This is a genomic window from Haloferax sp. Atlit-109R (assembly GCF_003665865.1).
Lineage (GTDB): Archaea > Halobacteriota > Halobacteria > Halobacteriales > Haloferacaceae > Haloferax > Haloferax volcanii.
In genome coordinates this window covers 170956-283630 of sequence record NZ_QPLO01000003.1, presented here as the reverse complement: position 1 = coordinate 283630, position 112675 = coordinate 170956, and the positions used below count along the sequence as shown (strand labels likewise).

General features: G+C 65.8%; 109 protein-coding genes (1 of these 109 cut by a window edge). 54 read left to right on the top strand and 55 right to left on the bottom strand.

Annotated features, from left to right (window positions below; genetic code table 11):
* Both DVK03_RS17640 and DVK03_RS17635 read left to right on the top strand, forming a co-directional pair.
* Positions 1-368, top strand: the 3' portion of a protein-coding gene (locus tag DVK03_RS17640) for a cupin domain-containing protein (RefSeq protein ID WP_004064390.1). The gene continues 4 nt to the left of window position 1, outside the view; 368 of the gene's 372 nt are visible here — the last part of the coding sequence; its start codon lies beyond the left edge, outside the window; its stop codon occupies positions 366-368.
* Between the two features lie 78 nt (positions 369-446).
* Entirely contained in the window at positions 447-656 is a 210-nt protein-coding gene (locus DVK03_RS17635; protein WP_115803755.1) for a hypothetical protein, read from the top strand.
* A gap of 52 nt (positions 657-708) precedes the next feature.
* Here the strand turns inward: DVK03_RS17635 and DVK03_RS17630 are convergent, their stop codons facing one another.
* The 3 genes from DVK03_RS17630 to DVK03_RS17620 form a co-directional block, all read right to left on the bottom strand.
* Positions 709-1653 carry an NAD(P)-dependent oxidoreductase gene (locus tag DVK03_RS17630; protein WP_199506020.1) on the bottom strand — a complete coding sequence of 315 codons (945 nt, stop codon included), beginning with the start codon at positions 1651-1653 and terminating at the stop codon, positions 709-711.
* 106 nt (positions 1654-1759) lie between these two features.
* Complete coding sequence (locus tag DVK03_RS17625; RefSeq protein WP_115803753.1) at positions 1760-3454, bottom strand: thiamine pyrophosphate-binding protein; 1695 nt, start codon at positions 3452-3454, stop codon at positions 1760-1762.
* A 4-nt stretch (positions 3455-3458) separates the two neighbouring features.
* Complete coding sequence (locus DVK03_RS17620) at positions 3459-3761, bottom strand: EthD family reductase (RefSeq protein ID WP_223174088.1); 303 nt, start codon at positions 3759-3761, stop codon at positions 3459-3461.
* A 161-nt stretch (positions 3762-3922) separates the two neighbouring features.
* Between DVK03_RS17620 and DVK03_RS17615 the strand changes: the two genes are divergently transcribed.
* Positions 3923-4690: an IclR family transcriptional regulator gene (locus DVK03_RS17615; protein ID WP_004064399.1), complete on the top strand. Its 768-nt coding sequence runs from the start codon at positions 3923-3925 to the stop codon at positions 4688-4690.
* A gap of 614 nt (positions 4691-5304) precedes the next feature.
* On the opposite strand, the gene DVK03_RS17610 is transcribed toward DVK03_RS17615, so the two are convergent.
* From DVK03_RS17610 to DVK03_RS17595, 4 genes are all read right to left on the bottom strand, one after another.
* Complete coding sequence (locus tag DVK03_RS17610) at positions 5305-6186, bottom strand: enoyl-CoA hydratase/isomerase family protein (RefSeq protein WP_115803751.1); 882 nt, start codon at positions 6184-6186, stop codon at positions 5305-5307.
* Entirely contained in the window at positions 6183-7067 is an 885-nt protein-coding gene (locus tag DVK03_RS17605) for a 3-hydroxyacyl-CoA dehydrogenase family protein (protein ID WP_115803750.1), read from the bottom strand. The genes DVK03_RS17610 and DVK03_RS17605 overlap by 4 nt, the downstream gene beginning before the upstream one ends.
* 86 nt (positions 7068-7153) lie before the next feature.
* A complete protein-coding gene (locus DVK03_RS17600; protein WP_115803749.1) occupies positions 7154-8722 on the bottom strand; it encodes a zinc ribbon domain-containing protein in 1569 nt (522 codons plus the stop codon).
* Entirely contained in the window at positions 8719-9882 is a 1164-nt protein-coding gene (locus DVK03_RS17595; RefSeq protein ID WP_008606546.1) for a thiolase domain-containing protein, read from the bottom strand. The genes DVK03_RS17600 and DVK03_RS17595 overlap by 4 nt, the downstream gene beginning before the upstream one ends.
* Before the next feature lie 100 nt (positions 9883-9982).
* Between DVK03_RS17595 and paaK the strand changes: the two genes are divergently transcribed.
* On the top strand, positions 9983-11272 hold the full coding sequence (gene paaK / locus DVK03_RS17590) for a phenylacetate--CoA ligase PaaK (RefSeq protein ID WP_049916571.1): 1290 nt from the start codon (positions 9983-9985) through the stop codon (positions 11270-11272).
* A 9-nt stretch (positions 11273-11281) separates the two neighbouring features.
* Here the strand turns inward: paaK and DVK03_RS17585 are convergent, their stop codons facing one another.
* On the bottom strand, positions 11282-11692 hold the full coding sequence (locus tag DVK03_RS17585; protein WP_115803748.1) for a PaaI family thioesterase: 411 nt from the start codon (positions 11690-11692) through the stop codon (positions 11282-11284).
* Positions 11693-11788: 96 nt separating this feature from the next.
* Here DVK03_RS17585 and DVK03_RS17580 point away from each other — a divergent pair, with 96 nt between their 5' ends.
* Complete coding sequence (locus DVK03_RS17580; RefSeq protein WP_115803747.1) at positions 11789-12259, top strand: MaoC/PaaZ C-terminal domain-containing protein; 471 nt, start codon at positions 11789-11791, stop codon at positions 12257-12259.
* Between the two features lie 22 nt (positions 12260-12281).
* On the opposite strand, the gene DVK03_RS17575 is transcribed toward DVK03_RS17580, so the two are convergent.
* On the bottom strand, positions 12282-12806 hold the full coding sequence (locus tag DVK03_RS17575; protein WP_115803746.1) for a VOC family protein: 525 nt from the start codon (positions 12804-12806) through the stop codon (positions 12282-12284).
* 55 nt (positions 12807-12861) lie between these two features.
* On the opposite strand from DVK03_RS17575, the gene DVK03_RS17570 reads away from it, so the two are divergent.
* The 7 genes from DVK03_RS17570 (at position 12862) to DVK03_RS17540 (ending at position 20694) form a co-directional block, all read left to right on the top strand.
* Entirely contained in the window at positions 12862-13866 is a 1005-nt protein-coding gene (locus DVK03_RS17570; protein WP_115803745.1) for an LLM class flavin-dependent oxidoreductase, read from the top strand.
* A gap of 179 nt (positions 13867-14045) precedes the next feature.
* Entirely contained in the window at positions 14046-15230 is a 1185-nt protein-coding gene (locus tag DVK03_RS17565; RefSeq protein WP_004064418.1) for an ABC transporter substrate-binding protein, read from the top strand.
* A 1-nt stretch (position 15231) separates the two neighbouring features.
* Positions 15232-17232 (top strand): ABC transporter permease, encoded by a 2001-nt coding sequence (locus tag DVK03_RS17560; protein WP_115803744.1) that lies wholly within the window; start codon positions 15232-15234, stop codon positions 17230-17232.
* Complete coding sequence (locus tag DVK03_RS17555) at positions 17225-17989, top strand: ABC transporter ATP-binding protein (RefSeq protein WP_004040866.1); 765 nt, start codon at positions 17225-17227, stop codon at positions 17987-17989. Before DVK03_RS17560 ends, DVK03_RS17555 begins: the two co-directional genes overlap by 8 nt.
* Positions 17986-18714 carry an ABC transporter ATP-binding protein gene (locus tag DVK03_RS17550; protein ID WP_006600957.1) on the top strand — a complete coding sequence of 243 codons (729 nt, stop codon included), beginning with the start codon at positions 17986-17988 and terminating at the stop codon, positions 18712-18714. Before DVK03_RS17555 ends, DVK03_RS17550 begins: the two co-directional genes overlap by 4 nt.
* A 79-nt stretch (positions 18715-18793) precedes the next feature.
* Entirely contained in the window at positions 18794-19177 is a 384-nt protein-coding gene (locus tag DVK03_RS17545) for a PaaI family thioesterase (protein ID WP_004040864.1), read from the top strand.
* A gap of 68 nt (positions 19178-19245) precedes the next feature.
* Positions 19246-20694, top strand: a complete 1449-nt coding sequence (locus tag DVK03_RS17540; protein ID WP_115803743.1) for an aldehyde dehydrogenase — start codon at positions 19246-19248, stop codon at positions 20692-20694.
* Between the two features lie 164 nt (positions 20695-20858).
* Here the strand turns inward: DVK03_RS17540 and paaE are convergent, their stop codons facing one another.
* The 5 genes from paaE to paaA are packed head-to-tail and all read right to left on the bottom strand — an operon-like array spanning position 20859 to position 23557.
* Positions 20859-21026: a 1,2-phenylacetyl-CoA epoxidase subunit PaaE gene (gene paaE / locus DVK03_RS20150; RefSeq protein ID WP_004040862.1), complete on the bottom strand. Its 168-nt coding sequence runs from the start codon at positions 21024-21026 to the stop codon at positions 20859-20861.
* A gap of 3 nt (positions 21027-21029) precedes the next feature.
* Positions 21030-21473 (bottom strand): 1,2-phenylacetyl-CoA epoxidase subunit PaaD, encoded by a 444-nt coding sequence (paaD, locus tag DVK03_RS17535; protein ID WP_115803742.1) that lies wholly within the window; start codon positions 21471-21473, stop codon positions 21030-21032.
* Entirely contained in the window at positions 21466-22284 is an 819-nt protein-coding gene (gene paaC, locus DVK03_RS17530; RefSeq protein ID WP_115803741.1) for a 1,2-phenylacetyl-CoA epoxidase subunit PaaC, read from the bottom strand. Before paaC ends, paaD begins: the two co-directional genes overlap by 8 nt.
* Before the next feature lie 2 nt (positions 22285-22286).
* Positions 22287-22607, bottom strand: coding sequence for a 1,2-phenylacetyl-CoA epoxidase subunit PaaB (gene paaB / locus DVK03_RS17525; RefSeq protein WP_115803740.1), 321 nt, complete (start codon positions 22605-22607; stop codon positions 22287-22289).
* Positions 22608-22612: 5 nt separating this feature from the next.
* Entirely contained in the window at positions 22613-23557 is a 945-nt protein-coding gene (paaA, locus tag DVK03_RS17520; protein WP_004040858.1) for a 1,2-phenylacetyl-CoA epoxidase subunit PaaA, read from the bottom strand.
* 91 nt (positions 23558-23648) lie between these two features.
* Between paaA and DVK03_RS17515 the strand changes: the two genes are divergently transcribed.
* Both DVK03_RS17515 and DVK03_RS17510 read left to right on the top strand, forming a co-directional pair.
* Positions 23649-24287 (top strand): helix-turn-helix domain-containing protein, encoded by a 639-nt coding sequence (locus tag DVK03_RS17515; RefSeq protein ID WP_115803739.1) that lies wholly within the window; start codon positions 23649-23651, stop codon positions 24285-24287.
* A gap of 80 nt (positions 24288-24367) precedes the next feature.
* Positions 24368-25132 (top strand): enoyl-CoA hydratase/isomerase family protein, encoded by a 765-nt coding sequence (locus DVK03_RS17510; RefSeq protein WP_115803738.1) that lies wholly within the window; start codon positions 24368-24370, stop codon positions 25130-25132.
* A gap of 77 nt (positions 25133-25209) precedes the next feature.
* Here the strand turns inward: DVK03_RS17510 and DVK03_RS17505 are convergent, their stop codons facing one another.
* Both DVK03_RS17505 and DVK03_RS17500 read right to left on the bottom strand, forming a co-directional pair.
* The gene (locus tag DVK03_RS17505) at positions 25210-26085 is read right to left on the bottom strand and encodes an amidohydrolase family protein (RefSeq protein WP_115803737.1); all 876 of its coding nucleotides are present in this window, start codon (positions 26083-26085) and stop codon (positions 25210-25212) included.
* Between the two features lie 511 nt (positions 26086-26596).
* Positions 26597-27202 carry a bifunctional 2-polyprenyl-6-hydroxyphenol methylase/3-demethylubiquinol 3-O-methyltransferase UbiG gene (locus DVK03_RS17500; RefSeq protein ID WP_006600952.1) on the bottom strand — a complete coding sequence of 202 codons (606 nt, stop codon included), beginning with the start codon at positions 27200-27202 and terminating at the stop codon, positions 26597-26599.
* Positions 27203-27304: 102 nt separating this feature from the next.
* On the opposite strand from DVK03_RS17500, the gene DVK03_RS17495 reads away from it, so the two are divergent.
* Both DVK03_RS17495 and DVK03_RS17490 read left to right on the top strand, forming a co-directional pair.
* Positions 27305-27706, top strand: coding sequence for a rhodanese-like domain-containing protein (locus DVK03_RS17495; protein ID WP_115803736.1), 402 nt, complete (start codon positions 27305-27307; stop codon positions 27704-27706).
* A gap of 109 nt (positions 27707-27815) precedes the next feature.
* On the top strand, positions 27816-28283 hold the full coding sequence (locus DVK03_RS17490; protein WP_004064439.1) for a peptidylprolyl isomerase: 468 nt from the start codon (positions 27816-27818) through the stop codon (positions 28281-28283).
* A gap of 51 nt (positions 28284-28334) precedes the next feature.
* On the opposite strand, the gene DVK03_RS17485 is transcribed toward DVK03_RS17490, so the two are convergent.
* The 3 genes from DVK03_RS17485 to DVK03_RS17475 all read right to left on the bottom strand — a co-directional run bounded on the left by DVK03_RS17485 (position 28335) and on the right by DVK03_RS17475 (position 31141).
* Positions 28335-29111 carry a hypothetical protein gene (locus DVK03_RS17485; RefSeq protein ID WP_115803735.1) on the bottom strand — a complete coding sequence of 259 codons (777 nt, stop codon included), beginning with the start codon at positions 29109-29111 and terminating at the stop codon, positions 28335-28337.
* Positions 29112-29193: 82 nt separating this feature from the next.
* Positions 29194-30333, bottom strand: a complete 1140-nt coding sequence (locus tag DVK03_RS17480; protein ID WP_115803734.1) for a hypothetical protein — start codon at positions 30331-30333, stop codon at positions 29194-29196.
* Between the two features lie 124 nt (positions 30334-30457).
* Positions 30458-31141, bottom strand: coding sequence for a hypothetical protein (locus DVK03_RS17475; protein ID WP_115803733.1), 684 nt, complete (start codon positions 31139-31141; stop codon positions 30458-30460).
* Positions 31142-31267: 126 nt separating this feature from the next.
* Between DVK03_RS17475 and DVK03_RS17470 the strand changes: the two genes are divergently transcribed.
* From DVK03_RS17470 to DVK03_RS17435, 8 genes are all read left to right on the top strand, one after another.
* Positions 31268-32140 (top strand): universal stress protein, encoded by an 873-nt coding sequence (locus tag DVK03_RS17470; RefSeq protein ID WP_115803732.1) that lies wholly within the window; start codon positions 31268-31270, stop codon positions 32138-32140.
* 148 nt (positions 32141-32288) lie between these two features.
* On the top strand, positions 32289-32927 hold the full coding sequence (locus tag DVK03_RS17465) for a helix-turn-helix domain-containing protein (protein WP_004064449.1): 639 nt from the start codon (positions 32289-32291) through the stop codon (positions 32925-32927).
* Positions 32928-33189: 262 nt separating this feature from the next.
* Entirely contained in the window at positions 33190-34428 is a 1239-nt protein-coding gene (locus DVK03_RS17460; protein WP_115803731.1) for an ABC transporter substrate-binding protein, read from the top strand.
* A complete protein-coding gene (locus tag DVK03_RS17455) occupies positions 34425-35354 on the top strand; it encodes a carbohydrate ABC transporter permease (protein WP_004040846.1) in 930 nt (309 codons plus the stop codon). Before DVK03_RS17460 ends, DVK03_RS17455 begins: the two co-directional genes overlap by 4 nt.
* A gap of 1 nt (position 35355) precedes the next feature.
* Positions 35356-36222 carry a carbohydrate ABC transporter permease gene (locus DVK03_RS17450; protein WP_115803730.1) on the top strand — a complete coding sequence of 289 codons (867 nt, stop codon included), beginning with the start codon at positions 35356-35358 and terminating at the stop codon, positions 36220-36222.
* The gene (locus DVK03_RS17445) at positions 36222-37373 is read left to right on the top strand and encodes an ABC transporter ATP-binding protein (protein ID WP_115803729.1); all 1152 of its coding nucleotides are present in this window, start codon (positions 36222-36224) and stop codon (positions 37371-37373) included. Before DVK03_RS17450 ends, DVK03_RS17445 begins: the two co-directional genes overlap by 1 nt.
* Complete coding sequence (locus tag DVK03_RS17440) at positions 37370-38638, top strand: CaiB/BaiF CoA-transferase family protein (protein WP_115803728.1); 1269 nt, start codon at positions 37370-37372, stop codon at positions 38636-38638. The genes DVK03_RS17445 and DVK03_RS17440 overlap by 4 nt, the downstream gene beginning before the upstream one ends.
* Complete coding sequence (locus tag DVK03_RS17435) at positions 38639-39730, top strand: LeuA family protein (protein ID WP_115803727.1); 1092 nt, start codon at positions 38639-38641, stop codon at positions 39728-39730. It begins immediately after the preceding gene.
* 33 nt (positions 39731-39763) lie between these two features.
* Here the strand turns inward: DVK03_RS17435 and DVK03_RS17430 are convergent, their stop codons facing one another.
* From DVK03_RS17430 to DVK03_RS17420, 3 genes are all read right to left on the bottom strand, one after another.
* Positions 39764-40483 carry a cob(I)yrinic acid a,c-diamide adenosyltransferase gene (locus DVK03_RS17430; protein WP_004064463.1) on the bottom strand — a complete coding sequence of 240 codons (720 nt, stop codon included), beginning with the start codon at positions 40481-40483 and terminating at the stop codon, positions 39764-39766.
* 126 nt (positions 40484-40609) lie between these two features.
* Positions 40610-41938 carry a cobyrinic acid a,c-diamide synthase gene (locus DVK03_RS17425; RefSeq protein ID WP_115803726.1) on the bottom strand — a complete coding sequence of 443 codons (1329 nt, stop codon included), beginning with the start codon at positions 41936-41938 and terminating at the stop codon, positions 40610-40612.
* A gap of 169 nt (positions 41939-42107) precedes the next feature.
* Positions 42108-43118, bottom strand: coding sequence for an AIR synthase family protein (locus tag DVK03_RS17420; RefSeq protein ID WP_115803725.1), 1011 nt, complete (start codon positions 43116-43118; stop codon positions 42108-42110).
* Between the two features lie 158 nt (positions 43119-43276).
* On the opposite strand from DVK03_RS17420, the gene DVK03_RS17415 reads away from it, so the two are divergent.
* Together DVK03_RS17415 and DVK03_RS17410 are read left to right on the top strand one after the other, a co-directional pair.
* Positions 43277-44323 carry an alanine--glyoxylate aminotransferase family protein gene (locus DVK03_RS17415; RefSeq protein ID WP_115803724.1) on the top strand — a complete coding sequence of 349 codons (1047 nt, stop codon included), beginning with the start codon at positions 43277-43279 and terminating at the stop codon, positions 44321-44323.
* A gap of 90 nt (positions 44324-44413) precedes the next feature.
* On the top strand, positions 44414-45001 hold the full coding sequence (locus DVK03_RS17410) for a hypothetical protein (RefSeq protein WP_115803723.1): 588 nt from the start codon (positions 44414-44416) through the stop codon (positions 44999-45001).
* 55 nt (positions 45002-45056) lie between these two features.
* Here DVK03_RS17410 and DVK03_RS17405 read toward each other — a convergent pair whose 3' ends face one another.
* The 5 genes from DVK03_RS17405 to DVK03_RS17385 form a co-directional block, all read right to left on the bottom strand.
* Positions 45057-46163 (bottom strand): PhoU domain-containing protein, encoded by a 1107-nt coding sequence (locus DVK03_RS17405; RefSeq protein ID WP_115803722.1) that lies wholly within the window; start codon positions 46161-46163, stop codon positions 45057-45059.
* A 167-nt stretch (positions 46164-46330) separates the two neighbouring features.
* Complete coding sequence (gene pstB, locus DVK03_RS17400; RefSeq protein WP_115803721.1) at positions 46331-47302, bottom strand: phosphate ABC transporter ATP-binding protein PstB; 972 nt, start codon at positions 47300-47302, stop codon at positions 46331-46333.
* Between the two features lie 2 nt (positions 47303-47304).
* A complete protein-coding gene (gene pstA, locus DVK03_RS17395; RefSeq protein ID WP_115803720.1) occupies positions 47305-48927 on the bottom strand; it encodes a phosphate ABC transporter permease PstA in 1623 nt (540 codons plus the stop codon).
* On the bottom strand, positions 48927-50060 hold the full coding sequence (gene pstC, locus DVK03_RS17390) for a phosphate ABC transporter permease subunit PstC (protein WP_115803719.1): 1134 nt from the start codon (positions 50058-50060) through the stop codon (positions 48927-48929). Before pstC ends, pstA begins: the two co-directional genes overlap by 1 nt.
* A gap of 62 nt (positions 50061-50122) precedes the next feature.
* Complete coding sequence (locus DVK03_RS17385) at positions 50123-51325, bottom strand: substrate-binding domain-containing protein (RefSeq protein ID WP_004064480.1); 1203 nt, start codon at positions 51323-51325, stop codon at positions 50123-50125.
* Between the two features lie 185 nt (positions 51326-51510).
* Here DVK03_RS17385 and DVK03_RS17380 point away from each other — a divergent pair, with 185 nt between their 5' ends.
* The 3 genes from DVK03_RS17380 (at position 51511) to DVK03_RS17370 (ending at position 53623) form a co-directional block, all read left to right on the top strand.
* The gene (locus tag DVK03_RS17380) at positions 51511-52506 is read left to right on the top strand and encodes a halo transducer protein (RefSeq protein ID WP_115803718.1); all 996 of its coding nucleotides are present in this window, start codon (positions 51511-51513) and stop codon (positions 52504-52506) included.
* A gap of 107 nt (positions 52507-52613) precedes the next feature.
* The gene (gene sod, locus DVK03_RS17375; protein ID WP_121540824.1) at positions 52614-53216 is read left to right on the top strand and encodes a superoxide dismutase; all 603 of its coding nucleotides are present in this window, start codon (positions 52614-52616) and stop codon (positions 53214-53216) included.
* 224 nt (positions 53217-53440) lie between these two features.
* Positions 53441-53623, top strand: a complete 183-nt coding sequence (locus DVK03_RS17370) for a hypothetical protein (protein ID WP_006600938.1) — start codon at positions 53441-53443, stop codon at positions 53621-53623.
* Positions 53624-53680: 57 nt separating this feature from the next.
* Here the strand turns inward: DVK03_RS17370 and DVK03_RS17365 are convergent, their stop codons facing one another.
* Positions 53681-54568 carry a DMT family transporter gene (locus tag DVK03_RS17365; protein WP_115803881.1) on the bottom strand — a complete coding sequence of 296 codons (888 nt, stop codon included), beginning with the start codon at positions 54566-54568 and terminating at the stop codon, positions 53681-53683.
* A gap of 171 nt (positions 54569-54739) precedes the next feature.
* On the opposite strand from DVK03_RS17365, the gene DVK03_RS17360 reads away from it, so the two are divergent.
* Entirely contained in the window at positions 54740-55324 is a 585-nt protein-coding gene (locus tag DVK03_RS17360) for an NAD(P)/FAD-dependent oxidoreductase (protein ID WP_004040826.1), read from the top strand.
* Positions 55325-55453: 129 nt separating this feature from the next.
* On the opposite strand, the gene DVK03_RS17355 is transcribed toward DVK03_RS17360, so the two are convergent.
* The 3 genes from DVK03_RS17355 to DVK03_RS17345 all read right to left on the bottom strand — a co-directional run bounded on the left by DVK03_RS17355 (position 55454) and on the right by DVK03_RS17345 (position 57951).
* Positions 55454-56158: an alpha/beta hydrolase gene (locus DVK03_RS17355; protein ID WP_115803880.1), complete on the bottom strand. Its 705-nt coding sequence runs from the start codon at positions 56156-56158 to the stop codon at positions 55454-55456.
* The gene (locus tag DVK03_RS17350; protein WP_115803879.1) at positions 56158-57120 is read right to left on the bottom strand and encodes a ring-cleaving dioxygenase; all 963 of its coding nucleotides are present in this window, start codon (positions 57118-57120) and stop codon (positions 56158-56160) included. The genes DVK03_RS17355 and DVK03_RS17350 overlap by 1 nt, the downstream gene beginning before the upstream one ends.
* Positions 57121-57198: 78 nt before the next feature.
* Positions 57199-57951 (bottom strand): pirin family protein, encoded by a 753-nt coding sequence (locus DVK03_RS17345; protein ID WP_115803878.1) that lies wholly within the window; start codon positions 57949-57951, stop codon positions 57199-57201.
* Positions 57952-58161: 210 nt separating this feature from the next.
* Between DVK03_RS17345 and DVK03_RS17340 the strand changes: the two genes are divergently transcribed.
* The gene (locus tag DVK03_RS17340) at positions 58162-58383 is read left to right on the top strand and encodes a hypothetical protein (RefSeq protein ID WP_004040822.1); all 222 of its coding nucleotides are present in this window, start codon (positions 58162-58164) and stop codon (positions 58381-58383) included.
* A gap of 154 nt (positions 58384-58537) precedes the next feature.
* On the opposite strand, the gene DVK03_RS17335 is transcribed toward DVK03_RS17340, so the two are convergent.
* Together DVK03_RS17335 and DVK03_RS17330 are read right to left on the bottom strand one after the other, a co-directional pair.
* Positions 58538-61021: an RND family transporter gene (locus DVK03_RS17335; protein WP_004064510.1), complete on the bottom strand. Its 2484-nt coding sequence runs from the start codon at positions 61019-61021 to the stop codon at positions 58538-58540.
* Entirely contained in the window at positions 61021-62409 is a 1389-nt protein-coding gene (locus DVK03_RS17330; RefSeq protein ID WP_115803877.1) for a COG1361 S-layer family protein, read from the bottom strand. Before DVK03_RS17330 ends, DVK03_RS17335 begins: the two co-directional genes overlap by 1 nt.
* Positions 62410-62890: 481 nt before the next feature.
* Between DVK03_RS17330 and DVK03_RS17325 the strand changes: the two genes are divergently transcribed.
* Entirely contained in the window at positions 62891-63523 is a 633-nt protein-coding gene (locus DVK03_RS17325) for a TetR/AcrR family transcriptional regulator (protein WP_115803876.1), read from the top strand.
* A gap of 87 nt (positions 63524-63610) precedes the next feature.
* Here DVK03_RS17325 and DVK03_RS17320 read toward each other — a convergent pair whose 3' ends face one another.
* Entirely contained in the window at positions 63611-64333 is a 723-nt protein-coding gene (locus DVK03_RS17320; protein ID WP_115803875.1) for a hypothetical protein, read from the bottom strand.
* 410 nt (positions 64334-64743) lie between these two features.
* On the opposite strand from DVK03_RS17320, the gene DVK03_RS17315 reads away from it, so the two are divergent.
* Positions 64744-65394 (top strand): ribonuclease HI family protein, encoded by a 651-nt coding sequence (locus tag DVK03_RS17315; protein ID WP_004064514.1) that lies wholly within the window; start codon positions 64744-64746, stop codon positions 65392-65394.
* 124 nt (positions 65395-65518) lie between these two features.
* On the opposite strand, the gene DVK03_RS17310 is transcribed toward DVK03_RS17315, so the two are convergent.
* Entirely contained in the window at positions 65519-66337 is an 819-nt protein-coding gene (locus DVK03_RS17310; protein ID WP_115803874.1) for a hypothetical protein, read from the bottom strand.
* A gap of 417 nt (positions 66338-66754) precedes the next feature.
* Between DVK03_RS17310 and phnD the strand changes: the two genes are divergently transcribed.
* Genes phnD through phnE (DVK03_RS17290) form a run of 4 tightly spaced genes read left to right on the top strand, consistent with a single transcriptional unit; the run spans position 66755 to position 70213 of the window.
* The gene (phnD, locus tag DVK03_RS17305) at positions 66755-67777 is read left to right on the top strand and encodes a phosphate/phosphite/phosphonate ABC transporter substrate-binding protein (protein ID WP_004064519.1); all 1023 of its coding nucleotides are present in this window, start codon (positions 66755-66757) and stop codon (positions 67775-67777) included.
* Positions 67778-68617 (top strand): phosphonate ABC transporter ATP-binding protein, encoded by an 840-nt coding sequence (phnC, locus tag DVK03_RS17300; RefSeq protein WP_115803873.1) that lies wholly within the window; start codon positions 67778-67780, stop codon positions 68615-68617.
* A gap of 1 nt (position 68618) precedes the next feature.
* Entirely contained in the window at positions 68619-69419 is an 801-nt protein-coding gene (phnE, locus tag DVK03_RS17295) for a phosphonate ABC transporter, permease protein PhnE (protein WP_004040815.1), read from the top strand.
* Positions 69419-70213, top strand: coding sequence for a phosphonate ABC transporter, permease protein PhnE (phnE, locus tag DVK03_RS17290; protein WP_004040814.1), 795 nt, complete (start codon positions 69419-69421; stop codon positions 70211-70213). Before phnE (DVK03_RS17295) ends, phnE (DVK03_RS17290) begins: the two co-directional genes overlap by 1 nt.
* Before the next feature lie 1013 nt (positions 70214-71226).
* Here the strand turns inward: phnE (DVK03_RS17290) and DVK03_RS17280 are convergent.
* The gene (locus tag DVK03_RS17280; RefSeq protein WP_004064528.1) at positions 71227-71919 is read right to left on the bottom strand and encodes a hypothetical protein; all 693 of its coding nucleotides are present in this window, start codon (positions 71917-71919) and stop codon (positions 71227-71229) included.
* A 109-nt stretch (positions 71920-72028) separates the two neighbouring features.
* Positions 72029-72949: a halocin C8-like domain-containing protein gene (locus tag DVK03_RS17275; RefSeq protein ID WP_006600928.1), complete on the bottom strand. Its 921-nt coding sequence runs from the start codon at positions 72947-72949 to the stop codon at positions 72029-72031.
* A 219-nt stretch (positions 72950-73168) separates the two neighbouring features.
* Here DVK03_RS17275 and DVK03_RS17270 point away from each other — a divergent pair, with 219 nt between their 5' ends.
* The gene (locus DVK03_RS17270) at positions 73169-73963 is read left to right on the top strand and encodes a winged helix-turn-helix domain-containing protein (protein WP_008605799.1); all 795 of its coding nucleotides are present in this window, start codon (positions 73169-73171) and stop codon (positions 73961-73963) included.
* 8 nt (positions 73964-73971) lie between these two features.
* Here DVK03_RS17270 and DVK03_RS17265 read toward each other — a convergent pair whose 3' ends face one another.
* The 4 genes from DVK03_RS17265 to DVK03_RS17250 all read right to left on the bottom strand — a co-directional run bounded on the left by DVK03_RS17265 (position 73972) and on the right by DVK03_RS17250 (position 76200).
* Positions 73972-74172, bottom strand: a complete 201-nt coding sequence (locus DVK03_RS17265) for a helix-turn-helix transcriptional regulator (protein WP_004043228.1) — start codon at positions 74170-74172, stop codon at positions 73972-73974.
* A 5-nt stretch (positions 74173-74177) separates the two neighbouring features.
* Positions 74178-74573: a hypothetical protein gene (locus DVK03_RS17260; RefSeq protein ID WP_206042983.1), complete on the bottom strand. Its 396-nt coding sequence runs from the start codon at positions 74571-74573 to the stop codon at positions 74178-74180.
* 1 nt (position 74574) lies between these two features.
* Positions 74575-74805 (bottom strand): hypothetical protein, encoded by a 231-nt coding sequence (locus DVK03_RS17255; protein ID WP_049896198.1) that lies wholly within the window; start codon positions 74803-74805, stop codon positions 74575-74577.
* 447 nt (positions 74806-75252) lie between these two features.
* The gene (locus tag DVK03_RS17250; protein WP_115803872.1) at positions 75253-76200 is read right to left on the bottom strand and encodes a hypothetical protein; all 948 of its coding nucleotides are present in this window, start codon (positions 76198-76200) and stop codon (positions 75253-75255) included.
* Between the two features lie 223 nt (positions 76201-76423).
* Here DVK03_RS17250 and DVK03_RS17245 point away from each other — a divergent pair, with 223 nt between their 5' ends.
* Together DVK03_RS17245 and DVK03_RS17240 are read left to right on the top strand one after the other, a co-directional pair.
* On the top strand, positions 76424-76780 hold the full coding sequence (locus DVK03_RS17245) for a helix-turn-helix domain-containing protein (protein ID WP_004064541.1): 357 nt from the start codon (positions 76424-76426) through the stop codon (positions 76778-76780).
* 1 nt (position 76781) lies between these two features.
* On the top strand, positions 76782-77105 hold the full coding sequence (locus DVK03_RS17240; RefSeq protein ID WP_004064542.1) for a hypothetical protein: 324 nt from the start codon (positions 76782-76784) through the stop codon (positions 77103-77105).
* A gap of 580 nt (positions 77106-77685) precedes the next feature.
* Here the strand turns inward: DVK03_RS17240 and DVK03_RS17230 are convergent.
* Positions 77686-78393, bottom strand: a complete 708-nt coding sequence (locus tag DVK03_RS17230; protein WP_006600926.1) for a hypothetical protein — start codon at positions 78391-78393, stop codon at positions 77686-77688.
* 321 nt (positions 78394-78714) lie between these two features.
* The gene (locus DVK03_RS17225) at positions 78715-79422 is read right to left on the bottom strand and encodes a hypothetical protein (RefSeq protein WP_233506110.1); all 708 of its coding nucleotides are present in this window, start codon (positions 79420-79422) and stop codon (positions 78715-78717) included.
* A 107-nt stretch (positions 79423-79529) separates the two neighbouring features.
* Here DVK03_RS17225 and DVK03_RS17220 point away from each other — a divergent pair, with 107 nt between their 5' ends.
* From DVK03_RS17220 to DVK03_RS17210, 3 genes are read left to right on the top strand one after another with little or no spacing between them, the layout of a single operon-like run.
* A complete protein-coding gene (locus DVK03_RS17220) occupies positions 79530-80411 on the top strand; it encodes an ABC transporter permease (RefSeq protein ID WP_049896187.1) in 882 nt (293 codons plus the stop codon).
* Complete coding sequence (locus DVK03_RS17215; RefSeq protein ID WP_008605803.1) at positions 80408-81163, top strand: ABC transporter ATP-binding protein; 756 nt, start codon at positions 80408-80410, stop codon at positions 81161-81163. Before DVK03_RS17220 ends, DVK03_RS17215 begins: the two co-directional genes overlap by 4 nt.
* Positions 81160-81741, top strand: coding sequence for a hypothetical protein (locus tag DVK03_RS17210; protein WP_115803869.1), 582 nt, complete (start codon positions 81160-81162; stop codon positions 81739-81741). The genes DVK03_RS17215 and DVK03_RS17210 overlap by 4 nt, the downstream gene beginning before the upstream one ends.
* Positions 81742-82596: 855 nt before the next feature.
* Here the strand turns inward: DVK03_RS17210 and DVK03_RS17205 are convergent.
* Together DVK03_RS17205 and DVK03_RS17200 are read right to left on the bottom strand one after the other, a co-directional pair.
* The gene (locus DVK03_RS17205) at positions 82597-82908 is read right to left on the bottom strand and encodes a fibronectin type III domain-containing protein (RefSeq protein WP_233509324.1); all 312 of its coding nucleotides are present in this window, start codon (positions 82906-82908) and stop codon (positions 82597-82599) included.
* A 636-nt stretch (positions 82909-83544) separates the two neighbouring features.
* Positions 83545-85536 (bottom strand): beta-galactosidase, encoded by a 1992-nt coding sequence (locus DVK03_RS17200; RefSeq protein ID WP_115803868.1) that lies wholly within the window; start codon positions 85534-85536, stop codon positions 83545-83547.
* A 232-nt stretch (positions 85537-85768) separates the two neighbouring features.
* Between DVK03_RS17200 and kdgK2 the strand changes: the two genes are divergently transcribed.
* Positions 85769-86725, top strand: a complete 957-nt coding sequence (gene kdgK2, locus DVK03_RS17195; protein ID WP_115803867.1) for a 2-dehydro-3-deoxygalactonokinase KdgK2 — start codon at positions 85769-85771, stop codon at positions 86723-86725.
* A gap of 83 nt (positions 86726-86808) precedes the next feature.
* Here kdgK2 and DVK03_RS17190 read toward each other — a convergent pair whose 3' ends face one another.
* Complete coding sequence (locus DVK03_RS17190) at positions 86809-87456, bottom strand: bifunctional 4-hydroxy-2-oxoglutarate aldolase/2-dehydro-3-deoxy-phosphogluconate aldolase (protein ID WP_004064554.1); 648 nt, start codon at positions 87454-87456, stop codon at positions 86809-86811.
* 81 nt (positions 87457-87537) lie between these two features.
* Positions 87538-88611, bottom strand: a complete 1074-nt coding sequence (gene gfo6, locus DVK03_RS17185; protein WP_115803866.1) for a D-xylose 1-dehydrogenase Gfo6 — start codon at positions 88609-88611, stop codon at positions 87538-87540.
* A gap of 120 nt (positions 88612-88731) precedes the next feature.
* On the opposite strand from gfo6, the gene dgoD reads away from it, so the two are divergent.
* From dgoD to DVK03_RS17170, 3 genes are all read left to right on the top strand, one after another.
* Positions 88732-89886, top strand: coding sequence for a galactonate dehydratase (gene dgoD / locus DVK03_RS17180; protein WP_115803865.1), 1155 nt, complete (start codon positions 88732-88734; stop codon positions 89884-89886).
* 66 nt (positions 89887-89952) lie between these two features.
* The gene (locus DVK03_RS17175) at positions 89953-90723 is read left to right on the top strand and encodes an IclR family transcriptional regulator (RefSeq protein ID WP_004064559.1); all 771 of its coding nucleotides are present in this window, start codon (positions 89953-89955) and stop codon (positions 90721-90723) included.
* Positions 90724-91870: 1147 nt separating this feature from the next.
* A complete protein-coding gene (locus tag DVK03_RS17170; RefSeq protein ID WP_115803864.1) occupies positions 91871-92467 on the top strand; it encodes a SprT-like domain-containing protein in 597 nt (198 codons plus the stop codon).
* Positions 92468-92496: 29 nt separating this feature from the next.
* Here DVK03_RS17170 and DVK03_RS17165 read toward each other — a convergent pair whose 3' ends face one another.
* On the bottom strand, positions 92497-92691 hold the full coding sequence (locus DVK03_RS17165) for a hypothetical protein (RefSeq protein WP_004043247.1): 195 nt from the start codon (positions 92689-92691) through the stop codon (positions 92497-92499).
* A gap of 368 nt (positions 92692-93059) precedes the next feature.
* Between DVK03_RS17165 and DVK03_RS17160 the strand changes: the two genes are divergently transcribed.
* Positions 93060-93749, top strand: a complete 690-nt coding sequence (locus DVK03_RS17160) for a DUF1028 domain-containing protein (RefSeq protein ID WP_004064563.1) — start codon at positions 93060-93062, stop codon at positions 93747-93749.
* 40 nt (positions 93750-93789) lie between these two features.
* On the opposite strand, the gene DVK03_RS17155 is transcribed toward DVK03_RS17160, so the two are convergent.
* The 4 genes from DVK03_RS17155 to DVK03_RS17140 are packed head-to-tail and all read right to left on the bottom strand — an operon-like array spanning position 93790 to position 99487.
* Positions 93790-95943: an ABC transporter ATP-binding protein gene (locus DVK03_RS17155; RefSeq protein WP_115803863.1), complete on the bottom strand. Its 2154-nt coding sequence runs from the start codon at positions 95941-95943 to the stop codon at positions 93790-93792.
* Entirely contained in the window at positions 95940-96839 is a 900-nt protein-coding gene (locus DVK03_RS17150) for an ABC transporter permease (protein WP_004064566.1), read from the bottom strand. The genes DVK03_RS17155 and DVK03_RS17150 overlap by 4 nt, the downstream gene beginning before the upstream one ends.
* Entirely contained in the window at positions 96839-97798 is a 960-nt protein-coding gene (locus DVK03_RS17145; RefSeq protein ID WP_004064568.1) for an ABC transporter permease, read from the bottom strand. The genes DVK03_RS17150 and DVK03_RS17145 overlap by 1 nt, the downstream gene beginning before the upstream one ends.
* Positions 97799-97813: 15 nt before the next feature.
* On the bottom strand, positions 97814-99487 hold the full coding sequence (locus DVK03_RS17140) for an ABC transporter substrate-binding protein (RefSeq protein ID WP_115803862.1): 1674 nt from the start codon (positions 99485-99487) through the stop codon (positions 97814-97816).
* 412 nt (positions 99488-99899) lie between these two features.
* Here DVK03_RS17140 and DVK03_RS17130 point away from each other — a divergent pair, with 412 nt between their 5' ends.
* Positions 99900-101147 carry a Zn-dependent hydrolase gene (locus DVK03_RS17130; protein ID WP_004064586.1) on the top strand — a complete coding sequence of 416 codons (1248 nt, stop codon included), beginning with the start codon at positions 99900-99902 and terminating at the stop codon, positions 101145-101147.
* Positions 101148-101549: 402 nt separating this feature from the next.
* Positions 101550-102365 (top strand): IclR family transcriptional regulator, encoded by an 816-nt coding sequence (locus DVK03_RS17125; protein WP_004043255.1) that lies wholly within the window; start codon positions 101550-101552, stop codon positions 102363-102365.
* Between the two features lie 913 nt (positions 102366-103278).
* Here DVK03_RS17125 and DVK03_RS17120 read toward each other — a convergent pair.
* Entirely contained in the window at positions 103279-104076 is a 798-nt protein-coding gene (locus DVK03_RS17120; protein WP_115803861.1) for a universal stress protein, read from the bottom strand.
* Positions 104069-105538, bottom strand: coding sequence for an APC family permease (locus tag DVK03_RS17115; RefSeq protein WP_115803860.1), 1470 nt, complete (start codon positions 105536-105538; stop codon positions 104069-104071). The genes DVK03_RS17120 and DVK03_RS17115 overlap by 8 nt, the downstream gene beginning before the upstream one ends.
* Before the next feature lie 206 nt (positions 105539-105744).
* Here DVK03_RS17115 and DVK03_RS17110 point away from each other — a divergent pair, with 206 nt between their 5' ends.
* Entirely contained in the window at positions 105745-106992 is a 1248-nt protein-coding gene (locus DVK03_RS17110) for a tyrosine-type recombinase/integrase (RefSeq protein WP_006600917.1), read from the top strand.
* A 428-nt stretch (positions 106993-107420) separates the two neighbouring features.
* On the opposite strand, the gene DVK03_RS17100 is transcribed toward DVK03_RS17110, so the two are convergent.
* Complete coding sequence (locus DVK03_RS17100; protein ID WP_115803858.1) at positions 107421-107885, bottom strand: DUF1269 domain-containing protein; 465 nt, start codon at positions 107883-107885, stop codon at positions 107421-107423.
* A gap of 485 nt (positions 107886-108370) precedes the next feature.
* On the opposite strand from DVK03_RS17100, the gene DVK03_RS20295 reads away from it, so the two are divergent.
* The 3 genes from DVK03_RS20295 to DVK03_RS17085 are packed head-to-tail and all read left to right on the top strand — an operon-like array spanning position 108371 to position 112028.
* Positions 108371-108622, top strand: a complete 252-nt coding sequence (locus tag DVK03_RS20295) for a hypothetical protein (RefSeq protein ID WP_233521844.1) — start codon at positions 108371-108373, stop codon at positions 108620-108622.
* A gap of 54 nt (positions 108623-108676) precedes the next feature.
* Positions 108677-110371, top strand: coding sequence for a TIGR00341 family protein (locus DVK03_RS17090; RefSeq protein ID WP_115803857.1), 1695 nt, complete (start codon positions 108677-108679; stop codon positions 110369-110371).
* Positions 110361-112028 carry an MFS transporter gene (locus tag DVK03_RS17085; RefSeq protein ID WP_115803856.1) on the top strand — a complete coding sequence of 556 codons (1668 nt, stop codon included), beginning with the start codon at positions 110361-110363 and terminating at the stop codon, positions 112026-112028. The genes DVK03_RS17090 and DVK03_RS17085 overlap by 11 nt, the downstream gene beginning before the upstream one ends.
* Positions 112029-112675: the final 647 nt, after the last annotated feature.

Below are 112675 nucleotides of genomic sequence, written 5' to 3'. Positions count from 1 at the left end.
ACGAACACGTCAACCTCGCTGACCTCGACCCGCACGACGTGGAGAGCGCCGACGCCCGAGTCAAGGCCGTCGGCTACGAGCTTCGCCCGCGGAAGATGCGCCCGTCGGTCTGGTCGTTCGACGCGGGCGGGTCGGGACCGATGCACTACCAGCGCGAACAGGAAGAGCTGTATCACGTCCTCTCCGGCGCGTTCGAACTCGCCTTCGCCGGCGACGACGGCGAGGAGACCGACGCCCTCGACCTCGAACCGGGCGACTTCGTGGTCGTCTCGCCCGACGAGGTTCGGCAACTGCGCTGCGTCGAGGCGGGCGAGGTGTTCGTCGTCGGCGCGCCGAACGCGAAGGACGACGGCGTCGTCGTGGAGTGAGCGAGCGGCTCGCCCTCCGCACTCGTCGGAAACGCGACGCGTGCCGTGTTATAAGGGAGTTCGCGACAGTTCGGTGGTATGGTCATCCCCGGTTACGACCCGGACGACCTCGACGACAGACTCGAGGAACTGCTCACAGAACGCGACCTCGCGGAGTATCTCACGCCCGACGAGCGCGAGCGCTACGACTCGGGCGAGAGCCTCGTCGACCTGCTGTCGCCCGACGATATCCGCGACCTGCTGGACGGTCCCGTGACCGAGGGTGCCGACGACGCTCGGCGGCCGTGACCGGCTCCGCGGCGGCGTTTCGGCGGTCGGATTTGGCCCGTCGGGTCTCGGCTCAGACCGGCTCCAACCCGTTTTCCTTCCGAAGCACGTTGACGTAGTCGCGGAACCCGGCTTCGAGGTCGTACTCCGGGTCGTAGCCGAGGTCGGCTTGCGCCTTCGTCATGTCGAGTTCTTGGGTCCACGGGAGTTCGCCCTCGTCGGAGACCGTGAGGTCGGCGTCGGGGAGGAGTCGCCGGACCGTCTCCGCGGCCTCGCGAATCGTCGCCAACTCCCCGCGGACGTTGTAGACGCGTTGGGTGAGGTCGTCTTCGGGCGCGAACGTCGCCTTGCGGAACGCCTGCGCGATGTCGCGGACGTGTTGCCAGTCGATGACCTGGTCGCCGTAGTCGACGCTGAACGGCTCGCCGAGCGCCGGTTTCTCGACGATGTTCGCGAGGAACGCGGACCCGCCGGTCTCGCGGTACGGGCCGTAGGCGACCGTCGGTCGGAGCGCGACGTGCGAGACGCCGAAGTCCTCGTAGTAGACTCGGGCCTGATGTTCGTTGTACTCCTTTGTCGCCCCGTAGAGCGTATCGGGGTAGACGAGGTCGGACTCGGTCACGAAGTCGCCGCCGTAGTTCGCGGGCGGGGCGTACACCGCCGCCGACGACGCCCACGCGACGCGCTCGACCTGCTCGGGGAGGGCGCGCGCGGCCTCGAAGACGTTGTTCGTCCCTTGGACGTTCACGTCGAGCGCGGTCCGCGGGTTCTCCCGCGCCGTCGTCGTCAGGAGCGCCGCGAGGTGGACGATGTGCGTCGCGCCGGTCTCTCGCACCGCCCGGAACACGTCGGTCGGGTCGGTCACGTCGCCGCGGCGTATCGTCACGTCGTCGGCGACGCCGAGTCTGTCGAGGATGCGCGGGTCGGTCGAGCGGTCGTAGGCGACCACGTCGTGGCCGGCCGCGACGAGGTCCGACGCGACGTACGAGCCGATGAAACCGGTCCCGCCCGTAACCATCACGGTCGATGATGACATGCTATCGTAGTTCTCCCTGCGCGCGAGAAAAGTGTTTCCCGAGCGCGGCCACCGAGCGCGGCCGAGACGGCCGACTCGTCACCGCGCGCTATTCGTGGAGCCCCCCGACCGACGCGTAGAACGACGACTGGAGCGTCGCGGCCATGTCCTGACCGCGGTCGATGCGGGCGTCGATGACCGTCGGGAGGCTGTGCGCCTTCGCGTCGGCCAGTGCGTCACCGAGGTCGTCCGTCGTCTCGACGCGGACGCCCGTCGCGCCGAACGCCTCCGCGACCCGCGCGAAGTCCGTGTCGTGGAACTCGACGCCCGCGATGTCGTCGGGCGCGTGCTGCATCTGTCTGACCATCCCGAGGCTGGTGTCGTTGAGGACGACGAACGTCGGCGCGACGCCGTGTTCGACCGCCGTCTCGACGCTCGTCATCGTCATGGCGAAGCCGCCGTCGCCCGCGACGCCGACGACGTGTTTGTCGGTCGCCAGCGCGGCCGACACCGCGGCGGGCGTCGCCCACCCCATGCCGCCGACGCCGCCCGAACCGTAGTACGTCTGCACGGCGGGCACCTGGAGGTAGTTGAGCAGCCAAAAGCGGTTGTTCCCCGAGTCGGCGGTGACGACGGTGTCCTCGTCGACGACGCGCTCGATTTCCTTGACGGCCCGCTGGGGGAGGATTGGCGCGGCGTCCGACCCGCACTCGGGCGCGTGGAACGACTCGCGGGCCTCCCGCGCTCGGTCTTCTGCCCAGTCGTTGTCGGTGCCGCCGGCGGCCGCGAGTTCGCGCAGCGATTCGGACGCGTCACCGATGAGCCCCACGTCGGCGGGGTAGACCCATCCGGCGTTCCGCGGGTCGATGTCGGCGTGGATAATCGTCTGCTCGCCGGGGCGGATGAAGTCGGGGGCCTGCCAGTTGGTGTCCATCGGGTTCATGCGACAGCCGACGACGAGGAGCGCGTCGGCCTCGCTGACGAGTCGGTTCGCGCCCTCGTGACCGAACGAGCCGATGACGCCGCCGGCGAGGCGGTGCGTCTCGGGGAACGTCGATTTCCCGAGATAGGAGGTGACGACCGCGGCTTCGTAGGTCTCGGCGACCGCCGCGAGTTCGTCGTACGCGCCCGACGCGTGGACGCCGTTGCCCGAGACGATGACGGGTCGCTCGGCCGCGTCGAGCGCCTCGGCGGCGGCGACGATGTCGCGCGCCGTCGGCGCGGCGGTCCACGTTCTGGTCTGCGTTTCGTCGTCCCAGACCGCCGGTACGGACTCGTCCGGGAACGGTTCGGTGACGGCGTCGCCGTCGAGGATGACCGCCGTCGGGCCGGGGCGACCCGCGACGGCGTGTTTGAACGCGAGTTGGAGGCTCCGAACCGTCTCGGTCGGGGTCCGCGGGAACCAGTGTTCCTTCGTCACGGCGTCGAGAATCTTCGGGAGTTCGAGGCCGCCGTAGTCGCCGCGGGACTGCTGGTAGGGCGCGAGCGTCGAGTAGTTCCCGCGCTCGGAGGCCTCGGTGATGGTGACCATCGGCGACGAGGCGAGGCGCGCTTCCATCTGTCCGATGAGACCGAGGCTCCCTATCCACGGCCCCTGCCCGGCGAGGACGCCCGGTTCGCCCGTCAGCCGACCGTGCATCTCGGCCATGACGCTCGCCTCGCGCTCGTCGCGGGGGCGCACGAGGTCGATGTCCGACTCGGGCAGCAGGTCGAACAGTTCGATGACGCGGCCGCCGGGGTAGCCGAAGATTCGCTCGACGCCGAGCCGTTCGAGGCTCTCGACGAGTCGTTCGCTCGTGTTCATGGATTCAGGACCTGTCGAGGTGAACCGTCTCCTCGACGTAGAGCGTCGGTCCCCGTTCCATGTCGGTGAACGCCGCCGCGTCGGCGTTCACGCGCTGACCGACCTCGGAGTCGAACGCCGCCTTCAGAGCGGCCATGTCCTCGAAGTAGAGTTCGACGATACCGTCGTACTCGGACCGTTCGGGGTCGGTCGGGACGCTCGTCGCGTACTTCACGAGCCCCGGAAGCTCCCTCGCGAGGTCCGCGTGGCTCCCCCGCCACCGCTCGACGAACTCCTCGTGCGTGTAGTCGTCGTCCCGGACGAGCATATTCACCAATTTAATCATGCACGTCTGCTATCCAATCGGACGTTACTTTGCTCTATCGCTGACTCGCGGTTCGAGCGGCCGTCAGAGTCGTTCGAGGGAGTGGAACTGCTGTTCGAACTGTTCGAACAAGATTTATCACGAACGAACACCGAAGATAGGTGATGACAGACGACGAACAGCGCCGACCGGTGACGACGGCCGCCACGTCGCTCGGTATCCTCGAACAGCTCAAATCGGGGGGACCGATGGGGCCGACGGGGCTCGCCTCGGAGCTCGGATTGGCCAAGAGCACGGTCCACCGGCATCTGAAGACGCTCGAACGCGAGGGGTTCGTCGTCCCCGACGACGACGGCTACCGGGTCGGCCTTCGGCTCCTCGACTTCGGCATCTACGCGCGCGACCAGCACCAACTGTACGAGGTGGCCAAGCCGAAACTGGACGAACTCGCCGAGCAGACCGGCGAGAAAGTGTGGTGCGTCACGGAAGAGCAGGGTCGCGGGTTCCACCTCTACGGCGCGGCCGGCGCGCACTCGGTGCGGACGCCAGCGCGGGAGGGGACGCGCTCGTACCTCCACCAACTCGCCGCCGGCAAGGCCATCCTGTCGGCGTTCCCGGACGAGCGCGTCCGCGACATCGTCGACCGACACGGCCTCCCGGCGAAGACGCCGCAGACGATAACCGACCCCGACGCGCTCTTCGAGGAGCTGGCGACGATTCGCGAGCGCGGGTTCGCGCTCAACCGCGAGGAAATCGTCCCGAAACTCCACGCCGTCGGCGTCGCCGTCACCGACAACGAGGGCCGTCCCGTCGGAGCGATAAGCATCTCGGGGCCCTCGAACCGGCTTCGGGGCGACCGACTGACCGGCGACCTCGCGGACCTCCTCCTCGGCGCGGCCAACGAGGTCGAAATCAACCTCAACTTCTCCTGACCCGGTGTCTCGTCCCGCCGGCGAACCGAAGATGCGGAACGGTTGTTCGAACTGTTCGAACTCATTCAGGGAGTACTCTCCCGTCCGAAGCCGGAGATTCACGCTTTCGAGGAGCTGAGACGGCGATTCGGTTGCGACGATTACTGTTCGAACTGTTCGAACATAATGTGGTTATATTCTTATTATACTGTTGTAGATTAACGCGGCGGGGCGCGAGCAATTACAGAATTACACCTGTCACGGATTGTGGCGTGGGAGACGAACCGTCCGTCTGCTGCCCTGTGGACCGGACACGTCGTCGCTGGGCTTCGTTCGCCCCGAAACCGTCGTTTATCCGTAATTCGAGATTCGGTGTTCGGTTCGGGCGCGAGCCGGTCTCGATAGCGACTGCCGACGCGGCGGCGTCGCTCGATTATGGCCTCGCGTTCGAAAGGGCGGAACGGCCGCTCCTCCGCTGCTGCGCCCCCGATTTCGGACTCGCTCGCGGGCGGGCCGCTCCCGGTGTCGTGTTCACGGCGTGAAACTAGCGCTCGCGCCTGCGCTGCGAGTTCTCGCCGGACGGTCGTGGCGGTTTCGAAGCCGTTCGAGTAGTTCGAACGGCGTGGTTGAGAAGTCTATCGCTCGCGCTCGTGCCATTCGGGTTCGCGGTCCTCGAAGAACGCGTCGATACCCTCGTCCTTGTCTGGCGACCCGAACAGTTGGGCGAACAGCTCCGCCTCGTACTCGATGCCCTGTTCGAGGTCTGTCCGCGAGGCGGCCTTGACCGCTTTCTTGGCGAACTCCAGGGCCACGGGGCTCTTCGTCGCCATCAGCTCTGCGAGTTCGTACACCCGCTCGTCGAAGGTCTCGTCGCCGTGGACCTCCTCCACGAGGCCGATGTCCGCGGCCTCCTCGGCGGAGATGAGCTCGCCCGTCAGGACGAGTCGCATGGCGTGTCCCTCGCCGACGAGACGCGCGAGTCGCTGGGTGCCGCCCCCGCCGGGCATGATGCCGAGATTGATTTCGGGTTGGCCGAGTTTCGACCGCTCGTGGGCGATGCGAACGTCGCAGGCCTGCATCAGTTCGCAGCCGCCGCCGAGGGCGTGGCCGTTCACGCGGGCGATGACCGGCTGTCGGAGGTCGTCGACGCGTTCGTACACTCGCGGTCGCTTGCTCGCCTCGCGCTGTTCGAGCATATCGCGCTCGCGGAGCTCCGTTACGTCCGCGCCGGCGACGAACGCCTTCGCCTCGTCGGAGCCGGTGAGGACGACGACGCGGGCGCTGCTCGCTTCGATGGCGTCGAGGACGCGCTTGAGTTCAGCCCGGAGCGTCGCGTTGAGCGCGTTCCGCGCGTCGGGGCGGTTCAGCGTCACGGTGACGACGCCTTCGACGCGGTCGTCGACGACGGCGTCGACCGTCTCGCACTCGGCGGCGACCGACTCGACGGTCGATTCCCCTCCGTCGGTGCGGAGGTCGTCTGTCTGCGAGTCATCGGCGCTCGGCTCGTCACTGCTCATCGGTCCATCACGTCCTCGGACGCGCCGACGATTTCGCCGTCCTCCCAGACGTAGAAGCCCTCACCGGTCTTCTTGCCGAGCTTGCCGGCGCGGACCTTTCGCTTGAGAATCTGCGGCGGGCGGAAGCGCTCGCCCAGTTCCTCGCGTAGGTATTCGAGGATGTCGAGGCGAACGTCGAGGCCGACCGCGTCTCCGAGTTCGAGCGGCCCCATCGGGTGGTTGTACCCGAGCTCCATCGCGGTGTCGACGTCCGCGGGCGACGCGACGCCCTCCTGCACCATGCGCATGGCTTCGACGCCGAGGGCGACGCCGAGCCGCGAGGAGGCGAAGCCGGGCGAGTCACCGACCTCGACGGCGGTCTTGTCGATGCCTTCGACGAACTCGGTGGCGAACGCCAGCGTCGATTCGCTCGTCTGTTCCGCGACGACGACCTCGACGAGCCCCATGATGTGGACCGGGTTGAAGAAGTGGAGTCCGAGGCCGCGCTCCGGACGTTCGAGGGCGCTCAGTATCTCGGTCACGGAGAGCGACGACGTGTTCGACGCGATGACGGCGTCGTCGTCGACGAGGGATTCGACCTCCGCGACCGTCTCGCGCTTGAGTTCCATGTCCTCGGGAACCGCCTCGACGACGAGGTCGGCGTCGGTGACGGCCGCCTCCAGCGAGGTCGTCCCCGAGAGCCGGTCGAGCGTCGCCGCCATCTCGTCGGGCGTCACCTTGTCGCGGTCGACGCCGCCCCGGAGGTTCGACTCGATGGCGTCCAGTCCGTCGTCGACGTACGCCGCTTCGATGTCACGCATCGTCACCTCGTGACCGGCCATCGCGGCCACCTGCGCGATGCCGTGACCCATGGTTCCCGCGCCGAGTACACTCACTTGCATCACCGAAAGGGGTTCGGGAACCATCATAATCGTTTGCCCTCGTTTCGGTGTCGATGACCCGGTTCTGCTCCCGCGCCCCCGACCGATTACTCCCGCCGCGCCTCGGCCGGGACGACCTTGAAGCCGTACCTGACGACGCCCTCCTGCTCGTAGATGCGGCGCGGGACGGCCTCGACGCGGTCGCCGATTGCGGGCGTTCCGGCGGGCGAGTGGACGACCTGTGCGGGCGCGCTCACGGTTCGCTCGTCGGTCTCGCCGCCCTCGCCGCCCGGCCCGTCGAAGGCGACGACGGCGACCGGGAACGACCCGGCCCGCTGCTGTTGCTCGACGAACTCCGGCGGCGCGCCCCCCTGTCCGATGGCGGTCGCGGCCTCGACGGTTCCCGTTCCGGGCAGCGTCACGTCGTCGTAGCCCGCGAGCGACCCGCAGTCGGGACACGCGCCCTCCGGTGGGAACGAGAGCGCGCCGCACTCGGCGCACTCGCCGGCGACGAGGCGGTGTCGCTGCGGAATCGTCCGCTTCCACGTCGGCACGCTGACGTACGCACCGCCGCCAGCCGGCTCCCCGCCGGTGATGGTCCCGCGCCGCCGGAGCGCCTCCGCGTACGAGAGTTCCACGTCGCCGTCGAGGACCGCCTCGACCGGGACGACGGAACTGGCGGCGGCGTTGGTGTCTGTCGCCTCTGTGCTGAGCGCGAGCGCGGTCGCCCCCGCGCCGCCGCCGTAGCCGACGAGGAGTACCGAGGTCGCGGGGGACCGGCCGCCCGACTCGTCGGCTCCCGCGTCGCCCGCGGAGTCGAGCGCCGACGCGAGTCCGAGAATCGGCCCGGCGGCCCCGGCGTCACCGGTTCGCGAGACGACGGTCCCGGCCGCGATTCGCGCCGGTTCGACGTCGAGCGCGTTGGCCGCGCGGTACGGGAGTTTCCCGTCCGGCGCGGTGAGGGCCACGGCGTCTGGGTTCAGTTCCGTGGTGTCGATGCCGAGGGCCTCGACCGCTCCGGCGACCGCTCGCGTGTAGGCGTCGCGCTCGTACTGCGTGACGCCGATGGACTCCGTCTCGGCGCTCCCGAACCCTCGGAACCGCGTACCGGGTGCGGGGTCACCGAACTCGCCCACGGCGTCGACGACGAGCGGTCCGTCTTCGGCGAGGACGAGCGCGGTCGCCCCCGCCCCGGCACCGGCCGCCTCGTCGCTTTCGGGCGCTCCTCGCGGGCTGTCGGTGACGACGACGAGCCTCGGACTGCTCGCGCCGTCACCCACGTTCTGTGTCGCCTCGACCGTCGCCGCCAGCGCCACCGCGCCGGCGCGGGTACTCCCGCCGAACTGCCGGGTCGGAACCGACGGGTCGACGCCGAGGAGCGAGGCCAGCCGGACCGCGATTTCCTCCTCGTCGTTCGGCGGCGTCGTGGTCGCAAGGGCGAGGTGGTCGATGTCGCCGGCGTCAACCCCGGCCGCGCGGAGTGCGCGCCGGCCCGCCTCGGTCGCCATCGTCAGTGTGTCTTCGTCGGCGTCGGCGACGGCGACCCGGTCGACGCCCGGTGCGCCGCCGTTGTCCCACGCCTCGCGGTAGGCCGACGCGGGGAGGTACAGTCGGGGGACGTACGCGCCGACCCCGGCGATTCCGAGGGTCGTCCGAGTCGGGTCGTCGGCGCTCATAGCGCGCCTCCTTCGAGGACGTGGACGACGGCGGCACCGCCCGACCCGCCGACGTTGTGGGTGAGGCCGACGCTCGCGCCCGCGACTTGCCGGTCACCGGCCCGCCCGGTGAGTTGTTTGAACGCCTCGACGACCTGCCCCGCGCCCGTCGCGCCGATGGGGTGGCCCTTCGATTTCAGGCCGCCGGAGGGGTTGACGGGCAGGTCGCCGCCGAGTTCGGTCGCCCCCGAGTCGACCAGTTCGGGCGCGTGTCCGCGCTCGCAGAAGCCGAGGTCCTCGTACGCCAGCAGTTCGGCGATGGCGAAGCAGTCGTGGACCTCCGCGAAGTCCACGTCGTCGGGGCCGAGACCGGCCATCTCGTAGGCGGCCGCGGCGGCCCGCTCGGACGATTCGACGGCGGTGTAGCTGTCGCGCTGGAAGAGGCCGACGCGCTCGGAGGCGGCACCCACGCCCGCGACGCGGACCGCGTCGTCGCACGCGTTGGCAACGCCCTCGCTGGCGACGAGAACCGCGGCCGCGCCGTCGGAGGTCGGACAGCAGTGATAGAGATTCAGCGGGTCGGCCACGACGGGCGCGCTCCGCGCGTCGTCCAGCGAGCACTCGAAGCCGAGGTGCGCCTTCGGGTTCTTCGCGCCGTTCGCGTGGTTCTTCACCGCGACCTTCGAGAAGTGGTCCGGCGAGGCGTCGTAGGCGTCGAGGTACGCCGAGGCCATCTGGGCGTAGACGCCCGCGAACGTCGTCCCGGTGAGCCGCTCCCACTCCGTCTCGCCGCTGACGCCGAGCCAGTACTTCGCCACGTCGCCGCTCGTGTCGGTCATGACCTCGTAGCCCCCCGCGAGGGCCACGTCCGCCATCCCGCTTTTGACCGCCTGCACCGCCTGTCTGACCGCGTAGCCGCTCGCGGCGCAGGCGTTTTCGATTCGGGAACAGGGGACGCCGTGGAGGCCGACGTGCTCCGTCACGGCCGGTCCCGATAAGCCGAGTTGCCGACCGCCGACGCCCAGCGACCCGACGACGGCCTCGTCGATATCGGCCGCATCGACGCCGCCGGCGCTCCCCAGCGCCTCCTCGAACGCGGTCGCGAACAGCGACCGATAGCTCTCGTCCGGAAACGCGCCGTACTTCGATTGGCCCGCTCCGACGATGTATGCGTCTCGCATGATAGTCGATTACGTATCCCTCGCGAAATAGGTTCGCCCCGCAGTGCGGTCGGGCGACCGCATCATTTTTATCATATTCTATCATCGGGTTCAAACATATATGGTATTCGATAGCACGGAGACCGCCTCGCGGGAGGAACTCCGCGAGGTGCAGGACGGTCGCCTGCGGGAGACGGTTCGGAACGCGTACGAGAACGTCGAGTTCTACCGCGAGACGTTCGACGCGGCCGGACTCTCGCCCGCTGACATCGAGAGCGTCGAAGACCTGTCGAAACTACCGTTCACGACGAAGGAGGACTTCCGCGACCACTACCCCACGGGGATGTTCGCGGCCGACATGGACGACGTGATTCGCGTCCACGCGTCGTCGGGCACGACCGGCAAGCCCAAAATCGTCGGCTACACCCGCGAGGACCTCGACGTGTGGAGCAAGGCCGTCGCGCGGTGTCTCGTCGCGGCCGGCGTCGGTTCGGACGACGTGGTCCAGAACGCCTACGGCTACGGCCTGTTCACCGGCGGTCTCGGCCTCCACCAGGGCGTCGAGGAACTCGGCGCGACGGTCATCCCCATCGGCGGCGGCAACACCCAAAGACAGGTGGAACTGCTCTCCGACCTCGGAAGCGACGTCATCGCGTGTACCCCGTCGTACGCGCTCTATCTCGCCGAGGTCGCAGACGACATGGGAATCGACATCCGCGACCTGCCGCTTCGGACGGTCATCTTCGGCGCGGAGCCCTGCACCGAACCGATGCGAAACGAAATCGAAGAGCGACTCGGCGTGACCGGCATCGACATCTACGGCCTCTCGGAAATCGTCGGCCCCGGCGTCTCCGTCGAGTGCGAAGCGCAGGACGGCCTGCACATCTGGGAGGACTACTTCTACCCCGAGGTGGTCGACCCGAACACGGGCGACCCCGTCGAGGAGGGCGAGGAGGGAGAACTCGTGTTGACGACCCTCGCGAAGGACGCGCTGCCTGTCCTCCGGTATCGGACGGGCGACCTGACCACGCTGGACTACGACACCTGCGAGTGCGGCCGAACCTGCGTCCGCATGGACAACATCACGGGCCGGTCGGACGACCTGATAATCGTTCGCGGCGTGAACTTCTACCCGAGCGAGGTCGAGTCGGTCGTCCTCGAGTTCGACGAAATCGCGCCGCACTACCGCATCGACCTCCGCCGCGAGGGGAGCCTCGACCGGGTCGAAATCACGGTCGAACTGGTCGAGGAGTTCGACGGGTCGCTGTCGGACCTCGAAGGGCGGATTCAAAAGCGGCTCTCGAACGTGCTCTCGTTTACGCCCGACGAACTGCACCTCGTCGAGTACGGCGACATCGCGCGCACCGAGGTCGGAAAGGTCCAGCGCGTCTACGACCACCGCGGCCAGTAACGCGCGTCGTCAGCGACCGCCGGGCTTGTAGACGCGCCCCCGAAAGGTCGCGATTCGCTCGCCGTCCCCGCCGGAGACGATGACCTCGTACTCCGCGGTCCGTCCCCCGAGGTGCGTCTCCCGGGCGACCGCGCGGAGCGTCTCGCCCACCTCGGCGGCCGCGAGGTACGAGATGTTCGTCTCCAGCGCGAACGCGGCGTCGCCGTGGCTGTTCGAGGCGGCCGCGAAGGCCGCGTCCGCGAGGCTGTACACCGCGCCCCCGTGGGGCGTCCCGTGGAAGTTCAGGTGGTCTTCGGCCACGGTCAGCGTCGTCTCCGCGTACCCGTCATCGACCTCGGCGAGGTCGATGCCGACGCGCCCGCAGTAGGGGTCGTTCGAGGCGCGCTCCCGTATCTCCGCGTAGTCGTCTTGCTCCGACATGCGACCACACGTCGTCCTGCGCTCCCCAAGTAGCCACCGACTGTCAGGAAAGATAGGTATGTAAACTACTTTATCTGATGGCGGTGACGGTGAGGTATGGCATACAGCTACGAACCGCACTACTTCGAGGACTTCGAGGAGGGCAAGGAGTTCCAGAGCGTCGGTCGCACCGTCACCGAGGCGGACTTCATGATGTACTCCGCGCTGTCGGGCGACTGGACCGAACTCCACACGAACAGCGAGTACGCGGAAGACACCCAGTTCGGCCAGCGAATCGCCCACGGGCCGATGACGTTCGTCCAGTCGACCGGCTTCGTGTACCGGTCGGGCATCGTCGAGCGCACCGCCATCGCCTTCCTCGGGATGAACTACATGGACCTGCCGAACCCGGTGTTCATCGGTGACACGCTCTCGCAGACGATGGTCGTCTCGGAGCGGAAGGACCTCGGGAGCCGCGACGACGCCGGCTTGGTCGTCCTCGAAATCGAGATGACGAAGCAGGACGGCACGGTCGTCCTCGAAGGCGACATGAAGTTTCTCATCAAGACGAAGTCGGCCGCGGAGTAAGGCGGCTCCCCGACCCGGAGACTCACGAATCTAACCGCTCGCCGCGGACGAACAACGCGTCGTCGGCCCCCTTCTCGCCGTAGTCGTCGTGGTACTCCATCAACTGAAAGAGCGCGCCGGTCGGGTTTCGCGGCGAGACGAACGCCTCGGTCCAGCCGTCTTCCACCGCGTACCCCACGACACGCTCGCCCGCGGCGTCGAGGGCGGCGACCATCGCGTCGACGTCCGACACCTCCAGCGTGACGTGGTGGAGGCCGGGGCCGTGCTCGTCGAGGAAGGTCGTCAGAAACGACTCCCCGTCGACGGGCGCGACGAGTTCGATTCTGGAGGCGTCGCCGAGGACGTAGGTCGCCCACTCGAACGAGCCGTCCGCGACCGTCTCGCGGTGGACGCGCTCGCAGCCGAGCGCGCACAGCGTCGGCTCGGCGGCCTCGACGTCCTCGACGGCGATTCCCACGTGGTCGACGCGCGCGGCCGGCGGCGCTGGCTCCGTCGCGGTCGCGGTCGCAGTCGTCGAATCCGAGGGTGCCGAGTCGTCGGGACTCATCTCCGACGAACTCGGTGTTCCTAACTATTAATAGCTAAGGTACGAACTCAGAGTCATGAAACTCGGGACGGGACTGTTCACCTGCCAGCGGCGGCCGGACGACGACCGGGCGATGGCCGACCTGTACGACGAGATGCTGACGCTCGGGCGGGAGATAGACGACGCGGGCCTCGACAGCGCGTGGGTGTCCGAACACCACTTCATGCCGGACGGCTACCTCTCGGGGACGATGCCCGCGCTCGGGGCGCTCGGGGCGGCGACCGAGTCGGTCGAACTCGGGACGTGTATCGCGCTCGCGCCGCTGTACGACCCGATTCGGCTCGCGGAGGACGCGGCGACGGTCGACCTCATCTCGGGCGGGCGAACGACGCTCGGCCTCGCAATCGGCTCGAACCCCCGCGAGTTCGACGCCTTCGGCGTTCCGCGAGACGAGCGCGTCGACCGCCTCGCCGACGCCGTCTCCCTCCTCCGCGACGCGTGGTCAGACGGCCCGATAGCGCACGAGTCGCCGTTTCACGAGGGTGCGACCGGTGTCGACGTGACGCCCAAACCGGCACACGACGTGCCCCTCATGCTCGGCGGCGCGGCCAAGCCCGCGGTTCGCCGGGCGGCCCGGACGGCGGACGCGTGGTGCGCGCCGTCGTCGCTCTCCCTCGACGGCGTGCGCAAGCGCGTCGAGGACATCCGGAGCGTCCGGGAGGCCGAGGGACTCGACGGTGAGTTCACGATATACGTCCTCCAACACGGTTTCGTCGGCGACTCGAAGGCCGAGGCGTGGGACGCGATGAGAGACGGCTACCTCTACCTCCAGCGCCGGTACGCCGAGATATTCTCCGGCGACGAGGTTCCCGAACTGTCCGACGAGCGCCGGGCGGAGCTCAAAGCACAGGCCATCTTCGGCACGCCCGACGACGTGGTCGCGGAGCTCGACCGCTACCGCGGCGCGCTCGGCGACGACATCCACTTCATCTTCCGCACCTACCACCCCGGCATCGGCACCGACCGGATGGTCGAGTCCGTCCGCCGACTCGGCGACGAGGTCCGACCGCGACTCGCCTGAGGGACCGAACCGGGGGCTCAGGGCCGAACGCGACGTTCTCGTCGTCGGCATAACGCAAACATTTAAACGTGAAGTTTTTCATGTTACATGTGAACATACACACCATGAGAGACGATTGTTCAGCGGACAGCGGCGCACGGCCGCGTCCGTCGCGGCGACGGTTCGTACAGGCGGCTGGGTTGGCGGGCGTGACCGGGCTGACGGGCGTCGCCGGCTGTCTCGGCGGCGGCGGGGGCGGCGGGTCGAACGCCATCACCTACGGGGTGATTAGCCCGATGACCGGCCCGTACGGCGGTCTCGCGGTCGGCCAGCGGAACGGGGCCGAGTTGGCGATACGGCACGTCAACGAGAACGCGGACATCGACGTGGAGATAACGGGCGTCTACGAGGACACCGAGGCGGACCCCTCGACCGGCCGGCGGAAGGCGCAGTCCGTCGTCGAACAGGACGGGGCGTCGTATCTCATGGGCGCGATATCGTCCAGCGTCGCGCTCGCGCTCAACGAGTTCGCGGCCGAAGAGGAGATTATCTACAACCCCGGCGGGGCCGCGGTTCCCATCACGGGGTCGAACTGCAACGAGTGGGTGTTCCGCGCCGAGACGAACACGGCGCAGATGGCCGAAGCCGTCTCCGACTACACCGCCGAGAACCTCGGCACCAAGGTGTGGTTCCACATCGCAGACTACGCCTACGGCGAGTCGGTGATGCAGCGCGTCGAGCGTCGCATGCGCGACGGCCACGACATCGAAGTCGTCGGCCGGAGCCGCTCGCAGCTCGGCTCGACCAACTACAACTCCTACGTCAGCCAAATCGCCAACTCCGACGCCGAGGTGGCCGTTCTCGGCATGACCGGCGGCGACCTCATCAACTTCGTCAAGCAGGCGGCGAGTCAGGGGCTCAAAGAGAGCGTGAACCTCATGTCGCCGACGATGACGTTCTCGGTCGTCCGCGGCGCGCTCGGCGAGGCCGCCTACGGCACCTACGGCGGGGTCCGCTACCTGCCGACGCTCGAAACGGGCGACAACCAGTCGTTCGTCGAGGCCTACCGGAGCGAGTACGACTCCCTGCCGGACAACTTCGCGCGGGCCGCGTACATGTCCGTTCGGATGACCGCGCGGGGCATCGCGGAGGCCGGGTCGACCGCCCCCGCGGAGGTCAAAGAGGTGCTCCCGGGCCTCGAAATGGACACGATTCTCGGGGCGAACCAGTTCCGCGACTGCGACCACCAGGCGACGAACCCGGTGTGGCCGGGCGAACTCGTCGCGCCGGACGGCGGGAGCGGTCCCGCGACCGTCGAACTCGGCGGGATGATAGCCGGGGCGGACGCGCTCCCCGACTGCGGCGAACTCGGCTGCTCGCTCTAGCATGTCGGTCGCTAGTGCCGTCGCCGAGCAGGTCCTCAACGGGCTCGTCGTCGGGATGGTGTACGTCCTGCTCGCTGCCGGGCTCTCCATCATCTTCGGCGTCATGGACGTCATCAACTTCGCCCACGGCGAGCTGTTCGCCCTCGGCGCGTACTTCGCGTTCGCCATCGCCGGCCCCCTCGGCGGCGCGGGCTTCTGGGTCGCGCTCGTCGTCGCGCCCCTCCTCGTCGGCGTCGTCGGGATGGGTATCGAGCGGCTCACCGTCAAGCGGCTGTACGGCCGCGACCCGCTGTACCACATCCTCCTGACGTTCGGACTCGTCCTCATCGTCAACGACCTCATCACGTCGGTGTGGGGCAAGTCCGCCCAGCCGTTTCCGATCCCCTCGATTCTCGACCAGCCGGTCGCGCTGTTCGGGTTCAACTACTCGCTGTACAACTACGGCATCATCGTCTTCGGGTCGGCGCTGGCGCTCGGCACGTGGCTCCTGTTGAACCGCACCCGCTTCGGGATGATAATCCGCGCCGGCTCCGAGGACCGCGAGATGGTCCGCACCCTCGGCATCGACATCGACCGCTACTACACCCTGACGTTCGGGTTCGGCGCGGCGCTCGCCGGCGTCGCCGGCATCGTCCTCGGCGCGTACCAGAACGTCAGCCCGACGATGGGAAGTTCGGTCATCATCCCGGCGTTCGTCATCGTCGTTCTCGGCGGCCTCGGGTCGTTCCGCGGGGCCGTGGTCGGCGGTCTGTTCGTCGGTCTCGTCCAGACGTTCGCCCGGACGTACGCGCCGTTCCTGGAGGGACTCATCGTCTTCCTGCTCATGATTGCCGTGCTCGTCGTCAAGCCGACGGGGCTGTTCGGCACGAGCGTCGGCGCGGGCGACCACCACGACGGCGCGCTCCTCCACGGCTCCGGCGGCGGCGTGCTGTCCGCGGCGACCCGCGCGAAACTCGGCTACGCCGGCGTCGGCGCGCTCCTCGTCGTCCCGCTTCTCGCGGAGGTGACCGGCGTCACCTACTCCGTGACGCTCCTCGAAGACATCCTCATCTGGGCGCTGTTCGCGCTCAGCCTCGACCTCGTGCTCGGCTACGCGGGCCTCGTCTCGCTCGGTCACACGCTGTTTTACGGGGTCGGCGCGTACGCCTCGGTTCTCACGCTCATGCACCTCTCGCCGTCGGTGTTCGTCGCGCTCGCCGTCGCCGTCGCCGTCTGCGCGGCCATCGCGTGGGGCGTCGGCTACCTCTCGATACGCGTGTCCGGGGTGTTCTTCGCCATGATAACTCTCGGGTTCGCGGAGCTGTTCTACAACGCCGTGTTCAAGTTCGACTTCACCGGCGGCTCCGACGGCCTGTTCGGCGTCGACGCGTTCTACGGTCTCGCCGGCCTCGGCGTCGACCCCGGCGAGTTCGCGGTCCCCCTGGGTCCGTTCGTCCTCGACGGCGGCGTCGTCCAGTACTACTTCCTCCTCGCCGTCGTGGTCGGGTCGTACCTGCTGGCCCGCCGCCTCATCCGCGCGCCGTTCGGCTCGGTGTTGCAGTCCATCCGCGAGAGCGAAGAGCGCGCCTCGTTCATCGGCTACGACGTAACCGCCTACAAGCGCCGCGCCTTCGTCGTCTCCGGCGGCCTCGCGGGGCTCGCCGGCGGGCTGTTCGCCGCCAACAACGGCTACGTCGCGCCGTCGTTCCTCCACTGGATAAACTCGGGCGAGGTCATCGTGATGACCGTCCTCGGCGGCATGGGAACGCTCTACGGGCCGATGCTCGGCGCGGGCGTCTTCGTCGCCGCGGAGGACGTGCTCTCGTCGTACATCGACCAGTGGCAGCTCGTCATCGGCGTGCTGTTCGTCCTGTTCGTCATCTTCGTGCCGCGGGGGCTCGTGTCGCTCCCGCGGACGGTGGCGGACCACCCGCTTTTCGAATCGGCCGTCGGCGGCCGGTTCCGCGACCGCGTCGGCGAACAGGCCGGCGTCACCGACCCGGAGGTAGACCGCCGTGAGTGACCCGATACTGCGGACCGAGAACCTGACGAAGGAGTTCGGAAAGCTCGTCGCCGTCGACGACGTGACCCTCGACGTGGAACGCGGCGAGTTCCGGAGCCTCATCGGCCCGAACGGGGCCGGCAAGACGACCACGTTCAACCTCCTGACCGGCGCGCTCCGGCCGACCCGCGGCACCGTGACGTTCAACGGCGAGAACGTGACCGCGCTCCCGCCGCACGAGCGCGTGCGCCGCGGCCTCGGCCGGTCGTTCCAAATCACGAACGTCTTCTCGGGGCTCACGGTCCGCGAGAACGTCCGCCTCGCCGCGCAGGCGGCCCGCGAAGGCGGCTTCACGCCGGTCGAAGCGTACCTCCGGCGAAGCGACGCCTTCGACGACGTGAACGAGCACACCGACCGCGTGCTCGACCGCTCCGGTCTCTTGGGCCGCGGCGACGAACCCGCGGACGTGCTCGCTTACGGCGACAAGCGCCGGCTCGAAATCGCCATCGTGCTCGCCACCGACCCCGACATGGTGCTTCTGGACGAGCCGACCGCCGGCATGAGCGCCGAGGAGACGCGGGCCACGATGGACCTCATCGACGAGGTGCTGTCGGACCGGACGCTCCTGCTCATCGAACACGACATCGACCTCGTGATGCGGGTGTCCGACCGCATCACGGTCCTCCACCGCGGCGAGGTACTGGCCGAGGGGACGCCCGCGGCCGTCTCGGAGGACCCGGAGGTCCGCGAGGCCTACTTCGGGGGTGTCGAGACGTGAGCGACGACCCGCTCTTGTCCGTCCGCGGACTCGTCTCGGGCTACGGGTCGACCCGCGTCCTGCAAGGCATCGACCTCGACGTGCCTCGCGGGTCGGTCGTCACGCTCATCGGGCGCAACGGCGTCGGCAAGACGACGACGCTCCGGAGCATCCTCGGGAACGTCCCGCCGTCTGAGGGGACTATCACCTTCGACGGGGCGGACATCACGACGCTGTCGCCGGAGAAGACCGCCCGCGAGGGCATCGCACTCGTCCCCGAGGAGCGCCGCGTCTTCCCCGGCCTGACCGTCTCCGAGAACGTCGAAATCGGCCGCATCGGCGGTCGTCGAGACGCCGAAAAACCGACCGTCGACGCCATCGTCGACGAGTTCGAGAACCTCGCGCGCCACCGGAACAGCCGGGGTGCGAACCTCTCGGGCGGCGAACAGCAGATGCTCGCCATCGCCCGAGCGCTCGTCTCCGCGCCGGACCTCCTGTTGCTCGACGAACCGACCGAAGGGCTCGCGCCCGCCGTCGTCAAGCAGGTCCAGCGAAAAATCGAGGAACTGAACGACGACGGCGCGACCATCCTCCTGGTCGAACAGAACGTACAGGTCGCCCTCGACGCCGCGGACTACGTCTACATCCTCGACAAGGGCCGGGTCGTCCACGAGGGCCCCGCCGACGAGGTCGCGGCCGCCGACGAGGTGCTCGACCGGTACCTCGGCGTCTCGATGGCCGACTGACGGCCCTCGGCGTCTCGTCGGCCGCCCGGCCGGGGCCGACCGACGAAACGAACTTAACGGACCTGTGCGAACTAGCGGCATGGACATCGAGGAGTTCTTCGAGAGCATGCCGTTCGCGCGGCTGTTGGGCGTCGAAGTCACCGAGGTCGCAGACGGGCACGCGGAGGGTCGCGTCGAGATGCGCGAGGAACTGTCGTGGAACGCCGACCGGGTGATGGCCCACGGCGGCGTGACGTTCACCCTCGCGGACACGGTCGGCGGCGCGGCGCTCGTCAGCGAGGTCGACCAGCCCGTCCCGACTATCGATATGCGAATCGACTATCTCAACGCGGGGACCGGTGACCTCCGCGCCGAGGCCGACGTGGTTCGACTCGGCGGCGACGTGGGAACCGTGGACGTGGACGTGTACGCGACGGACGGGAATCACGTGGCGACCGCGAGGGGAGTCTACAAAACCGGTTGAGTTCTCCGCCCGCCGCAGAGTTAGTAATCAACAATAGTTAATATTATGCGCGAAAAGGGTATTTCGTAATGGAATACAGTGGCCCGACCGGTCTCTACATCGACGGGAACTGGGTAGCCGCGGCATCGGACGAGACCATCGAGACGCGCGACCCGGCGACCGAAGCGCCGTACGCCGAGGTCGCCCGCGCGGGCGAGGCGGACGTCGACGCCGCGGTGCGGGCGGCGAACTCGGCGGGCGCTCGCGGCGGCGAGTGGGAGACCACGAGCGCGGCCGAGCGCGGCGAGAAACTGCGCGCGATGGCCGACTTCATCGAGGCGCGGAAAGACGAGATAGCGCTCGTCGAGTCCCACGATAACGGCAAGACGCCGTTCGAGGCCGGTATGGAGGTCCAGATGGTCGTCGACACCTTCCGCTACTACGCCGGGTGGACCGACAAGGTGACCGGCGAGTACAACCCCGTCCCCGGCCGGCGCGTCAACTACACGACCCGCGAACCGCTCGGCGTCACCGGACACATCGTCCCGTGGAACTACCCGTTCCAACTCGCGGGGCGCAGTCTCGCGCCGGCGCTCGCCTGCGGCAACACGGCGGTGGTAAAGCCCTCCAGTCAGACGCCGCTTTCGGCGCTCTACTACGGCCTCGCGGCCGAGGAAGCAGGCCTCCCCGACGGCGTGGTGAACGTGGTTCCCGGTCGCGGGTCCGAGGCGGGGTCGGCGCTCGCGTCGCACCCCGACGTGGCGCACGTCACCTTCACCGGCAGCACCGACGTCGGCACGGGCGTCATGGCCGACGCCGCGGCCAACGTGACCGGGGTCACGCTCGAACTCGGCGGGAAGGGCCCCAACGTCGTCTTCCCCGACGCCGACCTCGACGCCGCCGCCAAGGGTGTCCACTACGGCATCTTCATGAACGCCGGCCAGATGTGCTGGGCCGGGTCGCGCCTGCTCGTCCACGAGGAGGTGGCCGACAACCTCGTCGAGCGCGTCGTCGCGCGCGCCGAGTCGACCCCGCTCGGCTCCGGCATCGACGACGGCCGGATGGGGCCGGTCGTCAGCGAGTCCCACCGCGAGGACGTGTTGGAGTACATCTCCCTCGGCGTCGAGGAGGGCGCGACCGTCGCCTGCGGCGGGGGCGTTCCCGAGGACAAGGACACCGGCTACTTCGTGGAGCCGACGGTTCTCACCGACGTGACGAACGACATGACCGTGGCCCGCGAGGAGATATTCGGCCCGGTCCTCGTCGTCACCGAGTTCTCGGACCGAACGGAGGCGATCGAACTCGCCAACGACTCGCCGTACGGGCTTCTCGCCGGCGTCTGGACCGAGGGGCTCTCTCGCGCCCACGGCGTCGCCGACGCGCTCGACTACGGGATGGTCAGCGTCAACGAGTACCCGGTCACGTTCCCGCAGACGCCCTTCGGCGGCACGAAACAGAGCGGTCACGGCCGCGAGCAGGGAGCCGAGGCCGTCCGCGAGTTCACACAGGCGAAGAACGTGAACCTCAACCTCGGCTGATTCGCCCGCGAATTCGGCTCGCAATTCGCTGAACGGCTCGGCCCTCTCCCCGCACTCCGCTGCACGCTCCTGCCCTCGACCCGCCGTCCCCGGAGTGACCGCCTCGGCGCTCCGCGGACGCCGTTCGAAAAAAAAACCGCTCTTCTCCGGTCGCTCCGCCGACGTTATTCGAACCGCTGGAACGGCTCTTGACAGTCGTTACAGAAGTGCATCGACCGGCACAGTCCCGGCCCTTTCGGGTGCTCGCGGACGGTGTTCGTGCCGCCGCAGTACGGGCACTCCGCGCCCGACGTTTCGCCCGTCGTCTCGGTGCTTGGGTCGAAGCGGCGCATCGCTCACACCCCCAGCCCGAACTCGCGGAGGGCTTCGCGGCCCGCCTCGGTCACCATGTCGACGGTCCACTCCGGCGTGAACCGGAGCCGTACGGACGCCTCGTCGACGCCGGCCGCCAGAATCGCGCACTGCACGTCGTTTTCGAGGTAGTCGCGCGCCGGACAGCCGGTGTACGTCAGCGTCATCTCGACGATACCGAGCGTCTTCGTCTCGCCGTCTTCGCCCTCTCGCTCGACGACCCGAACGTCGTAGATGAGGCCGAGGTCGACGATGCTCACCGGCATCTCGGGGTCCTCGATTTCGTAGAGGGCGTCCCAGATGTCGGCTTCGACGCCCGTGGCTCCGACGCCCGTCTTCGGGAAGCCCTCGGGGACCTCGCCGTCGACGTACTCCGTGTAGCCGCAGGCGGTCGCGTCGGCCCCGTCGTCGGCGCTCACGTCAGACACGCTCCCTGCCGATTCGCGCTGGTTCGGGCGCTTCGAGCTCCTCGTACGTCCGTCGGAACTCCGCGGCCAGTTCGTCCCAGTGGTCGGTGTGGGTGCCGTCGCGACCGCGGGCGCTCGGGCGCTCGACCTCGTCGGGTTCGGGCACGTCGAGCCCGAGCGATTCGAGGTACGGAATGACCGTCTCCAGCCACTCGATGCGGAGGTCGGCGGTGGACATCGTCCGGAAGCCGTTGTCGACGATTGCGTCCTCGTATTCGGGCTCGACGAAAAGCGAGAGTGCGTGGGGGAACAGCCGGTCGAGCGCGTCCTGCACGCGGTCGCGGCTGTCGCCCTCGGCGAGGCGGTCGAGCCAGCTCTGGGCGTTTTCGAGGTGGTAGCGCTCCTCGCTCAGCACCTTCCCGACGCGGTCGGAGAGCGGCGCGTAGCTGGTGTCGACGAGCGCGTCGAGGCGCAGGCGCTCGGCGGCGTCGTAGAGGTAGCTCCGAAGGACCACGTCGGCCCAGTCGCCCTCCGCGAACGGGAGTTCGACCAGCGTGGCGTGTCTGAACTCGTCGGCGGGGCGCTCCCAGATGAGTTCCGCCTCGGTGTGGCCGAGTTCTTCGAGCAGGTCGTACCACAGGCGGGCGTGGCCGAATTCGTCCTGTGCGACGTTCGCCAACGCGAGGTCGGACTCCAGCGTCGGCGCGTAAATCTGCCACTCGATGAGGCGCTCGCCGTGGACGTACTCGTCGTCCGCGAGGCGGAACAGCAGCTCTTCGAGCGCGGCGCGCTGTTCGGCGTCGAGGTCTTCGGGATTGAGGGCGTCGGGCATGGTTAGCTGTCCGCCTCGAGCGATTTCTCCACGTCGGCCTGCTCGGCCTCGCTTTCGGCGACTTCCGGCGCGGCGGGTTTGATGTCCGTGTACGAGGTGGCCCAGCGGTAGGTCTTGTCGGTCGTCCCGCCGAAGCTCGTCTCGTCGGCGTCGATTTCACCGATTTCGTCGTGCGGAACGACCCACAGGCTGTGGGTCTTCATCCGTCGGCCGTGCTGGACGGCCGCGAACTGGAGCGCCAACTCGCGGTCCGGCGCGTGGACGTTGCCGCAGTGTTTGTGGTACGCTCCCGGTTTGTCCTGTCTGAACACTTCCCAAATCATGGTTCTCAGTCCGCCGCCTGCGGGGTTTCGGCCCCCGACGCGCCCTCCCAACTGTGCATCGATTCGCGCACCCACTCGACCGCCGCCTGCGCCTTTGCGCGGGAGTTAATCTGCTCGTGGCTCCCGTCCGAGGCGTTCTTGGCGATGGTCCAGAACTCGTCCCAGTTCAGGTCGTCCTCGTTGACGTGGTAGGTGTCGAGTTCCTCGTCGTACTCGATGCGCGGGTACTCGGGGACGACGAGGCCGTACTTCTCCGCTTTCGGGACGTAGGTGTCGAGGAAGGTGTCGCGAAGTTCGTCGTTGGACTTCGTCTTCAGGCCGACCTCCTGCGCGAAGTCGTTGTGGACGGACTTGTCGTTGGTCGGGCCGAAGAACTGGATGATGCGCGGCCACCACGTCTCGAAGGCAGCCTGCGTCTTCTCTTGGGTCGCCTTCGACCCGTTCATCAACTCGGAGAGGATGGATTCGCCGTGTTTGACGTGGAAGCCCTCCTCGAAGCACACTTTGTCCATCGCGTGGGCGTACGGCGTCCACGACGTGTTCTTGAGCGTCGCCTGCCGGTGCATGGCCGCGCCGTCGACGAAGAACGCTATCATCGGCACCTCGTGCCACGACTCCATCGGGTAGTGGAAGCAGTTGAGGAACTTGCCGTCGCCGCGGGCGAGTTCGTCCAGCATCTCGTCGCGCGTCTTGATGCCGAGGGACTCGGCCGCGCGGTAGAGCAGTTGCGCGTGGCCGATTTCGTCCTGCACCTTCGCCGAGAACGCCAGCTTTCGGTCGATGCTCGGCGCTTGCCGGATGAACGGCTTTTCGAGGTACCCGCCCATCACCTCGCTGTTCGCGTGGAACTGAATCATCCGCGTCGCGGCCTTGCGGTACTCCTCCGGCATGTCGTCTTTCGGAGCGAACTGCCGCGGGCCCGCCCGTTCTTTGACGGTTTCGAGGTCCATTGGTCTATCAGGAACTATAATCTATAACTACTTACGAATTGACCCGTCCATGGCCTGCCTTTTTATATCACTGTCGCGTACCCACACGCAGATGATAGCGGAGTGCTTGGTGGCCGAGTTTCGCATCGACGGCGACGACTGCCCGCTGGCACGGGCGACCGACGCGGTCCCCGTCGCGGTCGATGCGAACGCGCCGCAACTCCGCGCCGACGGCAACGTCCTGCTTCATTTTTCGGCTCCCGCGGACGACCGGCTCCCCGAGGCCCTCGACGACGACGACGCCATCCGCTACCTCCACGTCACCCGCGGCGACGACACGTACACCTTCCGTTGTCTCTCGAAACACCCCTGCGTCGTCCACGAGCTCGTCGACGCCGGCTTCCTCGTCGAGTCGATGCGGTACGACGACGGCGGCGCGACGATGCGCGGGGCGGTCGTCGGCTACGACGTACTCCGCGGCGTGATGGAGACGGCCGGCGGCACCGTCGGTATCCAACTCCAGCGCATCTACCCGCTTCGGGCGGACGAGGAATCGCCCATCGGTCGAGCGTGGGACCTCACGCCCGCGCAGGAAGCCGCCCTCCGGGCGGCCGTCGAGATGGGGTACTTCGACCTCCCCCGGAGTATCACGGCTCGGGACGTGGCGGACGAACTCGGAATCAGCAAGTCGGCGTTCCTCGAACGGCTCCGCCGGGCGCAACAGTCGGTGTTCGGGGCGCTGCTCGCGTGAACCGGAACCGCGGCGACTCGCTCGACTCGCCCGCCGGTTCGCCGGCGAGGCTATTTACCCCGCGTCCCCGTAGCGCGGGTATGCGAGTCGACGACGCCGACGGCGTCCGGACCGTGACGTTCGATAGACCCGAGGCGAAAAACGCGTTCACCGCCGACGTGGCCCGAGAGCTCTCGGCGGCGCTCGAAGCGCTCTCTCCCGAGGCGTTCGACGCCGCGGTGATAACGGGCGACAGCGACGCCTTCAGCGCCGGCGGCGACATCCGGGCGATGGCCGAGCGCGACGAGACCGCCCGGGAGGCCTACGAGCGCGTCCGCGGCACCCTCGGCCGCGTCGCCGAGGCGATTCTCACCGCCCCGGTGCCGGTCGTCGCCCGCGTCAACGGCGACGCCGTGGGCGCGGGGACCTCCGTCGTCGCCGCCTGCGACTTCGCCTACGCCGCCCGCGACGCCCGCTTCGGCGCGTCGTTCGTCAACGTCGGACTCGTCCCCGACGCGGGCGCGACGGTGACGCTCCCTCGGTTGGTCGGCCTCCGCGCCGCGAAGGAACTCGCCTTCACCGGGAAACTCGTCTCGGCCGAGCGCGCCGCGGAACTCGACCTCGTGAACGAGGCGGTCGAGCCCGCCGACCTCGATGCCGTCGTGGGCGAGACGGTGGAGACGCTCGCCGCCCAGCCGACGGAGACGCTCGCGCTGGCGAAAGAAGCGATACACGCGAACCTCGGCCGGTCGTGGACGGACGGCCTCGAACGCGAGGCCCACGCCCAGACGCTCGCCTACGACACCGACGCCCACGAAGAGGGCGTTTCCGCGTTCTTAGAGAAACGGCGGCCGGAGTTTGAGTGAGGACGCCGGTCCCGTCTTGTTTCGCCTCGTTTCGTCTCGTTCACCCGCCAGTTCTGCCTCGCCTCGTCGTCCTCCTCTCAGTCGAGGCCGAGGAACCGTTCCGCGTTCTCCCAGAGGAGTTTTCGCTTCACCTCCTCGGAGGCGTCGAAGTGCTCCTCGAAGGACTCGAACCACCGCCCCGGCCGAATCATCGGGTAATCGGTGCCGAACATCACCTTGTCCTGCAAGACGGTCTTGGCGTAGTGGAGCACCTGCTCGTCGATGTACTTCGGGAGCCACCCCGAGAGGTCCATGTAGACGTTGCCCTTCTGCTGGCAGATGGCGAGTTGCTCTTTTTCCCACGGGTACGCCGGGTGGGCGATGAGAATCTGGAGGTCCGGGTGCTCGGCGGCCACGTCGTCGATGAGCATCGGGTCGCCGTACTTGATTTTCAGGCCGCGGCCGCCGGGCGAGCACGCCCCGAGCGTGGAGTTCCCGCCGTGGAAGACGACCGGCACGCCGAGGTCCTCGATGGCGTCGAACAGCGCCCTGTGTTCGTCGTCGCTCGGGTCGAACCCCTGTGCGATTTGCTGGAACTTGAACCCCGAGAGACCGAGGTCCTCGACGCATCGGACCGCCTCCTCGACGCAGTCGTCTTTCAGCGGGTCCACGCTCCCGAAGCCGACGAAGAACTCCGGGTGCGCGTCTCTGACCTCGGCCACGTAGTCGTTCGGAACCGGCGGGTTTCCGGTGTTCGTCTCGGCGTCCCACCCGAGGAGCACCGCCCGCCCGATGTTGTGCTCGCGGTACTCGGCTATCATCTCCTCGTAGCTCCACGTCTCCATCTCCGCGCCGAACCTGTTCGCCGCGTCCTGCATCATCTCCCCGCCGGCGTCTTCGAGGAACTCCGCGGTCGGCTGATGGGCGTGCGTGTCGATGATGCGCGGCTCGTCGAGCCAATCCAACACGGTCATTCGTGTATGACCGTCTCCGAGCGATAAAAATTGAACGGACGGAGCCGACCGAATGATGGCGCGGCGGCGTTGGCGTACCGCCACGGGAGGCGATTCGACGCGCAACCCAATCAGTCACCGGCCAATCCGGTTAGGGTCGCTGCTCAGTCCCGCCCCGACTCGAAGAAGCTTTCGTCGTAGGAACCCGGCTGTGATACTGGTTCACTGCGGTGCCGATACGGCTGGCGAGGGGAGAGTAATTTAACATACGATTTCTATCATATTGCGGACAAAGAGTTGGAGTCGAAGCCCGGATTCGTTTTGACAACTCATATCAATAAATTTTCAAACTTCCAAACGTTGTAACTCTACTCTGGGTTGTCTTTTAAGACACATTAGATACGTCTCTCACCCGGATTTATGTGGGGGATCTCTGTCTGATGGATTTAGAAACAACATATAGTTTTTCTTGTCATCTCGGTACAACAGCGGATTCTCCCCAGATCACGCTGCACATATTTTATCAGAATTATTATATATAAACTCTGCTCCGCGGGTACGACTGCGCCCCTCCCCGCGTGTTCCGCGCGATAATCGTCGCCGTCGCGGACTGCCGGTCGTCGCGCGGTTCGGTCGATTCGTCGTAGTACAGCACCGTGAGGTCGAGGCAGGCGCGGAGCAGTTCGTTCGAGTCGAAGCGGTATCTGTCGGTGCTCGGCCCCACCGTCGCGGGCGGGTCGGCCCGCAGGTGGTGCTGGTAGAACAGGACGCCGCCGGGCTTCAGCGCCGCCTTGATGTCGGCGAGGCGGTCCAGCGTCCGGAAGTAGCTGATGGTGACGAGGTCGTACGTCGACTCGGGGAACTCGTAGGTTGTCGCGTCGGCCCGAATCGTCTCCACGCGGTCGGTGAATCCGCGGGCCCGGGCGCGCTCGTCGATGATGCTCAACCCCTCGCTCGACTGGTCGAGCGCGTCGACTCGGTAGCCGTTTGCGGCGAGAAACAGCGCGTTACGGCCGCTGCCGGCCGCCACGTCGAGCGCGCGGCCGTCTGGCAGTTCGTCGAGGTACGCCCGCAGCACCGGCGACGGCTCCGGGTCGGTCGGATACGTTCCGGTCCGGTAGCGTTCGTCCCACTCCATACGGGCGCTACGCGGACCGCCGTGTTCAAGCTACGGCGTCGGTCTCGGCGGGTGGGACGCGGAAGCGCCAGCGCTTTCCGCGCCAGCGACGTGGAGAGACCTGTGCCCACGATTCGTCCCGACGAGCTTGACGCCCGCCTCGACGACGGGGACGACCTGTTCATCCTCGATATCCGACCGGCGTCGAACTACCGGCGCGGCGCAATCGACGGGAGTCACGTGAGCGACGCGAACGGACCCGCCGGGAGCCGAAACGTCCCCGTCTACGACGACCTCCGGTCGGGCGACGACGCCTCGCTTCGAGGTCGGCTAGACGAGATTCCGCGGGACTGCGACGTGGTCGTCGTCTGCAAGATGGGCATCGTCGCCAAGCGGGCGACGAGTCTCCTCCGCGAGGAGGGGTACGACGCGGTGACGCTCGCGGGCGGGATGAGCGGGTGGAACGGCTACCAGCGCGGGTCGCTGGGCTACAAACTCCGGTCGCTCGTCTGGCGACTGTTCTGAGGCGCTCCGGTGGCGCGCCGAGAGTACGAGCGCGCCTCGTTCTGACAACCAGATTACATACTCGTCGGCAGTGCGGTCACTTATCCGTCTCCGGCAGCGAGTACGGGGTATGACGATTGAAACCGGCGACTCCGTTTCGCTCGAATACGTCGGAACGCTCCCTGACGGCACGGTTTTCGACACGTCGCGTCAGGACGTGGCCGAGGCAGAGGGTCTCGCGGAGGCCCAGCCCGACCGCGACTACGAGCCGCTCGCGGTCGAGGTCGGCGCGGGAACCGTCATCGAGGGACTCGACGAGGCGCTCGTCGGCATGTCCGTCGGCGACGAGGAGAGCATCGAAATCCCGCCGGAGAAGGCCTACGGCGAGTACGACGAGGACCTCGTCCGCGAGCACGAGACCGAACAGCTCCGCGAAGTGCTCGGTGACGAGCCCGAGGAGGGCCTGTACGTCCAGACCCAGCAGGGCGGCCTCGGCGAAATCGTCCACGCCGACGACGACGTGGTCCGCATCGACTTCAACCACGAACTCGCGGGCGAGACGCTCGTCTTCGACGTCGAAATCCTCGACGCGAACTGAACTGACCTGAACCGCGCCGCAGTCTCGCGGTTCGACCCCGCTTTTCTCTCGCTACTCGCGCCACCACGCGATAGCGTACACCGCGCCCCCGACGAGAATCAGGACCGCGCCGACGCCCGCGACGCCGAGGCCGACGACGAACGCGGCCCCGAAGCCGAAGTCGTCGACGTGCGTGTAGGCGGTGATGCTGTAACGCGTGCCCTCTTTTTCGACGAGCGCCGGGAGGCGGTCCACGAAGGCGTCGTTCATCCGCGGCCGGTAGCCGAGGTCCCCGTCCGAGGAGTTCCGGAGGATGCTGTCGACCGTCCCCCTGGCCGCCGGCGAGAGGTTCGCGTAGCTGTACGCGCTCCGCTCGACGGTGGTGTTCGCAACACGCTGGAGCGTGGCGTTTCGCGCCGTGACGACCGAGCCGTTCTCTCGCACGCGAAGCCGGTAGTACTGCTCGCGCTCGCCGTAGGCGTCGTGGACGTACGTGTTGTTCCGCGCGATGGCGCGGAGGTCGACTTGCGCGCCGGCCGCCGTCGTCCGGGCGGTCCCGTTCCGCATCGCCGCCTCCAGCGTCCCGCGGGTCTCGTTCGGCGCGCGGTACTCGCCGGCCGAGTACCGCTGGCTCACCTGATGTACCGAAATCGAGACCGAACGGCCGTGCCGGTTGACGATGGTCTCGATGTCCGACTGGTTCGCAAGCGAGACCGTCTCGGCCCGGTACGAGTTCGAGACTTTCGGCGGCGGCGATGTCGCGTCCGCGAGCGCGGGTAGGTACACCGGCGCGGGGAGGCAGACGAGACCGACGACCGCGAGAAGGAGAGCGAGTTTCCGGAGACGCATTACCGGGAGTTCCGCCGAGTCGGGTAAGTGCTTTTTGTCGCCGTCGGGCGTCCGGTCTCGCCGCCGCGGCCCCGGGCGACGCTCAGTCGTCCAGCGGCGGATTCGCGTCGAGGCAGTCAGCGACCCGCTCGCGCTCCTCGCGGGCGTCGGCTAACTCCTCTTCGACGACGCCCCGCTGGAGTCGCTCACGCTGGTCTTCGGTGAGTTCCGCGCGGGCGACCGCGGCGTCGCGGAGGCGGTCGTACGACTCCTCGTACGTCAGTTCGTGGACCTCCCGGGCGCGGGCGACCGTCTCGTCGGCGGCGAACCGACTCACGACGGCGACGAGTTCTTTCGTCCGCCAGCGGAGTTCAGCGGCGGGGTCCGGCGGCCACGAGACGGTCAGCGGGTCGGCGTCGAGCGTCTCCAGAAACCGTTTGTTCGTCCCGACGGCCGCGGCGAATCGCTTCGGGTCGTCCACGTAGTGGTCGAGTTTCGACCGCGAGTAGCCGGCGTACTCGACGAGCGTGGGTATCGTCTCGTCCCCGATGGCGGCTGTTTCGAGGTACTCGCGCAGTCGCTCGGGGGGACTGGGCGTCCCGACCAGCGGGTACGACTCGGCGGCCGCCAGCCACGCGAGCACCTCGCGGGCCGATGACTTGGCGCGGAACCGGTCGAACGCCTCGGTCACGGCGTCGTCGTACCGCTCGATGGGGTCGCGGAGTTCGTCCACCGGCGCGTCGATGTCGGCCTCACCGAGTTCCCGCACGCGTTCGAGGCGGTCGATTCGCGCGTCGAGTTCGTCCGCGCGCTCCCGCAGTCGCCGGCGGGCGCTCCGATAGTCGTCTCTCGCCTCGTCCAGTTCGTCGAGGAGCGCCGCCTCCTCGCGGGCTGGGTCCAGTTCGCGTCTGGCCTGCTCGAAGTCGGACGCCGACAGCGACGAGGTGATGCCGGTCGTGAGCGACTCGTTGGCGTCGATGAAGGCGTCGCTGTGGCGCACGTCGGCGGGGACCTCCTCCAGCCGGTCCGACAGCGCCTCGCGGAACTCGACGTAGCCTTCGAGGTCGTCGGTCGCCCGCTCCTCGTAGCGGTCGAGAATCCCCGTCACGTCGCGGACGGCGGACGCGAGCGTCCGAAGCTCCTCGCGGCCGATGTCGTCGACCGCCTCGCGTCGGCCGCGGAGGGTGTCGGCCGCCGTTCGGAGCGCCGCCACGTCGTCGGCGGCGAGCGCGGCGTCAGTCACGCTGCGCCACCTCGGGCGGGCATCCCGGTCGCGGAATCAGTGTCATGCCCGACGAGTCGGTGCGCGAGGTTGAAAAGTTGATGACCGAGGACGGCGGTGCGACGGCCGCGGAGCCGACAGACCGTCAACGACGCTTCCGGTCGGTCGCCACGTCGAACGCGGCGGCGACCGCGACTGCGAGCACGCAGAGCGCGACCGACGGCGACAGGGAGAACAGGCCGGCCACGCCGGGGAACGTCGCGACCGCGAGGAGCGAGACGGCGTAGTAGACGCCGGCGGCCGCGGCCGACGTGCGGGCCGGCGCGGCGCGCAGTCGGGGGAGCGCGAGCATCGCACAGAGCGCGACGCCGCCGGCGACGACGACAGAGCCGAGGAAGCCCGCTCCGGCGAGGTCGGCGCGCGCGCCGAGGAACGTCCCGAGGCCGAGCGTCGCGTTCAGATAGGCCGCCCGGCGGACGAGAAAACCGTAGCCCGCGTCGGGGCCGAGACCGATTTCGTTGTCTTCGATTCGGTGCCACGGCGCGCCGACCGAGACGGCGTCCAACCGGAGCGCGCCGATGGCGAGACAGGCGACCGCCAGCGAGACGACGGCCGCGGTCGTGACCGCCACCGGGGTCGAGACGGTCATGAAGGCGACCCAGAGCATCGGCAGCGCCAGAAGCAGGTGCTGTCCGAGCCCGAAGTAGACCGTCGCGTCGAGCCACGCGTCGACCCCGGTCTCGTCGTCGTCGCGCTGCTGGCGTCGGTGCCGCCGGTTGCGTCGCGGCCGCGTTTCGCCGCCCCGAGGTGACTCATCCGTCGGTGCCATCACCGTTCGGTTGTCACTGCCGTCTGATAACTGTGTGGCGCGCCGATGGTCGTGACGCCGGCGGCGGGCGGTCCGCGAACGCCGCCCGGCGAAAGGACTTACCCGCGACCGGGTGTATGACAAGCCATGTACGAGCGCATCCTCCTGCCCGTCGACGAGAGCACGTCGTCGAGCGCGGTTCTCCACCACGCCAGCGAACTCGCCCACTGGGACGACGCGGAGATACGGCTACTCTTCGTCGCCGACACGACCCGCGACAGCGTCACCGTCGTCGAGAACGACGTGGTCGACGCGCTCGAACGCGAGGGCGAGAGCGTCGTCGAGGAGGCGGCGGAGACGCTCCAGAACCTCGGCGTCGATTACTCGACCGACGTGGTACAAGGCAACCCCGCACCGACCATCGTCGAGTACGCCGAGGAGTACGACTACGACCTCGTCGTGATGCCGACCCACGGTCGGGAGGGTATCTCGCGACAGCTTCGCGGGAGCGTCACGGAGAAGGTCGTCCGCCTGTCGGACCGGCCGGTGCTCACCGCCCGCATGAAGCCCGACGAGGAGCTGACGTTCCCCTACGACCGCATCCTCATCCCGACCGACGGGAGTCGCTCGACGAAGCGGGCGACGAGCCACGGGCTCGCGCTCGCCGCCGAACTCGACGCGACGGTCCACGTCCTCTCGGTCGTCGACGACTCCGCGCTCGGGTTCGACGTGCGGTCGATGCTCTCCGGCGAGGAGAGCGAGCGCGGCGCGAACGAGGCGATTTCGAAGGTCGTCGAGGAGGCGAACGAACACGGCGTCACGAAGCTCGCGGAAACCATCGAACACGGCTCGCCGAGCGAGGCGATTCGGGAGTACGTCGAAGGTAACGACATCCACGCCGTCGTCATGGGGACGACCGGGCGGAGCGGCGTCGACAGAATTCTCCTCGGGAGCGTCGCCGAGCGGACGGTTCGGAGCGCCCCGGTTCCCGTCATCACGGTGTCGCCCGACGAGGAGTGACCCGCGCGGGTCGCGGACGCCGGGGCGTCCGCCTCGGGATTCGGGATACAGCTATTATCCGCGGGCGACGTATCGGCGTGGTAGCCGTGGTCGAACAGGACCGTCTCGGACGCCCGTCCAGCCCCGACAGCCGGAGGTCTCGATAGCGATGCTTCGCGCGACCATCCTCCTCGAACTGAACGAGGATTACGTGCTGTCGCACGTGAGCGACCTCGTCGACGGGCCGGTCGTCGTGACGAACTGCGAGGTGCTCGGCGAGACGGACATCCGCTTCGTCGTCGACGCCGGGGAGCACCGCGACGAGATGGCCGACCGGCTCGCCGCCAGCGAGGTCGTCAGCGACCTCGAACTCGTCGGCGACGACCAACTGCTCATCACCAAGCGGTCGTCCGGCGCGCTCCCCGTCATCCGAGAGAACCACGGGATGCTCCAGCGGATGAGCCAGTTCTACGGTCGCTCGCGCGTCTTCGACGTGGTCGTGTTCCGGCGGGCGGACCTCAAGGCTATCATCTCGGGCCTCCGGTCGCTCGGGACCGTCGAACTCCGGCGGCTGAAACCCTTCGTCGGCCCCTCGACGCGGCTCTCGAAGCGGCAGGCCGAGGTCGTCGGCTACGCGCTCGAACGCGGCTACTACGACTGGCCGCGGGGCGTCACGGTCGAGGAAATCGCGGCGGCGTTCGAGGTGAGCAGACCGACCGTGTTGGAACACCTCCGACGGGCCGAAAAGAAACTCCTCAGCGACGCGCTCGCCGACGCGACGACGCCCGCGAACCCCGACAGCACCTGACCGCGACCGGACCGGCTCGGCCCCCGGCGCACGCTGCGCTCCGAATTTTAAGCGCCTAGTACACCTGAAACACGTCACCAGATATCCGGAAACCGATATAAAGAGCCAACAGGGGTAGGCACTACTCCCGTGGCCTCTACCGGTGTACGTATTGTTTGCAATTACCATGATAGATGGGAATTACTCTCGTGGTGGAGACGGGCGGAAAACGCGCGGGTCGTCGCGCCGGACGTTCCTCGCGGCGGTCGGGAGCGCGGCGGCGGTGACGACGGCTGGCTGTCTCGGCGGCAGCGGTGGCGGCGGCTCCAACGAGCCGATTCGATACCTCTCGGACCGTGGCGACTCGAAGGACGTGATGGACGAAATCATCGCCGAGTTCGAGGAGGAGACCGACCACACGGTCGAGATGATTTACACGGCGAAGGGAACCTCCTCGGACGCCGAGATGCAGAAGATGGTCGCCGCGGGCAACCCGCCGGACCTGCTTTTCGACACCTCGACGGACGCGTATCGACTTCAGCGCGACGGCGTCCTCGCGCCGGTCACGGGGGCCGTCCAAGATAACGACCTCCCTGACCCGGTCACCGTCGGCGGCGAGTCGTACTTCGCGGCCGCGATGGTCGAACCGCTCATGGGCTGGTACCGAAACGACGTGTACTCGGAGCTGCCCGCGTCGTGGAGCGAGTGGGTCGAGGCCGCCGGCGAGGTGTCGGCCAACGAGTCGATGGAGGGTTACGTCGTCCAGTCGGGGCAGACGAACAACGCCGACACCCAGATGACGCAGTACCTCTGGCAGAACGACGTTGAGATTTACGGCGGCCCCTCCGACGGCATCGAGGTCAGACTCGACGACGACGACAACCGACAGGCGGCCGTCGAGACGTTCGAGTGGGTCCAGTCGATGGCCGAGCACTCGCCGAACGGCTCGGGGTGGGCGTGGGGCGACGCCATCGGCGCGCTCCAACAGGAGAACGCCGCGGCCATCGCCAGCGTCGGCGGCCTCCCCATCCTCACGATTCAGGCCAACCGGCCCGACCTCGTCGAGAACCTCAGTCCGATGCCGTTCCCCGTGCCGAGCGGGGCGGCGCAGGACAAGTGGTGGGCGTACATGGAGGGCCACCTCGTCCGCAACGACGGCCAGAACACCGAGGGCGCGCAGGCGTTCGTTGACTTCTTCACGAGTTCGTCGCGCTTCTTCGACTTCGTGCTCTCCGCGCCGCTGTTCCAGTTCCCGCCGACGCGGGAGCAACTCGACGCGCCCGAGGTGACCGAAAACGAGGTCATCCAACAGCACCCCGACGTGATGAATCTCGTCCGCGACAACTGGGACGCCTTCACGAGCGTCCTCGCAACGGGCGACGACGGCGCGCCGAACATCGTCGCGGCCGACGCGTACAGCGAACAGCTCTTCGGACAGGCTGCGGACCAGTTTCTCGTCGGCGGGCTCACACCCGACGAGACGGTCGACTGGCTGGCCGAGCAACTCCGCGGGTTGCAATGAGTACGGCCCTCAAATCGCGGTTGGAAGCCGCCGGGTCGGCCCTCCGAGAGCGCGACGTGGACGGCACGACGCTCCTGTTGGCGGCGTGTTTCGTCCCGATGCTCGCGTTCTTCGTCGTGGTATGGGTCATCCCCATCGTCTACGCGCTCGGGATGAGCCTGTTCGCGTCGCCGGTGCGGAGCCCCGAGTTCGTCGGCCTCGGCAACTACGCCGAACTCCTCGGTAACGGCGCGTTCTGGGGCTTCCTCTGGAACAGCGTCGTCTACGCGGTGGCGACGACGGGGCTGAGCCTCGTCATCGGGCTGGGGCTCGCGCTCGTCATCAATCAGCGCATCCGCGGCGGCGACGCCCTGCGGACGCTGATGATTTTCCCGTACCTCCTGCCGACGCTCGTTGTCATCTTCATGTGGAAGTTCATCCTCGACCCCAACATCGGGATTCTGAACCAGTTCCTCGTCGACGCCGGGCTCATCGACAAACCCATCGCGTTCTTCTCGACCCTGGAGTTCGCCATGCCGGCGGTCGTCGTCACGAGCGTCTGGAAGTTCGCCAGCTTCGCCTTCTTCATCCTGCTCGCGCGCTTGCAGGCCATCGACCCCGACCTCTACGAGCGGGCGCGGGTCGAGGGCGCGACGACGTGGCAGGCGTTCCGCGACATCACCTTCCCGCACCTCCGCGGCGCGATTCTCATCATCCTCCTCGTCAGGGGCATCTGGATGTTCAACAAGTTCGACATCATCTACCTCTCGACCCGCGGCGGCCCGCTCCAGCAGACGACGACGCTCCCGATTCGCGTCTACCAACTCGCGTTCAGCGAGGTGAACTTCGGCATGGCGACGGCGCTCGCCGGCGTCATGTTCTTCCTCCTCGCCGGCGTCGCAGTGGTCTACTTCCGGGCGTTCGCCCCCGAAAAGGAGGTGGCGTGAGATGGCGACGTCCTCCGGTCGCGGCCTCGTCTCCCACGACACCCAGAAACGCCTCCAGCGAATCACCGTCTACCTGACGGCGCTTCTCATCTCGGTGTTCACCATCATCCCGGTGTACGTGATGGTGGTCATCGCCATCCAGTCGCCGGCGACGACGTTCGCCGGCGGGCGGGTGAACCTGCTGCCCACCGAGCCGTCGCTCCGGAACTTCCTCGTGCTTCTCGGGTCGACCGACACGGTTCGGTACTTCGTCAACAGCCTCGTCGTCACCCTCGGGTCGACCGTCCTCTCGACGACCATCGCGGTCGCTGCGGGCTACGGCCTGACGCGCTTCGACTTCACCGGGAAGTCGCTGGCGGCGCGGGCGGTGCTGTTCTCGTACATGTTCAGCCCCATCGTCCTCGCCATCCCGCTGTACGTCGTCTTCTCGACGCTCGGCCTGCTCAACAGCCACTTCGCGCTCACCCTCGCGCTGACGGCCATCTCCGCGCCGTTCTGCATCTGGCTGATGTGGCAGTACTTCCAGACCGTCCCCATCGCGCTCGAAGAGTCCGCGTGGGTCCGCGGCGCGAGTCGCTGGCGCACCGTCAGAGACGTGGTCCTGCCGGTCGCCCGGCCCGGCTACATCTCCGCGGCCATCTTCGCGTTCGCCGTCGCGTGGAACGACTTCACCATGGCGCGCGTCGTGATGAGCCGCGACGAAATGTACACCATCACCGTCGGCGCGTCGCTGTTCTTGGACCGCGTCAGCATTGGCTGGGGCGAGACGATGGCCGTCTCGCTTCTCATCTCGATTCCGCCGTTCCTCATCGCACTGTTCCTGCAACGATACCTCCTCCAGGGCTTCAGCGTTGGAGGCCTCGAATAATGGCAACCAGCATCCACCTCGACACCGTCAGAAAGGAGTTTCGCACCCTCGGAAACACGCACGTCGCCGTCGACGACCTCAGCCTCGACATCCCCGAAGGCTCGTTTACGACCTTCGTCGGCCCCTCGGGCTGCGGGAAGACGACGACCCTGCGCATGTTGGCCGGGTTGGAGACGCCCACCTCGGGCACCGTCTCGTTCGGCGACGAGGACGTGACCGACCTCCCGCCACAGGAGCGCAACGTCTCGATGGTGTTCCAGTCCATCGCGCTCTACCCGCACATGTCCGTCCGCGAGAACATCGGCTACGGCCTGAAGATTCACGGCGTTCCGAAGGCCGAACGCGACGAGCGCATCGACGAGGCCGCCGAAGTCCTCCAAATCGAGGCGCAGTTGGAGAAGATGCCCGCCGAACTCTCCGGCGGCCAACAACAGCGCGTCGCCCTCGGCGGCGCGTTCGTGCAGGACCCCGACGTGCTGCTTCTGGACGAGCCGATGTCCGACCTCGACGCGAAGCTCAAATCCGACCTCCGCGTCGAGATTCAGCGACTCCACCAGGAACTCGACACGACCGTCGTCTACGTCACTCACGACCAGACCGAGGCGATGACGATGAGCGACCAGGTGGTCCTCCTGCGCGACGGCGAACTCGCGCAGGTCGACCCGCCGAAACAGCTGTTCGACTACCCGAACTCGGAGTACGTCGCGCAGTTCATCGGCATGCCCTCGACCAACGTCGTCGACTGCGCGGTCGAGTCGGGAGACGGCGGAACCGTGCTCGTCGGCCCCGGGTTCGAGCTTTCGCTTCCGGTCGGCGTCGACGCCCCGACCGCCGGCCGCGTCAGGCTCGGCATCAGGCCGCAGTATCTCGACGTGGGCTCTGCCGGGGCGTGTCGGTTCTCGGTCGACGTGGAGGTCGTCGAGACGCTCGGGACCGAGTCCGTGGTCCACGGCCGCCTCGAAGACGGCACCCCCTTCGACGTGGTGAGCGACGCCGTCGACGACGCGGTGGCGGGCGACCGACTCGACGTGTCGTTCGACCTCGAAGACGCGTTCGTCTTCGGTGAGGACGGCGAGACCATACTCTTCGGCTCCGAACGCGCCAGTGAGCGCTCGTCGTCGCCGGCGGGCGCGGGAGGCGTCACTCCATGAGCGGCGATAGCGCCGAGCGCGCCGAGAGCACCGAGAGCACCGAGACTGCCGCGGACGCGACCGGCTCTGTGACCGCCTCGGCGTCGTCCGGCCTCCCACTCGACGGCGTGCGCGTCCTCGAACTCGGCCACATCATCGCCGGGCCGTTCTGCTCGATGCTCCTCGCCGACCTCGGCGCGGACGTCATCAAGGTCGAACACCCGGAGGGCGGCGACCTCATCCGCGGGTCGTCGCCGGTCGGAAACAGCTCGTTCAACTACGTCAACCGGGACAAGCGGAGCCTCACGCTCGACCTCAAGTCCGACGCGGCGCTCGACGCGTTCTTCGACCTGCTCGACGAGACCGACGTGGTCGTCGAGAACTACGCGCCGGGGACCGCCGAGCGACTCGGCATCGGCTACGAGCAGTTGCGAGAGACGCATCCGGGCCTCGTCTACTGCTCCATCAAGGGGTTCAACCCCGGCCCCTACGAGTCGTACCCCGCGCTCGACCCCATCGCCGAGGCGCTGTCCGGGCTGATGAGCGTCACCGGTCACGAGGGGATGCCCCCGGTCCGGTCGGGCACGAGCATCGCAGACATGGCCGCGTCGTTCTACGGCGCGATAGCGGTCCTCGGGGCGCTCTACCGCCGCGACCGGACCGGCGAGGGGTCGAAGGTGACCGCGCCGCTGTTCGAGTCCACCGTCTCGATGATGGGCTACTGGCTCGCGTACACCGAGGCCTACGACGACGTGCCGGGGCCGATGGGCGCGTCACACCCCAACTGGGCACCCTACGACGTGTTCGAGACGGCCGACGACGAGTGGGTGTTCATCGGCCCCTCCGGCGAGCGCCAGTGGACCGCGCTCTGCGAGGCGCTCGGCCTCGACCTCCACGAGGACGACCGGTTCGCCACGCTCCCGGACCGCCGGGAGAACCTCGACGAACTCATGGACCTGCTCCGCGCCGAGTGCGAGACGCTCCCCGCCGCCGACCTCGTCGCCGGGCTGCGCGAGGTCGGCGTCCCCGTCGCCAAGGTGAACTCGATGGACGAGGTCGCGGAGGACCCCCACCTGCGGGCGACCGACTTCTTCACCGAGGTCGAGACCGCCGAGGGAACGTCGCGGTCGGTCAGCGTCCCGCGGTTCCCCGTCGTCGCCAGCGGCTTCGACCGCCCCGACTCGACCGACCCGCCGAAGCTCGGCGAGCACACCGAGGCCATCCTCTCGTCGCTCGGCTACGACGACGCCGACATCGACGCGCTTCGGCGCGCGGGAGGGGTCTGAGTGGCCGCCACGGTGCCGGTCCTCCTCGACGTGACCTGCCGCGAGGGCGAGCAGCGCCCCGGGGCGTCCTACACGACGGGACAGAAAGCCGCGGCCGTCCGCGCCCTCGACGACCTCGGCGTCGACTACGTGCAGGTCGGCTTCCCCATCGCGGGCGCACAGACCGGCGAGGTCTGCGACGCGGTCGACGTGGAGACGAAACTGACGGGCATCGCCCGGGCCGTCCCGAAGGACGTCGAGGCCGCGGTCGACGCCGGCGTCGACGTCATCGACGTGTTCGCGCCGACCAGCGAGCGACAGCGGACCGAACTGCTCGGGAAGGACGCGGACGAGTTGCGCTCGCTCGTCGGTGAGACGGTCGATTCCGCGACCGAGACCGGGCTGGAAGTCCACTTCACCGCGATGGACGGCTTCCGGACCGACCCCGCGTTCCTCGATAACCTGTTCGACTCGATAGACGCGACGTACCTCACTATCGCGGACACCGTGGGCTCGAAGACGCCGTTCGAGGTGTCGTCGTTCCTCCACGACCTCGACACCGACCCGACCCGCCTCGGCGTCCACTTCCACGACGACCTCGGGGTCGCCACGGCCAACGCGCTCACCGCGGTCGCCCACGACGTGCAGAAGGTGGACGTGTCGGTCGCCGGCATCGGCGAGCGCGCCGGAAACGTCCCCGTCGAGGAGTTCGTCGTCGCGGCCGAGACGAGCCGCGCCGTGAACCGCCCCGCGCTCGACCCCTCGACGCTCATCCCCCGGGCGAACGACGTGTTGACGGCGCTCGACGAGTCGGTGCCGGCGGAGAAATCGGTGCTCGGCGCGGACGTGTTCTCCCACGAGTCCGGCCTCCACACGGCGGCGATGCTCGACGACCCGGCGACGTTCGAGCCGTTCGACCCGGCCGTCTTCGGCGGGTCGCGGACGCTCTACTTCGGCCCGCAGAGCGGGACCGGCGCGGCCCGGCGGCTCTTGGAGCGCGCCGGCGACGACGACCCCGACGAATCGCGGGTCGCGGCGCTCGTCGAGACGCTGCGGTCGCTGGACGAACCGGTGCCGACCGACGAGGCGCTGGACATCGCCCGGGGGCTCTGAGCCGTCGGCCCGAGGCCGGGCTGGCCGACGCTCTCAGTACTCGGTTCCTTTTCTCGCGCGCTGGCCGGCGTCGATGGGGTGTTTCTCCTTTCGGACGTTGGTCACGAGGTCCGCGGCGTCGGAGAGGTAGGTTGGCTCCTCGTGGCTCCCGGTCAACACGAGTTCGAGGCTCTCGGGCTTGCGCTCCACGAGGTCGAGCACGTCGGCCTCGTCGAGCAGTCCCATCGCCACGGCGTAGAGGAGTTCGTCGATGATGAGGAAGTGGACGCCGTCCTCGGGCGGGCCGTCGAGGGCGAGCGGCTTCGAGAGGTCGGCGTCGGCCGCGGCGTCGACGAGTTCGCGCGCCCGGTCGAGGCCGGCGGCGACCTGCGCCTCGTGGTCTTCGTCGTCGCTGCCGTCGGCCATCCCGGCCCAGCCGTAGTGGCCGAGGTTCTCGAAGGAGAACCCGGGCATCGCCGCGATGGCGTTGTACTCCCCGCGGACGGCCTCGACGGAGTCCGCGCCGCCCTTCAGGAACTGGAGCATGTGGACGCGGTAGCCGTGGCCGGCGGCGCGAAAGCCCATGCCCATCGCGGCCGTGGTCTTGCCCTTGCCGTCGCCCCACCACACCTGCACGAGGCCGAAGTCGTCGGGCGCGGCGGGTTCGATGGCGGCCGCTTCCGGGCGGACGCCGCGGCCGGGGGTGTTCGCCCGAACCGAGTCGGGGCTGGTCTCGTCGTCTGTCTCGGTGGTTCCGTCGGGTGCGTCGGTCATCGTTGTGGGTTCGAAGTCGGGGTCGGTCGTCGGTCAATCGTCAGTCGGTGCTTGTCGCGGCTTCGTATATAGGGGTTCGCCGCTCTCGCGCTCTTGTGCCCTTGCGCTCTCACGCTCTCGCCGCGGTCAGTCCGTCAGTCGCGAGACGAAGCGGTCGAACGCCCCGCTTTCGGGGTGGACGTGCGCGTAGGTGCCGAGGGTTCGGTACTCGGTGAGTCCCTCGCGGCCGTCGATGCCGGAACCGCGCTCCACGTCGAAGGCGAACCGGGCGTCCGTCGCCGGGTCCGCCGACGAGTAGTGGAACTCGTGGCCGCGGAGCGTCTCGCCCGCGTCGGCGGTCAGCGTCCCGTCGGTCGCGCGGAGTTCCACGTGGTCGAGCGCCTGATAGCGCTCCTGCATCGTCACGTCGGCGGGGAGGATGCCGGCCATCTCGTGGGTGTCGCCGTCGGTCGTCGTCAGCGATTCGGTGAGCGCCATCAGACCGCCGCACTCGCCGAACACCGGCAGGCCGTCGGCGGCGCGGTCGGCAAGCGCCGAAAGCGTCGGTGACGACGCGAGGTCCGCGGCGAACCGCTCGGGGTAGCCGCCGGGGAGGTAGACGCCGTCGCAGTCCGGGAGGTCGTCGCCGGCGACCGGCGAGAAGTACGAGACGGTGCCGAGCGATTCCAATCGCTCCAGCGTCGAGGGGTAGACGAAACAGAACGCCTCGTCGCGGGCGACGGCGACCGTCGGGCGGTCCGAATCCGTAGCTTGGACTGGCTCGGCTCGCGTGCCCGATTCGACCTCTTCGGCGTCCCAGTCGGGTTCCCGCGCCACTTCAGCGAGCGCGTCGGCGCGAATCCCGTCGGCCGCGGCGTCGAGCGCCTCGTCGGACAGCGGGGCCTCGTCACCGAGGAGGAGGCCGAGGTGGCGCTCGGGAATTTCGAGGTCGTCGCTCGGCGGGATTCGACCGAGGTACGGCAGTTCCTCGGGGAGCGCGTCGCGGATGCCCTCGGCGTGGCGGCCGCCGTGAGCGCGGGAGGCGATGACGCCGGCCACGTCGGCGTCGATTCCCATCTGGTCCGCGTAGGTCCGGAAGCCGTAGGCCGTCGCCGCGACGCTCTGCATCCCGGCTCTCGCGTCCGCGACGAGGACCACGGGGAGGTCGAGGAGGGCGGCGACCCGAGCCGTCGACGTGTCGCCGTCGTAGAGGCCCATCATGCCCTCGACGACGCAGATGTCGCCCTCGCCGCGGGCGTAGGTCCGGCGCATGCCGTCGTCCCCTTCGAGCCACGGGTCGAGCGTCCGCGACGGTTTCCCGACGATTGCCGCGTGGTGCGATGGGTCGATGAAGTCGGGGCCGGCCTTGGCTGGTTGGACCTCGTAGCCCTCGCGTTCGAGCGCGCGGCACACCGCGAGCGTCGTGACGGTCTTCCCGACGCCGGAGGCCGTGCCGGCGACGACGACGCCTCTCATTCGACCACCGCGGTCCGGGTCGATTTCGGCGCTCCCGGCGGGTCGCTCGCGAGTCGAGACGGACGTTCAGCAGTCATATCTCCAAGTGAGATTTCAGTAGTCAAAGTCGTGTTGGGTCGAGCCGGCGCGGGTCGCCGCCGACGGCGCGGGTCGCCGGCTCGCGTTCGCCTCAGTTCCAGAGGTCGTACATGTCGTCTTCGACGCCGTCGGCGTAGTGCGTCCCGTCGTAGACGACGCCCGGGGCCGGCGCGGTCGAGTCCGCGTCCGCGTTCGAACCCGCGCCGTCGCCCGCCGATTCGACGGTTCCGACCACCGTCGCCTCGATACCCTCGCGTTCGAGCGCGGCGAGCGCGTCGTCGGCCTCGTCTTCGGGGACCGCCGCGAGGAGCGCGCCGGAGCCGAGAATCCGCATCGGGTCGACGCCCATCGCCTCGCAGAGCGCCCGCGTCTCGGGGCGGACGGGCACGTCGTCGCCGTCGACCTCGATTCGGACGCCCGAGGCGCAGGCGAGTTCGACCAGTCCGTTGAGGACGCCGCCCTCGGTCGGGTCGTGCATCGCGGTCGCGGCGGGCGCGAGCACCGCCGACTCGGGGAGGACGCTGATGTCGTCGAAGAAGCCCGCGGCGCGGTCGATGGCCGCGGGTTCGACGCTCGCCGCGTCGAGGTCGGCGCGGAAGTCGGTGGCGAGGACGGCCGTCCCTTCGACGCCGGCTCCCTTGGTGAGAACCACCGAATCGCCGGGTTCCGCGCCGCTCGTCGGGACGTATCGGTCGGTCGGCCCCATGCAGGTGAGCGAGAGGAGCGGCCGGGAGAGCCCGGCGACCGTCTCGGTGTGGCCGCCGACGATGCTGATGCCGAGTCGTTCGGCCTCCGCGTCGAGCTGGGCGGTGATGTCGTCGAGGAGGTCCACGTCCGGTTCGGGGAGGAGGACGGTGCTCACGAGCCACTCGGGGACGCCCCCGCAGGCGGCCACGTCGTTGCTGGCGATGGCGACGCCGAGGGTGCCGATGCGCTCGGCGGCGAGCGAGATGGGGTCGGTGCTGACGACCATCGTCCCCTCGCCGGTGGCGACGGCGGCGGCGTCCTCGCCGTAGCCGGCCCCGACGAGCAGGTCGTCGTTGGGTGCCCCCGTCCGCGAGAAGACGTAGCGGTCGAGGTCCGCAGGTGAGAGTTTGCCCATACACGTGGCTGACGGCGAGGGCGCTTTTGTGCCTTCCCGTCCGCCGCCGGCGCGGGCGGTCACGTTCGCCGGCTGCCGGTCGGTTATCGCTGCCGACGCGGTCGGACGCTCGCCACGGATGCCGTACTGCTAAGACGCTCTGTCCGTAACGGGGATTCATGCTGATGACACCCGGTCCCACGGCCGTCCCGCCGCGGGTCCGCGACCGGATGAGCGAGCCGATGCCGAACCCCGACATCGAGCAGTCCTTCTTCGACACCTACGACGAGGTCTGCGAGAAACTCGGGCGCGTCTACGACACCGACGACGACGTGGTCGTCATGGGCGGCGAGGGCATCCTCGGCCTCGAAGCCGCCATCGCCTCCACGGTCGCCCCCGGCGACGACGTGCTCTGCGTCTCGAACGGCCTCTACGGCGACGGCTTCGCCGACTTCGTCGAGAGCTACGGCGGCGAGCCGACGGTCGTCGGTTCCGACTACACCGACCCGCTCGACCTCGCTGGCGTCGAAGCCGCGCTCGACGACGGCGAGTTCGCTGTCGCCACGATGGTCCACTGCGAGACGCCGACGGGCACGCTCAACGACATCGCGCCGGTGCTCGAACTGCTCTCCGACCACGGCGTGCTGACCATCGTCGACGCCGTCTCCTCGCTCGGCGGCGCGCCCGTCCCGAGCGAGCACATCGACATCAACCTCGGCGCGTCCCAGAAGGCGTTTAGCTCGCCGCCGGGGCTGACGACGGCCGCCGTCAGCGACCGCGCGTGGGAGGCCGTCGAGGAGCGCGACCCCGACTCGCTCTACACGAACCTCCTCCCGTGGCGCGACACCAGCGAGGGCTTCCCGTACACCCACCTCGGCGCGAACGTCGCCGCCCTCGACGAGTCGCTGTCGATGCTCCTCGAAGAAGGGCTCGACGCCGTCTACGAACGCCACGAGGAGGCCGCCGCGCACTGCCGCGAGCGCGGAGCCGACCTCGGCCTCGATATCTATCCCGACGCCGAGCGCAGTTCTCCGACGGTGACGGCGTTCCACCTCCCCGGCGAGGCGAAACGCGTCCAAGCCGAACTCGAATCGGAACACGACATCGTCCTCGCGACCGGGCTCGCCGGCCTCGCAGACGATATCCTCCGGGTCGGTCACATGGGCTACAACGCCGACGTGGAGAAGGTCGACCGCGTGATGGACGCGCTCTCGTCCGTCGTCTGAAACCGGCGACCCGTCCGCGACCGGCGACCTGTCTGCGCCCGACCGCCGTCCGGCTGTCAACGTTTTTCCCCGATGCCGACGACAGTCCCGATGAGAACGACCGTGACCGAAACGAGCGATTCGACGGGACGGCGGCGACCGGACGACGGAATCAGATACGCAATCGTCGTCGTGTTTCTGACCGGGCTCCGCCGCCGCAACCCCGCGGCGATGGTGAACGCCGCGTTCGCGCTCGCGGGCACGTACCTCCCCGACGCCGTCGAGCGACTGGTCGGCGTCGAGTTCCGCCCGTGGCAGCGCGTCTACGTCGAGTCGGCCATGCTGACCCACTCGGCCGGGATGCTCGGTCCTTACGACGACGTGTGGTGGTGGGACCATCTCACTCACACCCACTCCGCGACGATTCTCGGCGGGGTCGTCCACGTGCTGTCGCGTCGCCGCGGCCGCGACCCCGCGACCCGCGTGCTCGCGGTTGTCGTCTGCGCCGGCGTGCTCTGGGAACTCGCGGAGTACGCCATCCACCGCGGAGCCGACGCGCTCGGCATCGACCCCGTGCTCGTCTCCTACGGCCGAACCGATACCGCGCTCGACCTCCTGTTTAACCTCGTCGGCGCGGCGCTCGTCGTCCTGTTCGGTGACCGCGTCCTGACGAATCTCGTCTCGCCGCGGGAGGACTAGGCGCGCTCTTTCCCGCGGCCGCCCCGAATCGTCCCGTGGATTGGACACTGAACCGTCAAGCGCGCTGGGAGTGTTCCGCGGACTCGCTTTCGCTCCTGTTCTCGCGGGTCGGTCGCTCGTCCATGTTGTGCGTACGGACCGCGGTCCGGAGACCGACCTCAGCGACGTTGCCGACGTGTTCGGCCGTCCGTTCGAGCGCGTGGAGCGCGTGGGCGAATCGGTGGTCAACGTCGACGTCCGGGTCCGCCTCCTCGAACAGCCGTCGCTCGACCTTCCCGACGCCCTCGCGGACCCGGTCCCGCGCCGAAAGCGCCTCCCGCGCCGCGTCGGGGTCCTCGCCGTCGAGCGCGACCTGCACCGCGTCGTCGAGCGCCTCGGGGACGACCTCGGCGAGTTCGGACACCTCGTCGGCGACCGCGGGGGGCAGCGGGTCGGGGACCGCCGACGCGACGGCGGCGATTCGCTCGGCCTGGTCGGCCACGCGCTCTAACTCGCGGGCCGCGGTGTGGAGGCGGAACAGCTCCGGGCGCGTCTCGCCGAGGGCGTCCACCTCGTCGAGGCGGTCGAGCCCGCGGGTGAAGTGCCGGTCGACCATCGCAAAGAGGCGGTCGGCGCGGTCGTCGCGCTCCGCGAACCCGTCGAGCGGGGCGGCACCGGTGAGCGCGGCGGTCGCGTCGCGGTACATCGAGACGGCGACGAACTGGAGCTGTCGGACCGACTGGCGGATGGAGACCTCGTTCGCGTCGAGGACGTTCCGAACCGTGACGGACGCGTCCGACTCCTCCGTGATGGTCACGCCGACGAGGTTGCGGGCGACCCGTCTGACGGCCTGTCGCTGTGCGGCGTCGAACGTCCCGTCGGCCTCGACGACGACCTGTTTCGACCCGGCGGCGTAGGCCGCCCGGAGCGTCTGTTCGAGACCGTCACCGGCGGAATCGTCTCCGCCGTCCCCGCCGCCCCCGTCACCGCCGTCGACGGTCACCGTGAACTGCATCGACGCGTCATCCTCGCACTCGGGTGCCTGTATGACGAGCATCCCGTCGAGGTGCGTGTGGAGGTCGACGACGGTGCCGGCGGTGATACCCTCGCCGTCCGCCCACTCTCTGGGGAGCGAGACGGTGAACGTCCCGTTGCTGACCTGCTGTATCTTGCGTGTCTCCATTGTGTTGGCGTGTCTGAAATCGTGTTGTCTGCGTGCCAGTTCCGCGGTGACGCCGCCCCCGCCTCGGCGGGTGATTCGACTGACGAAAAGCGAGCGTCGCCGGACGCGGGGACGCTCGGCGGGGACCGGCGCTCAGTCCGAGTCGGACCCCGGGACGGGACCGGACGTTACCCGAACTTGCCGCTGATGTAGTCCTCGACGCGCTGGCTCTGGGGGTCCTCGAACACCTGGTCGGTGTCGCCGTACTCGACGAGTTCGCCGCCGGTGAGGAACACCGCCGTCTGGTCCGAGATGCGCGCCGCCTGCTGCATGTTATGGGTGACGATGACGACCGTGTACTCCTCCGCGAGGTCGTGGACGAGGTCCTCGATTTTCGAGGTCGCGATGGGGTCGAGCGCCGACGCGGGCTCGTCCATGAGGAGCACCTCGGGGTCAGTCGCCAGCGCGCGGGCGATGCAGAGCCGCTGTTGCTGGCCGCCGGAGAGCCCGAGCGCGTTGTCGTCGAGGCGGTCCTGCACCTCGTCCCACAGCGCCGCCTGCCGCAGGGAGCGTTCGACGAGTTCGTCGACCGCGTCGTCGTCGCTCCGGCCGAGCAAGTTGGCGAGCAGGCCGGTGTCGAGGTCGCCGTGTTTCCGCGGCCCGTATGAGATGTTGTCCGCGATGCTCTTCGGGAACGGGTTCGGTGACTGGAACACCATGCCGACGCGCTTGCGCAGTTCCACGAGGTTGACGCCCTCCTGGTAGATCTCCTCGCCTTCGAGCCGGACCGAGCCGTCGATGCGCGCGGCCTTGATGCGGTCGTTCATCCGGTTGAGACACCGCAGAAACGTCGATTTTCCGCAGCCCGAAGGGCCGATGAGCGCCGTGACGCTGTTCTCGGGAATCTCCATGGAGACGCCCTTCAGCGCGTGGTCGTCGCCGTAGTAGACGTCGAGGTCGGAGACCGAGAGCTTCGCGTCGCCCTCGAACTCGTGTTCGACCCACTCCTCGCGGGTCCGCTCGCGCGTCTCACCGCTCGTGACTTCGAGCGGCTGGTCGGTGCCGGGGCTCGCGCTCGCGCCGCCGGCGGGTTCGCTGTCCGTCGTCTGTGCGTCGGTCGTCGTCTGTCCGTCGTCCGCCGTCTGTCTGGTTTCACTCATGGTTACTCGTGCTGAAGTTTACTCCGGAAGTAGTACCGCGTCGCGATGCCGACCGCGTAGAAGCCCAAGACGACCACGAGCAGGATGAGCGCCGTCGCCCACCGGAACTCGTCGATAGCGCCGATGTTCGACGACTGCCCGACGCCCGCGGTGATAAGCGAGTAGAGCTGATACGGCAGCGCCGACGTCGCCTGCATCAGTTCGGGGTTGGTCACGAACGGCGGCGAAAGCGAGAACTGGAAGCCGCCGACCACGTCGACCGTCTGACTCCCCGGCGGGGCGACGCTCCCCGACATCGTCAGGAGAATCGGCGCGGTCTCGCCGGCGATGCGGCCGACGCCGAGGATGATGCCCGTGACGATGCCCGGGAGCGCCGCCGGGAGGACGATGCTCCGAACCGTCTGCCACTTCGTGACGCCGAGCGCCGCGCTCGCGTCGCGGTACTCGTCGGGGACCGCCAGCATCGACTCCCGACTCGTGATGACGACGAGCGGGAGGAGCATGAAGCCGAGCGTGAGCATCCCCGCGAGCAGCGACTTCTGGTTGCCGAGTCGGGGGACGAGGAACGCCAGCCCGAACAGCCCGAAGACGATGCTGGGCGTGCTCCACAGGCCGTTGGTCGCGATTTCGACGACCTGCGTGAAGCGCCCGCGGTCCGCGTACTCGGTGATGAAGACGGCCGCGCCGACGCCCAGCGGGACGGCGAACAGCACCGCCCCGACGACGAGCCAAATCGTGCCCGCGATGGCCGGGAGAACGCCGTTCACGTCGTTGAGGAGCGCGACGCCGTTCATGACGAACGGCCACGAGAGGGGCAGCGAGAACGTCACGCCGACGAGCGTCACTTCGGGACCCGCACCCGCGCCGAACGCGAGACCGTTGAACAGCCCCGGCAGGCCCTTTAGGACCGTGAACGCGACGAGGAGGAACAGCACCGCGATGATGGTGAGGGCGTTCAGGTAGACGAGGACGTACGCGCCGATGTGGCGGCCGCGCGCGCCGAACCCGCCGTAGGCCTTCGCGGCGGCCCAGCCGACGAGCAGGGAACAGAACGCCGTCAGGACCGGAATCGTGAACTCGGCGTTGAACGACGCCTGCTGTTCCCACCCGAGGTCCCACACCCACGACGGGCCGATGACGCCGGTGAGGAAGACGAGACCGGCGAACACGGCGAGCGCGCCGGCGGGGAGCGTCGAGCCGATGTCCTCGCGGGGGAGCGCGCTCACCGCGAACCCGACCCCGCCGGTGACGAGCGACGCGACGACCCACCCGGCCGTTCCGAGCCCGAGCGTCTGCGAGGCGACGAGTCCACCGACGACGAACCAGACGAGCGCGAACGCCGCCGAAGCGACCAGTCCGGCGGTCGGTCTGGGGTTGGTCGCGACGTAGCCGAGTCGAGAGCCGACGCCGAAGCCGACGACGGCGAGGCCGAGGAGGACCAACAGCCCGCCGAGGAGCGCGACCATCGGCACGCCCGCGACGGGGTCGGTGATGGTCACGAGTTCGAACATCGCCGCGAGCGAGAGGGCGAACAGCACCGCCGCCAGCCCCACCGCGCCGGCGGCGACCGCCTCGGTCTCGGAGGTGTCTTCGCTGACGAGCGTGGATTCGGTCGCGCCCGCCATTATTCGGCACCCCCGAGCTTCCGGCGCATGCGCGCCTCGATGTACTGCGACCCGATGCTGAGGAACAGCACCGTGACGAACAGGATGACGCCCGCGACGAACAGCGCGGAGAGCTGGAGGCCGTCGGCGTCGCCGTAGTTCGCCGCGATGAGCGACGTGAGCGTGTCGTTACCGTAAAAGACGTTGTACAGCGGATTCGTGAGCCCCGGACTGCCGCGGAGCATCACGGTCGCGGCCATCGTCTCGCCGATGGCGCGACCCACGCCGAGGAGGACCGCGGCCGAGACGCCCGAGAAGGCCGCCGGCAGCGTGATAGAGGTCATCGTCTGCCAGTCGGTCGTGCCGAGGGCGAGCGACCCGCTTTTCATCGACTCGGGGACGCTGTTGAGCGCGTCCTCCGCGACCGAGACGACCGTCGGCAGCGCCATCAGCCCGACGACGATACCGACGAAGAGGTAGGTTCCCTGTCCGACGATGTCGAACTGGTCGGCCGCCCACGGGCTGAGGATGGTAAAGCCGATGAAGCCGTAGACGATGGAGGGGATACCCGCCAGAATCTCGACGCCCGGTTTGACGACCTCGCGGACGGTCCGCGGCGCGATTTCGCTGAGGAAGAGCGCCGCGGCCACGCCCAGCGGCGCGGCGACGGCCGTCGCGATGATGGTGACGAGCACCGTCCCGTGAATCATCGGGACGAGCGAGTACTGAATCGGCGGCGTCACCGGACTCCAGCGCGTCTCGATGAAGAGCCGCAGGCCCGGAATCGGAATACCGAAGACGTTCACGGTCGCGTACTGCACGGTCGGCCACGCCTCCGCGAAGATGAAGACGAGGATGAGCCCGAGGACGAGGATGGTCGAGACCGTCGTCGTCAGCGTGAGCACGCGCGCTGTCAATTCTTGGTGTCTGAGCCAGCCGTACCCCGTCGCGACGAGGAACACCGCGAACGGGACGGCCGTCAGCGACGAGACGGCCAGAAAGCCCGCGAACGCCGCGAGGAGCGACACCGCCGCGACCGTGACCGTGACGAGCGCGTCCGGCGGCGTCTCGTCGACGAAGTCGCGACCGCGCCGGAGCCCTCGCCGAGCCGCCGCTCGGAGGCCGGCACCGTCGGAGTTTGGAAGTACGTTCATGATTGGAGCGTCGATGAATGGAAAGAACGAGGTTCAGGAACCGCTACCGCGTCCGAGCCGCGTTACGCTTGGCTCGGAAGCTTGTCCTTCTCGGCCTGAAGGTCCTTGTCAGGCAGTGGGATGTAGTTGTTGTCCTCGACGAACAGCTTCTGACCGAACGTGGTCAGGAACATGTTCATGAACGCGGCTTCGCGCATGTCCGTCCCGCTCGGGGTGTCCTCCGTGACGGTCGTGTACTGGTGGAGGTCGCGGTTCAGCGGGTAGTCGCTGTCGAAGATGGTGTGCTCCGCGCTCTTGTCCGGCGCGTAGAGCGTGCCCTCGAATTCGATGCCGATAGGCTGGACCTCCGGGCCGGTGAACGCGAGGGCCATGTACGCGATGGCGCCGTCGTTCTGCTGGACGACGGTCGCGACCTGCTGGTTCTGGCCCTTACGGGTGTCGACGCCCTCCATCGAGGCGTCGGCGCTGCCGAGCATGTTGAGGCGGAAGGAGGTGTCCGTCCCGGAGCCTTCCGCGCGGCCGACCACGTAGATTTCCTGGTCGTGGCCGCCGACTTCGCTCCAGTTGGTGATTTCGTCCTGGTAGATTTGGCGGACTTCTTCGCCGGTGAGTTCCGTCACGCCCGCGTCGTAGACGTCCTTCGAGACGACGACGGGCTGACCGTCGCGGCCGAGGACGTGGTCCACGTAGTTCTCCTCGGCCTCGGACTCGCTGATGCCGAGTTCTGCCGTGATCGGCCCCGACGAGTTACCGATGTCGACGAGACCGTCGCGGACGGACTTACAGCCCGTCCCGGAGTGGCTCAGGCCGATAGACGTTGCGAACGCCGGGTTCGCCTGCGTCTCGGTCGGCTCGAAGCCGTAGAGGGACGCGAAGTAGTCGGCCAGACGCATGTCCGGTGCGCCGAGTTCGTCCCAGCCGGGGACGGTAGATTCGTCGTTCGAACCCCAGTACTCGCCGTCGCTCGGCGGCGCGTTGGAGTTCCAGTAGGAACTCCCCTTGTTCGCGATGGGGTACACCGTCGACGAACCCTCGGCGGTGAGCATCTGCGGTGCGCTCGATTCGCTCGATTCGCTCGTCTCCTCGGGGGTCGAGGTCGTGGTCTCGGGAGCGTCCGTCTCCGCTTCTTCGGTCGCCGGCGCGTCGGTCTCGGAACTCGACTGCCCCGAACAACCGGCGAGCCCCGCAACGCCCGCCGCACTCGACGCGACGAGGAACTGCCGACGTGATACGCTGCCTGCCAACTTCTTGGAATCTTGCGCCATCACGTGGACTGACCCGGTTTTAAATAAAATGCGTTTATAATACCGGTTTAGTTCTATCAGAGTTCATCGTAACACTAAGAGGCGAAATAGTTCGATATTAGCGCACACATCAGTACGGAGAACTATATACCCGAACGTAATCGAGACGACAGAAAATATAACGGGCGCCGAGATACGTACGGACGATGGCTCAGCAAGACGGAACCACAGGCTCCGAACGTATCATCGGTCTGTCTAAATCTGACGCGGCCGACCGCGTCGTGGACGCGGACGAGTCCCGGGACCCCGACACCGTTCGGGCGGTACTCAGTCACGTGGCCGAAGACGGCGCGGTGACGGCCGACGGCGTCGATTCGGCGGTCACGGACACGTCGATGATTCTGTCGACCGCGGAGACGCGCGTCGAACTCGCGTCTATCGACCTCGACGACGCCCGCGAGGCCGCCGGCGACGACGCGGCCGTCGGTGCCGTCCGGTCCCGTCTCGACGTGTTCGAAGCGAAGGTTACGAACGCGACCGAACGGGTCGAATCGCTCGGCGAGGAGTTACAGGGACTCACCGACTGGCGCGACGACCCTCGGTCCGTCTACGACATCGTGCTCGGACTCCGCGAGGTCGCGTCCGAAGCGCAGGCGCTCACCGCGCACGCGGACGACATACAACTCGACGTCGAGGAGTTCGAGCGATGGCTCTCGAACCACGACGTTCGCGTGCGCGGACTCGACGGCGATTTGGCGGCCCTCGAACAGTCGCTCGACGGACTCGCCGGCCGGGTTGAGGCCGTCGCCAACGCGGAGAGTTCCGAAGACAGCGCCGACGCCGCCGAGGGCGCTGACGACGACCGCGCGACCGAGTGGTGCAACGCCGCGCTCCGCGCCCGCGTCTCCGCCCTGTTGGTCGAGGACGTACGGGCCGAACTCGACGACTTGCGGGAGTTGGCTCCCGAGTCGGACGCGGCGACTGACGGTCTCGACGAGGCCGCCGCCGACCTCGACGAACACGGCGCCCGCGTACAGCGCCTCCGCGAGCGCCTCGGCGGACTCGCCCGACCGTCGTGGACCGACGAGTACGGGGCGCGAATCGAGTCGTTCGAAGAGACGCTGGCCGCGTTCGAACCGCCGGTGTCGTGGGGGGAAGTACAGGCCGAACTCGACGACGCCAGAGTTGGTTCCGAGGCGTGAGCGAGCGCCCGAGAGTGTTTGCACCCATACATATCAAACCCACTACGTAAATCGCGTTCAGCGAAAGTACATGTGTGTTCGGTCCCTCGGTCTAACTGCGAACACCAATGTCAGACTACGAACTTGACCCCCTCCCGTACGAGTACGACGCGCTTGAGCCCCACATCTCCGAGCAGGTGCTGACGTGGCATCACGACACCCACCACCAGGGCTACGTCAACGGCTGGAACGCGGCCGAAGAAACCCTCGCCGAGAACCGCGAAGCAGGCGAGTTCGGCTCGTCCGCCGGCGCGCTCCGCAACGTCACCCACAACGGCTCGGGACACATTCTGCACGACCTGTTCTGGCAGAACATGTCGCCGGAAGGCGGCGACGAACCCGAAGGTGCGCTCGCAGAGCGCATCGCGGAGGACTTCGGTTCCTACGAGGCGTGGAAGGGTGAATTCGAAGCGGCGGCCGGCGCGGCCGGCGGCTGGGCGCTCTTAGTGTACGACTCGTTCTCGAACCAGCTTCGGAACGTCGTCGTCGACAAGCACGACCAGGGCGCGCTCTGGGGTAGCCATCCCATCCTCGCGCTGGACGTCTGGGAGCACTCGTACTACCACGACTACGGCCCGGCCCGCGGCGACTTCGTCTCCGCGTTCTTCGAGGTCGTCGACTGGGACGAGCCGTCGGCCCGCTACGAGCAGGCCGTCGAACTCTTCGAGTAACGCAGCGTAGCGCAGCCGAACCACGCGCTTCCCGCGCGACCACAGGTTACCGTGAGAGGGTGCCCGACCGAGGGCATCCGGCGAGGCGAGTTCGCCCCGCCAAACCGGCACCCTCCCGCCGAATGCACGGCACATTTTTCGGTGAGTGACGCGACAGAGGCCGTCGATTGTCTCCGTTTGTTTCAATCAAAATTCATAACTACGCGGGAGAGGATGTGCGGGTAATGAGCAACCCACCGTGGACCGCCGAATTCGCCGCCCTGAAGTCCGACTGCGCCGTCGAACTCGCCGCGCTGCTGGAGAAGTACCCGCAACCGGTCGTCTACGAGGTGATGAGCGAGATGCTTCGCCGCGAGATGCGCGACCAGTTCGCCGTCTCGTTCGCCGAGTCGCAACTGGAAGAGTAGCCGGCGAACGCCGTCACATCGGCCGGCTCCGGGCTCGGCCGACGCGACGACGCCCCGTCAGTCCGTGTTCACGAGAAGGACTCCGACAGCGAGAACAGCGCCCCCGCCGAGGAGTTCGAGGCCGACCGGTTCGCGCAGGAAGACGGCCCCGAGCAGGATACCGACGACCGGCTGAGCGAAGAAGAAGACGCCGACGGCGCTCGCGTCCGCGTACTCCATTCCTTTGTACCAGCAGTACCACGCGGCTGCGGTGCTCAAGAGGCCGAGGTAGAGCACCGCGCCCAAGACCGGAAGCGAGGGCGAAATCGAGTCGAACGCCGCCGGGTCGAGATAGAACTCCACCGGGACCAACGCGCCGAACAGCGGCACCGACAGCACCGTCGCGTACGTCGCGGTTTCGAGCGCCGAGTACCGCCGGATGAGCGGCTTTGCGAACACGGAAAACGCGGCGAAACAGAGCGACGAAAACAGGAGTAACGCGACGCCCGAGACGCTCCCGCCGGCGAGCGCGGCCGCGTCGTACTGCCCCGAGAGGACGACGAGCGTCCCGACCGTTGCGAGCGCCGTCCCGAGCGATTTCCGGCGCGTGAGATGCTCGTCGAGCGCTGTTGCCCCCAGTACGAGCATGAACACCGGAGTCAACACGGTCAGCAACGAGCCCTGACTCGCGTTCGTCAAATCGGTTCCCACGAACTGGGTCGAAAGCGCCGCGGTCAGCCAGACGGCGAGCGCCGCGAACCGTCGCCACTCGCTTCGGTCGAACGACCGTGCGGGAGTGGTCGCCCGCACGGCGATGTAGAGGACGCCCGCACCGAGTGCGATTCTGAGGAACGCGAGCGTCAGCGGCGGTATCGACCGGAACCCCCACTTGCTGACGACGTACATCCCGCCCCAGATGCTCGCCGCGAGAAGCGGGGCGGCGGCGAGGAGTCGGTCGCGGTCCATAGCCGAGGCACACGAACCGGGACATTAAGAGTGAGGGGAATCCGGAACCGACTGCGTCGGGGGTGTCTCAGGGCGCGCCGAGCGTCGTGCCACACGGTCGCTGGTAATCGAGAGGAATACAAAATATCCGCTTTACCGGGTTTCTTTATCGAGTACGCTAGTGCATGGAACATGGCAGACGTAATCGTCATCGGCGGCGGTCCCGCTGGTCTGACAACCGCCCTCTTCGCCGCGAAGAACGGACTCTCCACGACGGTCTTCGACACCGACCAGACGTGGATGCACAAGGCGCACCTGTTCAACTATCCCGGAATCGGCTCCATCGACGGCTCGAACTACATGGAGACGCTCCGCACGCAGGTCGACCACTTCGACGCGGAGCGCCACCAAGGCGAGGAAGTCACCGACGTGAGCGAGAGCGACGACGGGTTCGTCGTCGCGACCGACGACGACGAGTACGAGGCCGACTACGTCGTGCTCGCCACGGGTGCGAACCGTGACCTCGCGGAGTCCCTCGGCTGCGCGTTCGACGACGACCTCGTCGACGTGGACGTGACGATGGAGACGAGCGTCGAGGACGCCTACGCCACGGGCGCGATGGTCCGCGCCGAGGAGTGGCAGGCCGTCATCTCCGCCGGCGACGGCGCGGCCGCCGCCCTCAACATCCTCTCGAAGGAGAAGGGCGAACACTACCACGACTTCGACGTGCCCGCCGACGCCGAGTCCGTCTTCGGCTCCCTCATCGACGAGGTCTAATCGGCGGCCCCGGTCGGTCCGGCCGACCACGTTTTCTCGCTCCCCCCGCCCCGTTTTTCTTCGACGGCACGACCACCGCGTAGCCGCGCGGCTATCGCCCCGTAACTCTGAAAACGACCGCATCGCGCGTCAGTCGAGTCGCTCGATGAACGAGTCGATGATCCGGATTTCGTCGTCGTTGATGGCGTGGCCCAGTCCCTCGTACAGCCGACTCGCCGCGTCGGCGCCGAGTTCCGCGAAGATTCGGGCCGACGCCTCGACGCGGTCGGCCTCGACGCGGGGGTCGTCGCGGCCGCTTCCGAAGAAAACCGGCGTGCCCTCGAAGTCGGCGTCGCTGCCGTGACCGTCGTGGTCGCCATTGCCGTCGTCGCCGGCGGGCCGGCTCCCGAGGTCGGGGCCGAGGAGGCTTCCCGAGAGCGCGACGAGGCCGCCGTACCGACGGGGGTTCCGAAGCGCGAACTCGGCGGCGAGGCACGCGCCCTGCGAGAACCCGAAAAAGACGACGCGCTCGGGGGGAACCCCGGCGTCGGTGGCGATATCGAGCGCGGCCGACACCCGGCTGAGCGCGGAGGTGAGCCACGGCTCGTTTCGCTCGATGGGACTGGCGGCCGGGGCGGGATACCACGAACTCCCGGCGGCCTGCGGCGCGAGGTACATCACGCCCCGGTGGAGGAACTCGTCGACGAGCGTGAGGACGTGCCGCGCTTTCGACCCGCGGCCGTGGAGCATGATAACGGCCGCGTCGGCGACCTGCGGCGGCGCGCCGGCCGTCGCAATCTCCTGTCCCTCGTGGGGGTCGGTTGCGGACCGGGGCGTGGTCGGACGGGGAGCCATCAGTTCGACCCGCCGTCGCTACTGGGTCCAACGCCAGCCGGCAGGTCCAGCGGGCGCAGTTGGTTCTGTATCATCTCTCGGTCCTCCTCCAGCCACGGCGGGAGGTACAGCGACTCCCCGAGCGTCTCCGGGTCGACATCGAACGTCAGACCGGGACCGTCGGTCGCGAGTTCGAACAGGATACCGCCCGGTTCGCGGACGTACAGCGACTGGAACACGTGTCTGTCTTTCACCCGCGACACGTCGTAGCCGCGCTCGCGGAACAGGTCGTGCCACTCGTACAACTGGGCCTCGTCCTCGACGCGGACCGCGACGTGGTGGATGCTCCCCGCGCCCTCGCGGCCGAACTCCCCGTCCCGGTCGAGGAGGTCCACGACGGTCGCCCGGTCGCCCGGCGCTCGGTAGCGGACGCGGTCGCCCTCCTGCGCGACGAGGTCGAACCCGAGCGTGTCGAGCACGCTTGCGGTCACGAAGGGGTTCGTCGAGTGGAGCGTGACGCCGTGGATACCGCGAATCGCGCGCTCGGCGGGGACCGGACCGTCATCCCAGGGTTCGACCGACGACTCGCCGGTGACGAGTTCGAGGTCGGTGCCGTCGGGGTCCGAAATCCGAAGAACGGTCTCGTCGAACCGCTCGAACGGGCCGTCGACTTCGACGCCGCGGTCGGTGAGGCGGTCGGCCCAGTAGTCGACGGCGTCGGGGGGTATCACGAGCGACGCGGTCCGAATCTGCGGCGTGCCGGGGCGACCCGGCTCCTCGGCGGGGTACGGGAAGAACGTCAGGGCCGTCCCGGGCGAGCCGGTCTCGTCGCCGTAAAACAGGTGACGCGTGAACTTCTCGTTGAAGTTCACCGTCTGCTTGACGAGGCGCAGACCGAGCGTCGTCGCGTAGAAGTCGACGTTCGCCTGCGCGTCGCGGACGATTCCCGTGACGTGGTGGATTCCGGCGGTGTCTGTGAGCATCGAGTTGGGCGGAGTGTTGGAGAGTGCGTTGGGTGGCGGCGCTTCGCGGCGGGGACGGGTCGGCGCGTCGGGCCGCGGTCAGCGACCGATGGTTCCCTGTCGGGTGACGGGCGCGTCGGGGTCGACCAGGAAGGCGACGACGGTGGCGTCCTCGTCGGCGGTGAGCGTCAGGCCGGCGTCGTCGACGAGCAGGCCGCTTTCGGTCTTCCCGAAGCGCGTGCCGGCGGCCTCGACCGCGCCATCGAACACGTAGAAGTACGCGTCGCGGCCCTCGATTTCGGGGAGGTCGGCGCTCGACCCGGCGTCGAGTCGGAGGTCGAACAGGTCCACTTGGTTGCGGACGAAAAGCGGCGCGTCGGAGCCCTCGGGGCCGAACAGGTGTCGCCACTCGCCCTCGACGGGGGCGTCGATGGGTTCGTGTTGGATGTTCGGCTCCAGCCCGAGGCTGTGGGGTCGGACGAACATCTGGAGCATCCGGAGCGGCGGGTCGTCCGCGCGGGTGAACTCCTCGTGCCAGAACGTCTCGCCCGCGTTCATCACCATCAGGTGGTCGGCGTCGGTGACGAGGTCGTTGCCGTCTTGGTCGCCGTGGCGCATCACGCCGGCGGGCACCCACGAGATGATTTCCTCGTCGCGGTGGGGATGCATCGCGATGTGGGTGTCGGGGTCCATGAACGACTCGACGATGGTCGCGAGCGGGCCGTAGCCGTGGTCCGCGTGGTCCGGGAGGGCGCGACCGGGGAAGTTGAAGTAGGTCCGGAACTTCCCCTGATTCTGGGAGACGTCGGTTCGCTCCGCCTTGTAGAGCTTCGTCTCGGAGCCGACTTTCATTACGTGCGCACCTACGCGTCGAATCTATATACCTTCTCGGCGACGTGACCGAAAGCAGGTGACATCGGTGTCACTGGACTCGGAAATCGAGAACGTTGACGACTGGCCGGCCGCGAGTCGGCGGGACTCGCGAGACGGCGAGGGTCCGGCTCCGCGTCGACCGCGCAGGTGACAACAGTTTTCTTCGTGACAACCGATAGGGTAGTCGACATGGAGGCAAGTCGGCTGACGCCACGGCGAAGTTGGCTGTTCGTCGCGCTGAGTGGCATCGTCGCGGCGGGGGTAGCCTACGTGTTCGGCCCGTCCGACTCGGGTGTCCTCGCATCGGTCGCGGTCGGGTGCGTGGTCAGTCTGATGTTCGCGGTCGGCTACGCGGTCTCGAACGAGCGGGTGAAACAGACGCTCATCGATTTGCTCTCGCTTCTTCCCTGAGTCCGTCCCCGCCGAGCGCCCCCGCGTGACTCACGGCGTCACAACCCTTGTCGCAGTACGAAGGCGGCGTGTCCGAACACGGCGAGCAGGAAGGGCACCGAACCCACACCCGCTCGGCCGATTCCGTCGCCGTCCGGAATCAGCGAACCACTCCCTATCGTGTCGCCGGGCGGAGTCGCGCCAACGGGTCGAGGTCCCATTGCCGTATGCGTTCCCAGAGCAACACTGCGGGCGGGAGTGCGATTACCGCCGCCAAGAACGAATACGTGACGCTCAGACCGATGAGGACGCCGAAGTTTCCGAGAATCGGCGTGATTGCGAGCGCGAGCGCACCGGTACCCAACGCGGTCGTCAGCATACTGCCGAACAACGCGCCTCCCGTTCCGGTCAGCGTAATCATCATCGCTTCGTGCGCGCCCGTCGTCGCGTCGAACTCGTCGATGAAGCGGTGGGTCGTGTGCACCGAATAGGCGATGCCGACCCCGACCGAGATGGAGAGAATCGTCGCGGTCAGCGCGTTCAGCGTGATATCCAGATACCGCATCGTCCCGAGCAAGAACGCGATTGCAATCAGTATCGGGAAGACGTTGACCACGCCGAGCAGCGGTTTCCGCTCCAGGACACCGTATATCGCCACGAGGAACACGGCGGTCAGGACGACCGCGAGAGCGAGTCCCTGAATCGCAGACTGGAAGATACGGTCCATCACCGCTGCGCGGACGACGACATCTCCCGTAGACGTTGCTTTAAACTGGAACTCATCTGCCATCTCTTCCCCACCAGTTGTCACTTCCGTCTGTGACGCATCGGAGTCAGTCTGATATTCGACCAGTGCGGACCGGTAATCTTCAGTGAGATACTGTTCGGCCCGCCCACTCGCTGAGGAAGCGAACAGTTCGTCGTAAATTCGTTCGAGGTTCCGGTCGGGAATCCCGTTATCGTTCTGGTCGTTCCGGGCGACTAAGGCAGCGAACTCTTCGTCTTGCTCCGCGTGGGATTGAATGACCGTCACGATGCTCTGTGCCTCTGCCCGCCCACCGGGTCCAACTGCAAACGACTCCGGGGGATTGTCGTTCGGAGCTGCGAGGGCTTCGAGCGCGTGGTCTTCCTTGAAGTTCCCTCGGGCGTATATTTTCACCGTGCTCCCCTGACTGCTCCCAAATTTATCATCGAGCAAGTTGATGGTTGACGTAATCGTGTACTCGCCCGGGCTGAACGGCTCAGGTAGCCCTGTGACGTAGGCCGGAAGCTCCTCGGGCGGCAGGAAGTCCTCGTTTTCGAACGAGGTGCCGACGCCAGCCCCGTACGCGCCCATCAAACTACTCGATAGCAGCAACACCAAGACGATCACTGCCGGGGCGTGTTGGCTCACCCGCGCAGGGAACGCTAACACTCGTCCGAGGGCCGACTCTTCTGACGCGATTGGCGAGGTGTTGAACTCCGGGACTCCGAGCCGCGTGCGCACATTGTCGCACACCAACTTGGTCGCGGGTAAAAACAGCCCGAAGATGAGGAACGTGAAGATAATCCCGACCGCCGAGGCGATACCCAGATTCCGAATCGGCGTCAGGTCGGAGATGACGTTTGCGCCGAATCCGAACACCGCTGTCACGGTGACGATGACGAACGCGATGAGGAGCTGGGCGTTCGCTTCTCGCATCGCTTCGACCGCTTCGAACCCGCGTTCGGTCTCTTCTCGGTAGCGGTTGATAATGTGGATGCCGAAGTCGACACCGACCGCAAGCAGTAACACCGGGACCGAAATCATCTGCTGGCTAAACGGAATCCCCGAATAGCCGAGGAATCCGAACGTCCAGATAATCGTCATCACGAGTGCGACAAGTCCCAACAGCACGTCGATGGGGTCGCGATACGCGACCACCAAGAAGAAGAGTAACAACAGGATTACGACGGGCATCACGATCAGAAGCGAGTCCTGTACGGACTGCGAAATCTCCGTTTCGGTCGTCCCCGACCCGAACGCACGAACGTCGCCCGGCGTGTCGTCAGCAATCGCTTGGAGGTCCGTCTGGACAGCGGTCAGGTCGTCGTCACCGAAGCTCCCCGGGAAGTCATGCGAAATCGTCGTAATCGAGGCAGACGCGGAGACGCTGGTCGGATTGAAATCGTTCGAGACCACTCCGGACAGTCGGGACGAGTCGTCGAGTTCGCGAACGGCCTGTCTGATTTCTGACGGAGTCGCCCGTTCGAGCGTTCGCCGGTAGTCTGCCGGTGTCGTCGCCGACGGATTGAGATGCTGCGCAATGATCGGAGCCGGGCCACGAGCCGATTCCATCCGGTACTCATCGTGTTCGGCAACGCGTTCGAGCAGGCGAGCGTCGCGGACGAGCGCCTCCCGAGTCAGAACGTTGCTCTTCGTCCGAATGAGTTGCGTCGTCGTCTGAGCATCCGTCTGGAACGGCTGCTCGAAGTTCTGTTCGACCTCATCGAGGGTTTTCTGTTCGGGTAAGTCATCCGTGAACGCGTCGAGTCCGCCAGCGCTCATCTGCACAGACCCTAACCCGCCGATGAACACACCCGTGAGCAGCAAAAAGGCGACGACGACTACGCGTGGGCGGTCCACGATTGTCGTGTTGAGGCGTTCGGTCGCCGTTTCAATCCTCTCAGCCAGTGACATTACTTCCGCCTCCAGTAGACGACTGCGACACCGCCTGCGACAACCACCCCCAACCCTAAGATGAGCGTCATCGGCGACACGCCGCTGTTCTGGGGCTGAACGGCATCCAGCGGTTTCCTGAACGTGTCCGTGAGGTGCGTGCTGCCGTCACTATCCGTGTAGCGGAAGTCGAACGAGATGGGGTACGTGCTTCCCGCCGTCGCCGCCGACGACGCCGTCACTTCGAACGCCAGCGTCGCGGACTCACCGGGCTCTAAGGACTCGATGTAGCTCGTGTCCGAACCAGCGGCGCTGAGGGGGTCGTCAGCGAATAGACGCGCTTCGATATCGGTGACCGTCTCGTTGAGGTTGTTCGTCACTTCGACGGTGACGACCCGCGATTTACCGACGGTAATCGTCCGGTCGGAAACCGCGAGTCCGAACTCGTCTCGGTCCGGGCCGATAGTCGTCAGGAGGTCGAGTTTGTCGTAGGTCCGCTGGTCTCCGTCGCCGTCACGATACCGAACCTCGACATTGAGTAATTTGTCGCCGACCTCCGCCTCACTCGTAACCTCCATCGGGAGGCGGAAGGACTTGGATTCGCCCGGTGCGAGCGACCCGACGGCGGTGGAGTCCTCACCCGGAATGACTGTTTCCGAACTGTCAACCGGTCGAATAGTCACGCTTCGAACCGTGTGAGGGCCGGTGTTCTCGACTGTGCCGACGACTTCTCCATCTTCGCCCACTCGGAGCGACGAGGAGACGTCCGAGAAGGCGAACGACTGCTCGGGGAGCGACTCGACAGTGGTCGTAATCGGATTAGACGTACGGCTGATACCGTCACTGTCGTCGTAATTGACCACGAGGTCCAGCGCATATGCGCGCGCGGCGGAGCCGGATTGGAGCGCTGCACGGTACGTAATCGTCCGGTTTTCGCCCGGCTCCCAGTCGCCAACGGACGCCGTCGAGGACGTGTCGCCGGACTCGAACGTCAAGGAGCTACTCTTCGACTCTGCGTTCACACTCGCGGCTTTCGCAACTTCCGAGCCGGTGTTCCTGAGCGTGAACGAGATATCGTTGTCATCACCGACTTGGGTCGTCGCGTTTGTTTCGATGATTTCGAACCGAGCGTCGTCGTTGATTCGAATCGTTATCGTGCCGGTCTCCGTTCGCGTGGAATCGGTTCCCTCAGTGGTTCCGCTGGAGCTATACCGAAGCTGGCGAGTGTGCGAATACTCGTAGGTGACCGGGAGTTGATAGGTTCCCGGTTCAGCGTCTTCCGGGATAGTGACCGAGACTGTCTTTTCGGTGCTTCCAGTCGGGAAGTTCCCGAGAGAGACCTGCCCGGTTTGGACGTCGATTGGAGCGTTTTCGTCGTCGATTTCGAACGTTAATCCCCTCGCAGTCATCACTTCCTCTTCGTACTGCGATGGACCGTGTTCGACAATCAGACCGCGATTGACGACCGAGATTGCGAGCTCGTCAGTCGTGCCCGCAGAGAGCGTTCCGGACGAAGTTGCAAACGTGATATCTGGGTTCCCAACGACACTTCCAGACTGCGATGTCTGAGCGGTCGCAACGGCGGGAATCGCGCCGGCAACCAGTCCCATGACGAGGACGGTCGTAAGCGCGACGGTCAACAACCGTGAGCTCCGAAGTATATTCTGTGTCATCCTTACTGAGTACTTAGTCAAATCCCGAGCGGACGGATTAATGTGTCGGTATCGGCCAGTAGCACCCTCAATGCGGACGGGGGAGACGACTCCGAAACACAGGTACGACCGGCCTATGGCTAGACAACTCCCGACAGAGTTGGCAGGTGATTCAATCACAGAGCCGAGTCGTCCAGAGAGAGTAACCGCTAATTGGGTGCAGGGGGAATCGGACAGTATGGACAAACGGGGCCCTCTTTTTGCCGATGAGCCTGAAGATACCAAGACCGAGATTTTGAAAGCGACGTTTGATGCGCTTGCCGAACACGGCTATGCCAACCTGACGATCGACCGGATCAGCCAGCACTTTTCCAAGTCAGAAGGGCTGGTCTTCTACCATTACGATGGAAAAGACGACGTTCTCTTGGACCTTCTCGACTACCTTCTTAACCGAGTCGTACAGGTTGGGATGCCCGTCGCTGACGACGGAGACCCAGAAACCCGACTTCGAACCCTCCTCGACCAGGTCATCCCCGGACCCGACGAGCAAGCGATTCGGGATTACGAAACGGTACTGACGGAACTGCGGATGCAGGCGGCACAAGACGAAGCGTTCCGAGCGTGTTTCAATCAGTCCCAAGACGTTTTCCGCGAAACGATACGGGAGATACTACGAGACGGCATCGAATCAGGGGATTTCAGAGACGTGGACCCAGAACTAGTCACGGACTTTCTGGTGACGCTGGTTAGCGGACTCACCTTCGAACGGGTGACGACAGGGGCCTCCCGTTCCATTCGGTCGGAGCTGGATAGCTATATCGAGTACAGGCTCTTGGCCGACGCCGAAGACGCTGACGGTGGAGACGCCTGAGAACCGTCGTCGCTTAGCTCCCCACATTCGGTTCGTTCCCGGTCGAGATCGGACTCCTCGGTCAAGACAGAACTCTCGACTGATAGCTCATCTCTCGGTTAGCGTACTGCGTTTCTCGGCGACGGCCGACCCGATTGCGGACCGCAACGCCTTCCAATCGACGCGGCCCCGGTCGAGTCGGCCGTACTCCTCTCGAACAACGGTCTCGAACACGCGTGCGTGAACTTCGTCGGTCGTGGGCGACTTCCGAGCCGCTTCGGCGGCTTCGATGGCTCGGCGGACCCGCGTGTCGGTTACGAGGTCGGCGGCGATTGCGTTCGGCTCTCCTCGTATCGGCTCGTAGTCGTCCACCTCGTCGAGGACGGGCCCCTGGACGAGTGCGCGTCCACCGCGCCTATTCTCGACGATAACCCCCGCGGCGGGTCCGTCGTACCACGCTGACTCGGGGATATCGAGCCGGTCGGGGTGAAAGTCACGGACGTTCAGTTCCTTCTGGAAGGTGTTTACCGGCGTCAGACCCAGCCGTTTGAACACTCGCTCGGACTCGTCGATGGGGACGAGTCGTTCGTCGGTCTCGTTCCGGATGGCCCGACCGAGAAACGGCGGCATTCGCTCCCAGTCGTAGTCAATACCGACGTGACACGGTGCGACGCCGAAGAAGACGTACGACCTCGGCTCATCGACTGCGTCGCGAAACGCGTCGCGGTTGAATCGCTCTCGAACGTGTCGAACGGCGCACTCGTGCGGCGGCGGCGCGTCGTCGAAGACGCAATCCCGGTCCCCGAACAGCAGGCGGCCCGACGACTTCATCTGAAATCGTAGTCGGGGGCCGGCGACGTGCTCGCGGAGCCATAGGTGACCACTCGACAGCAACCCCTCGGGGGCGTCTGCGAGGAGAGGCGTCGACGGATACGGTTTCATGACTGATTCGTTCCACGACGAGACGGATAGTTTTGGGTGTGGCTCCGAGCGCCTCACCCGCCGCGCGCCGACATCCGAACCCCGTCTGTCGCATCGTCGTCGGCCGCACAGGCTTCGATACCCGCGAACGTCCGCCGGTGGCGGTCACAGACGACATCGAGCGAGTGGGCGAACCACCTGAAGGGATATACCGCTCGACGACCGAGAACGGATATGCAACTGTTCGACGGGCCGACGAACGCAACCGAGACCGGAGGTGTGAGGGCGCGGACCGGCGACCAGACGGAGGCCCCGGAACCGTGACCGAGGAGCCGCTTCCCGCCGAGCATCTCTCGCCGCTCGCCGCGCTCGTCGACGAGGTGCTCGCGGGCGTCGGTTACGAGATGGCCGCAGCCACCGATGCCATCGACGACGTAGTATCCGGCTACGGCGGCCTGTTCGACCCCGAGACGACACGGGGAGAGCTGCGACGCGCGCTCGGTGAACTGTCGGCAGCAGAACTCGCCAAACCGCCCGTCGCTGAGCCGACCGACGATTCGTTCGTCCTGTACGTTGACGGCAGTTCACGCGGTAACCCCGGCCCCGCGGGCGCGGGCGCGGTCATCATGGACTCGGAGGAGGCGCAACTCGCCCGACTCGGTCGCCCCGTCGGCTCTCGGACCGGGAACAACACCGCCGAGTACGTCGCCCTCCAACTCGGCCTGTCCGAACTGCTGTCCCGCTACGAGCCACACAGCGTGGACGTTCGAATCGACTCGATGACCGTCATCCGCGATGTCTGGGGCGGTAACGACCCCACCGAGGCCGGCGTCGAGACATACAGCGAGTCCATCGCTGCGGCGCTCTCGGAGGTTCCGAACCACCGGTACACGCACCTGGCCGATAGCGACCCGAACCCCGCCGACGCGCTGGCGACGGTCGGTGCCGATATCGCGGCGTTGGGGCCTTGACGGGGGCGACGACACCGCGAACTCCGCGGAGAGCAGACCGATTGTGCCGATTCGGTCGGGTGCTGTCCGCGTCCTCCGATATCCCTTTTCGCCCCTCTCGACGGTTCGTTTCGAGCCGACCTGTTCACCACCCGGGCGCGAACGGCGACGGCGACGGGTCGAACTCGGCGAGGCGGTCGCCGCAGTCCGTACACGAGACCGCGATAACAGCGGTCGTGTGACAGCACGACTCGACCGTCTCGTCGGAGACTCGGGTCGGCCCGCGGCAGGTCGGGCACTGTTCGACCAGTCCGCGTATTCGAGCGGCGAGATCGACCCGCTCCGCGCGACCGAGCGCGTCCCAGGCGGGTCCGGCGAGCGTCCGTTCGGTTGCGAGGTCGGCGACGAGTGCCGTCCGCGAGGGCCACTGCCCGACCCACGACCCGTCGGCCCTCATGACGACGCCGTCGGCGTCCGACTCAGCCACTGTGATCCGCGGGCGGTCGCCCGCAGTCACGGTCGCGGCCGCCCTGTCGAGTGCTTCGGGGTCGCCCGCGAGGGTTTCCGCGGCCTCGTGCCACGCGGCCCGGAACGAGGGAGTGAGCGCGGGGTCGTCTCCGGGGTCTGCCGAGAGGACGCCGAACCCGACGAGTTTCTCGACGGGGTCAGCGTCCGGCGGCACCGCCGTCGAGACGGGGGTCGATAACGTCCCGAACGCGGCGAGGACCGACGCTGGGAGGTAGCGGCGGGTCAGTGCGGGCGTTCCGGGCACGAGATAGCCGCGGAGCCAGATGGTCGTGACGCCGGCGACACCGACGGGTACCGCGGCAACGGGGCTGAGAACCCAGAGTGGACCGACCGCGAGTCCGAGCAGTACGAGGTTGACCGCGGTACACGGGAGACATCGGTTCGACTCGGTGTACGCGGGCTCACGAAGGCGGTCGACGAGCGTGCGCACGGGCATACACTCCGCCTGGGAAAGCGTGCATAAACCAGTATCGGGACGCTGATATATAGGGAACGAAACGCTACATAATCTATGAGACCGAACATAACTGTTGTTGCTGCTCCTTACACTACTGAGCCACACGGACTCGAATGAGTGGTACACGTCCGACCGTACCGACCGGACTATCACAAAATATATTTACCCAAACATATCAAAATTACATAACTTATATCAGTAGTCAATCCTGCTGTCCACTCGATGACAGACGATAACGGCAGGCGACGGCGGACGTTTCTGAAGACATCGGCGGCCGCGCTCGCCGCTGGCTTTGCGGGTTGTTCCGCGTCCGGCGGCGGAAATAGCGACTCCGGTGGTTCCGGTGGCTCCGGCGGTTCCAGCGGTTCGGAGTCCAGCGGTTCCGGCGGCGACCCGATGCTCGCGGACGCGAGCAGTTTCGACCCGGCGAACCCGGCCTGGGAGGAAAACAACTACTTGTCGACGGCGCTGGTCGACGAGGACTACCAGCGCGGGTCGACGGTCGACCTCGAGAACATGCGTAACCGCGAGGTCGAGGAGATTCCTCACGGCCAACCCGTCCAGGAGACGCCCGACAACGAAGACGAGTGGCTCGACCCCGACACCCTCGTGTTCACCGAGAGCCCGAGCGAGGACGTTCAAGGCCGGTTCGAAGACGACTTCCAGGCCGTCTTCGACCGCATCGAAGAGGAGACCGGCAAACCCGTCGAGTTCAGCAAGGTCAACAGCTACGCGGCGTCCGTCGAAGCGATGCGCTCCGAACGGGCTCACATCGCGAACTTCTCGACCGGGACGACGGCCTTCGCCGTCAACCTGGCGGGGGCGGTCCCGTTCGCGGCCGGACTCACGCCCGACGAACTGTTCGGATACCGGCTGTTCGCGACCACGCGCGCCGACGCCGACGACATTCAGAGCGTCGAGGACTTCGCCCGCGACGACGTGAGGGTCGGCCACTCCGAGCCCGCGTCGAACTCCGGACACCAGGCACCGTCGGCGCTGTTCGACCAATACTTCGACGTGACCGCCGAGGAGGACTACGAGGTCAACTTCTCGGGCGGGCACGGCAACACGACCCGCGGCATCGCCGCCGGCGACTACGACGCCGGCCCCATCTGTTCGACCTGTATGGTGGACACCGTCGAGGCCCAGAGCGACCTCAGCTTCGACGACTTCAAAGTCGTGTGGGCGTCCGCGCCGTTCCCGAACGGCCCGGTCGCGTACCGATACAACCTCAAACCCGAGATACAGGAGGGAATTCGGCGGGCGTACCTCGAATCGGACTTCGCGGGGACGGCTTTCGAAAGCCGAACCGGCTACGACCAGTTCGTCCCCATCGACTACCGGACGGTGTTCAAAGACATCATGATTATCCAGGGATACAACGGTGTCGAGTACACCGAGAGCGCGCTCGGGTCGTAGATGCTCCGGGTAACCGACCTCCGGAAGACCTACCCGACGGGCGACGAGGCGCTGAAAGGCGTCACGCTGTCCGTCGAGGGAAGCGAGACCGTCGCCATGATCGGCCCCAGCGGGGCCGGCAAGAGCACGTTCATCCGGTGTATCAACCGGCTGACCGAGCCCAACGACGGCGAGGTCCACCTCGACGACACGGAACTGACCGAACTGGGCGACGATGCGCTTCGGTCGGCCCGCCGGGACATCGGGATGATATTCCAGGAGTACAACCTCGTCGAGCGGCTGACCGTGATGGAGAACGTCCTCACGGGCCGGCTGGGATACGTGTCGGCCTGGAAGGCGTTCCGTCGGTCGTTCCCGGCGGAAGACATCGAACGAGCCTACGAGATTCTCGAACGAGTCGGCCTCGACGGCATGGAGAACAAACGCGTCGACGAACTGTCCGGCGGCCAGCGCCAGCGCGTCGGCATCGCGCGGGCCGTGATTCAACAGCCCAAGATTCTGCTGGTCGACGAGCCGACGTCGAGTCTCGACCCGGAGACGTCCGAGACGGTGATGCGGCTGTTGACGGATATCGCCGCCGAGCGCGAAGTGCCGGTGCTCATCAACATCCACGAGGTCGACCTCGCGATGGAGCACGCTGACCGCATCGTCGGCCTCCACGACGGCGAACTCGTCTTCGAGGGACCCCCGGAAGCGCTCGACGACCGCGGGTTAGACCAGGTGTACCGCGGTGCGGAGGTCCCCGACAACGCCGGTGGGAACGCGGACGCACCCGCCGAAACGGGCGAAAAAGAGGCTGTCCTCGCTAATGTTGACCGGTCGCTGCGGGGGGAGACCTAACGTGGCGGCCGGCGAACGAACCTGGGAACGCCCGACCGTCTTTCGGCGTCGAGAGCTGAAGTGGGCGGTCTACGCCGGCGTTCTCGGCTTCTTCGTGTGGTCGGGGTTCGGAGTCGGTGCCGACCCAGGACGGATCGCACGGGGACTCGGAAGCGCCGTCTCCCTCGTCGGTGATTTCTTCCCCCCGTCGGCAAGCCCACGACAGGCCGACCGAATCGTCGGGAAGATGCTCGAAAGCGTCGCGATGGCAATGGTCTCGACGCTCACCGGCATCGTTCTCAGTGTCCCGATTGCGTTCATGGCCGCGGAGAACCTCTCGCCAAAGCCGTTGTACGCGATTAATCGGGGGTTCATCTCGATTTCCAGGGCGTTCAACGCCATCATCATCGCCATCATCGCGGTCAAGGCCATCGGGTTCGGGCCGCTGGCGGGCATCCTCACGATTACGTTCAAGACGGTCGGCTTCTTCTCGAAACTACTCGCCGAGGACCTCGAAGACATCGACATGGGGTCCGTCGACGCGGTGCGGGCCGCCGGGGCGTCGCCGGTTCAGACGCTACTGTACGGGGTCGTCCCGCAGATTATCCCGCGGTTCGCCGGGCTGTCGGTGTATCGGTGGGACATCAACATCCGCACGTCGACCATCATCGGTATCGTCGGCGCAGGTGGAATCGGGTCGGTCCTCCTGACCGCGTTCAACCGTTACGACTACCAGTACGTCACGGCTATTCTGCTGGCCATCATCGCGGTCGTGCTGGTGGCTGAAGGCGTGAGCGCGGTCGTCCGACGGAGGTACAACTGATGGCGACCGACGAGCGCCGATGGGAACGGTTCGACCGGCGGCGGCGAATCAGCCGCTTCGTCCTCACGTTGGTTGCCGCCGTCGCCGTGGTCGGGTCGTGGCAGTTCATGGACATCGGCATCGTCAGACCGGAGACGATTCCTCGGGAGGTCGGCGACCTCCTCACCCGGATGTACCCGCCGGACGTGGCGTACACCACTCGCATCGTCGAACCGCTGGTCGAGACGATTCAAATCGCCGCGCTTGGGACCATCGGCGCGCTGGTACTCTCAGTCCCGGTGGCGTTGCTCGCCGCCGAGAACACGACTCCGAACGCCGTGACCTTCTGGCTCGGAAAACTCATCGTGACCGTGAGCCGGTCGGTCAACACCATCATCTGGGCGCTGTTCTTCGTCGTCATGTTCGGGTCGGGGCCGCTGGCGGGCGCGGTCGCCATCGCGTTCCGCTCGGTCGGGTTCCTCGGGAAACTGCTGGGCGAGGAAATCGAGGAAATCGACTTCGGCCAAGTGGAAGCGGTCCGTGCGGCCGGCGCGTCTTCGGTGCAGGTGTTGCTCTACGGCATCCTTCCGCAGGTGAAGCCCGCGTTGGTCGGACTCTCGATTTATCGGTGGGATATCAACATCCGCGACTCGACCGTACTCGGGTTCGTCGGCGCGGGCGGAATCGGCGTCCAACTGTTCCGAGCGGTCAACGCGTTCGCGTGGCAATCGGTCGCGACAGTGCTGCTCGTCATCCTCGGCGTGGTCGTCGCGACCGAGAGCCTCTCGGCGTACACGAGGGCGCTCGTCCGGTGACGGGCGAGACTCCCCCGCCCTCTTCGCTGTGGACGGCGTAATGGAGAGCCACGCCGCCGACGCCGCCAGACGAGGCAGTACTGAAACGGAGTCTCCACACCCCACCCCGTTCGCGTTCGTCCATCGTTGCCTGCCGGATACACCGTCCGGGACCCGTTTACTCGTTTTGTGCCCCTCAGTCGTGGGTTTGTACGGAGCCCGACCTGTTGTTACCCTTCTGACGTGGCGAACTCCGTACTCCGCTCTACCCACGACAAGAGCCAGTCCGACGACGGTAACCCGTCCAGTCAGATACCACCCGAAGGGTGTTGGACCAACGTGGGCCGGAGTAATAGGCGAGGTAACATACACAGGCCAGGTTTCATACGCCGAGACAGTGGTGCGACGCACCCCGACATTTGATATAGCGATATATAATTTATCACTCAAACTCGCAGACCTGCCGGCATTTTACTAATCCTCGTTGTCTGTGTGCGACAATGAGGTAATCGAAAATGGTAGTTCGAAGTCATATTTATGCTAACTCCGAAAACCTTGGTTCTTAGAACGAGCCACTAACGGGCGACGCTTGTTTCCGTGCGACGAGGTGCTCGACCAGTCGGGGGGTTCGAGCTGTGACTTACCCTTGTAGGCTGTCGGTTTTCGCTACCTGACAGTCTGTGAGCGACTTTTCTGGAATCGGATAGTCGATTTCAGCGACTGGCACGTCAAGTCGGTACTGTTCCCGATGAGGCCCAGTTGGCTGTCGATGTAGCCGTTGTTGTCGACGCGGACAATCCGGCGGGGGAACGTGTGCGTGGTCAATCTCGTCGAGAACGATAATCACGGTCCCGAGAGCTTGTTGAGTGCATCCCAGAGAAGACGATAGACCTTGGATTGGGGACGACCGGTTTCGGCGGATGTGGTGTTTGGGTCACACGTTCGGTCCACGGGAGGAAATAAACGGTCGAGTTTGGGGAACGGCTGTCGCGTCGCGTCCTGGCCGACGAGGTGACTCGCGCTGTCCGCGAGAGTTAGCGACGTAGTTCCACCAGTGGCTCGTCACACTGCGGGCAAGTGAGTCGCTCGACGGTCACGGACGCACAACACGTCTCGTGAGTCACCTGCTCGTATTCGGTCGGTTCGTCACACCGGAGACAGCGGTCAACCGTTGCGCGGACGCTTCGGAGGAGGGCGGCGATTTCGTCCGGCGGACGTTCGTTCCACCCAGTATATCGCTCCGAGAGGACCGCTTTCGCCCGAAGGTCCGCGTCAAGCGCAAGCGAGGACGGCCACGCTGCGATAGGGTCGCCGTCGTCCGAAAGCGTGTAGCGACCCTGCTGGCTGGTGAACGAGCCGTCGGTCGGAGGGAGTTCGAGGATGTCGCGTGCGAGCGAAGCCGATGGCGACTGCGGCGGGTCAACCGCGGCCAGCGACGCTTTGAACTCCGGGTCGAGAGCGAAGTCTCCATCCGAGGACTCGCGTAAAAGCCCCTGCGAGAGAAGCCATGCGTCGGTGCTCTCCTCGCGTGACACCGTCAGCGGCTGCTTGCCGAACCACGCGAGGAGCCGTGACGGCAGGTAGCGCTTCGTCAGTTCCGGCGTGCCCGGAACGAGGTAGCCTCGAAAGTACACCGTCGCGAGCGCCCCGGTCAACGCCACAACGGCCGCGACACCGGACAGCGGAATCAAGACGACCGCGACGAGTGCCGAGAGAGCAACGTTCACCGCCGTACAGGCCCAACACCGATTCGGGCCAGTGTACTCGTCTCGACGCAGTCGGCCACCGAGGTCGTTCGTAACGCGGGATAGAGGCACGTATGTCACTGCCCCCTACTTAGCACCAGTTCGTCCGGTCAGCACAGACCTCTTCAGCGACGGCTTCGCCGCATCCGGAGAGGGCGTCGGCCACGTCGCAGATGATACCGACGAAGCCGACACAGGTCAGGCCGGCGATGGGGACCGCAATCCCGGTGAGCCCGCAGATGAACGCGCCGGTCGCCGCGCAGCCGACGCTACAAGTGAGGCCGACGGCGAACCCACAGGCGTAACAGCCGTCGACATCGACGTCGTCGTCGAGGAGGTCCCACGCGAGGTTCGTCAGGTCACTCCCCGTGGTGAACCCGTCGTAAATCTCGTCGATGACGGCGTTCGTGTCGACGTTGTTGACGGCCCGCCGAGTCGCATCGGCATCGAGGTCGAGTTCGGTAGACGCCAAGCCATCGGAGCTGTTTGCGGCGGACACCGTCTGTTCACCGGCCCCGGCGTCGAATCGCTCGATACGGGTGGTGAATCCGTCTTTCGTCTTGTGCGTGTAATCGAGAACGCTCAGAATGAGCGAATCCGACGTGGCGTCTTCGGCGAGCACGACGGCGGCTTCGGCGTCGTCGTTCGGGTGCTTGACCGGGTACTCGACGACGTACCGGTGAATCTTCTCGCCGTCCGGCGCGTCGTCGGCGGCGACCTCGACTTCGCCGACGGTGACCGACTCGCCGCGAGACACCGTCCCGTCACGGGAGTTCGCCTTCGCTTCGAGACGGTCGAACTCGTCGCTCTTCGCCAACCGAGTCGCCACTTTCGCCTCAGCTTCGCCGTCGAGAATGCTGATGTTCTCGGCAGCGACGGCGTTCCCGGCGGCGACAGGGGACAACGCGAGCCCCGTCCCGACCGCGCCGGCGCGACGAACGAAACTGCGTCGGTTGAGTCCGCTCGTCTCCTGTTCGTTACTGTCGTGTTCGTTGTCGTTAGCTCGGGTCATCGTGTTACCCAATCGACACCATGGCGGGGACACACATTGCGTCATGGACCGTTAGAGAGCCGCACCGACTGCGGTCGCCGCGCAGGAGGTGACGTAACGACACAGCAACTGCACGAATCCGTCACGCTCTGCGGAGACGGTGCAGTTCGGAAGTGGTGACTGCAATCCGGATTTCAGTCAACAGAAATGTCAAGTAATGAAGGTCAAAAGTTGTCGGTGATGCCGTCTCCAACCACCGAAGAGATAATCGACCTCGTCACCCGCCGGTGGGACGTCTTAGAGTCGCTTTCGGATCGCGCATTATCCAAGCCGGAATTAGAGGCGACGCTCGGGGTCTCTCGTTCGACGGTGGACCGGGCAATCGGTGAACTCGAAGCGGCGTCGATGGTCGTCCGCGACCCGTCGAGCGGCTACCGGCTGACGGAGCTCGGTCGGCCGGTGTATCGGCTGTGCAAACGGACTCGACGGTGTCTCGATGCCGTGACCGAAGCGCACTCCCACGGGTCGGCAGTTCCATCGGGCGCGAACGGCGAGCTACCGATGTACGACGGGGCGAGGCTCGTGTCCTCGGAGCCGCACGTTCCGGACAAGCCACTGCAACATCTCCTCGACACGATGCGCGAGGCGGAGTCGCTACGCGGCTACACCCCGGTCGTGTTACAACAGTACGTCGAGGTGTGCCACGAGCACGCCACGCGCCGAGAGGCCGATGTCGAACTCGTCGTGCCCCCGCAAGTCCATCAGTGCCTGCGGACGACGTATCCCGACGAGTACCGACGCGCGCGTCGGGCCTCGTGCGTCCGCCTCCACGAAACGTCGGCCTCGCTGCCGTTCGGACTGCTCCTGTTCGGTGAGGGGGCGGACCGGACGTGCGCGCTCGTGTCGTACTCGAAGGCCGGTGCGACGGGCGTGCTGTTCAACGATACGGCCTCGGCGATTGGTTGGGCGACGCAGACGTACCGCGAGCTCAAGGCCGATTCGACCCCGGTCGACCAGCCGAAAGCGACGCAGTAACCGTGCGCTCATCCGTCGAACTCCGGTGTAAACAGCTCTTCGACGGAACAATCGAAATAGCGCGCGAGCTTGAACGCGAGTTCGAGCGACGGGTCGTACCGCGAGTGTTCGATGGCGTAGATGGTCTGTCGGCTGACGCCGACCGCAGTCGCCAGTTCCTCTTGAGTGATGTGTTCTTCGGCCCGCTTCACTCGGATGTCGTTCTCCATCGGTGTCAGACGCGCTGTCGGAACTCGGTCGCGCCGAGGACGCAGAACATCGTCCCGAGACCTGCGACCGCGAGGAAGGTGACTGCGCTCGGGACCGGCCGGGTACTGAGGGCGTACGACGCGAACACGCCGACTAACGACGCGAGCATGACTCCGCCGGTCGTACTGAGCGCGCGGTCGATGTTGCGCACGTCGCGTTCGTCGACCACGCTGTCGGAGGACGACCCGCTTCGAACCGCGTATCCGACGTTCGCGAAGACGGCGATGACCGCAGGAACGACCACTAACTCACCGACTGAGGGAGAGGGTTCCGCACCGAGAAAGGGAGAGACAACCGCCGACAGGAGCGCCGGAACGACGAACAGCAGGAAACTGTACGTCGGTGGGAGCCACCGCGACATCTCATCGCCCCCCACTTCCGAACTCGCTCGACAGGATTCCGGGGAGGTCGGTCAGCCAACTAACGACCGCACAGACGATCATCACGCCGACAGCGGCCATATAGCCCCACACCGTAACGGTGTCGAGCACGAAGTCGATTGCGACGAATCCCGAGAGGATGACAGCGCCGCTGACCGCCGCCGCGACGACGACGAGCAGCGCACCGTAAGCGCGCATCGGACTGTTTACCATACGAAAAACGTGTATTTCCAACAACATAAATGTAAAGGCCGCTTTCCATAATGTCAAGCGGACACGTCACCCACTCGATAACGATGGCGGCCACAGCGACGACTCTCGCGGAGTTCGAAATCCCGACAAACTATCCGATACGAATCTGGTGACTCGCTATACTGCGGTCGGGTTGGCTCTGGTTCGGCACGCTTGGTGTAGAACGACATATTCCAATCGTTCTGGTTGGAACGACTCCCGAGAACGAGTCGGACAACAGGCGACCACCGCGCTCGCTGAAACGGTCGGTCTGGCCCGCAATCTGCGAACTGCTCTTCCCCGCCGGAGCGCCGGTCGCCATGGCTTTTGGCAGTCGTTCGTCACTCGAACTTGGAGCCGCCTCGAATCAAACGACATATCGCACACTCGACGGCTCGAACAACCGCTCGTCGAGACGTTCGCTATCAGTTATTCGACAGCGTTCCTCGTCGCTCCCTCGTCGGAAGGCTGTGAATCCGTTGTCCCACCAGTCCAGTAGTCGGCTAGCGGACCGTCAACACCGGTGAGTTGAATCCACGCCTGCGAAGTAATCCCGAGAACGACGATCGAGATGATCGACGACTCCACCGAGAGTGCCGTCTGAGTGAGTAAGAAGGTCGGTGAACCGAACGTCGCATCCGGCATGACCTGTCCGAGAAGCAGACTGAACGCCATATTGATTCCGTAGGGAACGATGAGGGCAGCACCCAGTCGGAGGCGGTTCCCAGCGACGGTGCGCCAACTTTGGACGAACGCTGTCGTGACCGTCGCATCGCGAACGGCGATTTCTTGCTCGACAAACGCAAACGTCAACAGGACGAACCCGACTGGCAGCAGACCCACCAGTATCGCTGGAACAGCGAGGAGAGGTGTGTACCACGCACCGACGAGCGTCGTCCGCAGTGATTCGGGAAGCACGGCGAAGACCCCGACCGTCCCGAGAGTGACGACGATCACGACGAGGAAGATCAGAACGAACATGGCCAGTACCCTGAGTAACGTGGCGATGAACAGTCGCAGCGTCGCCCAGCCAAGAGTTCGGAACACCAACTGTTCCGGGAGGTGATCGCGCCCGTCGTCGACGAGCGAACGAACCGCAACGATCTGTATCGGTACCGTCAGTACGCCGCCAGTGAGCCCGCCGAGGAGCGCGGCGCTCGCTGAGACCAGCGACGGGAGGGCCGCCCCGGGTGTCGGCGTCCCTGGTGGTGACGCCGCTCCGGCCATCCCGAGCGGGACGTACGTGGTCGCCAACACCCAGACAAACGCGCTTTGGAGAACAGCTGCAACGAAAAAGGTCGCCATGAGGAGGACGCCATTTCGCGTGAGAACGCGTCCGAGTCCCTCGGACACAGTCTGTCGAACGTGGAGGACCATACACCGCGCTTCTCCGTGCCGTGAGTTCAAACCCACGGGTGCTTTTCTGGGTCGGAAAATATCGCGTGCGGGGGAAGGAGGCCCATTCCGGGGGGCCTGACGAACGACAGGAGGACCGAGACGGAGACCGGCACGTGGGACGATGGCAGCGAGACGCTAAAGTGGGGCCGTCGACTTTCTGGCCTGGAAAAAGAGTAGAGGGTATTAATTGCTCCGCCCTGAAGTGTTCGACGTGAGTGAGGAGCCCTCCGCCGAGGAAATCTTCGCGCTCCTCGATGACGAGTACGCGCGTGCGATCCTCGCTCAGACGAGCATCGAACCGATGTCCGCCAAAACCTTGAGCGATCGATGTGATGCCTCCCTACCCACGATATACCGGCGCACGGAGCGGCTCATCGACTGTGACTTACTCGCAGAACAGACCGAAATCGGTGAAAGCGGCCACCATTACAGCGTCTTCGAGGCGAGACTCGACAGTCTTACCGTCGAAGTGGACGAGGGAGACATCTCAGTGAGTCTCGACACGGGCCGGGCCGAAGACCCGGCCGACCGCTTCACCGACCTCTGGGAGGGAATCTGAGATGGTTCAACCCAGCATGGACCTGTACGTGAACTACCTCGTGTTGCTGGCGGTGACGCTACTGGCGTTGGTTCTCAGCCTTGCCATCGTTTTTCAAGCCTACCGCGGATACCGACGCAATCGAAGCCAGCCGATGCTGTGGCTCGCGGTTGGACTGGTCCTCCTCACGGCCGTGCCGTTCGTGATATCGTTGACGGTCGCATCGGCCGGAACCGCGCTCGGGTTCGGCCCGGTTGTGTACACGTACTACGTCCCCATACTGAACAGACTCATCGAAGTCGTCGGACTGGTCTGTATCCTCTATTCGCTTTATAGCCGACCCTGAACCACTGCTATCGCTTCGAGTTCCGCTCGATAGTGCCGTCATCCCGGAACTGTGGCGTCGTTGTATCCATCGACAGGTGATAGCGCCCGGAGGTCGTCCGACAGACCGGAAACGTCTCTCTTGAGGGAGTTGTCTCAGTTCTCCGATGAGGAGACATCAGTCAGTAACGGGGGTTCGTCGTTCACGTCGACCGCTCGTTCGAAGCGACAATCCGCTGGAATCAGAAGGACGGGAGAGGACTCACCTTGCCGTCGGGTCGTCGCTTGAACGCTCGTACTGCTCCGCAGTCGCGTCACGCCGCCCTCGATAAGAGAGCCAGACGACCACGGTCAACGGAACGAACACAATCGCAACGGTAGCCGCCGGTAGAAAGGAAACGAAGGGAGCGAACACCGTCCATGAACTGATGGCGTCGTAGGACACGGACGAAGTGCGTTCGTCGCAATAGACAGTGGGCAGTTCGCGCGTTCGAGAGAAGAACCCCGTCGAAACCGATTCCGCTGGGAAGATTAGTAATCTGACCCACCGGACGGGGCAGAGTGTTTGCGGGCAAACGAACGACTGCGTACTGCGCCGTAGTTCACCCGGTCAGTTCGTCGTAGACGGCGACGGAGAACGTGAGCAGGAACGCCGACACGACACTACCGATGACCGCCGCGAGGAGACCCACGACGACGAGAAGGGGCGTCGAGAGCGTCGGCAGACCGGCCGCCGAGGCGGCGTCGGCGCTAGCCACGAGCGAGACGCCGGCGTAGACACCACCGGAAAGCGCGCCGATGACCAGTGCGAGAAGCATGTACCCGACCGTCGCCAGAAGGTTCCCTCGGACCACGCGATAACTCCGCTTGAACGAGTCGATTGCGGACGCACCGTCGATGACGATGGCCTGGCCGTAGAACTGGACGAAGAACGCCACGACGAGATACAGGAGTCCCGCAATGGCCGCCAAACCGATAAACGCCGTCCCGATAGAGCCGTGCGTCAGGAACGCCCCGAAGCCGGCCGCGACACCGACCGCACCGATGACGCCGTTGACGACGAGCAAGAGGACGTAGGCGATCAGCAACGAGAGATAGTTGGCCTTCCCGTCGGCGACGAAACGGGACAGCGAGCTACGGGTGGTCAGGGCCTCGTCGGCCATCCCGAACATGCCGCCCTGGATGAAGGGCGTCACGAGGAGGAAAACCGCGGAGATACCCAGCGAGTAGAACGTCGAGACGAGCGGATACGACGACTGCAACAGCAGCTGGGGGACTAGCAGCGCGAACACGATCAGTTGTGGGACCAACAGACCCGGAGCACGCTTGAGCGCACCCGGTGTCCGTCGGAGGGCTTGGAGGACTCCCATGGATGAGAAAACGAGGCCCGATGGTATAACCGCCGACGCTGGTTTTCTGACTCGGAAAATAAGTCAGAGTGCCGTTGTTTCGAGAGCCGGAGAACGCCACCGACGAGGAAGGTGAACGGTCTCGACGTGAATTCCGTCAATGAGACGGCTCATTGGAGAGGTCACTCTCGGGGACGTTCCCGACCCCGCATCGGCGTCCGTGAGCATTCGCTATCGCCTACTGAGTAAGAGATACACTGGCCGTGAATCGTTCAGCTCGTTTCACGCCCCCGGGACCCCAGACTGTCCATCGTTGGGGCGGAAGAGGCGGCCGATTCGTCGGGCTAGAGTGCCGAGGGCGAATCCAAGGATTCCGATGGGGATACCCCAGAGTAGTGCGAGGAACAGCGCAGTTCCGAGCGTCTCGACGGCACCGACTGTCTCGAAGTGCATCGCCGTCGTGCCGAAAAGCCGATGAAGGTTACTCGGTGAGAAGTGCGCAATCGGCAGTCCGTATCTGGAGAGACCAATCCCGAAGATGGGGCCCATCACGAGAGCTATCGTCGGCACCAACCCCGAGTTTTTCGTCGAGAAGATTGTCGCGAGCGCCACGAGCGTACTCAACCCGAGGAGGGCGACAGCGGTGGGTCCAGTGGTGCTCCAGAGACCTGCAACCCACTGACTGAGACTGTGGGTGTCACCGATGACGGCGTGCTCGACGTGGCGATACCCATACGTACTCCAAATCAGGAGACCGACAACACTCGCGGTTATCGGTGCCGATAGAACTGCGATAAGCGAAGTCGTTCGGTGTCGTCCGACGGTTCCCGCCCAAATCCGTTCAACCGATGGATAGGTGGTTACGACTGCGCTGAACACGGCGTACAGCACCGAAAGCGCGGCGACGAGATGTTTGAACGCAGCGACCATGTGGCTGCGTGCTGTTCGTTCAGATGGGTTTCTTGGAGGGTCGTCGTTGCGGGGGGACACGGCGGCAAAACGTGTTCAAAGAAGTAAAAATCTTATTCCGCTTCGGAGCCGGGGTCCGATACGTCGAACGAACAGGATTTTTGTGACGGCTTCGCGTCTCTCCAGTCATGCGGTGGTCCCCGCTTGCACGCAGCGAATACCGGACAGTGCTCACCTCCAAGGGGGCGTGGATACTCGCGCTCCTTGTCGTCCTCTGGGGGTTCCGACCGACATACGCCGGGTGGGACGCGGTCGGGCGAAACATCACTATCGGGTACGTCCAGATCGGCGTCGATCTGTTCCTCCCTATCGGTGCCCTCCTCCTGTCGTATCAGTCGCTCATCGATGAACGAACCACGGGCAGTATCAAGTTCCTCCTCGGATTGCCGCTGACGCGGACGCAGATTCTCCTCGGGAAGACGGGTGGCCGGTTCGTGGGCGTCGGGACGGCGGCCGTCGCGGCGACGCTCGTTCTCGCCGCTATCGGCCTCATCGAACACGGCACGTTCGCGCTGCTTCCCTTCCTCGGGACGCTCGTCGCGACGCTGTTATTCGCCGGAGTGATGGTCGCAATCGGCGTCTTCGTCTCGACGGTCGCCCGGCGGACCGTGACCGCTGCGACGGGAGTGTTCGCGTACTTCCTCGCGACGGTGTTCTGGAGTCGGATCGTCACGTCGCTCTATACTGCCGTCACCGGCGTCCCGGTCGACCCATACGACGCGCCGGCGAGCGGACCGCTATTTCTCGCGCTCAGACTGACCCCCGACGGCGCGTACAACGTCCTGACGAACTGGTTTCTCGGCGTCGGCAACTCGACGGAGCTATTCCACATCGTCTACACCAAACTCGAACCGGGGGTTTCGGTGAACGCCTTCGTCGTCGAAGCGGCGTTCGACGGCGGTGGCCCGTGGTACCTCCATCCCGCATTGAGTCTGGTCGTCCTACTCGTCTGGGCGGTAGTGCCAGTGGCCCTCGCCCGACGTGCGTTCACCCGGGGTGACGCGCTATGAACTCGACAGAGCCCGCAATCGAACTCGAAACGGTGACCAAGAAGTACGGCGACGTTCGCGCCGTCGACAGCCTCGACCTCGTGGTCGAGCGCGGCGAAACGTACGGATTTCTCGGCCCGAACGGCGCTGGGAAATCGACGACGATCGGTCTGTTGCTCGATTATCTCCGACCGACTTCGGGAACGGTTCGCGTCCTCGGCCACGACCCACGACGCGATGTCGTGGCGGTTCACGACCGCGTAGGGGTGCTTCCGGACCGATTCGGCCTCTACGAGGACCGTTCCGCACGTCAGCACGTCGCCCTCGTCGCAGAGACGAAGCGGGCCGGCGACGACCCGGAGAACCGCCTCGAACGCGTCGGACTCGGTGATGCCGTCGACGACGAGGTGGGTGACTTCTCCAGTGGAATGGAACAACGGTTGGCGCTCGCGATGGCGCTCGTCGGCGACCCGGACCTGCTCATCTTGGACGAGCCGTTCAGCGGGGTCGACCCCCACGGCGTCCGACGCGTCCGGGAAATCGTCCGCGAGGAGAACGAGCGTGGTGCGACCGTCTTCTTCTCCAGTCACGTTCTCGGGCAGGTCGAACTCGTCTGTGACCGGATCGGCGTCCTCCACGGGGGACAGTTGGTCGCCGAGGGAACGCTCGACGACCTCCGAGCACGGACTGCATCACCCAACGACGCGACGATGGAAGACGTGTTCGTCGAACTCACCGACGCCCGTGCCGACGACGGAGGTGACCGGCGATGAAGCGTCGGACGTTCGTGACTGCGAGCACACTGTCGGTCGCCGGTCTCTCCGGGTGTCTGGGTGACACCGAGTATCGAATCGCCGACACGGCTGTGGAGACGCCTCTGGAAGGGCTCTCGCTGTCAGTGGACCTCGCGGTCGCTGACGCGACGATCGAACATCCTGCGGCGCTCACGCTCTCGCTGGAGAACACGGCCGACGACCCGATTCGAATCCGGAGCTACGGCGTCTGGCCGTTCGGTGTGCTCGCACTCGCACCCTCGCTGACGCCCAGCGAAGACACGTGGAAGACGACGCTGTTCTCCCCGTCGTACGAGGCTAGCACCCGCGTCGAAGTCGGTCGCGGCGGGTCGTCACTATCGCTTGACGGGACGCCGATAACCCGGCCGCTCGATGCCGGTGAGAGCGTCAGCAGGCGATACGAACTCCGCGGCGACGACCTCTCGGGTTCGGGGACGCAATACGTCGTCGATCGGTTCGAGCGCAAAGCGTCACGATACGCGACGGGTGACGACTGGAACGCACTCGATTACCGGCTCCGTCTCAGTATCGACGAGAAGAGACGGTTTCCGTTCTAGCTGAGAGGGAGTCATAGCGCAGTTCGGCTTCGTCGGGTTCCTCGAAAGGGAAGTCACGTGAATATTCGTGGTGTTTGTACAGATAATACAATACTCCAGCTTCCGAGACCACATCACTATCAACCCATATTTTATAAATAAAACAACACTAGACGGCTCAGAGTGGTTCAGCAGTGAGCAGACAGATGATTCGTTCAAACTAGTACATCGCGAGTAGCTTGTATTGATATCGTCTGACCGTCATCAAGTTTAGTTAATCAGATTGCACTACATATATGTTGGATATAGAACATAGAGTAGCCGAAATATCTCAAAATGTGTTGTTATAGTACGTGCGCCCTCCTTCTGGATATCATCCCAACGTCGTGTGACCTCATTGGGCCTCGCAGAGTATATTGTAGAATTATAGCAATCACCGGAAGGGAAGAACTAGAATGACGGGAGGTTTCGAAGAGAATCGTTCTCGATGAGCGCAAACTCATTCACCGTTCGGCGGGTCGGCCTCCTGTCGAACCGCGAGGAGTGATAGACTGACAAACGAACCAGATATTACAAGGCAAACTTTGTAACACACTGTGCCACGGAAGCACGACAGAGTAGCCCAGATGCGCTTTGCATACTATCCGAATGCGGAGGTAGCTCACGCACTGCGGATGAGATTGTGACCCCGGCTGCGTAGCATCTTACAGCGACGCTGGGCTTCCGTCCGGCCAGTCCGCTATCTCGCCCCGTGATGGGCCGAATCAGTCTATCCGCGGGTCCAACGATCCGATCGCGGTCACACGACCGAGCCGTTTGAAACCCGCTGGCGGTATCGACACCGAAGTGTTAGCCCACAGTGAACAATCTACATGACTAGTCCATCGTCGCGTTCGACGAACCACCGGTCGTGACCCGAACGATGGTCGAGTCGGTCTTGCCGACGCTATTGACGGCCGTGAGTCTGTACTCGTAGTCACTGCCCGAACTCACGCCGGCGTCGGTGTACTGGGTGTAAAACGAATTTTCCGCGATTTCGTCCGCGACGACCTCGAAATCACCGTCGGGTGGCCGCCGATGGAGCGTGTAACTCTCCGCGCCTCGCGCCTCGGTCCACGACAGTTCGACACTCGACGACGACTCGTCAGACACCGACAGTGAGGGTGCAGACGGGTCGTTCGGTCCCACAATCGAGTACTCCTGGAGTGCGAACGCCGTGCCGTTCTCGCGGGGCCGTTCGAGTGGTATCGACAGGACCCTCTCGTGTTCCCACCGATATCTATCGTGTTTTCGACCGTCCACTCCACAGAACGGGCCCTCGTGGAGACAGTAGAGCGTCCAGTCGGTCCACCCCGAGGATGCTGTCGCCAACCCCGGCGTAGAGTTGCCCGTCGACGACGGTGTACACGTGGAGCGCGTCGTTGTCGTCGAACAGCAAATCACCGTGGTTTAGCAAGAAGAGATTGTCGCCCGAACCGACGCGTCGATTCGCCCCGAGACCGGCGACCGCGTCGGAATTAGCTTCCGAGACGAGGCGGCCTACCTCTTCGACGCGCAGTCCGGGACGGCCCTCAAGACGAAGACGGACACCCTCAACGCCCCACAGACGCAGTTGTGACGCGCTTCCGCGTGTGTACACGCGAGGAATCAACACCCCAGTACACCGAAGTCGGCGGCGACAACCAGAAGTGGACGTTCAACGCGCCGTGACGGCGAACCAGCGTCCGGTCGGTGCCTCATCGGGGCACGGTCCGGCCGTTATTCTCTTCGGCGTTCGAGAACACGCCGGGCGAGAGCCGCGTTGGCGAGTGGTCCCGTGCCGACTCACTCGGACGCGAGTCCGACACCTCGGATGGATCCGTCGAGTACCGCGGTATCGAACGCGTCGACGGTGGACTCACCGAGCAGGAACCCGGTGGAATCGGGGACGGTCAACGTCACCGGGTCGCTCGTGAAGTTAAGCGCCCACGTATAGCCGTCGCGCTCCATCACGCGCACGCCGTCCGGGAATCGCTCAGTGTACTCGACGCCGGCGGCGTCCAGTAACTCTGTCACGAGTGCGTCGGCAAGGTCGTCCCCCGGCCAGCAGCCACAGTACGTCACGCTCCCGTCTCCGGCGGCGTTCCGCACGATTGCGGTGTTTCCGGCTGCTTCACCCGTCCGGTACTCGCCTCGTGGAACTCCGACTTCGGGGGCCAGCCACGAAGCCCACGTTCGGAACTCGTACGTCGCACCGTCGTAGGAGAGTCGCGTCTCGACGTGGTCGGGAAGCGTTTCGTGACGCGCCACCTGCGCGCCGGTGAGAGCGGTGAGTGGTCCCGGCGCGAGCGACTCGTGAAGCCGGTTGTACGGGTCTTTCTCCCCCGTTCGAGCACCGAGGAGGAGACAGCCACCCGAATCGACGTAGTCGGTCAGCGCGGTCGACAGTTCGTCGGCGACGAGATACAAAGTCGGTGCGACGACCGCGTCGTACCGTTCGAGAGTCGCTTCCGGCGAGACGATGTCGACCTGCACGCCGCGGGCGCGAAGCGCATCGTAGTACGTCCGTAAGTGGTTCCAGTAGTCCCAGTCGGGCGAGAGAGGTTGCGAACGCGTCGCCCACAGGCTCTCGTAGTCGTGGACGAGCGCGACTGACGCATCGACCGAATCCAAGTCGAACAGTTCGTCGGCGGCGGTCGATGCTTCGCGGTACCCGCGGTCCGGAGAGCCGTCCTGCCGCCGAAGCCCGGCGTGGTACTGTTCTTGCCCTTGACGACAGCGACGCCAGCGGAAGTAGACGACGGCGTCCGCGCCGTGGGCGACGGCGTGGTGAGCCCACAGGCGCATCGCCCCGTCGGCCGGTTGCGGCGACTGCGGCGGCCAGTTGATGTCTCCCGGCTGTTGCTCCATCACCCAGAACGGCTTTCCTTTCGCGCCGCGCTGGAGGTCGTGGTTCATGCTCACTTGGTCGGGGTTCCCCGCTCGTAATTCGTCGACCGTCGGCGTGTCCGGCTGTCGGTCCTGCACGAACCCCGTCGGATAGGAGTCCCACGAGAGGAAATCGAGGTCGTCGGCGAGGCGAAAGGCGTCGAGTGAAAAACCACCCATGAAGTTGTGCGTGACGAACCACTCGTCGTTTGCTTCGCGGATGAGGGCTGCGTGCAGGCGGTTGTACCCGGCCACGCTGTCGTTACTAAACCGTTCGTAGGCGAGTACCCGCGAAGGGTGGTTGGCGGCCGGTGTCGGTTTTGGGGGGTCGATACTCTCGAAATCGTCGTACTGCTGGCTCCAAAACGTCGTTCCCCACGCGTCGTTGAGGTCGGCAACGCTCTCATAGCGGTCGGCGAGCCATTCGCTAAATGCCTCGCCACAGTCCTCGCAGTAGCAGGTAACCGTCTCGTGACAGCCGAATTCGTTGTCAGTCTGCCACCCGGCGACGTGGGGGTTGTCGGCGTATCGGTCGGTCAGCACGCTAACGATGCGTTCGGTCTCGGAACGGTAGGTGGGTGAGTTGAAACAGGGGAACCGACGGCTCCCCCACTCACGCGGCGTACCGTCTTGCTCTCGCTGTCGAACGTCGGGATGTTCGTCGACGAGCCATTTCGGCGGCGTCGCTGTCGGCGTGCACAGAACCGCTTTCATACCGGACTTCCCGATGAGTTCGACGGTCTCGTCTAACCACGCGAAATCGAACGTCCCTCGCTCCGGTTCGATTCGTCGCCACGCGAACTCCCCCATTCGAACGTATTCGATTCCAGCCTCGGCCATCTGACTGATATCGGTCTCCCAGCGCTCTCGCGACCAGTGCTCCGGGAAATAGCAGACACCAACTGTCATACACAATGATCAACGTGGTGAGATATAGTTCTTTCCGGTGTCTGAGCACCGATTGATATCCACTACTCGGGTCCTCCCGTACGGGGGTGCCGTCACAAATTTCGGCCCCACCGCCCGCAGTTATGTACCACCGTGAGAGACAGTCGTGCGAACACATGAACGGCTTAACTGTCGGCGTGAACGCCTCCGCTATCGAACGCGAGACCCGGTCGCAAGCCGCCGAGGGGCGTCGATGACGGCTGAACTCGTCACGTTCGGCGAGACGATGATTCGGCTGAGCCCGCCGGCGGGCGAGCGAATCGAGACCGCCCGGTCCCTCGAATTCCGGACCGCCGGTGCGGAAAGCAACGTCGCGGTCGCCGCCTCCCGTCTCGGCTGCTCCGCCGCGTGGCTCTCGAAGCTTCCAGACTCGCCGCTCGGTCGACGCGTTACCACGGAACTCCGAACACACGGCGTCGAGCCGTACGTCCGCTGGGACGACGACGCTCGCCAAGGCGCGTACTACATCGAACAGGGGCGCGCGCCGCGTCCGACGAACGTGATATACGACCGCGCCGATGCGGCAGTCACGACCGCGCGACCGGACGAACTCGCTGTCGACATCGTGGAAGACGCGGCGGCGTTCTACACCAGCGGCATCACGCCGGCGCTCTCCGAGACGCTTCGGGAGACGACCGGCGAGCTTCTGCAAACGGCGACCGAAGCGGGGACGACGACCGCGTTCGACCTCAACTACCGGTCGAAGCTCTGGTCGCCGTCCGACGCACGCGACGCGTGCGAATCGCTCTTTCCAAAGGTCGACGTCCTCGTCGCCGCAGAACGAGACATCCGCGCTGTTCTGGAACTCGACGGCGACGCGCCGACACTCGCATCGGAGTTGGCCGGCGATTTCGATTTCGAGACGGTCGTGGTCACTCGCGGGGAAGACGGTGCACTCGCCCGACACGGCGGAACGGTGTACGAGCAACCGGTCTTCGAGACGGACACGGTCGATGCCATCGGGACCGGCGACGCCTTTGTCGGCGCGTTCCTGTCGCGGCTCATCGCGGACGAACCAGTCGAAACAGCGCTCGCCTACGGCGCGGCGACCGCCGCGCTCAAACGGACAGTTCACGGCGACCTCGCGGTCGTGACGCCTGACGAAGTCGAACGCGTCCTCCGCGGAGGCGACGCCGGAATCGACCGATAACGACCACTTTCGCTGAACGTTTCGGTTCGCCGCGCGGACCGCGCTGAGACGGGAGCGCCGAACTTCCGAGCGGTGGGTGTGCGTCAGTCGCGGCGTGCGCGTTCGACCGCTTCGACGAAGGAACGCGCGTTGGTCTCGATGGTCGCGAAATCGCCGCGCGAGACGGCGTCGTTGTCTACGATTGCGCTGCCGACACCGACGGCAGTCGCTCCGGCGTCGAAGAACTCGTCGACGGTATCGAGGGCCACGCCACCCGTCGGAACCGTCGGGATGTGTCCGAGCGGCCCGCCCAGTGCGGAGACGAACTCGGGGCCGAGCGTTCCGGCCGGGAACACCTTCACCATCTCGGCACCGGCCTCGTAGGCGTTGACCGCCTCCGTCGGTGACGCGATGCCGACCATCGAAGGGGCACCGTACCTGTTACCGGTCCGGATGACCCCCTCGTCGAACGTCGGCGTGACCAAGTACTCCGCACCCGCGAGCAGCGCCGCGCGAGCTGTCTCGCCGTCGAGGACGGTTCCCGCGCCGATGGTGACCTCGTCCGCCGTGAACGACGCGGACACGTCGCGGAGCATGCCGAGGACGCCGTCCGTGTTCGCGGTTATCTCGACGGTCGAGACGCCGCCGCGCGTGAGCGCTTCGACGGTTTCGATCGCCGTGTCGGCGTCGGTTCCACGGATGATGGCGATGAGGCCGGTCTCCCGAATGCGGCGTGCTGGGTGGTGGCTCATACTAGCTCCTCTCGGACGAACGGTTTAAACGCGGTGGTCGCCCCGTCCCTCGATACCATCTCGACCCGTCGAGCCGACGGCTCAGTCGAGCGTGACCACACGGCCGGACTCGCCTGCGTCGTAGACGGCCTCGATGAGTCGCATATCGAGGACGCCGTGTTCGCCGTCGGGACCGATCGGTGCGTCGGTCAAGATGCGGTCTGCGGCGTAGTCGAACAACTCGGTCATCTGATTGACCTGCGGCGTGTCGAGCGTGACCGAAACGTCGTCGCGCGTCACTCGGATTTCGGTTTCCATGTGGAAGGCAGGCTCGACGAGAATCTCGCCGTTGGTCCCGACGATTCGGAGGCTCGTCGTCGCTTGGGCGTTTTGACTGGCGGTCGCGGCCAAGTACGTTCCGTCGTCGAACTCCACCATGAACGAGCTGTGCTCGTCGGGTACCTGGTCGAACGCGTCGTGAGAAGACTGCATGAACGCCTGCGCGGCAACCGGATCGGAATCGAGCAGGAACCGGCAGGTGTTGAGCGGATAGATGCCGATGTCCGTGACGGTCGCCCCCGGCCCCGCCAGTTCGGGGTCGAGCCGCCATTGATTCGGGTCGGAAATCAGTTCGAGCATCGCTTGCGAGTTCGTCCCGATCGCGTGGACCGGGTCGCCGATGACGCCGTCGCGAATCAACTTTCGCGCGCGTCGAATCGCGGGTTCGGTGTGCATGCGGTAGCCGACGATAAGCGGAACGCCCGCCTCGTCACACGTATCGACCATCTGCTGCCCGCGTTCACTACTGGCTTCGATCGGTTTCTCGCAGAGGACGGCCTTTCCCAACTCGGCGGCCGTTCGCGCATACGGGAGATGAAGCGCATTGGGCGAGCAGATGTACACCGCGTCGTAGGCGTCGGCGGCTTCGCCGGCGTGGAACTCGTCGTACGAGAGACCGTGTGTCGCCGTTTCGACGCCGGCCGCAACCCGTTTCGCTTTCTCCGAGGTACTGCTGACGGTGACGGTCGTCTCGCACAACTCGGACGCGCCGATAGCTGGAATCGCTTGGTCGACGGTCCACCACCCGAGCCCGATGACTGCGATGCGGACCGTCCCGTCGGAAACACGCTGCCAGTTACGGCGCTCGAAATCATCGAGGAACGCTTCTAACGACATACGAGTTGCACATCATGGATGAGTCGTTATAATATCGAGGGTTCGAAGGCGGGCACCGGCGTCACAGTCCGAGAGAAAGATTTTTTCGAGGGACACCCCAACGAATACGTATCGATCCCCATGAGTAAGATTACAGAGTATGAATTGTTCGAGGTGCCACCGCGATGGCTGTTTCTCAAGTTGGAGACGACCGACGGCGTCGTCGGCTGGGGCGAACCAGTCGTGGAGGGGCGCGCCCACAGCGTCAGGGCCGCCGTCGAGGAGTTGATGGACAACTACGTCCTTGGAACGGACCCTGCGGCAATAGAAGACCACTGGCAAGCGATGTACCGGGGCGGGTTCTATCGCGGCGGTCCGGTGTTGATGAGCGCGATTGCGGGTATCGACCAGGCGCTGTGGGATATCAAAGGGAAGCGCTTCGGAGCACCGGTCTACGAACTGCTCGGGGGGGCGACGCGAGACCGAATGCGTGTCTATCAGTGGATTGGCGGGGACCGCCCCTCAGAGGTCGCAGAACAGGCCGAACTGAAAGTCGAGGCGGGGCTGACCGCCGTGAAGATGAACGCCACGGCGGAACTCGAACGGATTGACACGCCCGCGTCGGTCCAAGCAGCGGTCAATCGACTCGAAGAGGTCAGGGAAGCCGTTGGCCCCGAAATCGACATCGGCGTCGACTTCCACGGGCGCGTCTCGAAGCCCATGGCGAAGCGGCTGGCGAAGGCGCTCGAACCGTACGAGCCGATGTTCATCGAAGAGCCCGTTCTCCCCGAACACAACGACGTGCTCCCGGAAATCGCACACCACACGACGATTCCGATTGCGACGGGCGAGCGAATGTACTCGCGCTGGGATTTCAAGCAGGTGTTCGAGAACGGCGCGGTCGATCTGGTTCAGCCAGACCTCAGCCACGCGGGTGGTATTACCGAAGTCAAAAAAATCGCAGCGATGGCCGAGGCGTACGACGTCGCACTCGCACCACACTGTCCGCTCGGGCCGATTGCGCTCGCCTCGTGCCTCCAGGTGGACACCTGTTCTCCCAACGCGCTCATCCAAGAACAGAGCCTCAACATCCACTACAACCAACGGAACGACGTGCTGGACTATCTCGAAGACAAGAGTGCGTTCGAGTACGAAGACGGCTACGTTGCGGTTCCTGACGAACTCGGGCTTGGAATACAGATGGACGAACAGTACATCCGAAAGCAGGCCGAACGCCCGGTCAACTGGCACAACCCCGTGTGGCGTCACGAAGACGGCAGCGTCGCCGAGTGGTGACCGGCCGCCGCTGTCGTTCACTAACTGTTAACAACTTATTTGTACGTCGGTCGAGTGTCGGAGGGTATGCCCAGCGCAGACGACTACGGAATCAAGGCGACGATGACGAGCCATCGAATCCTCGAGACGGTACGGAGTCGCGACCGGCCGACGTTGACGGAGATTGCGCGGGCGCTCGACCTCTCGAAACCGGCGGTCCACAAGCACCTCGCGACGCTCGAAGCTATCGGCTACGTCATGCGACGTGACGGGGGGTACGAGATCGGACTCGAACTCGTGAGTTTCGGCGTCTACGCGAGGCGACGCCAGCGGATATACGAGGTCGCCCGGTCACGGGTGGTCGAACTGGCCAACACCATGCGAGAGCAGGTCTGTCTGGTCGTTCCGGGACAGGGTAGTGAGTGGAACTGCCTCTACATGTTCACGGCCGTGCCAGCGGATGTAGACACTCCGGACCAGGAGGGGGAGATACGACCATTGCACGCGACGGCGGCCGGGAAGGTACTCCTCGCCAATATGGACAAAGACGAGGTTGCGGAGTTCCTCGACCACGACTCGCTCTCCTCGGAGACTGCGAATACGATTACCGAACGCAACGAGTTGCAGTCCAAGCTCCAAGCGATTCGCGACCAAGGAGTCGCATACGACAGACAGGAGCAATCGGACGACTATCGCGGCGTCGCCGCACCGGTCCTCGACGACGACGGTCGCCCGTTGGGCGCAATCGAAGTCCTCGGCCCTCCTCCGCGAATGAGCGGAAAGCGTCTCGAAGAGGACACCGTCGGATTGGTCGTCAGCGGAGCGAAGGACGTGGAGAATAAACTCTCTATCGACTGATAAATTTTCTATTAGTTAACAACTCGGGGGCGAGAGATAGAGATACGGGTACGGAGACCCGAATAGATGCCTATGAAGTTCATCAGGGGCAACATAGTGGATAGATAGACCGGTCGTGGGTCGGAGAGTGTTTTCTAATGGTGAACAACGATGAACTATCTGTATATGTGGCTCTGTGGGGTGGTCGGTGGAAAAAGGCGAATGAGATTACACACATAGACATGTAATTAGAAGTCGAGGATTCGAGGTCGAACTCGTGAACCGGGCAAGTGAGTTTGACAGGTCGTTCGAAGGAGTAGTATTTCGATTAATATACACACGTATCGGCACCGCGCGCGCGGCGACTGGCTTACGGCTGTGGAACTGAGTGACTCGCATGTGGTGAGCGTGGGATGCGTTTGAATGAGCTTTCGCTCAACGTAGCCAAACATACCGACCAAGCAAAATCGAAGGGTAGCAGTCAACTAATTCCGTAATTCCCCCGAGAAATACATCGGTTGGGAGGTCGTGTTTCTCCGGGAGTCAGCAGAGAACCGGAGCAGTCTACGGTTCCATACAGTCCAAACGCTGCATCGTCAAGCAGCGGTTCACGCCAGACATTATTGGTAATTTTAGACAATAATACACCGTGAAGACGTGTCAGCCTATCCGGTACTGGCGGTCGACATCGACAGTGAAACCTCAATCACGAATATCGTTCAGGTATTCGGTCATGAAGGCTAATGCTCGACTAGCCGAAAAATACTCACAGTCAGATAGATAGTAATAACTGACAGTCTACAAGGGAAAGTCACAACTCGAACCCACCGACCGGTCGAGCAAGTCTTCGATACCAAGAAAGCAAGCGTCGCTCGTTAGTGGTTCGTTCTCAGAACCACGGGTTTCGGAGGTAGAATCGAAATATCAGCTTAGAAAATATCTAAGATATCTTACTTCCGAAGGTAGGTATGCGTCGAAATGTGTAAGTCGACGTATTAACCCCGAAACCCACATTTCGCGAACACAACCTCGACAAGGAGAAGGCTGGCAACCGCCCCCGCGAGACTCAGCGAAGGCCGTGGTCACTGCGAGGCCAAGCCAGCGTCAACAGAACGCTCAGCGGAGGCGAAACAGCCATGACCGTCGGTTTCGAACGGCGAACCTGAGCGTGACCCACGGAACGAAGCGGGCGGCCGAAGCGTACGACGCAGTCGAGAGTCACGAGGAGTTGATTCGGTGGTCTCGGGCGTACTGCACGCGCGCGGTCGCAGCGCACGGTTTCGACGTGATGCTCGGCCCCATCTGCTGGGAAGTGTCCACGCGGGCGAAACGTCGCGCGGCCGCGGTGAAGACCCCGACCATCGAGAACGCCAGCGTCGGGAGGGCTATCGACTGGAGTGCACGGGCGAACGGGTTCGGGGAGTCGACGCCGCCCGAATGCACGATGTCGCTGTCGTGGCGGGCGTTCGAGTCGTTCGACCGCGAGGAGTGGTCCGCGACGCTCCGACACGAACTCGTCCACGTCGAGCAGTTTCAGGCGTTCGGCGCGACCGACCACGGACCGGCGTTCAAACGCCGCGCCGAGGCGGTCGACGCCCCGGTTCGCGTCCGCCGGTTCGCGGAGCCGAAGTACACCCTCTCTTGCGAGGCCTGCGGCGCTGACGTTGCCTACCGCTACCGCGAGTGTAAACTGGTCCGCGAGTCGTCGGCCTATCGCTCCGCGTGTTGCGAAGCGCCGCTACACTGTCGAAAACGGCGGGAGTAGCAGGCGGGAGTCGCCCGCCCCGCGAGCGACTATCGGCTCGGCGGGTGCGCCCGCGCCTCCCGAATCGCCACGAAGGCGACCGCGAGGACGAACACGAGCGCCAAGAAGAACTCGACGCCGGGAACGGTCCCGGCGATAGCCCAAACGTACACGTCCTCCGCGCCGAGGATGACGAACAGCGCGACGAGAATCACCACGCCGGTTCGACCGATGCCGAGTCTCATACGTCGATTTTGCCACCGCGACAACATAAGCGTTGGAGGCGACTGTCGTCTCGTGAGAGACAGTGGCATTGCTGATTTAACGAATACTACGTGGCGATTGACGACAAGAGAGTTGTATTGTGGCAGAAAAATTAATATTCAGGAACAATACAAATATTCAAAGAGAATATAAGAATATTCGAGTTAAAATAGTTCGAGTCTAAGAAATGATTTTGTTAAGAATTGATGTTTATTCGAAATACTGCGTAGTCTGTGAGAAGCGAGAAGAGACTCGAAGCCGACGAAATCGGGAGGCCACCACCGTTACCACACGCTGCGAGAGGAGACTATTTACCGCGCGAGCGTGACCGGAAACCAGTATCGAACCCATGCGACACGTCCCAGGAACCTTCTCGATAGCGGCGCGCGACCCCGAGGCGAACGTCTACGGCGCGGCGGTGACGACCGGAACCGTCGCCGTCGGCGCGACCTGCCCCTACGTGAGCGCCGGCGGCGCGGCGGTCACGCAGTCGTACACGAAGCCCGAACACGGCCGCGACGCGGTCGCCCGCGCGGAAGCCGGCGAGCGCATCGACGACGCCTTCGAATCGCTCCTCGACGACGACGACCACGCCGCCTACCGACAAGTCCACGGCGTCGGCGCGGGCGGCGAGTTCGCCTTCACCGGCGGCGAGTGCGTCTCGTGGGCCGGCCACCGCGTCGGCGACGACTACACCGTTGCGGGCAATATGCTCGCCGGGGAGGGTGTCGTCAAGGCGACCGCCGAAGCCTACGAGGCCGCCGACGGCGACATGGCCGAGCGACTCGTCTCGGCGCTCGAAGCCGGCGAATCGGCGGGCGGCGACGACCGCGGCGAGCTGAGCGCCGCGCTGCTCGTCCACGCGCCGACGCCGGAGTTCTACCACAACCTCCGTGTCGACCTCTCCGACGACCCGGTGGCCGACCTGCGCGGCCTGCTCTCGGAGGCGCGGCGCGCGAAAGCCCAGATTCGACGGGAGACGGACGCGCAGTTCGGTGACTACCCGGACGAGATTCTGGAGTTCGGCGTCAAGTACTGAGTCGACCGCGGCGCTAAAAAAAGTGACCGCGCGGGCGGCGTCAGTCCGAGTCGGCCGGGCTGGTCTCCGCGCGCTTCGACGGCGTGATAAACGAGTCGCGTTGGCTCATCTCCTCGTCGGAGAGGTGACAGGAGATGTAGTGGTCGCCGCCGTCGACGGCTTCGAGTTCCGGGAGGTCCTGCTCGCAGACGTCGCCGATTTTCTTCGGACAGCGCGTCTGGAACGGGCAGCCCGACGGCGGGTTGATGGGACTCGGGACGCTCCCCTCCAGCAGGATGCGGTCCGTCTCGCGGTCCGGGTTCGCGTGGGGGACCGCGGACAGGAGGCTCTCCGTGTAGGGGTGGAACGGCGGCGAGAACACCTGCTCGATGCTCCCGAACTCCGCGATTTTCCCGAGGTACATCACGGCCACGCGGTCGCAGATGTGCCGGATGACGCCGATGTTGTGCGAGATGAACAGGAACGAGATGTTCTCGTCTTCCTGAATCTCGTTCAGGAGGTTGAGAATCTGCGCCTGCACGCTCACGTCGAGCGCCGACACGGGCTCGTCGCAGACGATGAGCTTCGGTTCGACCGCGAGCGCGTGCGCGATGGCGACGCGCTGTTGTTGGCCGCCGGAGAACTCGTGGGGGTACTTGCTCGCGGCGGCCCGCGAGAGGCCGACGCGTTCGAGCAGGTCGCCCACGCGCTCGCGCTTTTCCTCGCCGGTGGCGATGCCGTGTTTCTCCATCGCGCGCCCGACGATTTGGCCGACGGTCTTCCGCGGGTTGAGCGAGCTCTGGGGGTCCTGGAATATCATCTGCATCTCGCGGCGCAGACTCCGAATCTCCGAGGAGCCGAGTTCGTGGAGCGGCTGGCCCTCGAAGTACACCTCGCCGTCGGTCGGTTCGAGGAGCCGGAGCGCGGTGCGAGCGACCGTGGACTTCCCGCAGCCGGACTCGCCGACGAGCCCGACGGTCTCGCCGGGGTAGACGTCGAAACTCACGTCGTCGACGGCCTTGACGTGCCGCCGTTCGACGGTCGGCAGGCCGCCGCCCTCCCACGAGAGGTGGACGTTGCCGAGGATTCCTTCGCCGGCGTCGAAGTATTTCTTCAGGTTCCGCACCTCGAACAGCGGCTCGCCGGTGCGGTCGATGTCGCGGCGACCGGCCCCGGCTTCGGGGACCGTGCTCTCCGAGAGGTCAAGGTCGTCGGCGTGGAGACACGCCGCGCGCGACGAGCCGTCGCCGACGGGGTCGAGCGACGGGTCGCCGCCGGTCCGACACGCCTCGGTGGCGTGCGGACACCGCGGCGCGAAGTTACAGCCGCTCGGGAGGTCCCCGAGGTCGGGCATCGCGCCGTCGAGCGTCGGCAGTTCGTCGTAGTCGGTGTCGACCTCCGGGATGGAGTCGATGAGCGAGCGGGTGTAGGGGTGTCGCGGGCGGTCGAACAGGTCGCCGAGTTCGGCCGTCTCCACGAGGTTCCCGGCGTACATGACGCCGACGTGGTCGCACGTCTGGGCGACGACGCCGAGGTTGTGGGTAATCATCAGCACGGCCGTCCCCTCGCGCTCCTGCATCTCGTTGAGCAGGTCGAGAATCTTCGCCTGCGTCGTCACGTCGAGCGCGGTGGTCGGCTCGTCGGCGATGATGAGGTCCGGCTCGCAGGAGAAGCCGATGGCGACGAGGACGCGCTGGCGCATCCCCCCGGAGAACTCGTGGGGGTAGTCGTCGATGCGCTCTTCGGCGTCGGGAATGCCGACATCGTCCATCGACTCGATGGCGAGCTGGCGTGCCTCCGACTTGGAGACGTCCTGATGGCGGCGAATCGTCTCCGTAATCTGCTCGCCGACGGTCATCACCGGGTTGAGCGACGACATCGGGTCCTGCGGAATCATCGCGATGCGGTTGCCGCGGATGTCGCGCATCTCGGCTTCCGTCTTCTGGAGGAGGTCTTCGCCGTCGAAGACGACCTGTCCGCCGGTGATTTCGCCGGGCGAGTCGATGAGGCGCATGAGCGACCGCGCCGTCACGGACTTGCCCGCGCCCGATTCACCAACGAGACCCATGGTCTCGCCGCGGTCGAGCGAGAACGACACCTCGTTGGAGGCGACGATGGGTCCGCCCTCGGTGCGGAACTCGGTTCTGAGTCCGCGCACGTCGAGCAGCGGGCCGTCGTCGGCCTCGGCGTCGGTCGCGGTACTGGGTGCGCTCATTCTATCGCCTCCACTTTGGGGTCGAGCACGTCACGCAGTCCGTCGCCGAGCATGTTGAACCCGACGACGGCGATGCCGATAGCCAGCGCGGGGAACAACAACATCCACGGCGCGGTCTCCATGAAGCCGCGACCGGTGTTGATCATCAGCCCCCACGACGGCCGCGGGGGTTGCGCGCCGAGGCCGAGGAACGACAGGCTCGCCTCCGCGAGGATGGCGAACGAGACGTTCAGCGACCCCTGCACCAGCATGGGAGCCATGCAGTTCGGGAACACCTCGCTGAAGACGATGCGCGAGTCGCTCTCGCCGCGGGCGATTGCGGCCTCGACGTACGCCTCGTTGCGTTCGGCCAGCGCCGCGCTCCGCGAGACGCGGGCGATGTACGGCGTGTAGACGAACGCGAGCGCGATGATGACGTTACTCAACTCCGGGCCGAGAACGACCAAGAGCGTGAGCGCGAGCAACACCGGCGGGAACGCCATCGCGGCGTCCATGACGCGCATCAGTATCTCGTCGGTTAGCCCGCCGGCGTAGCCGGCGACGACGCCGACGACCGCGCCGACCGCGAGCGCGCCGGAGATAGCGCCGAAGCCGACGTACAGCGAGATGCGGCTGCCCATGACGACGCGGCTGAAGATGTCGCGGCCGAGGTCGTCGGTGCCGAACGGGTGTTCGACCGACGGGGCCTGCGAGCGGTCTTCGATGTTCGTCGCGTCGATGGGGTACGGCGCGATAACCGGCGCGAAGATGGCGACGAGTACGAGCAGCACCACGATGGAGAAGCCGAGCATCGCCTTCGTGTTACTGCGGAACTTCCGGACGAACCGGGCGATGCGGTCGCGCTGTGACTGCGTGATGGTGAAGCGACCGCGGTCGGTCTCCTGTTCGGTCGCCATCAGTCGTCACCTCCGTAGCGGATACGGGGGTCGAAGTACGCGTACAGCAGGTCTGCGGCGAAGTTCGAGAACATGTAGATGAGTGCGACCACGAGGATGCACCCCTGAATCAGGGGGATGTCGCGGCTCTGAATCGCGGTCAGCGTCAGCCGACCGATGCCGGGCCAGAAGAACACCTCTTCTAACACGACGACCCCGCCGAACGCGTAGCTGAACTGGAACGCGATGACCGTGATGACGGGGATGATTGCGTTCTTGAGCGCGTGGCGGAGGACGATGACCCGTTGGCTCATCCCCTTCGCACGCGCGAGATTGATGTACTCCTCGCTCAGCACCTCCAGCATCGACGACCGGGTCATCCGCATGATGTAGGCGGTGAGCGCGAAGCCCATCGCCCCCGCGGGGAGGACGAGTCGCGTGAGCGACCCGACGAGGTCCTCGCTCGGGGAGACGTACCCCCCGGTCGGAAAGAGGTTCAGCCAGACGGCGAACACCAGGATGAACACCAGCCCCCACAGGAAGATGGGCATCGAGATGCCGACAAAGGCGAACATCGAAGCGCTCACGTCGGGCGCTTCGTTCTGGTTGACGGCGGCGTAGACGCCGAGCGGCACCGACAGCACGACGGCGACGAGCGTCGCGGCGACCGCGAGCATCATCGACCGCGGCAGGCGCTCGGCGATGAGCTGTGCCACGGGCTCACCGAACCGGAGCGATTCGCCCATATTCCCCTGGAGGAGCCCGACGACCCAGTCGATGTACTGCACGTACAGCGGGCGGTTGAGTCCCAGTTGGGTTTGGAGCGCTTCGAGCGATTGTTCGGTCGCGTTGGGGCCCAAGATGAGCAGGGCCACGTCACCGGGCAGGATGTTGGTGACGGCGAAGGCGATGAGCGTGACGAAAAACAGCGTCACCGCCATGAACCCGACGCGCCGAACGACGTAGTTGTACATCGACATTGTGTGGAATCTCTGTTAGCGGTCGAGCCAGTTGTCTCCGAACTGGAGCGTCGACCCGTCGGGCGCGCCGATATCGCCTTTGTACTGCGAGGCGGCCCCGTAGAGACTCGGCTGCCACCACAGGAAGAGGTGGCCGGCGCGCTCCTCGTGGAGAATCTCCGTCGCCTGGTGGTAGAGGTCGGCGCGCTCCTGTTCGTCGTAGATGGTGCGCGCCTCCTCGACGAGCGCGTTGTAGTCCTCGTTCACCCAGTTGGTGAAGAAGAACGCCCCGTTGGGGTGCAGGAACTTGTAGAACGACACGTCGGGGTACCAGAGCGCGAGGTAGGAGCTCGTCGTCGCCTGGAAGTCGCGGTTGGAGTAGACGTCCGAGAGCCACGTGCTCCACGTAATCTGCTGGATTTCGAGGTTGATGCCGATCTCGGCGGCGTCGGCGGCGATGACCTCCGCGGCCTGCACCTGCGTCGGGTAGGACTGCGGAATCTTGAACGTCGCCGTGAAGCCGTCGGACATACCGGCGGCGTCGAGGTGCTCTTGGGCCTTGTCGAGGTCACGCGGGCGCGGCTCGATGTCCGGGTTGACCCACGGACTGCCGGGCGTCGCCGGGGACGCGGTGGTCTGGCCGGTGCCGTAGAGCGCCGCTTCAGCGACCTTCTCCTTGTCGATGGTGTAATCGAGCGCGAGGCGGGCGTCCTTGTTGTCGAACGGGGCCACGTCACAGTTCAGGCCGAGGTAGACGAGCGATTTCGGGAACTGCTTCTCGAATCGAACGTCGGGGGCCTGTTCGACGCGGGAGACGTCCTTCGGCGCGATGCCGTTGACGAAGTCGTACTCGCCGGCGAGGAACGACTGGAGGCGGACGCTCGGGTCCGGCACCTCGCTTTTGACGATGGTGTCGATGAACGGGCCGTCCTCGTCGGACGCGCCCCAGTAGTCCTCGTTGCGCGACATCGTGAACGAGGTCTCGATTTCGCGGCTCTCGAACACGTACGGACCGGTCCCGATGGGTTCTTCGACCATGTCCTTCTCGGCGTTCTCGGCGGGCATGACCGACAGCTCCGCCGTCGCCATCTTGGCGAGGAACGGCGCGAAGGGTTCGGTGAGTTGGACTTCGAAGGTGTAGTCGTCGGGGGCGCGAAGCTCCTCGACGTAGTCGAAAAAGCCGGTGGCGAGGTAGTCGCCGTTCTGGACGCGCTCGTAGCTCGCCAGCACGTCCTCGGAGGTCATCTCCTTGCCGTTGTGGAAGGTGACGCCCTGCCGGAGGTTGAACGTCAGGAGCGTGTTGTCGTCGGACTGCTCCATCGACTCCGCGAGGTGCGGTTCGATGGAGTAGTCGTCCTGCAGCGCGACGACTTCCTCGTAGATGTTCTCAAGAACGCGCTTCGAGGCCGCGGAGGTGTCGATGTGCGGGTCGAGACCCTGCACCGGCACCGCGCCGCCCCACTGGAGCGTGCCGCCCTGCTTCCCGCCGCTCGCGGCGGTCGTCTCGGTGCTTTCGGTGTCGTCGCTTCCGCCCGAAGTGCCCGAATCTGCGGTCGTGCTGTCGTCTGAACCGCCGCCCGTACACCCGGCGAGCGCCGCCGCGCCGGTCGTCGCCGCCGCCCCGAGGAAAGTGCGGCGGTCGAACCGACTGCGACGCGTGCCGTCGCCGGTGCTGTCGGAGGAGTCGCTCCCCTTGCCATTCTCTTGCATACAGACCCTCAAATCCGCTACTGTGTGATAAAAATTGTGGTTGTGTGAGTACAATCATCATATCGAGACGAGAGAGGTGTAACACCAGATACCATTTCGAGCGCCGGACGAGAGGGAACTGTGGAATGACCAATTCCACCCGGTCACGTCCGGGATTACTCCCAGAACGTCAACCCACCACCCCACAGGCGACGGTCCAAATCGACGACCCGACGACGGCCCGCAGGTCGGTCGCGAGCGACCGAGCCGTGCCGACGGACGTCTTCGAGAGACATGGTAGGGGCAGAGTCCGAGAACCCACATCCAGCGTACCGTGCCTGCTGATTTCGGAGAGTGCGCGACTGGCCGGTACTGTCATGCATGTGACCGAATTCCAAACAATAAAATAGGGTGAGTCCCGAATCCGGGAACCATGCGAGTCAATCAGCAGCGACTCCGCAGCGACATCGAGTCGAACGCGGAGTTCGGGGCCGTCCCGACGGACGAGGGTCGGGGGCGGACGGTCCTGACCGGCAGCGAGGCGGACCGGCGGGCGAGAGAGTTCTTCTGCGAGCGCCTCCGGGACGCCGGTCTCTCCATCACCATCGACGAGGTCGGCAACATCGTCGGCCGATGGGAACCCGAGAGCGCGGACCCCGACGCGGCCCCCGTCGCCACGGGGAGCCACCTCGATTCGGTCCCCGAGGGCGGCATCTTCGACGGCCCGCTCGGCGTCTACGCGGGGCTGGAGAGCGTCCGCGCGATGCAGGACGCCGGCGTCGAGCCGGTCCGCCCCGTCGAGGTCGTCAACTTCACCGAGGAGGAGGGCCAGCGGTTCGGCGGCGGCCTCATCGGGTCGGCGGTCGCCGTCGGGGAACTGGGCGTCGCGGAGGCGCTCGATATCGAGGACGACGACGGGATTCCGCTCGGTGACGCCCTCGCGGACATCGGCTACCGGGGCGACGGGCGCGTCGACGCCGCCGACTGGGACGCGTGGATAGAGCTCCACATCGAGCAGTCAGAGCGCCTCGAAGACGCGGCGGTCCCGGCCGGCGTCGTCACGAGCATCGTCGGCCTCTCGCGCTGTGCCGTCGAAATCACGGGTGAGGCCGACCACGCGGGGTCGACGCTCATGGGCGACCGCTCGGACGCGCTCGCCGCCGCCAGCGAGTTCGTCCTCGACGTGGAGCGCGCGACGAACGAGCGCGGCGAGGTCTCGGAGACCGCGGTCGGAACCGTCGGCAAACTCGAAGTCTCGCCGAACGCGCCCAACGTCATCGCCGGGCAGGTCGACCTAACCGTCGACATCCGCGACGTGGCGTACGACTCCATCGAGTACGTCATCGACGAGGCGGAAGCGAGCCTCGACCGCATCGAGGCCGAGCGCCCGGTCGAAACCGCGCTCTCGCACCCGTGGGACCGCAAGCCCGTCGAGATGAGCGAGCGCTGCCGCGCCGCGCTCCACGACGCCGGGGCCGACGCCGACCTCGACACCCTCGACCTCCACTCCGGGGCGGGCCACGACACCATGCACGTCGCGGCCGTCACCGACGCCGCGCTGCTCTTTGCCCCCTCCCGCGACGGCATCTCGCACAACCCCCGCGAGTGGACCGACTGGGAGGACTGCGCCGACGCGACCCGCGTACTCGCCGGCGCGCTCGCCGACCTCGCGACCGAGTGACGAGACCGCCCGCTCGACGACTATCGTGTTCGTTTCCGTGCTCCGATGAACCACCGCGACTGGTGAGTCCGAGTCGGCTGACTCCCGCATCTCCGCGACGGCCGCGTCGTCGAAACCGCTCGCTCGGGCGAAACACAAATCATCGAGTAGAGCCGCTGAAGACCCGCTATTCACACAGTTCGAGGCGAATCGAGTCACGTAACACATCGCATCGTTTGTGGAATGAGAACAAAACTGATTAGCGGCCGAATTCGCTGTTTCTGCCCGTGAGAAGACCGAATTCAGTTTCATTGGCCTCGGAATAGCGCTACGTTGCGGTAATCCGTGCGATTTATCGGTTCTCTCGAAAGTGAACGTTCGTCAAATACAAACATCTATGGCTCGGGAGCTTCGAACTGGACTATGGCAGACGAACACACGACCGGTTCGCCGCGGACCCTGAAGACGGTGTCTCGTGCGTTCGATGTCGTTCGTGCGCTCGAAGAGCTAGACGGCGCGCGAGTGACCGAGTTGGCAAACCATCTGGACCTCTCGAAGAGCGTCGTCTACAACTACTTGAGCACGCTGCGGGCCGAGAAGTTCGTCGTGAAGGAGGAAGACACCTACCGGCTGTCGCTGCAGTTCCTCCTCGTGGGCGAGTACGTCCGCTACCAGAACATCCTCTACCGAATCGGCAAGCCCGAAATCGAGGAGCTCGCGGAGAAGACCGGCGAGTACGCCCACTTAGCGACCGAACAGCACGGGCTGGGCGTCAACCTCTACAAGGTGAGCGGCGAGAAGGCCGTCGGGAGCGACTACCAGGTGAACAAGCTCCAGCGCGCCGACTACCTCCACTTCTCGGCGACCGGAAAGGCGATTCTCGCCCACCTTCCCAAAGAGCGCGTCGAGTGGATTATCGACCAGTACGGCCTGCCGGGGAAGACCGAGGCGACCATCACGACCCGCGAGGAACTCTTCGAGGAGTTGGAGACGATTCGCGACCGGGGCTACTCGCTCAACGACGAGGAGGAAATCAAGGGCCTGCAAGCCATCGGCGCGCCGGTAACGAACCGCCACGGACGCGTCCTCGGCTCCATCAGCGTCTCCGGGCCCGTCCGCCGGATGAAACAGCCCGAGTACCACGAACAACTCATCGAGAGCGTCGTCAACACCGCCAACGTCATCGAGGTCAACGTCAACATGGAGGAGTCCGACGACGACTTCCCGACGTTCAGTTAGTCGGTCGCGTCCTCGCCGGACATCACGCCGGAGTCGTCTTCACGTCGACATCTCCCGTCCGGTTCACAAACGGAGAACCGGCGGTCTCGACCGCGTCGCGGTCGAGTCGGGGACCCCGAAACGGGACGAGCGGTGGGCCGAGGACTCCCCCCGCTCTCAAATCTCGGCGCCGCGGTGTCGAAGCAGCACTCGGACCGTCGACGCCGTCCGCCAGCCGAGAGTGACGTTTTCGACCATCGGACGGTCAACACGCCCCCAAAAGTTGCGAGAGCGGAACATCGAGGAGTCCAGAGACAACAACTGATAGCCCGCAGTATTGACTATATAAGAACGCGAATAGATAATCAGTCGACGAATATTCGACGAGGCACGAGATTCCAGCTAGTCTCCGAAATCGTCACCGCAACCGAGACGCCTCACCGAAGGGCGGACGACGACTATCACCCCGACGGACGAGCCGAATTCTATTACGAGGCTATGTGTGTAATGCAAGTGCGGTCAAGCGACACAGTTCCGAACGCCGAAGTTCGAATGTCGTCCGCGCACGACCGGGCCGACCGAGTTCGTCGTCGATAGACGAACACTTCGTACCGACCGGACGAGTCGAGACGCGGAAGAGCAGTCGAACACGGTCTTCTGGTCGCGATGATATTGAATACTATAAACAACAGTGCGGTGCCAGATAGGGTTTATCCGTCGCCTGAATGTCCAACTGTCTCGAACGGTAACGGCGATACGAGCGGACCGGCCCAGTGACATATACTAAATATACTAAATAGGATTTCTATAAATTGTAAAATTTTTGAAATGTTCGAAATTTCCAATTTGTTCTCATCAATCAACCCTCTCCAGTGGATATGTTTTGTTGTCGCAATACTATAACGAGAGCGTCAGAGAGAGACGAGGTGTCCCCTCACGCCGGGTCGGCGTTGTCGACGGGGTCGCCGGGGGCGTCAAACTCGTCGGGCTCGTCGGGCTCGTCGGATTCGGTGTCGAGCGGTCGCCGGACCACGAGCACCGGACCGACCGTCTGTTCGGCGACGCGGTCGGACGTTTCACCGAACAGCCGGCCGCGGAGCGTGGGTTTCTCCTCACCCATCACGACCACGTCGTGGTCGTCAGCGGCTTCGATGAGCGCCTGAAGCGGGTTCTGGGCGACGACGACGACGCGCGAGATGTGTTCGCGGCAGACCCCGAGGGCGGCCAGTTCGCCCGCGACCTCGCTGAGCAGGTCTTCGCCGTCCGAGACCGCGGCGTCCTCTTCGGCGGCGTGGAACAGCGTGAGCTCGATATCCTCGTGTCTCCCGACGGCCGCGGCGACCTTGGTAATCGTTTCGAGGTTGATGTCCTCTTTTATCGGGACGATAACGCGGTCGATAATCGGGGCGGGGTTCGAGAGCAACACCGCGTCGCAGTCCGCCTCCGTGGCGATGCGCTCCATCGTCTGGTCGGCGTCGTGAGTGAACACGAGCCGCGTCTCGACGGTCGCACCGGCGGCTTCGAACACCGAGACGAGCTCGCCGAGCTCCTCGCGCGCCTTCGGTTCGAACTGTTCTCTGGCCTGTTCGGGGGCCGTCTGCTCGGGAATCTCGTGATACGCGAGGATGACGACCGTCGTCCCCGAGAGCAGGCGGGTCAGTTGGTCAGGAATCACCTGTCCTTCGAGCACCGCGACGGGGACGAGCACGCGAACGTCGTCGGAATTACGCATCTGAGCTCACCCCCTTGAGGCGCACGTCTCTGGCGTAGACGAAGTACCACGCCAGCGCCGCGAGCGCGACGACGACGCCGACCGCCTGCGAGAGCGGTTGCATGAACGCGACGAGGCTGAAGCTCGCGAGCGCCCCGAGCACCGGAACGACCGGGTAGCCGGGGACGCGAAACGACGGGTCGTACCACGCGGGGTTCGACCGACGGAGCGCGATGAGCGCCACGCAGATGAGCCCGTAGGTGACGAGGTGCAGGAACGACGCGACCTCTGCGAGCACCTCCGTCCGGCCGACGGCGACGAGGACGACCGTCGGCCCGCCGACGAGCGCGAGCGCGACGTGGGGCGTCCCGTACCGGAGGTTGATTCGCGCGAGTTGCGGCGGGACCAGCGCGTCGCGGCTGAGCGCGTAGAGCGCGCGCGACGAACTGAGAATCGAGGCGTTCGCGCTCGACACCGTCGCGAAGAGCCCGGCGATGAGGATGGCGACCGCGCCGGGGAAGCCGAGGTACGAGCGGGCGACCTCGACGATGGCCGTCTCGCCGAAGGTGGCGAGTCGAGCGCTCCCGAACGCGCCGGTCGAGACGAGAATCGTCACGACGTACAGCACCCCGACGACGACCACGGACCCGACCATCGCCAGCGGGAGGTTCCGGCCGGGTTTCGTTATCTCGCCCGCGACCGTCGCCACCTGCGCGAACCCGAGGTAGGAAGTGAACACGAGCGCCGCCGTGGTGAAGATGCTGAGCGTCCCGTAGGGCATGAACTCCTCGGGGACGGTCTGCCGGCCGAACAGCCCGAGCGTGTCGAGCGAGCCGTAGACGAGGAACACGAGGAGGATGCCGAGAAGCAGGCTCACGATGCCGTTCTGGAGCTTCGTCGCGTTCTCGGTCCCGAACATGCTGAGCGCCGTCAGGACGATGCCGAAGCCGACGCCGAGCGTCGCCACGAGCGGCAGGTCCGAGACCATCGACGCCGCGCCCAACTCCGCCAAGACGGCGATGGCGTACTGCGCGAAGCCGACGAGGTAGAACGCCGAGGCGAACACCAGCCCCAACCAGAGACCGATGCCGACGACCGCGCCGAACGCCGACCCCATCCCGCGGGAGATGAAGTAGTACGCGCCGCCGCTTTTCGGCATCGCCGTCGCCAACTCGGAGGTCGGAAGCGCGACCAACAGCGCGATGACCGCCCCGAGCGCGAACGAGAGCGCGGCCGCGGGGCCCGCCTGCCCGGCGGCGAGACCGGGGAAGACGAAGATACCCGCGCCGACCATGGTCCCGATACCGATTGCCAACCCGCCGCGGAGGCCGATTGTTCGCTCCAACTCGGTCCCGCTTTCGAGGACCGTCACCTCGTCGGCCGCGGCCCCGACATCGACCGCCGGGTCCGCGTCACCGACCGGTTCCCCGCCGTCGGGCGGGTCCGCCTCGAGCACCGAACCGCCGTCGTTTCCATCGGACATTGTAACGTCCTGTTATCACGGCTCCCCAATATATCTACTACCCATCATATTGAGGGCAGTCGGTCGGCCGGTGGGTGCGACACCGCCGGCGGTGCGTCGTCGCCCCCGACGAGAGAAAGGGTTAATCCGTCCGCGGCACGCCCTGCATACAGAACGATGGCGCACGGAACGCAACGCGGCGGACGGGTCGGGCGGGGTGAGCCGCGGTGAACTGGTCGCGGAAGTCGCTCGACGAGCTCGAAGCGTTCTACTGGGAGACGATAGCGCCGGCGATGGACCGCGACGGGATGGACCCGACGCGGGACGTGCCGACCTACGCGTGGCTGACCGAACGCGGCTGGTCGGGCATCGCCTACGCGCTCCGCGAGAAACACGACCTCACCCCGCGGGAGTTCTTCGTCGAGGTCGTCGGTCTCGGCGACGATGAGGCCGACGAGGGCTACGACTGGGGCGTCGACGACGACCGCACCGTCGAGGCGTTCGAGTCCTACCTCGGCATGCTCGAATCGCGGCGCGGCCTCGCGGACTCGACGCTGCCGACCCGCCGCACCCACCTCGCGCGGTTCGCCCGAATCTACCGCGACCGGTACGGGTCGGCGGACCTGCTTTCCCGGCTCGACGACCGCGACGCCGAGCCCGACGAGATAGACCGCTGTCTCGCGGTCCTCGACGAGTTCGACGCCGAGCTCGCCACCGACGGAACGAAGCTCAAATACCTCCAGACGGTCCGGTCGTTCTACGAGTACCTCGTCGACTTCCGGCGCGCGCGGTACAACCCCGTCGAGAACGCCGCAAAGCAGTTCCGCTGGGAGCAGGGCCAACCCGACAACCGCACGATGACGGCCGACCAAGTGAGCGACGTGTACGCCGTCGCCGACGACCTCGAAGACCGGCTTCTCGTCCTCGGACTCGCCGGGTGGGGGCTGCGACCGAACGAACTCGCGTCGCTCCGCGCCTCCCAGCTCGTCCTCTCCGGCGACGACCCCCACATCGCGTTCGACGAGCGCAAAAACGGGCCGGGAACCGTCGCGCTCCTCTACGGCGTCGACGCCGTCGCCGCGCGCATCGACGCGCTCGCCGCGGACGACGACTGGAACGGCGCGCTGTTTCCCTCCTCGCGGGCCGCCTCGGGACACATCGCCCGCGAGACGGTCAACCGCCGGTTCAAGCGCCTCGCCGACGAGGCCGGCGTGACCGTCGACGGCGAGGTTCCGACCGCGAAACTCTGTCGGCGCTTCTGGTACACGGCATATCAGGAAGCGGTCGACGAGATGCTCGCCCAGTTGGAGGGCGTCGCCGCCGACCAAGGGTCGAAAAGCGCCGGCGTCGTCATGTCGAACTACCTCTCCGAGGAGCGCCGCCGGTCGTTCCGCCGGCAGGCGATGCGCGAGACGCTGGCCGACGTGTTCGAGTCCGCCGGCGAGTCTGCGACCGTCGAGACGCAGATGCCGTGACTGTCGCGTCGGTCGCTGCGCAAGACACGAGGTGGGTCGGCGGCCGGGTAAATCATATGTCGCGATATACAACTATCTCGTGGTGGGAGTGGTATGCAGACCGACAGCGACGCGACCGCATTTCTGTACTGAAAAGCCGCCAGCGTTCGGAACGGACCGGCGGTTCGACGGAAACGCTCTGCTCAGTCCAGAGAGACGTTCTTCCCATCGAATCGCTGGCAGACTACGCACCCGTCGGACACTCGTCCACCCCCGATAATGATGGCTCACCGACGTTTTTGTTACACGACTAACTTTGTAAAGTATAGTGACTCTCGTTCCGGGGAGTAAGACACTTGCGAGCGTCGAAGAGTGTCCGGCGCACACGTCGTCAGGCGTGGGCGACGCTCTCGGCACCGCGCAGACGGTCACCTGTGGCCGTTCGGAATCTATCCCGCAATCTCCTCGGCGGCGAACACCTCACGGAGTCGGTCTTCGTCCTCGGGCGAGAGGTTCGTCTCGATTATCTGGAACTCGTCGTCCGACAGTTCCGCCTTGATTCGGTCCATCTGCGCGCCGCGGGACAACAGGAACAGCGCGGAGGTTCCGGGTTCGACCGTGTTCGCGACCTCTTTGATGAACGAGTCGTCGACGCCGATATCGGTGAACTTCCCGCTGAGCGCGCCCGTCACCGCTCCGACCGCCATCCCGAGCCACGGCATCCAGAAGATGACGCCGATGAGAAGCCCCCAGAACGACCCCCCGAGCGCGCCCACGCCGACGAGGCTCTGTGCCTGTTTGACCTTCACCTGCCCGTTCCCTTTTCGAACGGCGATGGCGGCGTCCTCTATCGTAATCAGTTCGCGCTTCTGGAGGTGGTACAGTTTCTCCCGCATGTTCTCCGCGCCGTCCATCGTATCGAACGCGAGTACGACTAGTGAACTCATCTCATCAACTCACTCACACGTAAGCGGGAAACCATAATAAACTGCGTTTACCGCGTCGCTGACTGTCTCGAAGCCGGTAATTCGTCGCGTTCGAAACAGTCAGCCGTCCCTCGAACGAGTGTTTCCCGCGAAGTTCGAGGGATGGCCACCCGACCCGTCACGACCTACGGCTCTATACTCGTCGCCCGCCAACGCTCCGGTATGACTAGTCGGAACTCGTTCACGCCCGCGGAGTGGCGGGCGCTCGCACAGACGCCGGTCGAGGTGATGTTCGGCGTCGTCGTCGCCTCGAACGGCGGCCTGCGGGAGAGCTGAAGACGATTCGTCGGACTCTCCGACACACCGACGAGTTCGGCCCGGAGTCGGAGCTCGTCACCCACGTCGCCGGGTTCGTCCGGGTGAACGCCGACCGGGTGCGACGCGACGCGGAGACGCGAGATTTCACTCGCCCGGTGGCAATCGCTCGCGCGGGCGACCACTGCCGGGAAGCGACGGCAATCGTCCGAGCGCGGGCGATCCCGGCGGAGCGAGACGAGTACGGACGGTTCGTTCGCTGGTGCGCCGAACGGGTCGCGGACGCCGGGGTCGAAGGCGGGATACTCCGACTGGGCGGCCGGCGGGTCAGCCCGGCCGAGCGGGCGTTCATCGACGCCATCGGGGAGACGCTCGCCGTTGCCGATACGCCGAGCGAGACAAGCGGGTGAGCTATCCTATCAAAGCACTCATATTATTTAGTGCTTCGTGACGTTGTATCCCGTATGCGACTCGTTCAGGTGCTGATACCCCGGGGGAGCCGAGAGAGCGTGCTGGAGTCGCTCGACGGACAGGGAGTCGACTACGCCGTCTTCGAGGAGGTCGGCCGGGGCGACTTCGAGGCGATGGTGCAGTTCCCGGTCCCGCCCAGCGGCGTCGAGACGGTGATGGAAAAGCTGACGAACGCGGGCGTCCGAGACGACAGCTACACCATCGTGCTCCCCACGGAGACGGTCGTCTCGCAGCGTCTCTCGGCTCTGAAAGAGCGCTTTCCCGGGCTCAGAATCTCCCGCGAGGAACTCCACGCTAGGGCGGAGGACCTCGCGCCGGCGAACTCGACGTTTTTCAGTTTCCTGATACTCAGCACGGTCATCGCCGCGACGGGACTGCTTCTCGACTCCGCGGCGACGATTATCGGCGCGATGGTCGTGGCCCCGCTGATGGGACCGGCGGTTTCGGCGTCCGTCGGGGCGATACTGGCCGACCAACGGATGGCGACTCGCGGCGTCGTCCTCCAGGTGACGGGCCTCGCGGCGGCCATCGCGACGGCCGCGGTGCTCGGAGTGGTGCTCCAGCAGACGATTCTCATTCCGCCGGGCGTCGATATTCAGGCGATACCGCAGGTCGCAGAGCGAACCAGTCCGAACGTCCTGTCGCTGTTTCTCGCGTTGGGGTCGGGCATCGCGGGAGCGATAAGCATCATGCGCGGGTCCGGGTCGACGCTCGTCGGCGTCGCCATCGCCGTCGCGCTCGTCCCGCCGGCGGCGACATCTGGGCTGGGTATCGCGTTCGGACTCCCCGCGGTCGCCGTCGCGGGCGCGGTGCTCGTCGTCGTCAACCTCCTCGCCATCAATCTCTCGGCGCTGATTCTGTTCTACCTGTCGGGGTTCAAACCGCTCGACGCCGACGAGCGGGAGGGCGTCAGAACGTCGGTCGCCACCCGAATCGCCGTCATCGGTGTGGGTATCGCCGTGCTCTCGCTCGTCCTCGCCGGGGTGACGTACGCGTCGTTCCAGACCGCGTCGTTCGAGCAACAGACGCAGGCCGAACTCCAGCGGCAGTTCGACGAGGCGGACATCGAGGGCGTCGAACTCGTCAGCGTCACGGTCGACTACCGGCCCATCGATTACCTCCTCGGGAACCAGCCGCGAGTCGACGTGCTGGTCGGGATTCCGCGGGACCTGCAAGCTCCGCCCGACCTCGCACAGCGGTTCGACGACCAACTGACCGCGGAGTTGGGCCGGGACGTGGTCGTCAGAGTCGGCTTCGTGGAAGCGCAGGTCTCCGACGAGGACGCCGAGCTACTCATCAACGGCGACGCGTTCGGGCTGTGGGAGTTCACCGACGTCGACGGCCTCGACAAGTTCGACGCGCTCGTCGACCGCTATCCGGAGCTGTTCGACCAGTTCGAAGCGACCGGCGAGCGAGTCCCCATCACGCTCATCCCCGGGAATCACGACTACGAACGCGTGGCGAAGGACGCACCGAACGAGGAGACGTGGTTCCAACGGCTCGTCACACCAGCGCCGGGGCGGGGAGACGATATTCCGTCCCGGACGGTCGTCCGACCGACCACCGAATCAAGCGGCGCGGCCGCAACTAACCCGAGTGGCGGTGACGCGACGACCGAGGCTCCGAGGCGTCCGGTGCGCAGAGAGGTTTATCGAACGGGACGTGGTATCGAGGACGATGGACTCTGACGCGAACGCGCACGTTCTCGACGAGGGGGTGGCGAGGACCGATTCGGCGAGCGGGCTGGCGTACTGGGGGCCGGCCGTGGCGGTGAGTCTCGCGATGTTCATCGGGGTCATCGACTCGACACTGATGAACGTCGCGATTCCGTCTATCGTCACCGACCTCGACACGACCGTCACGGTCGTCCAGGGCGCGATTTCGTTCTACGCGATGGTCATGGCGGCGCTGATTCTCCCCGGCGGCAAGCTGTCGTCGATGTACGGGGTTCGACGGCTGATGACCGCGACGCTCCTCGTGTACGGCGTCGGGACGACGCTGGCGGCGCTGAGTTGGAACGTCGTCGTGCTCTACGTGGGCTGGTCGGTCATCGAGGGGGCCGCCGCCGCCGTGTTGCTCCCGCTGACGTTCACCGTCCTCCTCGTCAGCTACGAGGGCGCGGACCGGGCGAAAGCTCTCGGCATCCTCGCCGGCGTGAACGCGGCGGGTGCCGCCTTCGGGCCGCTTTTGGGCGGCGCGGTCACGACGTTTGCGAGTTGGCGCTGGGGGTTCGGCATCGAGGTGCTAATCGTCCTCGTCGCGCTCGCGTTCGTCAGGTATCTTCCGGAGGCGTCCCTGAACGAGACGCCGACGAAACTGGACATCGGCGGCACGCTCCTCTCGGTGGCGGGGACGACCGCCCTCGTCGCCGGCGTCCTCTTGGCCGGGCGGTACGGCTGGCTAGCGGCCCGCCGACCGTTCGCCGTCGGCGGCGTGCAACTGGACTCGTTCGGCGCGTCTCCGACCGTCTGGCTCGTCGGCATCGGCGTCGGCGTCTTCTCGGCCTTCGTCCAGTACGAGCGCCGCGTCGAGCGCGAGGGCGGGTCGCCGCTCGTCCCGGTCCGCCTCCTGTCGAACGGGGCGTTCACCGCCGGCATCGCCACGAACGCCGTTCGGTCGCTGGTCCTCGCGGGGTTCATCTTCGTCGTCCCGGTCTTCCTCCAGACCGGGGCCGGGTACACCGCGTTCGAGACCGGCGTCGCGATGCTCCCGTTCTCGGTTGCGACGTTCGTCGCGTCCGTCTTCACGACCGGCTGGCGGCGGTTCGTCGCGCCGAAACTGCTGGTTCAGGCCGGCGTCGTCCTCATGGGAATCGGCGTGCTCGCGCTCGCGTCGCAGACGGCGCTGGACGCGACAGTCGCACAGCTCGCCGTGCCGATGGCGCTCGTCGGCCTCGGGCTCGGCCTCGTGATGGCACAGCTCATCGATATGACGCTCTCGGCGGTCGACCAGCGGGACTCGGCGGCGGCGTCCGGGCTGTTGAACGCGACGATGATGCTCGGCTACTCGTTCGGGACCGCTATCGTGGGCACGTACCTGCTCAGGCGGTTCTACGACGGCGTCGTCGACGGCGTGTTGGCCGCCGCGGGCGCGAGCGTGTCAGCGAGCGAGCGAGGGGCGCTCGTCGCCGCGCTGGAAACCGCCGCCGAGACGGCGACCGAAGGGACCCAACGGGCGTTTCTCGCCGGCCTCACGCCGGCGCAACGGGAGCTACTGGCCGAGGTGTTCGACGCCGCGATAGTGCAGGCACAGCGGGCGACGCTGTTCCTCCTCGCCCTGTTCGCGTTGCTCGTGCTCCTCGTTTCGACGCTGCTACCGGACGAAGGGACCAGCGGCGACCCGTGAGCCGTGAGTACGGCGTCGCTCGCTGCCGTCGCTCTCATCGCTGTCGTCGTCGTGACCAACAGTGCGTCGAATGAGCAGACTGGCGGGAGAGACCGCCATTCGAGATATCCGTTCTGATAATATTACTCTAAGTAATATAGTATATATTTAGAAATATTGAACTCTGAATTTCTGAGAGATACCACCTTAAATACCGTATATAACCTTCTAAATCATAAATTTTAGAATTTGTGAAATGTTTACCAGATATAGTCGTGTTACATTCGAACATAACCATATTGATTCAGAGACACTTTTGAAATAGTTATATTTGAAGAGTTGTGTTTATTCGATAGTATTATATGATATTCCAGACAGCCTGTATCGCCTAATTATCGGACGTGAATCCGTATTTGGTAGTAGTATGATATTTGAGGGAATCAGGGGCCACAGCAGGACGGACAGAGAGGCGAACACTCGATGACGAGGGGGGTCGGGATAACGCGACAGCGGGTGAGTACAGTCGTGTTGGCGTTGGTAACGGTGATGTCGCTCGTCGCGTGGGTACCGGTCGGCGCGGCGCTGACGATATCTGACCCGCCGTCACCGACGGCGACGAACGAGTGAGCGCGTCGGCGAGCGCGAACCCGAAACCGTTCCGAGTCAGG

Bases quoted from the DNA above. Each gene is read 5' to 3' on its own strand.
- DVK03_RS17190 (WP_004064554.1), bottom strand. From the start codon at position 87,456: ATGAGCCACCACCCAGCACGCCGCATTCGGGAGACCGGCCTCATCGCC.
- DVK03_RS17145 (WP_004064568.1), bottom strand. From the start codon at position 97,798: ATGTCGATGTACAACTACGTCGTTCGGCGCGTCGGGTTCATGGCGGTG.
- DVK03_RS17595 (WP_008606546.1), bottom strand. From the start codon at position 9,882: ATGCGAGACGCATACATCGTCGGAGCGGGCCAATCGAAGTACGGCGCG.
- DVK03_RS17465 (WP_004064449.1), top strand. From the start codon at position 32,289: ATGCTTCGCGCGACCATCCTCCTCGAACTGAACGAGGATTACGTGCTG.
- DVK03_RS17425 (WP_115803726.1), bottom strand. From the start codon at position 41,938: ATGAGAGGCGTCGTCGTCGCCGGCACGGCCTCCGGCGTCGGGAAGACC.
- DVK03_RS17330 (WP_115803877.1), bottom strand. From the start codon at position 62,409: ATGACTGCGAGGGGATTAACGTTCGAAATCGACGACGAAAACGCTCCA.
- DVK03_RS17410 (WP_115803723.1), top strand. From the start codon at position 44,414: ATGAGAACGACCGTGACCGAAACGAGCGATTCGACGGGACGGCGGCGA.
- DVK03_RS17630 (WP_199506020.1), bottom strand. From the start codon at position 1,653: ATGGTTACGGGCGGGACCGGTTTCATCGGCTCGTACGTCGCGTCGGAC.
- DVK03_RS17165 (WP_004043247.1), bottom strand. From the start codon at position 92,691: ATGAGACTCGGCATCGGTCGAACCGGCGTGGTGATTCTCGTCGCGCTG.
- DVK03_RS17250 (WP_115803872.1), bottom strand. From the start codon at position 76,200: ATGGTCCTCCACGTTCGACAGACTGTGTCCGAGGGACTCGGACGCGTT.
- DVK03_RS17085 (WP_115803856.1), top strand. From the start codon at position 110,361: ATGGACTCTGACGCGAACGCGCACGTTCTCGACGAGGGGGTGGCGAGG.
- paaA (WP_004040858.1), bottom strand. From the start codon at position 23,557: ATGGACCTCGAAACCGTCAAAGAACGGGCGGGCCCGCGGCAGTTCGCT.
- DVK03_RS17125 (WP_004043255.1), top strand. From the start codon at position 101,550: ATGGCAGACGAACACACGACCGGTTCGCCGCGGACCCTGAAGACGGTG.
- DVK03_RS17560 (WP_115803744.1), top strand. From the start codon at position 15,232: ATGTCGGTCGCTAGTGCCGTCGCCGAGCAGGTCCTCAACGGGCTCGTC.
- DVK03_RS17370 (WP_006600938.1), top strand. From the start codon at position 53,441: ATGAGCAACCCACCGTGGACCGCCGAATTCGCCGCCCTGAAGTCCGAC.
- DVK03_RS17240 (WP_004064542.1), top strand. From the start codon at position 76,782: ATGGTTCAACCCAGCATGGACCTGTACGTGAACTACCTCGTGTTGCTG.
- DVK03_RS17100 (WP_115803858.1), bottom strand. From the start codon at position 107,885: ATGGACGGCGCGGAGAACATGCGGGAGAAACTGTACCACCTCCAGAAG.
- DVK03_RS17500 (WP_006600952.1), bottom strand. From the start codon at position 27,202: ATGGAGTGGGACGAACGCTACCGGACCGGAACGTATCCGACCGACCCG.
- DVK03_RS17615 (WP_004064399.1), top strand. From the start codon at position 3,923: ATGACAGACGACGAACAGCGCCGACCGGTGACGACGGCCGCCACGTCG.
- DVK03_RS17380 (WP_115803718.1), top strand. From the start codon at position 51,511: ATGGCTCAGCAAGACGGAACCACAGGCTCCGAACGTATCATCGGTCTG.
- DVK03_RS17365 (WP_115803881.1), bottom strand. From the start codon at position 54,568: ATGGACCGCGACCGACTCCTCGCCGCCGCCCCGCTTCTCGCGGCGAGC.
- paaB (WP_115803740.1), bottom strand. From the start codon at position 22,607: ATGATTTGGGAAGTGTTCAGACAGGACAAACCGGGAGCGTACCACAAA.
- DVK03_RS17490 (WP_004064439.1), top strand. From the start codon at position 27,816: ATGACGATTGAAACCGGCGACTCCGTTTCGCTCGAATACGTCGGAACG.
- DVK03_RS17140 (WP_115803862.1), bottom strand. From the start codon at position 99,487: ATGCAAGAGAATGGCAAGGGGAGCGACTCCTCCGACAGCACCGGCGAC.
- DVK03_RS17625 (WP_115803753.1), bottom strand. From the start codon at position 3,454: ATGAACACGAGCGAACGACTCGTCGAGAGCCTCGAACGGCTCGGCGTC.
- DVK03_RS17610 (WP_115803751.1), bottom strand. From the start codon at position 6,186: ATGAGCAGTGACGAGCCGAGCGCCGATGACTCGCAGACAGACGACCTC.
- DVK03_RS17345 (WP_115803878.1), bottom strand. From the start codon at position 57,951: ATGAAAGTCGGCTCCGAGACGAAGCTCTACAAGGCGGAGCGAACCGAC.
- pstA (WP_115803720.1), bottom strand. From the start codon at position 48,927: ATGGCGGGCGCGACCGAATCCACGCTCGTCAGCGAAGACACCTCCGAG.
- DVK03_RS17605 (WP_115803750.1), bottom strand. From the start codon at position 7,067: ATGCAAGTGAGTGTACTCGGCGCGGGAACCATGGGTCACGGCATCGCG.
- DVK03_RS17155 (WP_115803863.1), bottom strand. From the start codon at position 95,943: ATGAGCGCACCCAGTACCGCGACCGACGCCGAGGCCGACGACGGCCCG.
- DVK03_RS17430 (WP_004064463.1), bottom strand. From the start codon at position 40,483: ATGACCGACGCACCCGACGGAACCACCGAGACAGACGACGAGACCAGC.
- DVK03_RS17200 (WP_115803868.1), bottom strand. From the start codon at position 85,536: ATGACAGTTGGTGTCTGCTATTTCCCGGAGCACTGGTCGCGAGAGCGC.
- DVK03_RS17355 (WP_115803880.1), bottom strand. From the start codon at position 56,158: ATGGCTCCCCGTCCGACCACGCCCCGGTCCGCAACCGACCCCCACGAG.
- DVK03_RS17310 (WP_115803874.1), bottom strand. From the start codon at position 66,337: ATGCCCGTGCGCACGCTCGTCGACCGCCTTCGTGAGCCCGCGTACACC.
- sod (WP_121540824.1), top strand. From the start codon at position 52,614: ATGTCAGACTACGAACTTGACCCCCTCCCGTACGAGTACGACGCGCTT.
- DVK03_RS17270 (WP_008605799.1), top strand. From the start codon at position 73,169: ATGCCGTCTCCAACCACCGAAGAGATAATCGACCTCGTCACCCGCCGG.
- DVK03_RS17265 (WP_004043228.1), bottom strand. From the start codon at position 74,172: ATGGAGAACGACATCCGAGTGAAGCGGGCCGAAGAACACATCACTCAA.
- phnD (WP_004064519.1), top strand. From the start codon at position 66,755: ATGCTCGCGGACGCGAGCAGTTTCGACCCGGCGAACCCGGCCTGGGAG.
- DVK03_RS17325 (WP_115803876.1), top strand. From the start codon at position 62,891: ATGGACAAACGGGGCCCTCTTTTTGCCGATGAGCCTGAAGATACCAAG.
- DVK03_RS17260 (WP_206042983.1), bottom strand. From the start codon at position 74,573: ATGTCGCGGTGGCTCCCACCGACGTACAGTTTCCTGCTGTTCGTCGTT.
- DVK03_RS17415 (WP_115803724.1), top strand. From the start codon at position 43,277: ATGCTGATGACACCCGGTCCCACGGCCGTCCCGCCGCGGGTCCGCGAC.
- DVK03_RS17130 (WP_004064586.1), top strand. From the start codon at position 99,900: ATGCGAGTCAATCAGCAGCGACTCCGCAGCGACATCGAGTCGAACGCG.
- DVK03_RS17620 (WP_223174088.1), bottom strand. From the start codon at position 3,761: ATGCTCGTCCGGGACGACGACTACACGCACGAGGAGTTCGTCGAGCGG.
- pstC (WP_115803719.1), bottom strand. From the start codon at position 50,060: ATGAACGTACTTCCAAACTCCGACGGTGCCGGCCTCCGAGCGGCGGCT.
- DVK03_RS17470 (WP_115803732.1), top strand. From the start codon at position 31,268: ATGTACGAGCGCATCCTCCTGCCCGTCGACGAGAGCACGTCGTCGAGC.
- DVK03_RS17510 (WP_115803738.1), top strand. From the start codon at position 24,368: ATGCGAGTCGACGACGCCGACGGCGTCCGGACCGTGACGTTCGATAGA.
- DVK03_RS17440 (WP_115803728.1), top strand. From the start codon at position 37,370: ATGAGCGGCGATAGCGCCGAGCGCGCCGAGAGCACCGAGAGCACCGAG.
- DVK03_RS17175 (WP_004064559.1), top strand. From the start codon at position 89,953: ATGCCCAGCGCAGACGACTACGGAATCAAGGCGACGATGACGAGCCAT.
- DVK03_RS17360 (WP_004040826.1), top strand. From the start codon at position 54,740: ATGGCAGACGTAATCGTCATCGGCGGCGGTCCCGCTGGTCTGACAACC.
- DVK03_RS17405 (WP_115803722.1), bottom strand. From the start codon at position 46,163: ATGGAGACACGCAAGATACAGCAGGTCAGCAACGGGACGTTCACCGTC.
- DVK03_RS17515 (WP_115803739.1), top strand. From the start codon at position 23,649: ATGATAGCGGAGTGCTTGGTGGCCGAGTTTCGCATCGACGGCGACGAC.
- DVK03_RS17445 (WP_115803729.1), top strand. From the start codon at position 36,222: ATGGCAACCAGCATCCACCTCGACACCGTCAGAAAGGAGTTTCGCACC.
- phnC (WP_115803873.1), top strand. From the start codon at position 67,778: ATGCTCCGGGTAACCGACCTCCGGAAGACCTACCCGACGGGCGACGAG.
- DVK03_RS17485 (WP_115803735.1), bottom strand. From the start codon at position 29,111: ATGCGTCTCCGGAAACTCGCTCTCCTTCTCGCGGTCGTCGGTCTCGTC.
- DVK03_RS17575 (WP_115803746.1), bottom strand. From the start codon at position 12,806: ATGAGTCCCGACGACTCGGCACCCTCGGATTCGACGACTGCGACCGCG.
- paaK (WP_049916571.1), top strand. From the start codon at position 9,983: ATGGTATTCGATAGCACGGAGACCGCCTCGCGGGAGGAACTCCGCGAG.
- DVK03_RS17420 (WP_115803725.1), bottom strand. From the start codon at position 43,118: ATGGGCAAACTCTCACCTGCGGACCTCGACCGCTACGTCTTCTCGCGG.
- DVK03_RS17115 (WP_115803860.1), bottom strand. From the start codon at position 105,538: ATGTCCGATGGAAACGACGGCGGTTCGGTGCTCGAGGCGGACCCGCCC.
- DVK03_RS17215 (WP_008605803.1), top strand. From the start codon at position 80,408: ATGAACTCGACAGAGCCCGCAATCGAACTCGAAACGGTGACCAAGAAG.
- DVK03_RS17335 (WP_004064510.1), bottom strand. From the start codon at position 61,021: ATGTCACTGGCTGAGAGGATTGAAACGGCGACCGAACGCCTCAACACG.
- DVK03_RS17340 (WP_004040822.1), top strand. From the start codon at position 58,162: ATGGAGGCAAGTCGGCTGACGCCACGGCGAAGTTGGCTGTTCGTCGCG.
- DVK03_RS17570 (WP_115803745.1), top strand. From the start codon at position 12,862: ATGAAACTCGGGACGGGACTGTTCACCTGCCAGCGGCGGCCGGACGAC.
- DVK03_RS17350 (WP_115803879.1), bottom strand. From the start codon at position 57,120: ATGCTCACAGACACCGCCGGAATCCACCACGTCACGGGAATCGTCCGC.
- DVK03_RS17210 (WP_115803869.1), top strand. From the start codon at position 81,160: ATGAAGCGTCGGACGTTCGTGACTGCGAGCACACTGTCGGTCGCCGGT.
- DVK03_RS17580 (WP_115803747.1), top strand. From the start codon at position 11,789: ATGGCATACAGCTACGAACCGCACTACTTCGAGGACTTCGAGGAGGGC.
- DVK03_RS17385 (WP_004064480.1), bottom strand. From the start codon at position 51,325: ATGGCGCAAGATTCCAAGAAGTTGGCAGGCAGCGTATCACGTCGGCAG.
- DVK03_RS17585 (WP_115803748.1), bottom strand. From the start codon at position 11,692: ATGTCGGAGCAAGACGACTACGCGGAGATACGGGAGCGCGCCTCGAAC.
- DVK03_RS17505 (WP_115803737.1), bottom strand. From the start codon at position 26,085: ATGACCGTGTTGGATTGGCTCGACGAGCCGCGCATCATCGACACGCAC.
- DVK03_RS17540 (WP_115803743.1), top strand. From the start codon at position 19,246: ATGGAATACAGTGGCCCGACCGGTCTCTACATCGACGGGAACTGGGTA.
- DVK03_RS17120 (WP_115803861.1), bottom strand. From the start codon at position 104,076: ATGCGTAATTCCGACGACGTTCGCGTGCTCGTCCCCGTCGCGGTGCTC.
- pstB (WP_115803721.1), bottom strand. From the start codon at position 47,302: ATGAGTGAAACCAGACAGACGGCGGACGACGGACAGACGACGACCGAC.
- DVK03_RS17275 (WP_006600928.1), bottom strand. From the start codon at position 72,949: ATGACCCGAGCTAACGACAACGAACACGACAGTAACGAACAGGAGACG.
- phnE (WP_004040814.1), top strand. From the start codon at position 69,419: ATGGCGACCGACGAGCGCCGATGGGAACGGTTCGACCGGCGGCGGCGA.
- DVK03_RS17475 (WP_115803733.1), bottom strand. From the start codon at position 31,141: ATGGCACCGACGGATGAGTCACCTCGGGGCGGCGAAACGCGGCCGCGA.
- DVK03_RS17600 (WP_115803749.1), bottom strand. From the start codon at position 8,722: ATGAGCGCCGACGACCCGACTCGGACGACCCTCGGAATCGCCGGGGTC.
- paaC (WP_115803741.1), bottom strand. From the start codon at position 22,284: ATGCCCGACGCCCTCAATCCCGAAGACCTCGACGCCGAACAGCGCGCC.
- DVK03_RS17160 (WP_004064563.1), top strand. From the start codon at position 93,060: ATGCGACACGTCCCAGGAACCTTCTCGATAGCGGCGCGCGACCCCGAG.
- DVK03_RS17150 (WP_004064566.1), bottom strand. From the start codon at position 96,839: ATGGCGACCGAACAGGAGACCGACCGCGGTCGCTTCACCATCACGCAG.
- DVK03_RS17455 (WP_004040846.1), top strand. From the start codon at position 34,425: ATGAGTACGGCCCTCAAATCGCGGTTGGAAGCCGCCGGGTCGGCCCTC.
- DVK03_RS17450 (WP_115803730.1), top strand. From the start codon at position 35,356: ATGGCGACGTCCTCCGGTCGCGGCCTCGTCTCCCACGACACCCAGAAA.
- DVK03_RS17255 (WP_049896198.1), bottom strand. From the start codon at position 74,805: ATGGTAAACAGTCCGATGCGCGCTTACGGTGCGCTGCTCGTCGTCGTC.
- paaE (WP_004040862.1), bottom strand. From the start codon at position 21,026: ATGCGCCGCTTCGACCCAAGCACCGAGACGACGGGCGAAACGTCGGGC.
- DVK03_RS17635 (WP_115803755.1), top strand. From the start codon at position 447: ATGGTCATCCCCGGTTACGACCCGGACGACCTCGACGACAGACTCGAG.
- gfo6 (WP_115803866.1), bottom strand. From the start codon at position 88,611: ATGTCGTTAGAAGCGTTCCTCGATGATTTCGAGCGCCGTAACTGGCAG.
- dgoD (WP_115803865.1), top strand. From the start codon at position 88,732: ATGAGTAAGATTACAGAGTATGAATTGTTCGAGGTGCCACCGCGATGG.
- DVK03_RS17220 (WP_049896187.1), top strand. From the start codon at position 79,530: ATGCGGTGGTCCCCGCTTGCACGCAGCGAATACCGGACAGTGCTCACC.
- DVK03_RS17320 (WP_115803875.1), bottom strand. From the start codon at position 64,333: ATGAAGTCGTCGGGCCGCCTGCTGTTCGGGGACCGGGATTGCGTCTTC.
- DVK03_RS17545 (WP_004040864.1), top strand. From the start codon at position 18,794: ATGGACATCGAGGAGTTCTTCGAGAGCATGCCGTTCGCGCGGCTGTTG.
- kdgK2 (WP_115803867.1), top strand. From the start codon at position 85,769: ATGACGGCTGAACTCGTCACGTTCGGCGAGACGATGATTCGGCTGAGC.
- DVK03_RS17090 (WP_115803857.1), top strand. From the start codon at position 108,677: ATGCGACTCGTTCAGGTGCTGATACCCCGGGGGAGCCGAGAGAGCGTG.